Genomic DNA, 81,614 nt, shown 5'->3' with positions numbered 1-81,614 from the left:
TCATAAAACAACAGCCACACCCGGGGGGGGCCCTTAACCCCCCCCCCCCCCCCCCCCCGGGCCGGGGGGGGGGGGGGGGGCGGCCCCACCCCCCCCCCCCCCCCCACCGTGTTTTCAGCTCTTCGGCAGGGTCGCGGTGTGTTCGGCCGCCACTGCCTGTAGGTCCTGCGGGTTCAGGCCGAGACGGGTCAGGACGGTCGGCGCGATCCGGGTGGTGGCGACCTCGTCGGCGACCTGCGCGTGCGCGGTGCCCGCGCCCGCGATGATCAGCGGTACATGCCGGTCTTCGGGTGTACCGCCGCCGTGTTCGGCGATTTTCGACTTGCCGCCGGTGTAGACGGTTCCGGGCTGCTCGATCGCGTAGATGTCGGGCACCCGCGAATCACCGGGCTGGGTACCGAAATACGCAGCCGCGTCTGCCCCGGCATAGATCGTGTCGATACCGGATGCGTGGAACGGCTTGGGGCTTCCGGCGATATCGGTGCCGTCGCCATTGCGCGCCAGCAGCCGGTCCTTGACGAATCCGCTGGCCTCGGGCGACCGGTCCGAGAGCCACAGGGTGATTCCGTCATCGTCGGCACCGTGCGCAACCAGTTCAGGATTCCCCGAATGCGTTGCGCCCCATTCTTTATCGATGTCGTCGATGATCTTGTCGGCATCAATTCTGGTCAGTGTGTCCGGCTTCATCGGGCCCTGACCGTGCTTGGCCGAGACGATGATCGTTGTGCTGCCGGTCAGCCCCTTGGCGTCGAGCTCGGCAACGATCCGGCCGATCTGTGAGTCCACGAAGGCAAGTGCGGAGCTGAGCACCGGTCCGGGGGTGAGGCCGTCGGCCGCGTATCCGCCTGCCTTGCCGCCGGATTTGGGCAGCTTCTGTGCGGTCGAGACCGACTGGAAGTTCATCCCGAAGATCGCGGGTACGCCAACGTCTTTCGCGCCGGAGTGGTCCTTACTGTCGATCTCGTTGACGATCGCGTCGACCTTATAGGTGTCGTAGCGTTGGGTGAGGTCGTTGTCCTTGGTCCAGGTGGTGCCGTCAGCGGTGCCGTCGGCGGCGCTGTCGATTTCCGGAGTGAACAGATCATCGATGGTGTTGCCGCCCGGGCCGTTCAGGATCGTGTAGGCGGGGTGCTTATCTGACCACGCGGTACGCAGTCCGGCCTTGTGCGCGACACCGAAGATGGTGTTGACCCTCAGATAGTCGCCCGGGGTGATCGGCTTGCAGGTCTTCGGATCGACCGGCAGCTTCGCCGGGGCGAGCACGCTGGTCGGGTCACCGGTCAGCGCGCCGATCCCGTCGGGCAGGTCGGAAAGCCCTGCGCCGCCGTCGATTTTGTGCGGATCCCGGTCCAGTACCTCGGTCAGTTCCACATCGGCGCCCGCCTTGGCCCCGGCACAGTTGGTGGTGCCCGCCGGGAGCAGGGTGCGGTCCCAGGACGCGTCGTAGTACACACCGGTGGTTTTTGGTGTCCCGCCGGTGACCTGTGCGAGCAGACCGGGGAACGAATCCGACGGAGTCGGTGTCATTGCGTTGGTGTAGCGGAGTCCGCCGGAAGCCAGCTTCGCCAGCGTCGAATCCGAGTGCGCCGCAATGTAAGCGGCGAGATCGGCTTCGTGCATACCGTCGATCGACACTAACAGCACGTGCCTTCCGGAACCGGTATCGTCGCCCCCGTTCCCACAGCCAGCGGTGAGGCCGACCACCACCGTCGCGCTCGTCGCCACGGCCAGCTTGCCGATATGCCTGAACCTCATCGCATGACTCCTTCGTCGAACGGGATCCGGTGCAGCACACGCGTACTCGATTGGCGTGCGGTGAACTCGGCGCGAACGACGGACGACGGCAACGCAGACACTTCGGAACTCCCGGCAGCTGGAAAAGGCCCGCGATATGCTGCGGTGACTGTATGTAGCCGAACGGTTCAGCAGGGTGAGTGAACCAGCCGGATACCGGTCACCGGATCAGGCACGGCCACGGCGACCGTGCACATACTGCCCGGAGAGGTTGGCATTGGCCGAGGAGACCGCGGACTTGGGCGTGCCCTTCGGGTTCATGGCGAACACGCCGCTGTAGACGTCGCTGGGGTTGGACGGGTCATTGGTGGTCACCGCGAACAGTGGACGGAACTTCTCGGTGCCGACCACCGCGAGGCCCTCGTAGTCGCCGAGGAAGTGGCCCCAGGTGGCGTAGGGCGCCTTGAGCCAGTCGAAGACCGGAGAGATCTGCCGCTCGCCTGGGCATGCTTCATCACCACGCTTGAATGTGAGCAGGAATTCTGCGGTCGGCACGGTCGTGGTGTCGCCCGGCTTCAGGTTACGCAGATCCTTATAGGTCAGTGCCACGTTGCCCTCGTGGTCCACCACGATCGACGGGGTGAACGCCGGTGCTGTAGGCACCTGGCTCATCAGCATCGGCTGGGTCCAGGTCGCGCCACCGTCGGCGGAGGTGACCATCTCGATCTGATCGAACTTGCCGTCGCTGAAGTCGCTGCCCTCATAGGTCGCGTACAGCTTGCCGGTCTTCGGGTCGAGGGCCGCGCTGACGAGATTCGCGCCGGCTCGCAGCGCCTTGGCGGCGTCGGTCGGTGCGTTCGGATCCACCTCGGCGACCGAGGTATCGCGGGCGATCGCAGTCGGCTTGCTCCAGCTCCGGCCCTGGTCGGTCGACTTCACGAACGCGAAATGCACGTCCGAGGTTATGGTGCCCGCCGGGTCGGTGTAGGTGATCGAGTCGAAGAAGTCGTAGAGGGTGCCGGTCCGGGCGTCGGCGACGATAACGTTGCCGATGGTCTGCGTGTTGGCGGTCACGCTGGTATCGACGAATACCTCGGGCTTTGTCCAGGTCCGGCCGTGGTCATGGGTGATGGAAATGAACGCCGGGCCGTTCAGGGAGCTGGCGGTCTGGTCGAGCCGATCCCAGACCTGATAGGCATAGCCAGGATGGTTCGGGTCGGCGGTCACCGAGTTCTTGTCGTTGCCGAACTCGGCCGAGGTGTCCTGAATAATCGGCTGAATGTTCGTCCAAGTCTTGCCGTCGTCGGAGGAGGTAGCCGCGGCGACAGCGGTACTCGGGTCGCTGACGTTGAACACCAGACCGCTGGCATACGCGACCCCGTCGGGCCCGTAACTGACCCACACGTCCGAGGCCCGCTCGTAGTTCAGCCGATGCTCGGCACCACCCGCGCAGGCGTCGAACGGCAGTGCGGACTTGGTGAAGTGCGTGCCGTCGTGGCTGAAGCTGGTGCCAAGGCCATGGGAGCCGCCCGCCGCGGACCACCGATCCTGCTGGTAGGACGCGATCGTTCGCCCAGGCTTGCGGGGATTGACCGCGACCCACGGCTCAGCTTCGGAGCCGGTCTGCGCGACCGCGCCAGGGCTGGCGCCGACCGTACATCCGGCGAACAGACTCGGCCCCGCCGAGACCGACTCCACGTGGCGGTTGGCCGAGACCGACGCAACAGATTGGTTGTCGCCGTCGTCGGCCCACGCGTTCCCGCCGAGCACCGCACTGATCGCGATAGCCGCACACAGGGCCAGCGGTATTTGTGGCTTCATTCGAGGTTCCTCCAAAAATCAAGCGCCTGTACGCGCCATCAGCGACCAGCAGATCTATCCCGCCAGCGCCCAGAAAAACGATAGGACCCACGGCGCTCAATTCCTCAATTCCCCACTTCCCACAATTCCCCAATCGCCGTCAGAAGTTTTCCCGCGACCGCTCGAGGTTGCCGCCGACTATGCGTCCGGCGAACAGGCTTCGGCCACGCCGAGACCGGCCTGAAGAGATGGTTGCCGACTGCGCGGCCTGCCGTGTACCGCGAGGTGCGGCGGTAGCTGACCCGCACCCCGCTTCGATCGGCGGTTGGTGAACCAGCCACGGCCGGCCCGTGGTCGCTTCGGCGGTCGCTACCTCGCGGTCGGTGGTGCCGTCGATGTGGTCGAGGGGTGAACGCACCTTCACCTGCACGGTGTGCGCTGATCACCTACGGCACCTTTTCGCTAGGAAAGTCTGTGCGCGATCGAACGGCGCAGCTACATCGACGCCGTTATGGCATAGCTATCGGCAGCGTCGTCGGACTCGGTGCGGCAGCTGCTCGGATCCGGCGCTACCCACGCCTTCTTCGCCTACAGTGCCAGGGCCGAGAAGGGCCGAATCATGTTCGGCGTGTGGAAGGTACTGCGATGACCACCTCGCCCGCCGCGATGGGTGATCCGATGCTCCCGTCACCGAGTGCGTGGCGGTTCGTCGCGGTGTTCGGCATGAGCTGTTCGCGATCCCAGCGCACCCTCGTCGTGCGGCTGAAGCGGAACCGCTTCCGCAACGCGGCGTCGAGTCAGATCGACGACCCCTCATGGCTCTTTTTGGGCGGTGGACCCGGCACGCACTTGGGTGGTCAGCGTCTTGCTGCCGACTGAGGAAACTCGGAATCCCAGTACGAATCGGCCGCAACACCGTCGCAGGGAACACACATAACGGTTACGCCGCCGAGATCGCACGCCAACAGAATTGACGGTCGCGTCGGGGCCGCCGCCTGTACGAATCGGGTAAGTGGTGGTGAGGAGTTCGTCGCCGCGCTATCGGCTAATTCAGGAACAGACCAGCCGGGCATGCCGTTGACACGGGGTTCAGGTTTCCGGGGCGGAATTGTCTCCAATAGCCCGTGACCTGGATGTACAGCAACAATCGCGGAACTCGTTCGGAGTGCGCGGCGACATGCGTGCCTATTGTTCGGAATCGTAGGCCTTGGGAAGAAATCAGGGATAGTACACGGAAGACCGTCGCCAAAACGGCTACGGCGGTTCCGACAGATTGAGCGAGGACGAAGATGGGAAGAGTTAAGGCCTTTTTCAGCTTGCTGCCATTTCCGTAGTGGCGGCTGGTGTTATGGCGGTATCCACAGGAACGGCAGCTGCGTATCCCAGTGCGTTGTGCGATAGGGCCCACGCGGGCGCCTACGCGACCGGCGACGGAGGCAGGTCTGTATGGCAGTGCCGCTTTGTTAGTCGCTATGTCGATCAGCCTTATTGGGGTTGGGTCCTGATACAGGGCACCGGTACTTCCCGCTGAACGCTGCGCCGGAGGCTGTCTGGGCCGGGAGCGGTGTGGAATACCCGAAGGTTCGGGCGTGGGGTGCGTCCGTGATCCGATGCCCGAACCCTCGTCGCACCGCGTTCCGAGCCCGCCCCATATGCGGTCAACGACTCGCCCCGGATGCGTTGATGCTCAGTGGATTCCACGCCGGGAAGTGACCGGCTGGCGCCTCGGTCAGGGTATCGTTTGAGGGGCTGTACCGCAGTGGACGATGCTGGAACGCGAAGGGGAGATTGACAGTGACGTCGGAGAGCCCGCTAGTGGTAGTTGCGACGTTGATCGGCTGCTGATGGGTGCGGCACCGGGCAATCCCGGGGCGGGTGGTTCACCCCGCAAGGTATTTACCCAGCAGTTCAACAGCTTGTGGGAATACGCGGGTAATCCCATTCTCGATCGTGTGGCGCGTACGGCCAACGAGCGGATGGGACCGACCAAGCCTCGTACCGGTTCTGGTGGTGCGCCGGTCACGGTCCAGCGGCTCAGCGAATGGCGCAATGGTGTAATCCCGGCCCGGTGGGATGCGTTTCTACCAACACTGCTGACGTTGATCGACATGGCCAAACGGCCCGATGGGCAGCCACCGGCAGGTCTTCTCAGCGTGGGAAGCTGGCAGCGTCGGTGGTCCGAAGCCGATTCGTGGAAACCTCCGCCAAACCTTGATTGCCCGTATCAGGGACTGGCCCCCTACCAGCTCGCAGACGCCGAGCGGTTCTTCGGCCGCGACCGCGCGACCGGCGACCTGGCGGAGCTGGTTCGCTCGACCGACCAGGCTGGTGGCGGGATCGTCGTGATGTTCGGTGCCTCCGGAGCGGGCAAATCCTCTCTACTAGCCGCAGGGCTGATCCCCGCCCTCGGACCCGAGTGGTCAAGCACCGTCATCACACCGGGTCCCGACCCTGCCGCGACCGTGATCGAGATCCCGCCTCAAAGTGTTAATCGGTGCTTGGTGATCGTCGACCAGTTCGAGGAGTTGTTCACCGCGGCAGCCGAAGACGATGTCGGCCGGGGGTTCATCGACAGGCTGCAGCGTTGCACCGACCGGGGCATCACGGTGGTGGTCGCGGTGCGGGCCGATTTTTTCGCTTCCTGTCTGGACTATCCGGTGCTGGCCGAGGCCATCACCGGACGCCCTTTCCTGCTGGCGGCGATGAGCAGCGATGAGCTGATCGAGGCGATCATCAAACCGGCGGCCTGGGCGGAACTGCGACTGGAACCGGGCCTTGTGGAGGTGATCCTGACCGAACTGAGCGGGCTCGGAAACCTCACCGACAGTGACAGTTCGGGTGCGTTGCCACTGTTGTCTCACGTAATGGAGGCGATCTGGCAGCGCAGCAAGGGACGCAAGCTGTCGGTGGCTGGATACCGCGCCGCGGGCGGAGTCGCCGGATCCGTGGCTCGCACCGCCGCTACTGTCTGGCAGACACTGGACGGCACTCAGCAGGCAGCGGCCAAGGACATGCTGCTGCGCATGGTCACCGTCGGCTACGACACCCGCGATACTCGGCGCCGCGTCGCCCGCGCTGATCTGCTCGCGCACACCAGTGACCCCGCCGCGGCTGCGGCGGCGCTGGAGGCACTGGCCCGGGCGCGACTGATCACCCTCGATACCGATACCGCGGTCCTGACCCACGAGGTGGTGATCGACGCGTGGCCGGAGTTGCGGAAGTGGATCGAGGCCGACCGCGAAGGCCTCCTCGTGCGCCAGCGGGTCGCCGCCGACGCCGCGGAATGGGACGCTGCTCGACACAGCCGAGCGCTGTTGTATCGAGGTGCCCGGTTGGCGCAGGCGCGTGAACATCAGCCGAGTACGACGGGGCCCAGTGGTGAATTCCTCCTCGCCGGTATCCGGCAACGCCGCCGGTTGATCGCCGCGCAGGGCGGGCTCGCGGTGGTGGTGGTCGTACTGGTGGTCGCGGCGCTGATCAGTGTCGTGCGCGCCGACAGCTCCCGCCGCGAGCGCGACGAGGTCTTCTTCACCACCGTGCTGAGCGAGGCCGACCGCCTGCAGAACAGCGAGCCAACACTGTCGGCCCAGCTGGCCCTGCTCGCCAATCGACTACAACCCGGCAACCCTGAAGCCGCCGCGCGTCTGATCGCGAGCCAGAACCTGCCCGTGGCACACACCTTTACCGACCACAACGGAGATATCAGTGAACTGACATACCTCGACAACGGTCTGCTGGTCACCGCAGGCGACGATCAGATCAGTATCTGGAACGTGCGGGATCCAGCCGTCGTCACCCCGATGGCAACGATCCCCGCCCAGATCACCAGTCTCGACGGGCACGGATCGACGCTGATTGTGGGCGGGAAAGACCACACCGTGCGAATCTTTGACCTGTCCACCCCTCAACAGCCCCGCTTGTCACAATCCATCGATATCGGGTCCCCGATTGATGGCCTGGCGTTATCGCACGACGGGCGTACTCTCGCCATCAACCATGATGAGCAGGTCACGGTGTGGGATGTCACCGACCCGCAGACAGCGAAACCTCGCTCGTCTCCTCTCACCGTCGGTGAGAAGGTCTACTCGCTGGCATTCAGTAGCACTGACAAAGCGCTGCTGACGATGAGCGCGGTGACCCAAGGCTTGCTCGGTCAGATACGCACCGTCCGACTGTGGGACCTGGATTCGCCCCAAAACCCTGGAACACAAGTCGCTCAAGTCGCCGACGGACGACTGTCTGCAGATGTCTCCGCCAGCGCACCGCTGCTGGTGGCCGCGGGCCGATTGTCGTCGCAGCCATCGGGCAGCGACGGCGAAATCACGTTCTACAACATCGAGGACCCGCACCATCCCGCGCCTGCCGCCGCGAACTTCGCCATCCCCTCGGACTACGACCTGATCGGCGTCACACTCAGCCCCGACGGCCGGACCCTCGCGACCGTGACAACCTTCGGCACCACACTGTGGAACCTCGCCGACCTCACTCACCCCACCCCGCTGGGACCCCCGCTGGCAGCCGCAGCGACCTGCCCCGGCGCATCGGGCAACCAGCGATGCTCCACGGTACCGACAGCGGCAGGTTTCAGCCCCGACGGACGCTACTTCACGATCGCCACCGGCGGCGGCACGATTCAGCAATGGTCGCTTCCGAGCACTACTCTGGCCGGGCAAGCCGGACAGATCCAGCCCCCGGCGATCAGCGCCGACGGCACCCGGATGATTACCACTGCCCACGGCGTCGCCGCCCACATCTGGGACATCCACGACCCCGCCGCGCCGCGGCTGCTCGGCACCATCGACAACGTCACCGCAATCACCGGCACGTCCGGCACCAGCTATCCGGTTCTCAGTTTCGACGGCCAGTTCGCGGCACTGTCGATCGACGGGGTGGTCACACTCCTCGATATCTCCGATCCGAGCAGACCTCGTGAGACGCACCGTTTCCCGGAGGCCGCCGGTGTCGCGTTCGCCCTGGACCGGCGTGCCTTGGTCACCTTGTCCCGAGGGCCGGTCGCGGGGTTGATCGCCTGGGACTACTCCAACCCCGACCGGCCGGTGCAGCGTAGTGCCCCGATCGTCGTGCCGTCATCGAAGCAACTGGTGCGCACAGGATTTCAGCTAGCCGCCAGCCGCGACGGCAAAACTGGTGTCACACTCGCCGACAGACTCAACGTGTGGGACGCACCGCTGTCGCTCGAGCACTCGACTGGGCCGATCGGCACCGCCATCGCCGACTGGCAGGGCGACGGGGGCGGGCTCGCGGTGAGTCCCGACCACCGCACCGTGGTGGCCGGATGGGACGCCGGGACAGCCCGAGTCTTCGACATCACCGACCCGGGAACCATTCGGCCACTCGGGGATCCGCTGCCAGCGAGCAGGAGCGCGGTCTCCTCAGTGGACATCAGTCCTGATGGCCACCGCCTGGCGACCGCCGGTACCGACTCCACCGTCAGGCTCTGGAACTTCACCGACCCCGCACACCCCATCCCCTACGGCCCGTCCCTCACCCCGCCCGGCTCGGATCGATGGCAGGTCGCATTCCATCCGAAAGCCGACTACCTCATCGGCGCCGGCGGCCAAGGCACACTACGACTCTGGGACCTCGAGCCCGACCACGCCGCACACCGCATCTGCGCCCTCACCGCCAACACCATCACCACCGACCTCAGCATCTACCTACCGGGACAGAAACTGCCCACACTGTGTCCGTGACCGCTAGTTCGACGGCGATGCGACAGCGGAGTTCGGACTGGTTCGCGAAGTCCCGCCGGGACGGCTGCGTTCGGCAATGAAGGGCAATTCGACAAAGGAGCACCATGCGACAATTCACCCGGCGCGCCACACTCGGCCTTGTGGCGACTGGTGTCGCGGGCGCCGTCATCGGCCGACCTACACCTGCCGGCGCTCGACCCGCGCCGCCTGTCGATCTGCCACCGCTGGGTCACGAATTCCTCTGGGGCGTCGGAGGTTCCGGATTTCAGAGTGAAGGTCACACCCCCGACAGCCACCAGCGGCGGCTGTTCACCGACCGCACCGCACTGGCTCGATTCCCCGATTGCGTGGACTTCTACACCCGGTACGCCACCGATATCGCACTGGCCGCGGACCTCGGGGTCGGGGTGTATCGCATCAGCATCGAGTGGGCGCGGCTGCAGCCGAGGCCTGGCGAATGGGACGAGGCCGGGTTCGAATTCTATGACCGTGTGCTGGATGCCATGACTGCCCACGGCATCCGGCCGATGCTCACCCTCGACCACTGGGTGTATCCGGTGTGGATCGCCGAGCGTGGTGGCTGGGGTGATCCGGGCATTGTCGATGCGTGGCTTGGCAATGCGCGCAAAGTTGTGGACCGCTACGCACGCCGAGACCCGCTGTGGATTACGGTGGCCAATCCAGGCGGATACATAAAGTTCGAAGCGCGTGACACCCTGTCGGCCGCCGACATTCCGGCGATGGCGTTGCGGCTGGCCGATGCGCACAACGCCATCTACGACCACATCCACCAGGTGCAACCGGGCGCGCAGGTGACCATGTCGATCAATGACGGGGCAGCCACGATCGAGGATGCTACGGAAAGCCTGATCCTGGATCAGGTCGTCGACCGCTTGGATTTCGTCGGTCTCGGTACCTACCTCAGTTTCTCGCTGGACACTCTGCCGCAGCTGGCAGAACACGCACTGGTCGACCCGCAGGAACTGAGCAGTCCGCTGGCGCACGCGGTACAGCCGGAGTCGATGTATTACGCGCTGCACTATTGCGCACGCCGATTCCCCGGCAAACCGGTGTATGTGGTGGACAACGGGATAGCGGCATGGAACGGATGGCGAGAGGACGGGTACAGCCGCTCCGACCACCTGCGCGACACCGTCTACTGGTTGCAGTGCGCTCGCGCCGACGGCATCGACGTAAGCGGATACACCTATTGGTCACTCACCGATAGCTTCGAGTGGGGCTCCTACGATCTGCGCTTCGGCCTCTACACCGTCGATGTCGCTACCGACCCCACTCTTACCCGTAAGCCCACCGACGCTGTCGCCGCTTATCGCGTCATCACCGCGTCTGGTGGCGTACCGGGCAACTACCGACCCACGCGGCCGCCGGCCGCCTGCTCGTTCGTCGACATCCCGAGCAGCTGCACCGACCCGGTGACCGTGCCGCACTGAACACCAACGACACGCGCACCCGAGCAGGACCCCGCTGAACCGGTCAGCGATCACCACACTGGCAGGGCGTGTGTCTGCGCGAGAACGCGGCGAGGGACCTTCCCCACGCTTGAACGCCCAGCAACCGGATTCGCCTTGCTGGGCATTGGGCTGCCCGGATGCTGTGGTTCACTGCCCGATCCGCTGGATCCGGCACAACCTTGCCGTTGTGGGATCGCCGTCGGCTCCTATCGCTCCGGTGTCGATAAGCGTGATGAGGCGCTGCTGTAGCACGTAGTCGGCAACCTGGAACCGGTGCTCGGCCATGGCCTCGCTGATCGCCTGGGTCATCGGCTTAGGTTTCGAGTCGATATGAGCGAGCAACGAGTTGTCGAACTGATCGATCGGTGCGGACACCAACGCCGACTCCGACACCACGCGAAACGGTGCTTCTTCGGCGCACAGCATCGTCCAATGTTCGGCCATAGCATGATGTTCGTTGTCACCGAGCAATCGTTCGGACTTGAGATAGGCGCCGATCTCGCCCGGTGCCAAGGCGCTGACGACCCCACCCCCATCGGTGCCGTCAGCGGGCCCGGTCACCTCGATCGTGTACAGCGGGCGCGTTCGAAATCTGTCAGTGAGGAACAGATAGTTGGCGTACTCCTGGGCGGACCGGCGACCGACCCAGGCGATCAGCTGGGCATCGGGATCATCTGCAGCAAGCGGCGACAGATCCGCATCGAGTGAGTTCCATAAGCACAGGCAGTCGCGCCCCATGTCACCGGTGAAGGTGGCCATCCACCAGGCACGCCTGTCACCTCGGCCTATGGGGCCACAGCTCAGATCATCGTGGTAGGTCACAACATCGGCGACTTGGTCGCCGAGCACATTCAGCGCCGCGCGAATCGCGGCCGCCGACGTGGCGTTAGGGGCGATGTGGACGGTAGTCACGTGTGAATAGTCTCCTCTGCGCTCGACGGCCACGGGCGGCATCCCGCCCGTGGCCGCACATGCTAGTAGTACAGTGCCCAGCTTCCGCTCGAGGTTTCCTCGCACCACAACGTATTGCCGTACCAACCCTCGTCCGCGTACCACTGCCCCCAGTAGCTGCATTCCGATTCCGTGTTGTACAAGCGGATCACCCGGTTCCACGGGATAGTTTGCTGTACGGGGCGTTGAACCTGGTACTCGATGGTGCTGACGGCGTTGGCGGGCGACACCGCATTGGCGGTGCCGAAGCTGAGCAAGACGATACCGACGATCGCCAATCCGTAAAGAATCTTGTACATGGCATTCCTTCACATGAATACGAAACGATCCGAAATACCCGGCCGGGCGTATCCGACGTTAAAACGTCTGCACCGCAAGGCGTGCGGGATAGAGCACCCGACCTTGGCCTTATAGCAGATCAAAGGCGCTGTACGAGCTTTCCTGCCCGGAATAGGTACGCCGTTCTGCGGCTACATGATTCGAGGGTTCGACGGTCGAGAAACCAATCAGCCGGTGTTTGCGCCCCTGTCAGGATTCCGGGGCGGAATGCTCGATCACCCACCTGAACTGCAGGTTTCGTGGCCGCACGGGCTGGAACCCGTGCACGGCGACGACCGGCGGATCTAGCGTCAGAAGTCGCCGGGGTACGGATTCCGGCACCAGTAGCAGTAGGTGTCCAGGCCGGAACTGATGGCGACAATCAGTGAAGGTAATCGGAAGGGGAGTTGATGTCACAGGAAAATCGGCGTCCGGGTCTGCCTGATGCAAACGAGCTCTACCGCACCCTTGCCCGCACACACAGTCCGGAAGCCGCCGCGCTGGTCGTTCACGCCGTCACCGGCGTGTGGCCGACCGATCAGCAGCAGATCGAATGGATCGTCACCCGTTCTCGCACATGGGATATCGCATCATGACCACGCCACCGCCAACAGCGCAACCCGCCGCGCCCGAGCGGCGAACCTGCGGCTTGGACCGATCGCGATCCTGCCGCCGGTTACGGCGCCTGGGTGCCATCCTGGCCACGGTCTTCGTTGCGGCGACGCTGTTCGGCGGAACTATCGCCCATGCAGACGAAATGGGAACCCTCACCGAGGCTCAGTACAGCAACGCTGCGGGCACTCGTCACTACTTCCTCTACACCCCTCCTGGCGATGTGGCGGGTCGCCCGTTGCTGGTGTGGCTGCACGGCTGCATGGTCCGCGGATTCACCGACGAAGAACAGTTGGCCGGGCTACGCCCCGACCCCACCGATAACGACATGCTCGCAGTGGCACGGGAGCGGAACATGGTGGTGGTCTTTCCCATCCAGACACCGGCTTCGAACCTGCTCGGCTGCTGGAATTTCACCGATGATGCCAACCAGCACCGCGACGCCGGTGAACCCTCGATCATCGCCGGTATCACCGAGACCGTGCGCACCCAGCTCAACCTCGATCCCAGCCGCACCTACATCATCGGGCACTCCGCCGGCGCACTCATGGCCACGATCATGGCCGCAGCATATCCCGACATCTACACCGCCATCAGCGTGTGGTGTGGCGGCGCCTACCGCTTCGGCACCGACCTCACCGGCCGGGCCGCGTTCAATGAAATGGGCCCGCGCGCCCGACCGATGCCGGTACTGCTCGTCGAAGATGCCACCGACCCGAAAAGCCCTCCCTTGATCGGCCGACTCGCACTCGGGCAATGGCTCGGCACTGATCAACTCGCGCTCGGACAGGACACACCACTGCCGAATCCGGTGTCGGTCCAACGCCACAACCCTGACCCCGACTCCGGATTCGATGACGCACGGACCTTGGAGACCTACCAACTCGGCCCGGTACAAGTCCAGCTACTAACCCTCGACGATGGCGGTCACGAACTCACCGGCAATGGCACCGGAGCCCTCTGGCAGACCATCGATTTCCTCCTGCAATATCAACGTCCCTAATAGCAAGCCCGGTTGCAGTCGCGGAGGGGACGACTGCAACCGGGCTTACGTGGATCCCGTCGCATTCTGCAGGCTAGTCCGCCGGCAGACCGGCGACGGTATTCATCGACGTCAGATATCGCGGAACCGGACACTCCAGCTGCCGTCGGCTACCCGGTCGGCCCAGCACGCACGGTCCGATCTGTTGCGCTAGCTAGACTCGATCGAGCTATTCCTCAACATTGGATATCCGAGGATGCCAGCAGTGTGGGGTACCTGTGTTCGAACCGCACCTCCTCCTGGATCGGACACACACCCAGCGAATAACAACCCACCAATATCTGGCACGTTCGGCTCGCGGCGGCGCCGCGCATGCCGCCCGCCGCGCCGCCGCCGACAAGGACGCCGCTGCCACCGCCAAAGCCGCCGCCACCAAGGCCGAGGTTGCTGCTGCCGTGTTGTTCACGAGCGGCGGTTACTTCGGCGACGGTCGTGCTTTATGCGGCCGGTAAGTCCAAGGGGCACAACGGTTGCCACGGCGAGCAGTGCGGTGGTGCGGCGATGGCGGTGGAACGGAAACGTGCGCGCTGGATACATGCCCGGAGTCGAACAAAGCCACGTCGGCTGGAATACCTTTTGTTTCATGCTGGTTCGAACGAGCAGGCTTCGGCGAGGAGGTTTGCGCGAGGTCTGTCGCCGTGCACAGCGGCGGTGCGCGGCATCGATTGCGCGCCCGAAGCGTAAAACACTGGCTACCTTTGTATCCGAGGGCTTGGATCGCCTGATGTCTGACCAATTGGCTCTGTCCGTCATCTGTGACGGCACTTGTTCATGGACGCCGACGGACGGGCCTGCTGAGCGAGGTCGATGTTCACGAGTTTCGACGGCACCCCTCTTGCTCGCCAGCCCTTTATGGCCAAGCAGAGCAACATATTTCGGGCCGACGGCCGTTCTTGGGCCGTTTGGTGGCGGCAACCTCCTACGTGCCCGCTGATGCGCTGCTGATTCGGCCCGACGGCTATATCGCCTGGGCCGCAGATGGTTCCGACCCCTCCGGCATAGCCCGACTCGAAGCCGCGATCACCCGATGGTTCGGTTCCGTCGCTCGCTGAGCGCGTGGTCGGCAGGGCGAGATGCGCTGCGGTTCAGGATATTCGGGAATGTCGACGCGAGGATATCGCGGATATCCGGCCGCTGGGCACGGTCGGATATCGCGCCGGTGGAATCCGCTGTCACCACGTCCCATGGCGGCGTGACTCCCGGATCGTAGAGGTCACCGCATCGATAGCGGCATCGGTGGTGGTCGCGTGGACCGACAGACGCAGTGCGCTGGCGTGCACGGTGGCGGTGACGCCCCCGGCGGCCAGACGCTTGCCCAGTTGTGTCGGCTGGTGATCGGGAAGTGCGAAGGAGAGGATCCCGGCACGGTGAGCGGGGTCGCGTGCGGAGCGGATCATCGGGTCGAGAGGGAGTAGCGCTTCGTGTAGCGAGTCGAGGCGTTCGCCGATTCGGCGTTCGATCCAGGCGGGGCCGACGGATTCGACCAGCTCGAGAGCGGCGGCGAATGCGGCATGATCGACCGGGCTGAGATTGGTGATGGAAAATCGCGCGGCACCGGGCGCATGCGGGTGAATCAGCCCGTCATACTGGGTGGGATCTACTGCGCCGGTCCATCCTGAAAACAGTGGATCAACTCGTTCCAGCGCTCGATCCGAGAGCGCGAGAAATCCGGTGCCCCAGCCAGCGCGCAGCCATTTCTGCCCACCGACGACGAGAATGTCGCACACCTCCCACGGTTGGGTTGTCACCCCGAAGCCCTGGATGCCGTCGACGATCAGCAGCCGCCCGCCGATGACATCCCGAATACCGGCGAGGTCGGCTCGATAGCCGGTGGCGAAGTCGACGGCGCTGACCGACACCGCCGTGGTATCGGGGCGCAATTCCTCGGCGATCGCTTCCGGCGTCATCCGGCCGCCGGGCGGGGCGAGCACGCGCAGCCGGATCCGGCCGGCCTGGGCGGCGCGTGCCAAGGGGTAGTGGTTGGCCGGAAAGTCGCTGCCGCTCACCAGGACTTCTCCGGTCGCCGGTCCATGCGGGATGGCGAAGGCCGCCTGGAACAGCCCGGTCGAGGTGTTCGGAATCAGCACCACCGATGATGGCGCGAAGCCGGACAGCCGCGCCACGGCACGGATTGCTCGGTCGGTCGCGCCCATCAGGTCATCGACCGTTGCCGGGCCTGCCATCGCACCTGAATGCATCGCGGCGGCGCTCGCGGCAACCACGGCCCGCGATGGGGGACCGTACCGCGCGAAATCGAGGTAGCCGGTTGTTTCGGAGAATTGCGCCAGGTACGCGGCCTGCGGGTGGGTCATGGGTGCACCCTCGCCAGGAATTGGCGGGTACGGCTGTGCGTCGGCTTACCGATGACCTGCTCCGGCGGGCCCATCTCGACGACGACCCCCTGGTCTATGAACACCACCTGGTCCGCCACCTCCCGGGCGAAGGACATCTCATGGGTCACGACGATCATGGTCATGCCCGCACGGGCGAGTTCGGCCATCACGCTGAGGACCTCGCCGACAAGCTCTGGATCGAGCGCGCTCGTCGGCTCGTCGAAGAGGATCAGCTTGGGCTGCATGGCCAATGCCCTGGCGATCGCCACCCGCTGCTGCTGTCCGCCGGATAGGCGGCCAGGGTATTCGTCGACTTTGTCGGCGAGTCCCACTCGGTCCAGCAGCTCCTTTCCCTGCTGCCGCGCCTGCGCCCTCGGCACGCCCTTGACCTTGACGGGCCCCTCGATCACGTTCTCCAGCACCGTGCGATTCGGGAACAGGTTGAACCGTTGGAACACCATGGCGATCTGGGCGCGTTGCTTGGCGATCTCGCGCTCGCGTAGCTCGTGCAGCCTGCCGCCGCGCAACCGAAATCCGATCGGGTCGCCATCGACCCAGATCTCCCCGGAATCGACCGACTCCAGATGGTTGATGCAGCGCAGAAAGGTGCTCTTGCCCGCGCCGGAGGGACCCAACAGCACAACAACCTGACCTCGGCGGACGGTGAGATCGAGACCCTTGAGCACGTCGACGTTGCCGAACCGCTTGTGCACCGACACGGCTCTGACCAACACGTCGGGGTCCTGCGTGGCTGCGTAACTTGTTCGCTCGCTCATGATTTGGTCCTGACCATCGGAGGGGTGCCGAGGGATCGCCCGATCAGCCGCCACGGTGTTCGGATTCCACTCGTTCGGTCCGAAGCCGAGTACCTACGTTCGAGGAAGTACTGGCCGACGCTTGCCGCGCTGACCACCACCATGTACCAGATCGCGACCGTGAAGAGCGTCTCCATCGGATTCAGGCTGTGCGAGGTCAGGTTTTGGGATGCCTTGATCAGTTCCACGTATCCGATGACCGATGCCATCGAGGTTCCCTTGAGCATGTTGATGAAGTCGTTGCCGGTCGGCGGGATGATCACGCGCATCGCCTGCGGCAGAATTACCCGGCGCAGCACAGTGGCGGGGGGCATACCTATCGACTTGGCGGCCTCGACCTGTCCCTTGTCGACGCTGTTCAGCCCGGCGCGCACGATCTCGGCCATGTAGGCGCTTTCGTTCAGCCCGAGCCCGAGCAGTGCGGCGACGAATACCGTCATCAGGACATTGGCCGACTGGTCGAGCACGGTGATGTCGACGAACGGGATCATGACCGTGATGCGCGGAAAGATGAACGCCAGATTGAACCAGAGCAGGATCTGCAGCAACACCGGCAAGCCGCGGAACAACCAGATGTAGCCGCTGGCAAACCAGCGCGCGACCGGATTGCGGGAGGCCCGCATCAGCGCGACAGCCACGCCGAGAACGATCGCCCCCGCCTGCGCGACGACGGCCAGGAGGATCGTATTGACCAGGCCCTCCAGAATGATTGGCTCGGTCAGCAGCGCGGGTATGGACGGGTAGTCGATCTGACCTTGCGACATCGCATATCCGAGCGCGCCGAGAAGTACCACGATCAGCACGCCGGATATCCATCGGCCCCAATGCCGCAGGGGGACTTTGGGCAGCAGGGTGACAGCGGGCGCTTCGTCCTGCACCGTGTCAGCCGGCATTGACGGTTACTTTCTGGAGCGCGCCCGAGGTGATCTGCCAGGCATCGAGGATCTTGGTGTATGTCCCGTCATCGACGAGGGACTGCAGTGCCTTCTGCAGTGCCTGTGTCAGCGCCTTGTTGTCCTTGGACAGACCGATCCCATATGGACCGCCGTTGAGCGGCGCCAGATCGACAGTCTCGAAGAACTTTCCGTCACCGGCGGTCCGGGAGATATACGCCGCGGAAGGCAGATCGTTGAGGATCACTGCGATTCGGCCGGAACGCAACTGTTGCTGGTTCTGTGCATCGCTGCTGGTGTCGGTGACGGCGAGGGCAGGTTTGCCCGCTGCCGCACAGTGCGTACTCTGCGACTTGGCGAACTCCTGTTGACTGGTTCCGGTGACCACCGCGATGGTCTTGCCGCACAGATCATCCACAGTGTGGATCTTCTCGGGATTGCCTTTGGCCACCATCATGGTGATGCCCGAGGTGAAGTAGTCCACGAAGTCGATTTTCTGCTGGCGTTCCTTCGTATCGTTCATGCCCGCGATGGTCGCGTCGATGCGTCCGGTCTGCAGACTGGTGATCAGCGAATCGAAGGACATGTCGCTGTAGGCGATGCCGAGGCCGAGCTTCTTCGCGGCGGCCGTAATGAGATCGACCTCGAACCCGACGGCCTTCTTGCCATCCGCGCCATAGAAGTTGTTCGGTGGCGACTGCACATTCGAGCCGACCGACAGGGTGCCCTTGCCCTTGATCGCGGCGGGCACCTCGCCGGCGAGTACCGGATCACTCTGCACAGCGTTGACGATCGCGGAGTTGTCCGGGATCGCCGATCCGGCACGATTCGAGCCTGCGGTGGACTCGCCGCCACGGCAGCCCGTGACCAACAGGACACCGGCCAGCACGACAAGGGTTGAGTAGCGGCGCAGGCGCGCCGTTGGGTGGGTCACGGGATCTCCTTTGATCTGTGTTCGACGATGAATGTGCTGAATTTCGCGCCCAGCCGGGCGAACTCATCGCCTGATGTGCCCGGACTCCCTGACGATCAGACGAGTCGGGACGACGACGTGTCGCGGACTGTCGGTCCGCCCGCCGATGCGGTCGAAGAGCATCTCGGCCGCGCGCGCCCCCATGTGCTCGGCGTCCTGGGCGACCGTGGTGACGGCGGGGCTCAGCAGATCGGCAAGGTCGAATTCGTCGAATCCGACGTAGGCGGCCGACAATTCGGGAGCGCACCGCAGATGACGGATGAGAGCCAGGGTGGCACGGTTGTTTCCAGTGACCACGGCCGTGACTGGGTCGGGCCCGCTGGCCCACCGCCGCCAGATCTCGGCCTGGCTTTCCGGTTTGTGTAAACCCATTCCGACGAGGCCCGTCGCGTCCAGGCCGTGCTTTTGGCTGGCGGCGAGAAAACCGTCTCGACGACGGCCGGCCGTCCAGAAATGCTCGTCGTCGCCGAGGTAGCCGATCCTGCGATGGCCCAGTGCGACCAGATGGTCCACGGCGAGACCCACGCCGCCTTTGTTGTCGCTGACCACCGAATCGAACTTCGAACTCGAACTCGGCCGGTCGACGAAGACACACTTGGTTTCCGGTGTCAGCTGGGATTCGAGCTCCACCTCACCGGCAAGACTGGCTGCGACGATCAACCCGTCCACGCGGCGAGCGAGGAACGCGCTGGTGAGTTTCGCCGCGCGCGCGGAATCACCCTGCGCCGATCCGGCCAGCAATAAATAGTCTCGTTCCCTTGCCACCTGCTCGACGGCAGCCATGATGGTGCTGTAAAGGGGGCCGGTCAGGTCCTCCATCACCAGGCCGATGCTCGCGGTTGCGTTGCCCTGCCGGAGAATTCGCGCCCCATCGTTACGACGGAAGCCCAGATCGTCGATGGCCGCCCGAACCCGTTGCGCCGTCTCCTCCCGGACACCGGGCTCGCCGTTCACCACGCGCGACACGGTCATGAGCGAGGCGCCGGAGCGCCGAGCTACGTCCGCCATCGTCGGCCACCGACGCCGCTCACCCTGCGCCGGAAGGTCACGTTCTGGGTCTGGTAACGTTACCATCGACCAAAGGTGACGTGCCGGAAGTGCTTTGTCAACCCCCGCGCGGCTTCTTCTCGCCGATTTAGATGACCCCGGCAGCGCGCTGTTTCCGCGAGTGTTCGCTCCGGCCGATCTTCGGATAATCGCCGGTTTCGGGCCCGCTGGCTGTTCAGGTTAGGTCAACCGGGCTGCCAGCCGCTTCGCGTTCATGTAGGCGATCGCCTCGATGGAGATCATCGGGTTGACGCCCGACGCGGTGGGGAAGCAGGAGCCATCAGCGACAACGATATTGGCGACTTCCCAGGTGGCGCCGTCGGGGTTGGTAGCCGAGAGTCGCGGGGAACCGCCCATGCGGGCCGAGCCCATGATGTGCAGCGCGCCCATTGCGCAGCGCCCCGGTCCGTAGCCCGCATCGCGGCAGGAGGCGGCGAAATCGGCGTGCGAGCCGCGGCGGCCGGGTTCGTAGTCCACGCCGGCTTGATGGCCGGAGAAGATACGGCGTGCGCCAGCGGCCTCGAGAATGCTTGCGGCGCCTTCGATTCCGGTGTGCAGGTGGGCGGCGTCGTAATCCGACAGGCGGTAGTTGACGATCGGTTCGCCGGATTTGTCGACAGTGACGGTGCCCGAGTCGCGGTCACGGGTGATGATGCCGATCGGGGTGGTGCGAGCGAAGTCGAGCAGAGTGCGGCGGTGCGCGTCCGCACCGCGCCAGCCCATGAAGCCGAGAGCCAGGCCAGGATGGACCGGACCCGTCTCGTAGATGACGCCGTAGCCGTTGCCGTCGAGATTCGCGTGCTCACGGCAGATGCGCCCCTGCAGCGCGCCCTCCCAGCCCCGCAGTTCCTCGTCGAAGACGCCGAACACCGCGGCGGCCGGATGCAGGCGCAGGTGGCGTCCGATGTTCTCGTTGCGCAAACCGGATCGGCGCAGCAGTGCGGGCGTCTGCACCGCGCCCGCTGCGACGACGACGGCGCGGGCCCGCACCTCGAGCTGCACGCCGGACTCGGTAAGCGCTGAAACACCTTCGGCACAGCCATTTTTCACCTGGATGCGGCGAACGTTCGCGTCGACGACCAGTCGGGCACCGGCCGCGGCGGCATCGGCAAGCCACGTCTTGGTGACGGACTGTTTGGCGCCGACGCGGCAGCCGTAACCGCAGGAGCCGCATTCGATTCCGGCGTCGCAGGCGTCGGTTACGTTGCGCGGCAACGTACCCACTTCCCAGCCGAGTGCCCGCGCGCCGCGTTCCAGGACGCCGTCGCGGGCCGAGAGCGGAGAGCGGGTATCGGTGACCGTGAGTCGGCGTCGCACCACGTCGAGGGCCTCGCCGAACTCGGCCTCGGCGAACTGCGCCGCGCCTAGTTCGGCCCACTCCGCGCGGACGGAATCGGGGGTCGGCAGTGAGGTGCTCCAGTTGACGACGGTGCCGCCGCCTAGGCAGGTGCCGGCGACCAGGGTGATCTGCCCCTCGGCGGAACTGGCGCCTGGCGCGTAGAGCTGCTCCAGGGCGGTAAGTTCGCCCGCGCCGAAATCCCGGTCGTCGTAGTAGTTTCCGCGTTCGAGCACGATCACGTCGAGGCCGGCCTCGGCCAGTGCGGCTGCCGCGGTGCCGCCGCCCGCACCCGATCCGACGATCACGACATCGCAGGTGAGTGTGGTGTTCTCGGTGCATCGTGTCGGCGTCAGTGCCGGCTGTGGGGCGGTGCTGAGCGGCCCGGTCGGTGCGGGGTAACCGATCTCCTTCCACAACGGGTTGGTGCCCGTTGGACCCGGAGTCACGTTGTAGGCCAACAGCGCTGCTTGTTTGAGCGCTTGGAAGATCGCGCGCACGGGCGCCGATCGCGAATCGCCGAGCCGAAGCAGCGCCCGCTCTCGCTCCTGCTGCGACAGCGTGGAAAACCGACGCGGCCCGGCGCCGAGGAGCAGTCCGGTCAGCCGAGAATTCCACCACCCCAACAGCATTGCCAGCTGCTTGCGATCGGCCTCCCGTGGGCTGCGGCTCAACAGTCGCAGTACGGTGTCGACCCCGCCGAGTTCGCTCGCCGACGGCAGGGTCGATCCGTCGCCGGGAACGAACGTATCGCAGATCGTGCTCAGCGCTGCCCGCTGCTCGGCCGTAAGCTCCATCCGAAAACTCCCCTTCTCCCATGCCGGTCGAGTTAATCACGTCGGCCGTCCTTCGAGCGCCAATTGACGTCAAGATCCAGGTAGAAGCCCTGCAACAGCAGAATATTCATTCACTTGAGGTTTGGCCTCGCAGGCGTGAGTCAGCGCGTCCCACAGGTGACTTGCCGCAGCCCGGCGACGCGCGGGTAGTCGTCGCACCGTTCGACACCTGATGAAATCTGGCCTCGCCAGGCATCCCAGCCGCATCGGGACCTGCTGGCAAACAGTTCCAGGTACGGGCCGGTCGAGACGCGTTCGATGACTGCGTATTCCTCGTCGGATCGGTGTTGGTGATCGTGAACGGGAGCGAACATCCACACAGGTTGTCCGTGGTCGTTCACCTCTGCATTGCCGCGGGTACCGAGGATCAGATGTTCGGTCCTGCTGCGGAGATGAGTGTCGAGCCCGGGACAGGGTTTGATCCATGTCAGCGGCGCACGAGGAGCGAATTCCCAAGCCTCCAGCACCTCGTAGGCGGCCCGCAGCGTCACGGTGGTGCACCACATCCACAGGTAAGCATCAGATTGGGCGAGTTTGCTCACTGGTAGCGCCTTGAGCTGGTGCAAGGTCACCGGACCGTGGTAGCGAGGTGAGTTCAGGAGCTCATATTCAGCGAAGCCCCACGGCGGATCGGCCAGGATGGTGCGGTATCTGCGCGAGGTTCCAGGATCGGTGGCTCCGTCGGATGTCATGTGGTGCAGTGCCTTTCCTGCGCGGCTCGAGCGTCATGGACAGCGCCATCGGCGCATGCGTGTTGCTACGGGCGATGGGTCGTGAGGTTGTCGTCGGTGCCCAGGCAGCCGGGGATCAGACTGGATGTGATGGTCGATTCCATGGCTGGAGAAGCGTGGATCTCTGGGGTCACGCTGGTGCGCGATGACGACATTACGAATGGCCGGCTACCGAAAGCAGGGGTCGCTTTGGTGGTCGAGGCAGGAAACATGGTGGCAATGTTGGGGGAATTGGCGAATCAAAGGATGTTGCTCCCACTGAGCCCGGCAATGATGGAGCCCATGGAAATCTCAGAGTCCGTCGAACAGCTCTGTGTGGCGCTGGAGAACTACGCTCGCAGAGTTCGGGAGTTCACGCCGATCGCCTTGTCGAGCAGCGAACAGTCAGCTCTGGCGGTGCTGCGCGAGTTGGGTGATGTGGCAAGGCTTTCGGACGCGGGCTATCGCCAACAGTTGGCGGGGGATGTGGTGGCGACCGTGGTATTGATCGTCGAAGCGATCCATGATCCGATCCGTCGGCGCGTCGCTGAGGCAGCGTTGGCCACGAGGCCCGAGTTCTACAGCAAGAACGTGGGCCAACGCATGGCAGTGCTGGCCAAGGATTGGGTCTCTCCGGATATGTATAAGGACCGCCGGTCGGGGGTGCTGCACGATGTGGCGATGGCGCTCGCCATGGAGTTCGGTGGAGGGGCGAGAAGTCTGCCTCGATTGTGTATCGCCGGCGACTACGACGATCGCGGATTGGATGCCGATGCCGATGCGCTCGGCCGGGGGTTGGCTGAGCTGCCGATCAGGCTTGTTTCGGGCTATGCCGCTGCGGGGCAGCGGGTTGGCCGCGCCATGCTGGATGCGCTGTCGGACAGGGGAATGGTGGTGGACAGCGATCGCGTCACGCAGTACGCGCGAACGGTGAAGGATAGGTCGATCGAGAAGGACTATCCCGGCCACCTCGTCGCATACGGCAGGACGCAGGAAGACAAGCGACACCGGATGCTGCGTGACTGCAAGGTGGTCGTGTTGTTCGCAGGTGGCGCAGGTACCCGAGACGAGGCTCGGATTGCTGAGAACTATCGCATTCCGGTGATCCCGTTGGCATTCACCGGCGGTGCGGCCCAGCGCTATTGGCAGGAGCGGCGTCCGGCAGCCGAGACGATCATCCTCGGTGGTCATCTGGTGGATCCGGTGCTGTACGAGCAGCTCGGTCACCGACACGGTGATGCCGCGGTGCGGGCTGCGCTCGGCCTGGTCCGACAGGTGATCATGGCCGTGCCGGTCGACAGCTGCGCGATCGCACGCGGCTGACGGCGGTCCGATCCGTTCGGCGCTGGCGAGCTACCAGGCGAGTTGTTTGTTGAGCCAGGTGAGGAACGCGGGGTAGTCGGCGTTCGTTGCTGTCCAGGTGCTGTGGCCGTTGGGGTCGAGGAACATTCGGGCGTCGTCTTCGATTCTGAACCGGTGTCGGCGGGTGAAGGTGACGAAGGGCAGTCGGAGTGCTGCGGTCAGGGTAAGGGGGTCATGTTGGTGGGTGAATGGGTGAAAGGTGGTGTACCAGCGGTCTAGATGCTGTCGCAGCACGGTGGCCCATGCGGGTGCGTTCGGTGTGCACAGGTGACGATAGATGTCGTCGCCGGACCGGATCGCGATCGCGTCATTGGTCGTGACGTCGGAGATCACCAGGTGCAGATTTGTCGCGGCGTTGACAACGGTTATCGCGGCCTTGGGGTCGAGGCGGAAGTTGTGGCTGGCGCGACTGGGGTCGCGGTAGTTGATAGCTCCGCCGGTCTGGGTGATGAACAACTGGTCGGCCAACTGCGGATCGTTGGTCAATACATTCGCAAGGTTGGTCAACGGGCCCATACCGACCCAGCGGACAGGACCGCCGGTTCTGGCGCACAATGCGTTCACCGCTTGCCCGACATCGTCGGATTGCGTGGGGATCTCATCGGGGACGAGGTCCGCGACCACCCAATAGCGCGTGTCGTTGAGTTGTGCACCGCTGATGACGGGTATGTCGCGCCGATCAAGCAAGTCGAGCAGGTATCGAGCGAATCGAGCACGCCCACCGTCGTGTTCGTCGCTGGTGATCACCAATGCCAATTCTGGGACGGCGATCGCGGCGCAGATCAGTGCGATCGCGTCGTCGGGATCGCCGCCGATGTCTGTGTCGATGATGACCGGAGTTCCGCGCAGCGATCGTGGTGGCGGGCCGCCAGCGTGCAATTTGTCCGCAGTAAGCCCGAATCCGCGGTCGCGGTACCGTTCAGCGTGATCACTGATCGCGGCCCAGGTTTGGGCCGCGGACTCGATCCGCTCACCTTCGGTCAATGTTCTTCTCCTCTCGCGGCTGTTCCATGTTTTGTTTGAATGTCGGCGACATAAGCTCGCTTTCCGTCGAGCGAGTCGAGTTGCTGGTAGCCCCGCCACACCGCGTCGGTCTCGGCGGCGTCGAGGTCGCTTCTGCTGAGCGCGGATCGCAGCTCGGCGATGTGCGGGCGGTCGATTCGCCTGGCAAACGAACCAAGGACCTCGGCCAGGTCGGGGTGGATCTCGCCGCCGGATATCCAACGTCGCAATTCATCGACGAGTTCTTCGGCCTTCTCGTTCAGTTCTATATGCCAGTCGTCGCCTGCATCGCGCTGTCGTATGGCCTCGTAGGCGCGGTCTCTGACCGCGATCACCATGGCCTCGGCGGCGCCGAGCCGGGTCGCGGGATCCTGAAAAGCCGGGGAGATGTCGAGGGGGTTGAGCTCATGGACCGGGGGCACCTCCGGCTGTTGGAAGGGTTGACCATCGTCGTCGAACCGCGGCGAAGACCAAGGGCCGTGGAGGAGATCCTCGATGGCCAGAATCGCATCGGGGTGGGCGAAGGTCTGGTCGCGATCTTCCGGAAGTTTCTCGCGATCTTCGGGAGCCTGCTGGGTGCCCGGCTGACCGGTGGCGTCGGGGGCATCAATATGTAATGCATAACCGGTTTTGGTGTCTGGGTGCGGGTCTGCGGGCGATTGTTCGAAAAACAGATAGCGGCCGCGCCAGTTGGTGTCGGGATAGAGCGCCGCCAGGCCCTCCTGGCTGGAGCCTTTGCGGCTGGTGTCGACGACGGTAATGGTATGGCCCGGTTCGGTGACCGGCATAAGGTTGTTCTCCAGGTGCTCGGTGAGGGCGACCTTCGCTCCGACGATGTCGGCTGCGGATACGGCGTTCTTGTACTTGCGGAACTCGTCGATGTGGAATGTCTTGCCCGCGTTGACTTCATCGTCCTGAAGGGCCGGTTCGAGCATCAGCCGTGTCACCGGCAATGGGACACAGTGTTTGATATACAAATCGGGGTCGAGTGTGCCGACGACGGCCGCCAAGGGGTAGGCGTCACGACCTAGGAAGGCGTACAGATGATCGGGGTCTATCGCTATTTCCGCGTTGCAGTCGTCGACCAATTTCGTCATATGCTTGACGAGGAAGGGCGCGACCTTGTCTTTCACGACATCGTAGGCGCGCTGTACTGCGGCGATGCCTTCGGCGCTATCCACTCCCCATCTTGTGCACGCTTCGTGAATTGCCTGCCGCGAGGTGATGTCTTGTGGTCGAGGGGTTTCGACGAGGCGGCTGTCGGCCGCGACATCGGTGGTGGTCGTTTCGGCACCTGATGTTGAAGCATCGACGTCTGCTCGGTTGTCGTTGTCGGGTCCGCGGGGCAGCTTGTCCATCTTGTCGTCGGATGTTTCGCTGGCTGCCGGACTCGGCGACGGTGTTGGTGCCGGCCGCCTTTCGAGCGCCATCATCCGTTCCGGGTCGGTCGGGTCGGCATCGTCACCGGATTCGGCTACGTTCGGACTGCCCCCGGTTGCAGAGCGCGGACGCAGACGCTCGATGAATGTCATTCGCTCGCTGTCTGAGCGCGGTTCGGTCCCGGGTGGGGCACCGATCGGGCTGAGACCGCGTTCGGTGTGGCGATCGCCGCCACTCGACCCGCCAGCAGAGTCGCATCCTGTTTCATCGGCAATCGGTCGCGCGGCATCGTCGCTACCGCTGGCATCGAGCCGTATTGACGTGTTCGATTGCTCAGGTTCAGGGTGATCGGCGGCAGGGTGGTGGATGCGGTCGGTGGGGGCGTCGAAACTCATCGCAGCTCCTCTGCGATGCCATCGTCGGTGTCAACCAATGCCAGTGGCCATAGCGTGTTCAGCCGCAGGTGCCTGCTGGCTTCGCGGAACCGTGCTTCGGCAGTGCCGGCGCGACTGAGTCGCGAAATCGTGACGGCCAGCAGTGTCTGGTCGTCGAAGCCGGTCACGATGCGCCGGTCGGTCCAGGTATCGGGATGCCTGTGCAGCGCATCGAGCTGGTCGGCCGGCGTCGTGCCCGCCAGTACGAGCCCACGCCGTTCCCACTTGCCAGTGTCGGGATGGGGCTGCTCGGCGTGTGGTTGGGGTTCACGCAGCGCTGCTTCGACATCAGTCCACCGGTAACGTCCTGCCTGCCAACAGGTTTCATCGCCTGAGCACGGTTTGCCAGCGCCGTTCATGACGTTGATGGCGGTGCTGGCCAGGTGGTCAGCGAGGTGCTCGGGCTGGAAGTATGCGGTGAGTCCGGTGTAGCGGTTGTCGATACTGGTGCGTATTCGGAATCCGATAGCTTCGAGCAGAATCGGTGGTGGATAGGTGGTGATCAGATGTGTGAGCCACCCAGGAGCAGGATCGGGCGAGGGACGTCCGACAAGGTGTGCGAGAAGTAGGAGTTCTGTCCACAGCGTCAGGTGCGGGTCATCCGCGAGACGGTGGGCGTGATGAAGTTCCCGTAGCAACAGTGGTGGCTGATCGGGTTCGGGTGAGAGGGCGATTATCGTTGTCGCCATACGTGCTTCGCGGGCCTGCCCGAGGGGGATGTCGATGCGCAGGGGCCGATCCATGCCGTCGGTGAATACGATCGCTCGCCCGGGAGGTAGCGATACGACATGGCGAGATCCGGTGGGGTCGAGGTTCATGGTGGCGCCGACGAAGTCGCGGTCCTCGGTGGCGGGCAGGCGGTGCACGATTTTGAGGGCAGTGTTCTTGACAATGTCGGGGGAGATCTTGGTCGGGATCTGTTCGGCGACGATGATGCCTGCGCCGTAGGCGCGGATCTCGGCCAGCAGTGCAGCGAACAACTCCACCGCGTGCGCTGCTGGGGTACCGGGTTCGGCACGGCGCAGCAGCCTGTGCGCTTCCTCGACGACAAGTACATGGGTCAACTCGCCGCAGTCATTGCTGTGGTGAACACGCAGGTGCTCGAAGATACGGATCAGGACCACGCCGATGAAAAACGCTTTGTCGGCGTCGTTGCCGATATCTTCGATCTCCAGCACTGCGTTGGTGCGTAACAGGCGGGCGAGATCGAGGCGGTAACCACCTTGGAAGAACCTGCCTGGGGTACCCAGCCGCAGCGAGCTGAGGCGAACGTCGATGAATCCGCGGACGTTGTCGGTGATTTCGCGGCCGTACCCGATACCCTCGACGACAGACAACGCGGCCGATTGCAGGTCGGTCAAATTCGGATAGCGGGGCGTGATGGTGCCGAGACAGGTGTCTCCAATGACGGTGTCCCAGCCCAGATCGGTGTAACAACGGGTCAATGCATGCGCGAGGACCTGGGGGAACGGCTCGACCGCATCGAAGGCCGCCAAGAACAATGCGCGTACGAGATCGATGTGGGTTTGGAGCGGGAATCCAGGTTCGGGTTCGAGGGGGTTGAGCCCGACTGGTACCGCGTCGGGGTCGCCGGGCCGGATCACGGTGACCGGCGCGTTGATTCGACCGGCCATGCCCGCGTATTCGGCTTTGGCAGGTTCGATCACCAGCCACGGCACTGCTATCTTGTGCAGGCCTGCCAGCAGGTGACGCACAGTTTGTGACTTCCCTGAGCCAGTGGCTCCGGCGACGAACCCGTGCCGGTTAAGGGTGTCGCGCCCGACCAGGAACCGACCGACTCGGCCATCGGTGTTGTCCAGGATCTCACCGAGATCGATGTCTCCGTCGTGTTCGGGAGTGACGTCGAAGGAAACCGGTTCAACGACGCGGATCCCGGGGAGTTCACGGGTGGGCGGGCGTGCCAATGCGGCCAGCAGTTCGGTGCTCGCCGTGAAGGGTGACCCGAAACCCCCGGCGTCGATGGTGGTTTCCCATACCGTCGGCAGAGATCCATTATCGGGGTGCGGGGCCAAGGTATAGGGCAGATCATCGAGATCGGCTGCGCTGCACAACAACCCGGCCGCCCGCGCGACAGCGTGCTCGGTGGGCGCGCCGACCAAGATATGGACGGCCCACATGCCAGGGGACCGGGCGCGGGCGAGCTCGCGGTATCGGAATTCCCCGCGCCTCAATGCGATTCGGTCTGGTTCCGAGTTTTCCCTGGCCCGAAGTCGCGGCAACTGAACTTCCAGTCCAGCCAACTCGGCGTCCACCGCCGCTGCCGATAATGGCTGCGCGTGCACCAGCCACACAAATTCCCCAGGCAGATGCGCGACGTAGTCCTCGAAACAGCCCCGTCCTGGTGCGGTGCCTTGGCTATCGGCCCATAGTGAGTCGGGGTGGCCAGTGCATCGAGTCCATACCGGTACGTCGTGCCATTCTCGGATCAAGGCGGCCGAATCCAGCGCGCGGGCGGTGCTTCCCGGTGGGTACATCACCCCCATCGGCTTGCCTGCAGGTGAGGCTGGTGGGAAACGCGGGTTGCCGCCGAACACGACACGAATGCGGCGCTGGCCGGCTGGGCGTTCCCAAGCCACCACCAGTCCTGCTTGTGCGGTGGTGCCGAGGAGTTCGGCGTGCGCGGCGGTCAACGCGGCGAACAACGCCACCCGCCCACTGCTGACGGCCCGATCGCTGGGTGGGTCGGCGGCAGGAGGCGCCGGTGTTGTAAGCAATTGGTGGAAAAGGAATCCGGACAGCATGCTCATCACGGCCCCCTCGGATATCTGAGCGGTTGCGCAGCGACCCGGTCGAGCATTGCGATCCCGGGATTGCAGTCTCCGGTGACCACCCGTCTTGCACCTGGACGGTTTTCCACCAGCACGAATGCAGTCGGCGGCAGCGATTGGAAGGTTGTCGGCTCCATCGCATACTCGTACCCGCGTGAATAGGTGCGTCCGGTCGAGGTTGATTCCGACCCCGACCAACTGGTTGTGCTCGACCAGGTCAACGCCCGAGACGAAGATTCCGAGGTGTTCGCCGAGGCGCCGGAGTAGCCGTCGGTATGAGTAGCGGTAAACGAGTCGCCGCTTGTATCCGAGACGCCGTCGGTGAAACTGTGCCCGATCTGCTCGGTCAATTGCGACAATACGAACCGGTAGCCGCGACCCACGAAATCAGCGGCGGCTGAGGCCTCGGTGGCGTTGCCCAACCGCATCATGATCGTGGCAGCTTCGGCCCCGCCGAGCAGTTGTGCCAGCTCGCCACGCAAATGTTCGACCATCAGCACAAGCCGAACCCCGCGTCGCTGAGCTTGGCGACCCAACGCTTCAATCGCGTCCAATCTCATGCGATCAGCACCGGCAACGACCAATACGCCCCCACCGGAGCCTGCCTGGCCGCCCCGGAGATCGTGCAACACCCGGTGAAACAGCAACTGGTCCAACAGATCTTTGCGTCGCCCATGCCCGTCGACGGTGGCGACCACATTCAGTCCCGACCTCGGCCACAACAAAACCGGCTCCACCGGAAGACCAGGAGCCTCGGTGAGCAGACCCAATAGACCCGACAGGAATCGCAGCTCCTCGCGTGCGGATTCCGCAGAGCCCACCGCGTCGACCGCGTCGTTGATACGGCGAATCTCCGAGCCTGACAACACTGTTTCGGTCTCGGTGTCGTACACCCGCCGCAACAATCGCACCCCGGCCGCAATGCGTTCGAACGTCACGGGCGTAGTCAAACGACCGGCCACCAATTCGATCAACTCTGCATGTAACCCGCGCACCGTCGCCGGGTCCCGACCACCGCGCAGCCCCTCCAACGCTTCGGCGATCATCTCGCCGACCTGCGCCGCAGACAACCCGTCGAGCAAACCCACACCGCCGGTGGGCAACTCGACCACGCGGACCGGGAATGTTCGCTGGCTCGCGAAACCGGCCAGCTCGAACCCGACACTGTGTTCGGTGAAATCCAGCACGAGCATCGACTCGCCTGCGGCCAGCAGCGACATCCCCAGGGTGGTCAGCAGACTCGCCCACCCGTCGGGGCTTCCGCCGAATACCTCCACTCGCCGCGTCGCACGGCCCAGACGCAGCGGATGCCACAACTGCGCCGCCGACACCCGCTGTTGTTCTCGACGATCATGCTCAGCCGCCCAGGCGGTCCACTCGGTCAGCGCGTGTTCGTATTTGGCCAGCTCAATTGCCCGGCCGGCCTCGAAAGTCCGACGCGCCGCGGCGTGGCGAATCGCGGCTTGCGCATACCAGCTCGCCGAGACCAATAACCCCGCCGGCAGTAATACCGGCCAAAATGATAAGCCCCATGCGACTGCCATTCCGGTAGCCCAGATCGAGACTGCGGACCCGGCGGCCACGATCATGGGTCCCCGACGTGTCTGTCTGGCGAACCGCTGTACCGGCTTCGAGGGCGGGTATTCCACCCACGTAGGGCGCTGCAGGAGAGCGTGGCTCGGCGTGGCGGGGTAGGGGATGGAGAATTCCCACCCCCAACGTTCCAACGGTGCCGAAAGGCGTACCGCAAGATCACGATTGTCGATCACCGGTAACCGATCCACGACGACTCCCCCAACCTAAGGCGTGGCGTAAACCGAATCGCCTCTGCAGAATACCGCTTCGAGTAGCGGCGCGGTGAGCGTATGAGCATTGAATTATGCTGCGAGAGTGTGTATTTCATTTGAGTGAGTAAATGAAATGGCCTTGTTTGATAACGGGTTGAACAATATTGGGGCTGGCATTCATCGTCATCGCAGACCGGCCGGACTTCTACGAATCACTGTTCTGCCAGGTACGGTAGGTCCGATGATGTGGGAGGTATCGGGTCTACCCGCCCTATCCGTCATCGGTGATTGCTGCGAACGTGCATCTGTACACACATGGACGTACGCGGTAGGCGATCGCACGGTCTGACCGGACGGTCCAGTCGGCGACTCGTTGGCGCGGCGGCAAGGTCCGGCCAGTCGCGACAGCGGCCAGACGTTTCGCCGCACCGGGTATCGGGATTGCTCGACGAGCCGAGGCATTCCGTGCAGCCGCCCGGCATCTCCGGTGAAACGTAATCGTATCCACTCATCGAATCCGGGGCGTCGCCATCTTTCGGTGATCGACGCTGACTCGAAAAGACACTCAGCTGCGCCCGGGGCGCAGTCATGCTACGGACCAATGCTAGCGTCTTCGTTTACTTGGCCCGCATTCATCGAAGGGAATCAGAATGGCAAGGCAAATTATCGAGGCGTTAATCGACGATGTGGACGGCTCCGCGGCCGATGAAACGGTGATTTTCGGTTTCGATGGTCGGCTGTATGAAATCGACCTGTCGTATGCGAACGCCAACAAGCTCCGGGCTGCTGTTGATCCGTGGGCGGACAAGGCGCGAAAGACGGGGCGGGCAGGTTCTCGAGCGGGTAACTCTCGGACGCGCACCGCATCGGGCGCAGGTCAGGTCGCAGCCATCCGTGCGTGGGCGAGCGAGAATGGCCATCGTGTGTCGAGCCGTGGCCGGATATCGGCCGACGTTGTCGCCGCGTACCGGGCAGCGCGGGCCACTCCGCAAGCGGCGGCACCGGCTTCGAACAAGCCGGCCGTTCCGGCATTCGTTGAGCCAATCAAGAAGCGGGCGAAAAAGGAAACAAAGAAGGCCGCCAGGAAGCACGCGAATGTTTAAGCCTGCGTAGGCGATTCGGCTGAGCTCCGCGCCCGGCTTGCCGTCCTTGCGCCTATTCGAGCGGACTGCGGCGTGACCGCGATGCAGTCACCGCCGGATTGGCCCGCACGCTCGTTCGAGGTCGGCGACGGTGCTGGTGAACAACTCGACCATGGCTGACCAGCTCGGTGTCGGACCGGGCGGCGGGGCGTCGGCGAGGCCATCGGTGCGGCGCAGGTCTTCTGGCGGATCTGTTATCCAGCACCCTGTCCGCCGAACTCGCTGCTGCGGTTGACAATTGGAACATCCAATGCAAAACCGATCTAGAAGTCTCGGTAGGTAGATCATGTGCAAGACAAGACAACTGTGGGCTCGGCGCATCGTATCCTTGTCGTGTTCTCGAAGGTAATATCTCGATCATCGATCAGTACGTGCGAACGGGGGGCCGCCGCACGATAATCAGCCGTGCAGTATCGCAATTATCAAACGTGCCTACCACCTCCACGCACAAGACGTGAGGGTCTCCGCGATGGGAATGTCACTACAGGGCGAGTTGGAACCGTTGCTCGCGAAGCTCTGGCAAGCGGCCGACAGTGCGTGCCGGGCCGAATCATTAAGCGATCCAACGAACCCGGCCTACGCGAAATGGGAGCAAGAGGCATTGACAGCTCTCAATGAGAAGCTGTCGACCCTCGTCAGTCGATTTCGCAGCTACTACTCGTTGGATGGAAACGATCTCAGTCCCGTGGCCGATCAGTTCGCCGGGGAGTCGGATCGGTGGGAATCACCGACGGGTAGCTCGGTGTATTGCACTGTTGCACGGGCCTCGGGCGATGTCGAAAGAGTATCGAGACTGATCGACATCGGACATTGGCAAGGCGGCGGGGCGGAGTCGTTTTATCACAATTTCTTGGATCCGTTCAAGCGAACCGCGGCGGTACACAGCCTCTGCGCGCGAGAAATGGCGATGGGTGCGAAGTCGCTGGACAGCGCGGTCGAGCTTGCCAAGGAATCGGTCGTCTGGATCTGCGAAGATCTGATCAACCGCCTCGGCGGAGGTGCCCCTCCGGGGCCGCTGCCGGGTGAGAAGGGGGAGGGGTTCAAGGAACAGGCCGGATTCGCCGCGATAGTTGCCGACACCGTCGCGTTGTTCCGGGCGCTCACCTTGCCCGAAAGCGTGTTGTTCGATGCGGTGCTGGCTGCTGTCGGGGCGGCGGGCGGTTTTATCGCCGCATCGAAGATGCCATCCCACGATCTGCATATCGGCGTGGGCTTTTCCATGTCAGCAGCCGGGCTCGTCGTCAATGCGGGGATATCGCTCGACCGGCTCGACAAGAATATGTCCGACCTCGACGAGAGGGTCGCCGGGGCCTTGGAAACCGATCTCGGGTCGTCGGGGCCGTTCGGCGATACATTCGCCCGGATCCAGAACCCGCACCTGGACCCGTCGGCGTATCGCCAGCTGACGTTCAAGCAGGGCGATCACAGCGAGAAAGACGCAGTCGTCGTCGATCTCACCGAGCTGTACTACGCCGGGTACCGCTCGCTGCCGTCAGCTGCCGACAACTATGACTTTGGCACAAAGGTCTGTTCGGCAGCACACATCGACGGTGCGCAGGCCCAGTTTCCAAGGGCAGTGGGGAAATTCAACGAGGCGGCGGGGATGTTCACGGGCCTGCTCGCCGATGTCCGTGATGACCTCACCCGATCCGGAGAAGCGATCGTCGCGGCGGCGACGACCTACGGCGGGGCCGACGAATACGAAGCCGCCAAGATCAAGCAGCTGGAAGACGAGATCCCGGCGCTGGGAAGCTTCGTCGGCGCGGAACACTACACGCCGCCCCGGTGGCTGAGATTGTGAGCTCGGTACCTCGGCGCGGACGTGTAGCAGACCGCCGACGTCGACGCCCGCTTCGAATTCGGTTCCGATAGTTCGTCGCGTGACCCGATGTGGCCTTGCTGGAACCGACCAGATAGGTGGGTCGAGTCAGACACGTTCACGGACAGGTGATTTCGAGCGTATCCGAGTGCAGCCGGGTACCTTTCGGAGACGATGGTCGACGAGGGTACCGATCAGATGAACGTCGTGATTCCGGAGGTCGATTCGCTTTGGCTGCAGTGCCACAAGCTCTCGTACGAGCCGCGGGGTGGCATCACCGGTGGGCCTGTTCATCGCTTCTATCTTCTCTGAAACGATCACATCTGGCAGCGAATTACTGCCGTGACAATGATGATCGCTGCGGCGATCGACCCGAGCATGCACGCACACACGCACAGGCGCAGCGTGGCTGGCTCACGATCAAGGAGACGTTGCCGACGCGATCCCGAACACGCTGCGCGGCAAGGACATCGCAGTTGTAGATGTCGAAGGAAATGGTCAGACACCACCGGAGATCATCGAGATCGCTATCCTGTCCGTCTCCGGTGAGACGGTCGACATCGACGACATGCGAGTGTGGCTGATCAAGCCACAACGGCCGATCACCGAGATCGTCACCCGAAAAGTGCACGGCATCAAGAACTCCGACGTCGAGACCTGTCCGGCTTGGGCTGAGATCGCGCCCGACATCGAGGCCGCCTTGGCCGGGCGAACCCTCGTCGCGCACAACGCTGGAGTCGAACAACGAGTACTCGCCACGCATCTGCGCGACAGGAGCCCGCCGATGGTCTTGGACACCTTGCGCCTGGCGAAGGCGGTGTGGCGCGACCTGTGGATTGGCCTGGGTTGTCGGTGCAGCGGCGCCGAGGGAGTTCGTTCCCACCTGACGCCCTGCCGCTACCCGTCGTTTCTCCAGCGCAACCCGATCGACGACCGATGCGCGACACCAGCCCGGCCGGACCCGTGGAATAGGGTTGGGGCCATGCTGTTTTGGAACGACGGCCCCGGCGGGGGGAGCCGGATTGTGTTCGAGTTGCGTCGGCCATGACGACCACAGGAGGCCCGCGACCGCGCGGCGCGTGGTGGTGGGAGGCAGCGATCACGGCGACGGCGTTCGCGCTCTGTCTGCTCGGCGGCGTGGTGCAGGTCGACGGCACGCTGGCACCGCCACCTGCCGCCGCCTACTTCATCGCGGTGGTGTCCTGTGCCGTGTTGCCGTGGCGGCACCGCGCGCCGTTGGCCGCCATGGCTGCCACGACCGCCTGCGGCGTGCTGGTACCGCTCTTGGGCCTTTTTCTGAGCCCGCTCATCGTGGCCCCCACTGTGATCACCGCCTACTCGCTTACCGCGCGTACCGAACGGCGCGCGGCGAGTGCAGTGGTGCTCGCCTCGGTGGCGCTGCTGGTCGCCGCCACCCCTTTGCTCGGGGCGCTGTCGTGGCAGGACGCGAGCAGGATGGGCGCGGTCGTGGCGTTCCCGCTGGTGGCGGGCGTGCTCGGGCGCTCAGCGCAGCACCGGCGGGCCTATCTGGCGGCGGTGGAGGAGCGGGCCCGGCAGGCCGAGCGGAGCCGCGACAGCGAGGCGCGTCGGCGCGTGGCCGAGGAACGGGTGCGGATCGCCCGCGAACTGCACGACCTCGTTGCCCATCAGATCACCTTGGCCAACGCGCAGGCCACGGTCGCTGCCCACCTCTTCGACTCCCGCCCGGCGCAGACCCGCAAAAGCCTGCACGAGCTCGTCGAGACCACCGGCGACGCGCTCGATGAACTGCGGGCCACGGTCGGTCTGCTGCGTCAGTCCGGGGACGCGCCGGCCGAACCGGCGCCCGGGTTGTCGCAACTGCCCACGCTCCTCGAGTCCTTCCGCCGCGCGGGTCTGGAGGTGTCGGTGCACCAGGACGGCACGGCCAGGCCGCTGCCGCCGGGCATAGACCTCACCGCCTACCGCATCATTCAGGAGGCCCTGACCAACGTGACCAAGCACGCCCGCACCGGTAGCGCCAGTGTGCGCCTCGTCTGGCACAGCGATCGCGTGAGCATCACCGTCACCGACGACGGACGGGGGACCGCGAATGTGTCTATGGTGCCGGATCGTCCGCCTGGCTATGGTCTGATCGGGATGCGTGAACGTGCCACTGCGGTTGGCGGCCAGCTCTGCGCAGGCACGCGCCCGGAGGGCGGTTTTCTGGTCTCCACCCAGCTGCCCCTCCCGCCGGTCAAGGACACGACGCGCAGGACTGACGAAGCAACGGGAGATGCGCCGTGACGCTGCGGGTGTTGCTCGCCGACGATCAGGCCCTGCTGCGCGGTGCCTTCCGTATGTTGCTCGACACCACCGACGACATCACCGTGGTAGGCGAGGCGGCCGACGGCAGAGAAGCGGTGCGACTCACCCGAGAGCTCCGCCCGGACGTGGTGATCATGGACATCCGGATGCCCGAGATGGACGGTCTCACCGCCACTTCGGAGATCTGCGCCGACCCAGAACTACGTGCCAGCCGCATCCTGATCCTCACCACCTACGAGACCGACGAATACGTCGCACAGGCCCTGCGTGCGGGGGCAGGCGGCTTCATCGGCAAGGGCATCGGAGCCGAGGACCTGGCGGATGCCGTGCGCACGATCGCGGCGGGCGACACCCTGCTGTCCCCGGCCGCGACCCGCTCCTTGGTCGCCCGTTTCCTGGCGACACCCGATGCACAGCCCAACCACCCCGAACAGCTCGCCGTACTCACCCCGCGCGAACGCGAGATGGTGGCTCTGGTCGCGACCGGTCTGTCCAACCAGGAGATCGCCGAGCGAATGTTCCTCAGCCCCTTCACCGTTCGCGCGCACGTGCAGCGCGCCATGACGAAACTGGAGGCGCGCGATCGAGCGCAACTCGTCGTCATCGCCTACCGGACGGGCCTGGCGCAGGCCGCTCCCGACGGCCGGTCGTAGTCCGGCCCCGTGGCCGTCGGCGTGAATTCGGGCAGCGTCAGGGCCGAGTGCGCCGGTCGGGCCGGCGCGGCGGGCATGGTGACGAGGTCACGCAGCCTGGCGTTGCGTTGCTCCAAGGCCTGCACCGTGGTTGGGAACAGGATGGCCGCACCGTTGTCCACCAGCGCCTGATTCATGCCGACGAACTCGCGAAGGCCACGTTCGTAAGCGGCGAAGGCGGCGCTGTGGTCCTGGTTCGTGGCCAGCGCATCGGCGAGCAGGTAGGCACCGGCCAGCGCGAGGCTCGAGCCTTGCCCGGTAAGGAACGAGGGTGCGTACGCGGCATCGCCGACAAGCGCGACGCGGCCACTCGACCAGTGCGGCATGCGGATCTGACCGGCCGTGTCGAAGAACAGGTCATCCGCGTCGCGCATGGCTTTGACCATGCGGGGGACCTCCCATCCCGCACCTGCGAAGGTCGCGGCGACCAAATCCCGCTGAGCGTCGGGGTTCCGGAGGACTTCGAACGGCGGATCCGGTTGGTGAAAGTTCAGGAAGGCATGCAGCTCGTCGTCGTCCCCGACGGCATAGAGCGCTGCGGCTTTGCCCGGTGTGTTCCACAACACGACCTCGTGGGAGAGACCGAGGGTGTTCGGCATGGTGAATATCGCGAAGCAATAGCCGAGGTAGCGATGGAACTGTTCTTCGGGGCCGAACAGGGCGGCCCGGGTCTGTGAGTGCATACCGTCGGCACCGACGACCAACTCGAACGTCTGCTGTTGCCCACTGTGGAAAGTGACGTCGACCCCTCGTTCGGACTGGTGGAGGGTATCGATCGAGTCGTTGAACAGGAATTCCACGTCGTCGCGAATCATCGCGTAGAGGCTCACGGCCAGATCCCCACGACGCACCTCGAGATCCCGTCCCTCGACGCCGCCGGCCACGGCGCTCGGGTTGACCGCGGCCAATTCGCTGCCATCGACGTCGAGGAAAGTGCAGCGGCGCGAATCGATGTGCGCGTCCCGCAATTGCGGCAGTATCCCCATCCGCCGGACCACCTCTATGGCGGTGCCGCGGATGTCGATCGGGTATCCGCCGTCGCGCAATGCGCCCGCCTGCTCCACTACCGTCACCTCGAATCCAGATCGGTGCAGCCAGTACGCCAGCGCGGGGCCGGCGATACTTGCCCCGGAGATCAACACTTTGCGCTTCGCAGTAGTTCGCACATCCGTCGACACACAGTCGGTCGTCATGCCTGGGCTCCCTTTCTCGTAAAACGGACAACGAGCAGTGACGCCGCGGCGACCAGGCCGGCGATAGCGAAGCCAAGGACGAAGGCCGATTCGTTCGGCTGGTCCGTCACCGGATCGGACCCGGCGGCCAGGATCGCGCCGCCGACCTGGACACCGACGGCAACGCCGATCACGCGGGTCACCACGAGCAGGCTCGTGGCAATACCGGTGGCCTTGGCCTCGACCGCGGTGGCGGTGCCGGCCAGCAAGGCCGTGGTTCCGATGCCCGCGGCGAACGCGACCAGCGCCTTCGCGACGACGAGCTGCCACGCCGCGGTGTGCGCCGCCGCCAGGGCGATCAGCGTGGCCACCGTGACGACGGCACCGACCAGGACGACGACACGCGGACCGAACCGCCGCGCCGCGACCCCGCCGACCGAATCGCTCAGCGCCCCGACGATGGCGCCGGGCATCAGGAACAGTCCGATCGCGGTGGTGCTCGCACCGAAGCCGTACCCGTCGGCCGACACCGCGAACAGCTGCGGGAGCAGAAAAACCACCATCCCGAAACTTGTGGTGATGACGAAGGTGAGCACGAACGAATTCCGCATGGCAGGCTTTGCCAGCATTCGCAGATCTACCATCGGCGCGTCCGCCCGGCGCTCGACGGCGACCCAGCCGGTCGCGAGGCAGGCCACGAGCACCGCGATGGCAACTACCGCAATCGGCGACAGGCTGCCACTCGTCATCAGCACGAGCCCGAGCATCAATGCGAGCAACGTTGTGCTCAGCAGAACCACACCGGGCCAGTCGATTCCGCCGTCCGAGTGGATCGGCGGATCATGTGGCGTCAGCCGAGTCACCACGACTGTCATCGCGATGATCACGATCGTCGGTAGCGCGAATATCCAATGCCAGGACAGTCCTTCGGCGATCGGCCCGGCGATCAACGTGCCCACCATGCCGCCACCCGTGAACAGCGCGACGACCAGCCCGATCGCCGCCTGTGACTCGCCCGTCGTGAGGTGTTTGCGCACCAGGATGAACGAGAGCGGCAGCGCACCCACCATGCCGCCCTGCAACACCTGACCGAGCAACAACACCGGCAGGTTCGGCGCAAAGCTCGCCAGCAGACCACCGACCGAGACCACGGCCATCAGCCAGAGCAGCACCTGCTTGCCGCCGTAGCGGTCGCCGAGTTTGCCCGCGACGGGTGTGAGGACCGCACCGGTGATGAGCAATGTGTTGCCGACCAAGGCCCCCTCGGCAGGGCTGACCCCCAGCTCCCGTTGCAGCAGCGGGACCGCTGGCTCCACCACCGATTGCAAGGTGCCGAGGGCGAGCGCCAAGACGCCGAGGGCACCGATCGACTGTCTCCCCATGCGGACCGGGGAAACCAGAACTTCGGACATGGACATCCTTTTCGTCGTTGGTTGCGAGCGAGATCGACCCGCTCCCAACACTTCCCGCCGACGCCGCGCCGGGCATCGTCTCGCGCCACCGTCTTCTCCTGGTGCACGCGGACCAGCCCCTCGTACGTCCTAGTGCTCATGCACTAGGACGCACGGCCTGGAGTTCAGCGACATCGGCTAGGTCTCATGACCGAATCGGTGAGCTGGGCAGATAGTCGATCATCTGGACCGGCACGCCCAGATGCGCGGTCACCGGTAGGGGCAGCGTGGACGAGATAGCGGGCCGAGTTCGGTCGCCTCCGTCGGTATTTGCGGCCCTGGTCGCTACAGCCAGCCGGTTGGGCGATCAGCCGCAATTCGTTCGCCAAACGTTCGCAGCGATCGAGAAGGTTTTGGTCTGGCAAGAATTCAGCGAATCGACTCGATCGCGAGGCCGGGGCGATCACAGCCAGCGCGGCGGGGCCGGTACCGCCACGGCCGGTGGCCAGACTCGCGTGAACATCGGTGTGAAGTCCGCAGGGCTAGTCCAGCCCGGACGCCTTCAGTAACCTCGCCAGGTCCCGTCTGATCAGGGCTGCGAGGACGACGCCCTGCTGAGGCACTGGGATACCACGTATCGGGCCAGCTGAGGCCGGTGTCCGACAAGGACGCTCAACTGACGACCAAACTCGCACGGCGAGAACGCAACTCATCTGCCTCTGGGCGCGCTGTCGGCGAATATCGTGCGCAGCCCTAATACTCCAGCTGCACTTGCGGGTTGGGTTAGTTTGCAGGTGAGGACCTAATCGAGTGCGGTGGTGGAACCAGCGGGCGCGGGCTTGGTGACGTCGGCGGCCTCGGCACGCCCACCGGCAACACCGTCACGGTGGGTGAGGAGCTGAGGATCGGTCGGTGGTCAGGTAGGCCACCGCCATGAGAGCAGTCCGGCCGCGCCACTGCTCCCAGGTCATTCCGTCTGGAGCCGCTTCGATACTGAGCGCGCGGTGCATCGCCGAGGCGGTGATGGTGCGACCGATGAACGCGAGCTCCGAATCCGCATCTTGGAGCCGGACCGCCCCTCGGTGTGGTGCGGCTGCCTCGGCCAGCCGCCGCCGCAGGGCGGCCAGGCCCTCGGCACGCTCGTCCGGGACGGGCCGCAGGCCAACCCCGAAGATCTCCGGCAGGAGGCGTCCACTCTCGACCATCCACTCGACGACCGCGAAGGTGTAGGCATCGATCACCGACTCCAGGTCGGCCAGCGGGCCTTGGAGACGAGCATCGAGCCGATCCCCGAGCCGGGCAAGCATGCGGTCCTTGACGGCGCGCAGGAGCAGGTCCCTGTTCTCGAAGCGGCGGTACACCGTGCCGACGGAGACCTCGGCGCGGGCGGCAACCGAGCCCATGGTGATCGCGTCCGCGCCCACCTCGATGAGCAGATCCTCGGTGGCGGCGAGGAGCTTGGTCTGCGTCTCGCGGCTACGTGCCTGCTGGGGGGCTCGCGCGCCGACCGTCATGTCTTTGGCCGTCATGGCCTGAGGCTACCGCCGGATCTCACGGTGCCCGGGGGGACAGGCCTCGCAGCTCGGCCTCATGCAATATGTGAATGTATGCTATACATTCACATATTGAGAGACCTTTGGTGGCACTCGCAGCAGACAGGCGTGATCATCACGCCGGTATGCCGCAGGCTGCCCACCCCCGGCCGCGACCGGGTGGACACGGCCGGGCTCCACCGTGGCCCGCGCACTCGGCCGCGGACCGAAATGTCTGTCCACAAAGCAGAAAGCAATGCCCGTGAGCAACATCGCGCTTTACACGTTCGGCTTGCTCGACCCCGCCATGGAGCCGGCCGCGCTGGCCGACCTCTCCAGCCGGGGCGACGAGATCTACAGTGCCGGCGACCACGCCCCCGGCTTCCTCGGCCGAGCCGAGGAAGGCTATGACGGGGACGCGATCCATCAACCCGGACAAGACTTCGGGCGCTGGGGGTCCTACGTGCTACCCCTCGGCCTTCCGGACCTGGCGGGTCACGATCCGCACGCCCACATCGCGACCTTGAGCCTGTGGCGGGACGTCGGGACCGCACGTCTGTTCGTCTACAGAGGACTGCACCGCGAGGCTCTGCAACTCAGGTACGACTGGTTCCTGAAGGGGTCCTGGCCGGGGCACGTCCTCTGGAGCGTCGAGGACGGCTCGGTGCCCCGCTGGTCAGACGGCGTGGCCGAACTCGAGGCTCTTGCCCGGGACGGGGCGTCCGCACAACGCTTCACCTTCGGCTCGCAATGGGGCCGGACATGAGCACGGCGGACACCTGCTGGTCCACGATGGACAGCGCCGCGCCATGTCCGGTCAACCTGTGACGCGGCCCGGCCGCGCGGCTCCCGGAAAGATCAACGGGCCGAGATCATCTCGACGCACCATAATGCGTTCGTGCGTCCGGGAACGTCCGCAATTGCCGCTGCGAGGGCGTTGGTAAAGTGCCCAGATCGGTTGGCCGACAGGGCATCCCGACGCGCGGTAAGTAGCCGATTATGTGGTGTTCGCGGGTTGGTGAGGTCCGGGCCATTGTGCTGCTATACCCTGTCGGGCCGCGCGGTGGTCAGCTTGTCTGCACCGGAGCGAGGTCGACGTCGGCGGGTGGGCGGATGCGGCGCAGGGTGCCGTCGAAAGCGCTGACGTACAGGGCCCAACCCTCGCCGTCGGGTCCGATGCGCACCGAGGCCGGGCCGTTCCATCCGGGCGAGATACTGGTGGCGATTGCGCAGGTGGCGCCGGTGGCCGGATCCATGCGGACGATGCTGCCGCCGATGTGTGCGGCCACGTACAAGGAGCCGTCCGCGGCGGCGGTGAGGTCATCATCGCCGGGAAGCAAGCCATCGACGCGACCGACCACCGTCCAATGGGCCGGGTCGTTCAGTGGGATGCGGTAGACCTGGCCGGTGAACAGGTCGTCGGTGTATACGGCCGCATGGTCCGGGGACAGCGCCAAGCCTTCGCCTCGCGGGACCGGGCCCCAGTTCGGTTGCACCGCACCGGTGTCGTGGTCGTAGCGGGTGACTCCGGCGGAGGGGCCGCCCTCGGTGCCGACCCATGTGGTCAGCAGGTCGCCGTTCGGAAGTCGAAGCAGGCCGTTGCCGCCCATGTCGGTGATGTGGGTCACTGCCCCGGTGGTGGTATCGAGCGCTTGTACACCGGCACCGCTGTCGGCGCGGCCCATGAAGTACAGCGTGGAACCGTCTCGCTGCAGTCCGAGGGGTCCGCCGGTGGCGTCGAGCGCGACCGTGACGTTCCCCGACGCGTCCACGTCGTACAGTTTGTGCGCGTCGGCGCCGGACACATAGAACCCGCCGTTTCCGTCTGTCTCCAGGTTCTCCAGTTGCCCCAGCCCCGACGCGAGGGTGTCCGTCTGCCACCCTGCGCACCCGGTAACGCCGACCGGCTGCGCGGACGCGCTCGACATCGTCCCCGCCAGCACTGCAGCCACCATTCCGGCAGCACCGAATCCCATGCCCGTCAATCGCATACGGCTCACACTAGATCCCTTTCGCCCTGTTCTCTTATGTAGCAGCCCAATTCGCGCAGGTGAGAGCCTCGGGACTGCATCCCCGGTCTGGAATCCTTGCCATGATGTCGCGTCCGCTGTCGTGCCGTATGTCACTGCTTCCATCGCCGACTGCAGCGGAACTGCGGATGTGCGAACCCGCACGTCGACCATCGTTCTCACCCCGTCCGGCGCGCCGACCGGTGAAGCGGGCGATGATGAACCCGACACGAACATGGTTCCGATAGGCGAGGACAGTATGGCTACACCCGGATTTCCGCCGAATTCCCTTGACCCCGAAGGTGTTCCGTTGTGGATCAGCGGGCTGGCGAGCGACGATCCCAATCACTGCGTGCACGTGGTCCGTGGACTCGAACCCGCCGCGGCACTCGAAGCGCTAGGAGCCAAGGCGCGTCTGTTCCGGCCATGCGAACTTCCAGCAGACAAGCCGGACGAGTTGACCTCCCTGCCAGCGGCGGCGCTCGGCACCGAGCGAGGCGACACCGCGACGCTGCTGGCGGGGCGGGTCGGCGAATGGACCTTTATCTATGACGATTTCGGCGCCACCGACGACGCGGCGGTTCTCTCGGCTGACGGTCGCGTAGCCGCGACGAGCTACTTCTCCATCAATGCCGACGCGAGCCTGACCTACTACGCCGACGGGAACGAAATCGCCTGGATCAACGTCGACGACCTCGAACTCGACACCGACCTGGCCGACCTACCCGAGGAACTGCGCGCGGCGTTCGAAGCGGCCGGCACCGTCGACCACGACTACCTCGACCCGGGCGAGGCCGATTTCGCCATCGGCCTGCGTGCGATCAGCGCACTCGCAGGCATCCACTACACCCTCGACGACCTACGCCAAATCCCGTTGCTGGTCACACCTTTCGGCTGAATCGGGCGCTCGATTACCTCGGCGGTCGCCGCATAGGTTCGACAGGCAACGCACCGAGCCATCTGCGTTCGCTGAGATCCCTACCGGGCGATCGGTATCGCGGGGACCGCCGAGTTGGTGGAGGTGTCACGGTGGATCGCGCGCGTCTTCTCCGGTGCGGATCACAGCTTTCGGTGCCTGATTCACCAATTCGGTACGTGCGGGCGGGTAGCGCGGCTGCGTCCGGCGTTGCCGCCAGGCGGACGCGCGTCCGGGTGATGGTGTCGGGCGGGTGGCGTCGAAAGCGCGCTCATCGGCTATGTGCGCGCGTTGGGAAGTGCTGTCAGCCAGCCAGTTTGGACGGATGACCAACGCGTGCCACGCGGCGGGTGAATGCGAGCGAGCGAGCTCAACGCGGACCTCTCGAGTCGCGCCAGTGTTGCTGAATCCCGCTCGCCGGGCCAACACCGCGTTATTCGCCGTAGTCTCCGGTCATGGCACGGGCCATGTGTGAACTGGAGTGCCGGTGTGCGAGTGCTCGACATATCGCCGGGTCATCTCACCCAGCGCCGCAATTCGCCCCATGCCGTGCTCCTCGAGGTAGCGCACCGTCTGCGTCTGCCAGACAGCGCCGGTACGGCCGGATCGGACTCGCGTTTCGATGATGCCGAGGTAACGGTCGCGGTCGTCCGTGTCCACACCCCAGGCATCGAGCCCGGCCGCGGCTGTCGACAGCAGGACCTCATCGGTGAGCCGGTCGGCCGGGTAGTCGATGCCCCGCCAGCACAGCCGCGCCGCCAGCCCGTCGCGGGCCGCGCGATGCAGGTCCCGCTCCGCCACCGCGAAGGGGATCCGACTGGAAGGGACATCGTCGCTGTCGACGATCGCGCGGATCAGTCCGTAGTAGAAGGCGGCGTTGGCGACCATGTCGGCGGCGGTCGGTCCGCTGGGCAGCACTCGGTTCTCGATGCGTAACTGCGGGCATCCCGCTTGGACGTCGTATACCGGGCGGTTCCAGCGCCAGACCGTGCCGTTGTGCAATCGAAGCTCGCGCAGGCTCGGGACACACCCGGCCTGCAGGGCGGCATCGGGATCTTCGGCGTCCAGCGTCGGAAAAAGCGGCGGGAAAAGCCGCACCAGCTCGTCGAAGAGCTCCACTGGGCCGTTGACCCATCCGTCTCCCAGCCGAACGCGCGCCGGTGCGCCGACCCGGACGTCCCTGGGTCGGCGGCTGTCCAGCAACTGCTCCAATAGCATGATGCGAGTTTCCTGCCAAGCCTGGCGGGTGAGTAGGTATGGCGAATTCGCGGCCACTGCGACCTGGGCCCCGGCGATCATTTGGGCGGCGTTGTAGTAGTCGGCGAACGAGTCGGGTGGCACCCGCAGGTGCAGTTGCAGGCTGGTCGCGGCAGCATCGGGAGCCGGTGCGTCGGTGGTGAACTCCACCGGCTCTACCCCGTCGAGGATGCGTACCAGGAACGGTCTGTGGCGCGCGGCACGCAGGCGCTTACACAGCAGCGCGTAGCGTGGGTTGGCCGAGATCCGCTCGAGGGTCAGCTGCTCGGCACTGACAGTGGGCAGCATGCCGACAGCCACCAGCCGAGCGCCCAACCCCTCGATCCGCGCCCCACAGCGGTCCAGCACGTCGGCGAGTTCGCGTTCCCAGTCGTGCAGCACGCTGCCCTGCAGCCGACGTGGAGCCAGGTTCAGCTCCACGTTGAACTGACCGAGTTCTTCCTGCATGTCCGCCCGGCCCAGACGTGCCAGAACCAAGTCATTGATCAGCCGCGGGCGGCCCAACGGGTCCACGAGATCGAACTCGACCTCCATACCCACGGTGTCTTCATGGCCGACGAACCAGCCACCATCGACCATGCACTGCAACGCTGCAACACAGCGCTGGAGCCTATGTCGCACCTCGTCGTCGTGGCCAGCGATCAAGGCCGACGTGTCGACGCGCTTGCCCACGCGCACCACCTCACAGAACGGCTGGGCCCCAACCCCGCTCCAGCGCGCAGACCATCACAATCTCGAATTGACTTTACGCCCGGCTGGTCATTCGGGGGTCCGTTACCAGCCCATCGGACCGCCCACTCTTTTGCCGCTCGGTGTCCGCGGATGCGCGGGATGGCGGCATCAGCGCGCACTGCCGGCGGCCGGGAGGCGCTCGGCCCGTTGGTCTTCCGTGCGCCCGCGCAGACCGATGCGGGATTCCGGTAGCGTCCCCCTCCCTACAGCAACGGCCCGGTCGAGGGCGTCAACATCAAGACCAAACTGATCAAGCGACAGATGTATGGCCGCGCAGGCTTCCGACTTCTACGACACTGAATCCTGTTGGCATAGACCGCTATTGGTCACCACCTAAAGTGCGACAGAGCCGTTATCTGGACAGCCCCCTCCGGCGTGCTGCGCGGTCTATGTTGTGGCCCCTCGGGTGTGGATGGCGCCGAAGGCCGGCACCGGGGCCGGTGCTCGGCCGCATGACGATGCCGCAGTGCGGCTGGTTTGTGGTGTTCGGGCACCACCGTTGTATCCGAGCGACCCGACGAGTCCCCTAGAGGGTGCCTGCCCGTGACGGCCGCGACCGTCACCGGCAGGCATACCGCCAGCTGGGTTGTACGTGCTTCAGGTTCGTGTGATCAGTACTTTCGGGAAGAGTCCGGCTGGGTGTGCTTGGTATTCGATGTGATGGGAGCTTGCAACAGGCCGGTGATCCCGTCGATCAACCCGGTGGCGGTATCGGCCCAGTCGGCCCAGTTGCTGGGAGCGCCCTCGGCAAGCGCGCGTTCTCGTTCCGCGCTCACGTGCACCATCAACTGTCGGGCCATTTCGCCGCGAGTGGCCCGGATCGAGGTCGGCAGGTCCGGCAGGCACCGATTGAGTCCAACACGAGCCTGCTGCAGTGACGGCGAATCCTGTGCGTCCGCAATCGCAATGGCACGGAATGCGGGATCGGTCATCACCTGGGCGATGAATCGCGCATACCAACTGGGGTTGCCAAGGGCCGCAATATGTTCGGTGAGCGGACGCACCTGGCAGGCGACCCAGTCCCACACATTCGTCGAGCCGGTCGCGTCGGCCACCATGCGCGTGCGGATGTGGTCGATGTCCGCGGCGTGCTTGCCCACGATGGCGCGCACCAGGTCGATCTTGGTGCCGAAGTGGTAGCCCACGGCGGCGGTATTGCCCTGACCGGCGGCCTCGCTGATCTGGCGGTTGGACACCGCGACTACCCCGTGTTCGGCGAACAACCGCTCCGCCGCCGCCAGGATCTGCTCGCGCGTTGCCTGCACCCGTTCGACCCGAACCGATCTGCTCCCCATCGTCACCCCCGCGTCATCGTGTTGCTGTGCAGAGCCGCGGTGACGCCGCCATCGACGAGCAGGTCGGCACCGGATATATATCCGGCCGCGGGACTGAGCAGGAATTCGGCCGCAGCGGCAACGTCGGCCGCGGTGCCGACACGGCGGGCGTTGGAGCCGTCGATCAACGCCTGGATAGCGGTGCCGTTGGCACCGGCCAACTCCGCCTGTCCCATAGGCGTTGCGATGATGCCGGGGCTGATCGAGTTGATCCGCGCCCCCTTGGCACCCCAGCTGGCACTGGCCGCTCGGACTCGAATCAGGTTGGCGCGCTTGGCGAATCCGTAGGCGGCACCGCTGGTCGCGAAGTTGGCCGGATCCGCGATGGGCAGGTCCAGTAGCTGATCGGCCGGTGTGCCTGCCAGTTCCGATGCCTGCTGCCCGGTAAAGGCCGGATAGCTGTGACCGGCCATGCTCGCGATCACGACCCCGGCCCCGCCCGGGGCGATGACCTCGCCGAATTCCTCGATCACCAGAGCCACTCCCAACAGATCCACCGCCAGAATCGCCGAGACGGGGGCCTGAACGGGCGACAGTCCAGCGGTGTGGATCACCGCCGCCACCCGCCCCAGCGATGCGGCCTGTGCGGCGAGCCCCGCCACCGCCTGCCTCGATGACACATTGGCGGCGACCGGAGTTACCCCATAGCCCTCGCCACGCAACTGCCCGGTGACCGACTCCAGTGCCCGCTCATCGAAGTCGGACAGCACCACGTGCAAACCGGGGCCGATGCGCCGCGCGATCGCGAGGCCCATACCGCCCACACCGATGACCACCGCTACGTCCCGCATCACAATCGCCCTCCGTTCCGCCCTGCCGGTCATCCGGCAGCTACGGAGAGGCTATGCGGTCCCTCAATTTAAATCAATCAGTTGAGTTACATTGTCCTCGAGTCCAGCTGTTCTCGGCATACTCAGGGGAGTGGGCCAGGCCCCGGCCGCCAGCCGCGCGAAGTAGTCCGGAGCATGCCGCCGATGTCCCCTCTCACCTTCCCGGTGCAGTCAAAACGGTTGCGACGCAATACCAATCACCGGCCATAGAAGTCGAGCGCCCGGACATGATCGCGCTCTTGCCACGACTCGAAGCCCACGTGGCACGCATCCGTTGCCGACCACCACCAACCCGGGAAATGACCGAGCCCCGCGACCAGCGGAACGTGCGCACCGACCGCACGTCCTCAGCGTCGAGGAACGTCGCCCCAATGAACGAGGCCAAGCCGCTGAATGTCGCCTCGTCGAATCGAGCAGTTCGGGAGAATCTTGCGCGGCTGAGATCGAGGTCTTCGAGATGGGCGGTGCGGAAGTCGAAGTCGCTTGTCGACCAGCGATATTCGGCCTCGAAACGTAGGACACCGGTCCCAGCATCGCCGTGGAGTAGCCTTCGCCGACATTGAGCACATCGCCCAACGCGCGATATGCGGCTATGCGCGCGTTGGGAAGTGCTGCCAGACGGTCAGTTTGGACGGCCGGCCAACGCGGGCCCAGCGGCTAGTTGCGGGCGTTGAGAAGCTGCGCGAGCCAGCCATTCTGGACGTCTGACCACCCCACGCCTCGTGGCTACTTAAACAGATGTGGACGTTCGGGGACCGCGATAGGCGGCATATCGATCACTCGTCCCGACTGAAGTCAGGATGGATGAGTGCGATGCAAAACGACTTACGTTGATTCCGTGTGCTGAGATGTCCCGTGCCGAGGCTATGTATCACTGGTCACCGACTTCAGGGGATTAGGGCGTACTCCCTTGGGGTGCAAGTTGATCGGGGGTTCGGCCGCCGGGGACGGTAACGTGCTGGGTCGAGGTGTACTCGACTTGGACCTTGTAGTACCGGTCGTTCGGGCCGTAGGCGGTGTAGAAGGTGACGCCGCGGGGTCCGGTTCCAGCGGAGGGTGCGCCGGAGACGAAGCGGTCCAAAACGGGATCGAGGTGCCTCGGGAAGCTCGTGGTGTCATAGCGGACCGGGAAGCAGATGCGTTGCATCCGTGGGGAAGTCCAGGAGAAGGTGCGGTACAGGTCGAAGGTCTGGCCGAGCAGCGTGAGCTCCTGGTCGGTGGCCGCGACGAAGCCGAGGTCGGCCAGGATGGTGCTGATGTCGGCGGCGGTGAGCTGACCGGGGGTGAATGGCTGTGAGTAGAGGTTCATGGTGCGACTGGTGAAATCCAGCGCCAGTATCCCGATTTCGCCACCATAACGGCTCAGGTGTGCGGCGTGCGCACGTGCCGCCTCGGGGATGCCCGCGAATCCGAGTATGCGTTCCACGCTGATCAATTCGGGGAACATCAGCCAGATCTTCTCGACTCCGCTAGCGACCCCGACGTCGACACCGAAGGACGTCGACACGGCCGCGGGAATGTCGGTGAGCAGTTGTTCCATCGGATGCCCGGTGAACTCCAGCAGCCCGGCTTTGCGGAGCGCCGTCACCGGATCGGTGCCCGGGCGGGGGTTCAGCAACCGCACGTTCAGTCCCCGCTGCGCGACCGGATGCGTGGTCGTGCGAACGCCGATCACGGAGGTGGTCCACAGATCCCCGAGGGCTGCGAGCACCGGATCCATCACCGCCGGGTCGTATCGAACCTCGGCCAGGCGTGCGAATTCCTGCAGATCCTGTCGGATCCGATCGAGCGTCACGACAACGGACATGCCCTAGTCACCTCGATTGTCCATCGAACTTCCACACCACGCCACCGATGGCTATGCGTAGCGCTGCTCAGGATAGCTGGGCCGCGCCCGTCGGACATCGGGGTCGACAAATCCGCCAACCATCCTGTCATAGCATCTTTGTGATCACCTGACTCGGACAGTCCAGGTCCACGCGCTGAGCCAGAGCTTGATCCGTGCGTCGGACATGGTCATTCCGGCGCACGGTATTCGGCCGCGCGTTCAGCGCGGTCGCTCCATCGCTGGCGTAGACCTCATGACCAGCGAGATCCTGCCAGGATCTTGACGCAAGACACGCCCCTGGACATGTCTGAGCCGGTCATCGCCAACAAGGCCGCATTACTGCTTGCGATGCTTCGCGGATCGTCCCCCGGATCGTTTGGCCGGATGAGGCGCAGTCTCGGTCGGGGCTGTTGTGGGGGGCTCGAGCCGGCGGCGGAGGTCGCTGGTTCGATCGACAGTAGAGCGAACCAGATCGGTAGTCAGATAGTCGTCGACCTCATCTGGTCCGAGGATCAGGTCTTCGGCTCGAAATAGCTGCTCGAGGGCAGACTTCGGCTTGTCGTGGCGAAACAGCCAATCCCCGTACCTGACTCGCAGCATCGACTCTGCAGGAGCCGAATCGACCGCGGCGATTGATTCGAGCCACAGTTCGTCGGCAGCGGCAGCGGCGCCTTCTCCATCGGCCAGATAGTCCAGGAGGCGTTCGGTCGCGTCGCATAGCTTGACTACGTACAGAACTGACGCCTCGACTGTCAGTTCGCGCCAGAGCTCCACAGACTCTGTGGCCGCCACAATCATTCCGGAGGTATCGCCCGCGTTTTGCCGCGACACAGCAAGCTGGGCGAGCGCGTCGGCAAGATGTTCCTTGTCGAAGTCGTCGTCCTCGATCAACTCCCGCCGGATGGCTATCTCCCGATCGACAGCAGCACACGCGGCAGGGTGATTGCCCAGCTGTCTGTGTACGGTCGCGAGTCCCTCGAGCGACTCCGCGAGTTTGAGTGGGTTACGAAATGAGATGGTCGAGTATGTGGCAACTTGTCTCTCCCAATATGCCAGCTGCAATGAGAGTCTAACCTTCTTCTGCTCGGCGGTCTGTTCAGCGGCGATGCGTTGGTGCTCTTGGTATTCGAGCTCGCGTTGGCGCTGTTCCTGCTGCAGGCGATACTCTTCGGCGCGCCGTTGGTCCGGCCACGCGTCGACTGGTGCGAGCCGGTCTTGCAGTTCGGCATGTCGGAGCTGGTAGACCATTCCCGCGGTGCGCAATAAGCCGATTCGATGGGCGTCATCGAGGAAGGACCGCGTGCGCCACGGCAACTTTCCGCGTAACCAGAGAATTCGGGTGCTGATCAGGAAGCTGATCCACGCTGGTTCGCTGTAAATGCCTGCCGCTAGACCGACCGCAGCGCCGAGAAGTGCAGTGACCACCAATACACTTAGAAGATAGAGATCGGCGCGGACGTGAGTGAGGACATCGAGTATCGAGACATGAGTCTGGATCAGTAGCCAGCTGTCGAAGGCGATTCCCAGCGGGAGTCCGGCCAGAAGAGCTCCATAGACGACGATCGACACCACCCTACGGCGCGAGTCCGTTAGAGAGGAGATCGGCGTACGGGACTTGAGTTTGTCGCTGACCAACGCGCGCCCAGCGGCATTATGGTGCGTCGAGCGGACCGAGATGATCTCGGCCCGTTGATCTTTCCGGGAGTCGCGTAGACGGACCGATCTCAGACCGGCAACGGGTCCTGCCCGAGGAACTGGTGCCCCTTCACGGCGGACTCGCACACGGCAGCGAACCCGTGGGCGAGTTCGCGAGATATTGCGTGACGAGGTGTTCGAACGCGCGGGTCGCGGCCCCGGGGGTGCGACCGGTGGGCGTGGCCAAGGAAATGGGCCAATCCAAGTCGGCGCCGGTGACAGGCAGGATGCTGAGATCGTTGCCGGATGGAATGACTGCGCGGGGCAGCAGGGCGATGCCCAGGTGTTGCCGGACGAAGTCCGTGCCTGCGTCGATATCGGTGATCTCGAGGCTGACTCGACGCTGGAGTCCGGCGGCGGTGAAGGCGCGATCGGTCACGGCGCGGTTTCCGTACCCGGGCGGGAAGTCGATGAAGGACTCGTCGGCCAATTCTGAAATCGCTACTTCGTTGCGGTCGGCGAGGCGATGATCTCGGGGAACCACCAGATCCAAGGGTGTGGATGTCAGATCCCGCAGGTGTGTCGCCGCGGGTGGATGTCCACGGATCGAGACAAAGGCGACGTCGAGGCGGCCCTGGGCCAGTGCGGCGAGAAGTCCGGGAGATCCGCCGGCCGATGCCGCCGTCGCGAGCCGCAGGGTCACGGCGGGAAGTTCGCGATGGAATCGGCCGAGCAGTGCTGGTAAGTCGATCAGCCCGAGTGAACTCATGGTCCCGATACGCAGTGTGCCGCGCAGTCCACCTTTGACGGCGTGCACGGCGTCGCGAGCGTCGCGGGCGGCGTCGAGCGTGGCCCGGGCTTTCGGGAGCAGTTCGCGCCCGGCATCAGTGAGCCCGACCCGCCGGGTCGTGCGCAACAACAGCGGGGTTTCCAGCTCACGTTCCAGGGCGGCGATCGTTGCCGATACCGCGGACTGCACGACGTGCAGCCGGGCCGCGGCACGGGTGAAGCTGGACTCTTCGGCCACGGCGACGAAGCACTCCAGCTGGCGCAACTCCACCGCTGAATTATCGCACACGGTGATCAATGTGATCGGTATTCTTCGTTGGACTTGATCACCGAGTCGATGCAGGGTGAAGGACATGACCATCTTGATCACCGGTGTCCGTGGCGGTATCGGCGCCGGCCTGCTGCGCCGCCTACACACCTCCGGCCACGATGTCCGGGCGGCCAGCCGCGTCCCGGCGAAGAGCGACCTGCCGGCCGCTGTCCGAGTCGTTGAGCTCGACCTCGCGGACCCGTCGACCTTCGCTCCCGCGCTGGCCGGCGTCACCGATGTATTCCTCTACGCCGAGCCGGCCGGAATCGAGGCATTGCTCGCGGCAGCGGTGACAGCCCGGGTGCGGCGGGTGGTGCTGCTCTCGTCGGACTCGGTGACCCTGCCCACCGCCGAGCGCAACGCGCTGGCTCGGCATCACCTCCTGGTGGAACGGGCACTACTCGCCGCACCGCTCACCGCGACCCTGCTGCGGCCCGGCGGTTTCGCCACCATGACCTTGGGCTGGGCCGAGTCGATCCGTGCCGGACGGCCGGTCGAGCAGGCCTACCCGCACGCCCGGCTGGATCCCATCCACCCCGAAGACATCGCCGACGTCGCCGAGCTGGCACTGACCACCGACACATTGGACGGCGAGACGATCAGCCTGGGCGGCCCGCAGGTACTCAGCTTCGGTGACCAGGTGCAGACGCTAGGTGAGCTGCTCGAACGCCGGATCGAGCTGCGTGAACCGACCCGAGAGCAGGCGGCCGAGCAGCTGCGCGGTCATGTGCCCGCGCCGCTGGTCGAGGCGGTACTGGACTATTGGTCGCAATTGCCAGGGAAGCAGACCGAAGCCGCGCGCTCCGTCGAGCGGATCACCGGCCGCCCCGGCCGCACATTCCGCCAGTGGGCCACCGAGCACCTCGCTATGTTCCGGTGAACTGCCACAACGGTTTTGGGCGCAGGGCCAGCATGGATGCCGCGTTGAGCGGCGGATAGACGACTGAACACAAGCTGTGCTCCTGCGGCCAGGGCTGTGCTCTCTATCTACAGGAGTACGAATCATTAGGTGTGCGGTAATCGGCAATACCGCGCACTTTAGTTGACTAAAGCCAGCCCGCAATCAGCTTCCGAGTGGCGGGCTGTCAGCTATCCGCCACTCCGGGGGAGGACACGTCCCGCGCCGTCCCTCCGCGATTCGCCCGAACCCGTTCTGCGCTGATCAACGGCGTTTCGCTCGTCCGCCCCGTCCGCCGCGTGCCACCCGGCCCGCCGGATTTCGCCGTGTCCGGTTGCCAATTCCGGGCCATTCGGGGCTCTTCACGATTGAGTCGTCATGAAATGAAGCGGTGGATGGCCTCGTTGGCGTGGTCCTGAAACGACGGGTTGGCCAAGTCGGGGAAGATTTCCGCTTGGTTGACCAAGGGGCCCGTCAATTTGTTGGCCGCGCTGGCGTAGAACACGCCACTGGACAGGGTCGGGTCGGTGACACCGTCGACCAGTCGCTTCGCACCGACCTCGAGCTTGTGGGAAATCCCTAAGGCGGGCATGACGTATTTGGCCGCTAAACGCAGCGGTAGCGCAAGGTCGTTCGAGGCTTCGGTACCTTGGAAGACGTCAAAGTGGCGGCGGCAGTCAGCGGCTCACAGCTGTATCACTACTTCCCGGACAAGAACGACCTCGTCCAGGCGGTCATCGACTACCAAGCCGACACCATCGTCGAACACCATCGGCACGCGCTCACCGGCACGAACGGAGTCGAAGCCTGGCGGAACATGGTGATCACCGCGGCGAGACAGACCCAAGCAGAGGGCGGCTGCCCACTAGGTTCGCTAGGTGGTCAACTCGCCGAGAACGACCCCGAGGCCCGAGCGCTCATCGCGGCCGGGTTCGATCAGTGGACAGCCGCGATCAGCGACGGGCTCAAAATCCTTCATGCCGACGGGAAGCTTCCACCCGGCATCGACCCGGACGACCTCGCCACCACTCTGCTCGCGACGCTCCAAGGAGCGACACTCCTCGCCCAGGTGCAACGCAGTAGCCGGCCATTCGAAACCGCGGTCGATACCCTTCTCGCCCTTGCTATCCAGGCTTGAGCCCCTACTAAGACGATGCTTCGAGACCGACGAGTAGGCCCGGAGTATTGCCCGTGATCTGCGCCAACAGCGGAACTATCGGCGGTCTGTCCGTTCCCCGCCGGTTCAGCGCCAAGTGCTGTGTTATCTGAAGCCACAGACTTCAGCCCGTAGCATCCTTCTGGCAGAATTCGCGAGAACCGCCTGCCGCCAGACAACCTTCAAATGCCTGCCGCTTACGCTCGGCGGCCTGATGGTCTTCTCGCGCTTTATCCCCGTCGGTCGGGGTGATGTTGGTGATGTCGTAACGGAAGTAGACGGTGGAGTCCGAGGAGCCCTCCGGGGCGTCAGAGACCGTCGTCGGCATGACACCCGGCTGGGGTGGCCACACATACACGGTCTTGTGCATGAGCTGCTGGTCCCCTCCAGCAGGGTCCCGGTCCCAGAGGTCGACCACGAAGACGAATGGGTGGTCTTTGGCCTTGTCGCCAGTGAAAGTCGAGATGATCTCGGTCTTTCCGCTCGGCGAAGCTTTGAGAGACCCGGACTGGATCCCCTCGTTCAAGGGCCGGTTCTCCTCGCACACCTCCACGGCTTCATCCCTGTCCGCCCGGAAGAACGCGTATCCACCGGCGACGTTTCCATCTTCCATATGGATGGTTCCGTAGATCTCGGCGCAATGCTCGTGGGGGTCGATACGGTGAGAGATATCTTCGATCTGCACCTCATAGATCTTCAGCTTGTACCTGCCCGGGGGATAGTCGTTCGCCGCCGACGCGGGCTGCGGGGCCAGGCACAACCCCGCTGTAGCGGCGGCGGCGATCATGCGGGCGCAGCTTCGCAGAACAGTCACAGACCCACCTGCCCTTGGTGAGTCCCTCGAGTACCACGCGACGTGCTCATTACGGCGAGCACGGTGAACAGAACCGGGATCTTGCGCACGTATCTCCAATCGTCGAACCAGATATGGATGGGATCCGGAAACACCCACCGCACCTTGGTGATTCGGCGCGAACCTACCGAGGGATGGAAAATTGCCGGGTTGCTCCGAACTTCGCCGGTAGAAGCCGTCCAGGGGCCGAATTGTTCGGCCGCGCAACAGCCGTCGTACGGCTCAGCCGCGCACTGCCGACACCCACGGCCACAGACAAGCCGCTACCCACTCAAGATGTGCGTGCGTTCGGTTGGCCTCGGATCGGCACGGCCAGTGGATCTTCCGCCGCACCGCGGCCGCCAAGATCTCCTTGTTCGAAGCGATCGAAACTCAGCACGTCGACATCTTCTGTCGGAAGGTGACGATTCCCAGCCCGGGCTCGCTGGCCGGCTCGAGTTCGGGGTGGTTGCCGATGAATGTGGCCGCATGTTCGGCCAACGTGATGTCTTGGTCGATGGCGTCGCGGAAGGTGTTTGCGCCGAAGGTTTTCAGCGACAACCATAGTTTGAGCGCACACAGGCCGCGATGCGGGCGTCTGCATCGCGAGATCGACTTCGGCACAGAACGTCCGCCCTTTGCCGCATCGCCGCTGCGCGAACGTTGCGCATGCGTCCAATTCGTTCCGCATCGGTTGGAATTGCCGAATCGCAACTTCTGAGCACGGTCGGCGAGGATCGGTGACGCGGTCATATGTATAGGGCGCGGCCGCCGTCGACGAGAAGGCGTTGGCCGGTGACGAAACCGGCTTGTTCGGAGGCGAAGAAACTGACCGCGTTCGCGACATCTGCCGGGACGCCCAGGTGACCGGCCGGTACCGTGGCGCGGTATGCCTCGATATCGGCTTCGGCTACCGCGTGGTGGCGTTCGACCGGAATGAAGCCTGGTGCAACGGTATTGACCGTGATGCCGAAGGGCGCGAGTTCGCGTGCCCAGCTCCGGGTGAGCCCGATCTGAGCGTTCTTGGCGGTGCCGTAGGCGGATCGGCCCGGCGGAGTGCGGTCGGCGACTTCGGAATCGATCTGCACGATGCGACCGAATCGGCGTTCGCGCATGCCGGGTATCACCGCGTGGCCCAGCAGCACCGGGCTCTTGACGAAGAAGTCGAGCTGGGCGAGATGATCTGCCCACGAGACCTCGGTCAGGGGCGCTTCCGGTTGTGGGCCGGTCGCATTGAGCACCAGCACGCTCACCGGGCCGAGGGTGCCGGTGATCCTGGCGACGAGGTCGTGGACCTGTTGATCGTCGGTGATATCAGCCGTCATCGTCTCGGCGACACCGCCTTGCGCGCGGATGGCGTGAACGAGCGCGTCCGCATTGTCGTGGCCGGGTAATCCATTGACTGCCACAGCCGCGCCATCGGTGGCAAGCCGACGCGCAATCGCGCTGCCCAGGCCGCGCGAACTTCCCGTCACCAGCGCCACCCGCCGATTCGGCGTAGCCATCGTTCGATCATGCCACGGGCCGGAAGCGCTGTGCGGCAACATCAGCGGCCAGCCGGTACAACATCTGCCGTCGAAGACGAACTCGATGTGGCAGATCGTTGGGTTCATGCGCATTGAAACGGTGAGAAATGCTGGCCTATCGCTCATGGTGGCGACTCCCTGCGGAATCCTGCAGCAAGGTCTGCCATGATCTCGACCGCCGCGGCCCTCGAGCGGTCGGTCGGGGCGAACCCCACGCGGCATCGAGACCCCGGTGATCTCGCCGATAATCACGGGCAGTCCCGACCTGTCGTCACCACAACCCGATTACACACTGCCGGGTATCAACCCCATTACCGCTATGCCGGGACGACGACAGACCACGGGGCATCGACCAAACCGCTTGACTTATAACGCCTTACGCTGATTATCGCTCACTCGCTTTGACTGAAGTCAGCCGGGAGAGGTGGCCGCTGCCAGTCTTAGGCTGATGTGCAGATGTTCTAGTGGCGCTGGTGGCCGACCGGTTTCGAGGTCGGCCACTGTCGCCGAGAACGCGCGGGTCGCGGCAGAAGAGTGGGTTTGTCAGCGGTGTGCGAGGTCCCGGCGGTATTCGCGGGTGTGTGGTGTGTCCCATCCGTGGCGGGTATTGCTTCCATAATCGGCTTGTCTGCCACAGCATTCGCCGCGGCCGACCCAACTGCCAAGATCGATAAAGCGGCCAGAGTCGGGTCCGAGCAAATGGATATCACCCTCACCTACAACTGCGCCGAGGGCACCGCGACGAGTCTGGTGATCGTGCTGGACCAGACGAAGCCTGCGGCATCGACCCGCCCCTCTATGTTCGACCTCGAGACCCGAGGCACAAGCGCAGAGATCAAGAACCTGACCTGCAACGGTGCTCCACAAACCAAGAAGGTGCATTCCCACGGCGGTCCCGTGAGCCCTGGCGCAGGTGGCTGGGCCGATGCGGGTGAGGGCGAAGCGGTTATGCACTTCTACCGTGATGACATAGTCGTCAAGGCAGTCAAAGCGGCCTTCAGGTGGTAGACCGGCCGAAGTTCAGAAGAGGCGTGAATCGCCCCGCATTTGATGCTCACCACCTGTGAACCCAGAACATGCCTATGTGCAGAGCGGACGCGCGCGGGGCTGGTTGGCCGTAACCGTGAGCGGTGTTGTGGCGCTGGAGGTTTCATGAGCGCGCCGGTGCGGGATTGCGACTTTCGGCGGCGGGCGTGACGGCCGATACGGCGCTAGGGCGCGAGTCCGAGGACGGCGTGCAGGTCTTCGAGGCCGGCCAGGTGCGCGGTGAGTTCGCTGCGTTCGGCGTCGGTGAGGGGGACGGCGCGGGCGCGGGTGAGGGCATCGACCGCGGCGGTGGTGTCCTCGGCGCGGATGGCGAGTTCGGCGCGGTAGGCCAACGCCTCGACCAGTTCGGTAGCCGGTGCGCGCCCCTGTTCCCGGGCCAGCATGGCGTCCAGGATCTTCGCCGCCTGCTGATTGTCGCCCTTGGAGTCGCCGAGCACGACGGCGTTCTCCAGGGCCCTGGCCAGCTTGCCGACCGCGGGCGCACTATTGCCGCCGGTACTCGGGGACGCGAAGATCCGGATCCAGTTTCCGCCGGGGTCGACGACCGTGAACCCGGAGTAATTGTCGGCGTTCTTGCGTTTCCGCGGGCGGGTCATCCGCGGGATCCCGGAGACCAGGAGCTTGCCGTGGACCGCGCGCATGCCCGCGGCGAACGCCTCGAAGAGCTGCTGGGTGTCGGGCACGAGGACCACACAACTGCCGTAGGAGTTCTCGGGCTCGAAATCCGGCATGCCGAAGAACTGTAGCTGGAGGTCTTCTCGCTGCATTCCCACGCACGGATACGGCCGGGCCTGGTAGTAGGTCCGGGTGAAGCCGAGCATGGTGTAGAACTCGACGATCTCGTCGATGGACCCGCATGGAAGCAGCGGAACGGTTATCTCGTGGGCCATGACATTTCTCCGTCTCGAAGGGAAGGTATCGTCGAAGCTCGCGGCGGCTACTCGGCCGACTGTGCGGGGCGGCGAGTGGGGGAGCCGGGCTCGTCGGCCATGCTGAATGCGCCCTCTTCCAGGCGGTGAATCAGCCGCAGGGTCCACTGGGCGCCGGTATCGGCGGTCGCCAGCCACAGCGAGAGGACCTCGCCCACCGGCCCCCAGGCGTCCAGCTCCGTGTCCGCGGGCAGGTATCCGGTGATACCGGCGCGCCAGTCACGCATCGCGTCGGCCCGGGTGCGCAGGACCTGCAGGGCCTGCTCCCTGGACAGGTCCTCGATCAGGCCCACCGCAGCACACAGGACGTCCAGCCTCGGCTCGCGGTCGGCCAAGGCTCGACGCAGGAGGCCGAGATACTCCTGCTCACCCGTTTCCGTCAGCTCGTATTCGATCCTCGGCGGGCCCCCGGCGACCGAGGGATCCATATCGGACGTCGCCGCCAGCAGACCCTGTCCGGCCATGCTCTTGAGCGCGTGATACACCGAACCCGATGTGGCAGTGGACCACTCGTGTGCACCCCAGGACTCCAGATCCGCGCGGATCTGATAGCCGTGCGCGCGACCGCGCCGGCGCAGCGCTCCCAGGACCAGAAGTCGTACCGGCTTCATGGAAACCCTTCCGCCTAGGTAGACAAATTTGACTACCAAAGGAAGAGTACGACGCTTCGGGCGTATTAGCCAAATTTGGTTAGATGCGAGACGGGTGCCGCCGCGGCCCGTGCGCGGGCGTGTAGCTGCGCATCAGGCGGCGACCGGCGTCAGCCCTGCCGGGGCGGCGAAGCCGGTTTCTCACCCGGGAAAAGGATCGGGCTGATCAAGTACGGTCTGCGGCCCGGCCCGGGCTGATTCGCGGTGAGGGGCGTGACGAGGTCGCGGAAGCCGGTGAGCATCGTGTCGAGCTCCTCGGGGCTGAGCCACAGCGTGCCTTGGCGGTAGCCGACCATGTCAGTGACGGGGTCGGCGTCGGGTCGATCGAGGTAGGCGTTGAACTCGGCGATCAGGACGGCCATGGCAGCGGCGAACCCTTGGCGATGATCGCTCGGGGTCATCGCGGCACTCGCCTCGGGGGAAATGGTCGGGCGGTCGGGTCGCAATCGGTAGGAGCGTTCCACCGCCCCGCGCACGCGCCGCTCGTCACCGATCTCGAGCATTCCACCGTCGGTGAGCAGGCCGAGCTGCCGGTAGACACTGGTCCGAGGCACGTCGGGCATGCGGTCGCACAGCTCTCCGGCGGTACGCAATCGGCCGCCGGACAATGCGTGGATGATGCGCAATCGCACCGGATGGAGCAGCAATTCGGTGGGGTCCATACCGGTACTATCCCATATTTGGTATTGTTCCCAAAGTTGGGATACGAGGAAGGCGGCCGCGATGCGGGATGTTCCCGGGCGTCGAATGATGCTGAACAGCAATGAGATCTACGTCGAAGAGTCCGGTACCGGGAATACCTGGGTGGTGTTCGAATCCGGTGCGGGCGCCGGGCGTACCCACTGGGATCGGGTGGTGCCGCTACTGGCGGGCGTCGTGCATACCGTCGCCTACGACCGGGCCGGTCGTGGCCGCAGCGGCCATCCCGCGCAACCGCAGACCATCGACGACATGGCGGCCACCCTGGTGGCATTGGTTCAGGCGCTCGCGCCGGAGCGGTTGATTCTGGTGGGCCACAGCATGGGTGGGCTGATCGTTCGTCGCGCCGCCGAAACTCTGTCACCGGCAGGGCTCCTGCTCATCGATCCGACACCGGAATCCGCTCCGAACTATGACAATTGGGCGCCGACCGTCAAGAAGACCGACCGCATCCTCGCTGTGCAGCAGGTCCTGAGCCACGTCCCACCGCTGATGCGGATACTGACAGGCTCCTACGGGCGCAAATTCCCCGTCGACACCTACGCGACCATGCTGGCCGAGGACTTCACCCCCGCCGGGCTCGCGACCACCCGGCACGAGATAGCGGCCGTCGCGGTGGCGATCGACGAATTCCGCCGCCGCCCACCGGAACCGCCGAAATCCGGCGTCATCGTCATCTCGGCAATCCGCGCCGCCGGCCACCAGGCTCGCAATCTCGGACTCATGCGTGAATACCAGCGCCGATACGCTGACCAGGTCGGCGCGCAATACGAAGATGCCGATTCCGAGCATGTCATCCCCGCCGAGCGACCCGAGCAAATCGCCGCCGCGGTTCGACGACTGGTGACCGCTTAGAACCAATCACCGCATAGACCGTCACCTCGATGTGGGCATGGGGGGTGACGAGAAGCGGCGGCGCCCCTGCGACGGCACTGCAATTCGTTTCCATACCCGTCGTCTACCGAACCACCTGCAATACACGCTACGAACAGGACCAGATCACCCCCAACATGGTGTGCGCGGGCGAAGAGGCAGGCGGCAAATACTCCTGCGATGGGGACGGCGGCGGTCCGCTCGTCGACTCCAGATCAACCCTCGTCGGGATCACCTCCTGGGGTCACGTCTGCGCTCAATCGGTCCATCCCGGCGTGTATACCCGTGTCGGTAACTACATCTCCTGGATCAACCAGCACCGGTCCTGAATCCAGACAACAGCAGCGATCTCACGCATCGCGCCCATCCTCGCGGGTGCTGGTCGGGGTCGAACGCCCAATCCGAGGACGCTTCACAGGTATTCGCCTATGCGCCTCGTTGGCGAGAACACTCCGCCCGGCCACCCGGCGGCGTGAGATCGGTGCGTCCTGCACGCTCTGCCCGGCCTGAGAACCAACCGACCGAACACACTCACCTCGGCATAGCGCGCGTTGGAAAGCCCCTGTGGGTAAACCCGTTTGGACGGCTGACAAACGCGCACGCTGACGGATGGCGGCCATGCCTAGATGAGTGATCCCAGAGGTGTGGATCTCCAGCCAGCTGGTCAGCACAGCGGCCGTCGAGGCAGTTTGTCGGTCCATTCGCGTTGCTCGGGGGTGTCGGGAACGGTGAGTCCACGAGCTTGTGCGAGTTGGTTCCATGCTGTGTCGGGGTCGGTGCCGTTGATGACGAGGAGCGCGGCGGCCAGCAGCGATGCGCGGCCTATGCCGAAGCGACAGTGGGTGAGAACGTGTGCGCCGTCGTTCAGTTCCGTCGCGAGATGCTGGAGAGTCGGCAGCACGCTGGCCCGGTCGGGCACGCCGCGGTCGACGATCGGGATGGAAACGAACCGCAGGCCCGCCTCGCGTGCTGTGCGTTCTTCGGCGTCGAGGTCACACTCGTAGAGTTCGGCAGCGGTGAGCGCGCAGACCAAGTGGTCGACGCCGAACCCTTTCAGAGCAGTCATCTCGTCTTCGAGCCACTCGCCGCCGCGTGGCTTGGCCATGATGCTCAGCTGTCCGGGACCCTGGTGGTCGACGGTATAGATGTTGGGGTGCATGCGCATGTTCACTGCCTCAGGTTGCGGTGGTTGCTTGCCGAAGTCGGCGGCGCGAAGCCAGGCTGCTCATGGGAGATGTTGCCAGGCAATGGTTTGCACGCCTTCCGGATGAGCTTGCACTGAGAAGTGCTGTTGGCCAACTGATTTGGACGACCGGCCGACGCGCGGGTTGCGGCATGGCCTGCTGTCCGTGATGCGGCTGCGGAACACACCAGGCGGGCGCCCGTCCAACGGCTTGAAGGAATTCATTATTGCGGTTCCTGACATCCAGGCTATAGTACAGATGTCTAAGACATACGTATCAGAAACGAAAGGTACCTGCCATGAAGGTCTTTACCGTCACCCGCACAACCACTGCTACCTCGGAGGTCATCTGGGAGTTGTTCGCAGACGTCGCCGGCCGTACTCGCTGGGACGGCGCACTGGAGTCGATCCAGGGCTCATTCGGATTGGGCGGGCGCGGATCGGTAAAGCTGAAGGGGCAGCCCGAGCGCGCGTGGGAGATCATCGAATGTGTTCGCCTGCAGCGCTATACGGATCGATTCTTCCTCCCGATGGGCGGGCGGATGGATTGGGTGCACAGCATCGAGGTCACCGGTAACGGATGTGAGGTCACCTTCGACATCAGCGTGGGCGGCCCGACCGCGATCGTCCTGCGTCCGATCATGCGCGCGATTCTGTCGAGGGAGCTACCTCCGACCGTCGACAAGCTTGTTGCCGTGGCCGAGGGGCAGATGGTGCAACCGGCAAACTAGGGCGGAACCCGTTGGTAAGCAGCCACATTCGGGACTTGGAGCGAACGCCCGGCAATGCGGGATGAGTTCGCACGGTGATGCCGGCGGACGCCCATCCGCTGAATCTCTGCTGGGTCGTGCGCATCTATCAGGACATCACTGCCTGCGGCTGAACAGTTCCGCGGCGGTGTACTCGGCAGCTCGTCCAGGGCGGCTGTGATGCCGGCGTGCGTGGCCGTTTGGAGTATCCCGATGGTGAGCAGATCGTGGCGGTCAGGCGATTGGCTATGGCCGTCAGGGCATTTCGGGCGCATCCTGTGAAGTGCGCAGCGTGGACGAGTGTGGTCGGCATGCTGGGTTCTGGCCGGCGAGGAGGAATGCATGGAAAGCGCGCCGAGCAGGACGGCGATGTTTGCGGCCGTGTCGCGTGGATTGTTTCGCCTGGAGACGGCGTCGCCGTGGGTACTGGACGATGTGTTGGCCCTGGTGCTTGTCGGTCCGGTATGGCAGCAGCTGCGAGATCAGTTCGATCCGCTGTTCCCCGGCCCGGTCCGTCGCGAATCCCGCGCGGCTGTCTGCACCCGCAGCCGGTACGTCGAGGACCGGCTGGCTGCCGGCGCCTTCACGCAGTACGTGATTCTTGGCGCGGGGCTTGACTCGTTCGCGTGGCGGCGGCCGGATCTGCTCGGCTCGCTGACGGTGTTCGAGGTTGATCACCCTGCCTCCCAAGCCTGGAAGCTCGAGCGGGTCAGGGAGCTCGGCCTGCCGCTGAGCGACTCGCAGGTATTCGTGCCGGCTGATTTCGAGGCCGGACCGGTTCAGGATGCTCTGGGCGCGGCCGGGTTCGACTGGGCGCGGCCGGCGATGTTCTGCTGGACGGGTGTCGCCCCCTATCTGACCGCACAGGCGATCGAGTCGGGGTTGCGCACGATCGCGGCGGCTGCTCCCGGGTCGGAGGTGGTGTTCTCCTACCGGGCCGAGGACTGCGCGCTCGACGACGTGGGGACGGAATTCGCCCGTATCTATACGCCGATCGCGGCTTCTGTCGGCGAGCCCCTTCAGCCTGGCTGGCCGGTATCCGAGATCGAGAGGCTGATCAGCCGGTGCGGGCTGAAGGTCATGGACCATCCCACACGTGCAGACCTCCAGCAGCGGTACTTCGCCGGCCGTACCGATGGCCTGCGGCCCTATACCTTCGAAACCCTCGTGGCCGCACGGGTCACCTGAGCGAGCGCAGGCTACGTCCGGCAACTTCACTCCCTCTGCGAGGGCCAGGCGGTGACGGTGGGGCGGAGGAGTGCGGCAACCTCCGCCCGAGACCGGCCTGCTGGATGTCGCGGCGGGCGGCGGCTACTGGAGCAATGAGAACCGCGTCCTTACGGTAACTCAGTAAGAGGCTGCTGCTCACGTTGGCAGTCCCACCTCACTGGCTGGGACGTTGCGATGTGCCGTCGAAGAGTCTGTCGAGGTAGTAATCGATAGCGGCCGATGCGGCGTCGGGATCGATGACGTCGAGGTCGAGAAGTGGGGTGAAGCCGGTCAGCGCAAGCAGGAGGTTTGTCTCTATGACCGGATCGCGATCCGGCGGGATGTGACCTTCGGTGATTGCTTGCCTGATCAGGCGTTCGGTTAAGGCTCTGCCGTTCTGGAGTCCGAGGCGGGCCCGTTCGTGCAGCGCTGGGTCGTGCAGTGCCTCGAGTGTGTAGGCGGCACTCATCCGGCTGGTGGCGCGGGCGTCCGCGTGCAGGGGGAGCATCTCCATGAGGGTCACGCGCAGTGCGTCTCGGGGGTGCACAGGTGAGCCGAGGCGGCCGAGGCTTTGGGTGATGCGCTGCGAGGTTTGTTCGGAAGCGAACTCCATCGCGAATTCGAGCATCGCTGTCCGAGAGGCGAAATAGTGCTGGACCTGCCCGAGGGAGACGTCCGCCTCGCTGGCGATCTCGCGCATCGTCACTCGGGTCCAGCCTTGTTGTTCCACTACTCGCCACAGTGCGCGTGCGATGGTTTCGCGGCGTTCTCGGTGGTCGACTTGTTTCGGCACGCGAACCCTTTCCGTTATTCCATACACCTGACATAATACAGTTGACTTGGAAAGGAAGTGGTGAGAATGACCAACCGGCCAAGGAACGTCGAAGCACTCACTGAGGACCGCCACCGGTCGAGCCGGGCGGAGGTTTGCGCTGTGCCGCATGCCCTGCCCCTCGTGAGCGAGTGCAGCGGTTTCGAGTCGGGCGGTGCCCGATGACCGCATTCGCCGCCCCTGAGCTGGAGACAGCGTATTTCGCGGCCTACGACGCGGTGATGTCATATTGGCCGGTACAGGCCGAGACGGTAGATCTTCCGGGGCGGTACGGAACGACACGAGTCACGTCCGCAGGTCCGACCGCGGCGCCGTCGCTGGTCCTACTCCACGGATACGGCGGGACCTCCGGAATGTGGTATCCGGTAGTCGGCTCGCTGGCCGAGGAGCATCACGTGCGGGCCGTGGACACCATGGGCGAGCCGGGCCGCAGTCGACACACCGGCGCTGCCTTGACCAGCATGGACGATCTCGTGGACTGGCTGGCGGAAACTTTCGATCTGCTCGGGCTACCCGCCGCCGACCTGTGCGGGCAGTCGCTGGGCGGGCACCTCGCGCTCCGGTTCGCGCTCGCCCATCCCGAACGAGTGCGGCGGCTGGTTCTGCTCGATCCGCCGCTGGCCTTCGCCGGGCTCAGTCCCGAGTTCGAGGAATTGGGCCGAAACCGCGACCCGCACCCGACTTTCGAGAGTGCCCGCGCGATGCTGGCACCGGGCGCACCCGGCAGCGGGCCTGCGCATGTGGAGGCATACCTCGACCTGCTCGTTCACGGAGCCGCACACTTCCCGGCCTCGCCGATCGTTCATCCCCACCTGCCGGACGGGCTGACGCGTCTGCCGGTCCCGACCCTCGTCGCCCTGGCTGGGGCGAGCCAGGTGCACGATTCGGAAGTGGCTGCGGAGGTCGCGCGGCGTGCCGGGGCGCACACGGTGATTCTCCCCGGTGCGGGGCACGGCCTCCTGGCCGACGTCGAACCTGTCCACAGCCTCGTCGTCGAACACCTCCGGCGAAAGGACTCGCCGACCTGATACCGCTACAGCGAACCCCGAACAAGGACTGATGGACACCGCGGCAGTGCACCCCCGCGTGGGGCGGGCGTTCTGCGCGGCGAGCTCGACTGCAGCGGTCGTCGACGGTCACCGACTCCTTTCCGGGCCAGGTGGTGGTCTATAGCGACGACCAGGACCCGTGGCTCGGTCCACAGCTCGGTGAGGCGCAGGCGGTCGACAGGGAAGGGCAGCGGGGCGCGGGCGACCATCGCGGCGTAAGCGGATGTTCAGCGAGCCGCAAATTTGGCGATGGAGCTCACGCAGCCCGCACCGTTACTGGGCGTTGTCTGGAATGCCTGCGTTGAACCGATAGGGTTCGGCCCATGGATTTGAAATGGGCGCGTGTCTGGTTCGCGGTGACTGCCGTGTGCGTCATCCTCGGTGTGATCATCCAACTGGTGCTGTCCTGGCAGAACCACATGCCCGAGGTCGCCGCGACCGGCGAGCTGTTCCCGAGATTCGGTGACAGCCCACTCACGCGCGCCTTGAATGTCTTCGTGTTCTTCACTGTTCAGTCGAACCTGATCGTGGGCGCTACTAGTTTGCTGCTCGCGATCAACCCGAACAGGTCCTCGACCGTGTTCTCGGTGTTCCGGCTGATCGGCCTGGTCGGGATCTCGGTTACCGGCGTCGTCTATCACGTCGCGCTCGGTGGCCTGCTCCGATTGGATACCTGGGCGTTGGCGGCAGACCAGTTGGTGCACACAGTGGTACCGGTGATGGCGGTCGTGGGCTGGCTGGCGTTCGGGCCACGCGGGCTCACCTCACCGCGGATTGTGAAGCTCACGATCCTGTTCCCGCTCGCCTACATGATCTTCACTGCCATCCGCGGCCCGCTCGTTGGCGACTGGTACCCCTACCCGTTCGCGAACGTCCACGTGCTGGGTTATATGCGGGTCCTGATCAATGCCATCTGGATCACGCTGCTGTTCACCGCCCTCGCCGCCGGGGCGGCCTGGATCGACAAACACCTGCCTGGCAAGCGCGTAACCGATACCGCACTCGCACAGACGAACCCATAGCTCGCACGATACTGGGTGAATTCGTCACCCGCTCCGAGGGACACGTACGACCAGGTGTCGGCCGCCATCGTGGTGCGTGCCTTGTCCTCCAGTTCGGCGTAATCCGCGAAGTTCGGCATGTCGTTCCTTTCTCGGTCGGTCGAGACAGGGCCGGGGGAGGATCGTCGTGGGTAGCTAGTCGGACAGGACCGGCTCGAGCATGCGAAGCAAGGCCGGCGAGGTCGCCAAGGAATTGAGCGCAGGTCGCAGGCTCGTGGCCAAGGCAGCGCGATCGTGAGCGCTCAGGTGCTGCAGGAAGTAGCGACGCACCCGGTCGATATGCCCAGGAGTGACGGCGAGCAGCAATTCGCGGCCGGTCTCGGCGAGCACGACCTCGACACCTCGTTTGTCGGTCGCCGCGCGCTGCCGGTCCACCAGGCCGCGTGCCTGCATGCGCTTGATCTGCTGGGACAGTCTGCTCTGGGACAGCAAGGCCGCCTCGGCCAGATCGTTCATCCGCACGCGGGAATCCGGTGCCGCCTCCAACGCGACCAAAATTCCGTATTCGTCCAGGGTCAGTCCGTGCCCACGTTTAAGGTCGGTATCGAGACGGTCAAGCAGTAATCGGCTGGTGAACACCAATGACCACCACGCCATCATCTCATCAGCTTCCCACCTGGCGGTTTGTTCAGTGTCTGCCGACTCGCCGTGCGCGACCATGATCACATCTCCTCTCAGCAATTTTTCAGCTACTGTAGATATTACATTAAATTTCATGTAAATCCACAGGAGGTAGCTATGACCGACATCGCAAAGCTGCACCCTCGGCACCAGCCCGCCACGTCGCGGAGTTTTCAGGATTTGCTGCACGATCGACTGCCCTCGACCCCCATGTCGTTCCCGCAGGACGCGAGCTTCGACGAGGCCACCGCGAGCTGGAACTACCTGGCAGCCGCCCAGCCGGTCGGCGTGGTGGCCCCACGCGCGACCGCGGAAGTGCAAGAAATCGTCCGCTGCGCGCGCGAGGCCGGAGTCACGCAATTGGCCATCCGCTCGGGCGGGCATTCCTTCGAAGGCGCCAGCCTCGGCGGCCGAGACGGCGCCGCGGTGGTGATCGACATGGTCGAGATGAACGACATCACCATCGACCGCGACGCGCAGACCGCGACCGTCGGCGGCGGCACCCTCACCGGCAACCTGATGGTGGCCGCCTTCGAACAAGGCGGACTTATGCTGCCCACCGGCGAATGCATCGCCGTCGGCATGGGCGGTCAAATCCAGTGCGGCGGCTACGGCCACTACTCACGCACCTACGGCATTCTCACCGATCGTCTACTCCGCGCCGAGATGGTGCTGGCCGACGGATCCGCGGTCATCGTCGACGAGCACACCAACTCCGATTTGTTCTGGGCGATCCGGGGCAGCGGCACCGGCTCCTTCGGCGTAATCACCAGCCTCACCGTCCGATTGAACAAGGCCCCAGCCGCACCCGCGAACTTCTTCATCAAATATCCGATGACCGACACCGAGTCGTTCGCGTCGACGTTCAAGGCGATGCAGGAGTACTCGCTCAACGCACCGCCTGCGTTCAATCCGATGATCGTCATCTGGCGCGGGAACCTGGAAATCCTCGGCTCCCTGGCCACCGAAACCGCGGCCGAACGCGACGCACTCGTCGCGGACATGCGCGAAAAGCTCCCGCCCACCGACCAATTCGACATCCAACCGGCCGACTACGTGGAAACCATGCGGATCCAAGGCCTCGAGGACACCTCCGCGCCGTACTATCCCGACCTCAGCGATGTGCGGCGCGAACGCCGAGAGCACCTGCGCTACATGAAGATCAAGGCCGGATTCGTGCCCGAACCGTTCACTGACGAATTCATCGAAACCCTAGCCGAATTCGCCATCACCCAACCCACGCAAGGACTACGGATTCAGATACTGGGCCTGGACCCGAACTCCGGACTTCCGGCCGAAGCCACCGCTATCAAGAACCGCGACTGCCCGTGGCTGATGGGGATGTCGTGCTGGATACCACTCAGCGATGCCGGTGACATCGCCACGATGGAAACCACCGGCAAGAACCACGAACAGTGGCTCAACCAGGCCTATGAAATCTTCTACCCCTACACCACCGGCGGCTACATAGGCGACGACGACTACGCCGAAGGCGAGCAAGGTCGCGATATGTTCGACAGCTACTACGGCCAACACCTACCCCAGCTGAAAGCCATCAAGCGCAAGTACGACCCCGACAACCTGTTCCACCACAAACTCAGCATCCCGCTCGACTGACCAGCGCTTCCACCGCGAGAAGTAGCTCGAGCCGCAGCCCCGGGCACAGTTCACCGACGCCCGAGCGCCGCGTCCCACTGAATACCCCTGCACCGCGACTGAATTCGAGGGGGTAGACATGCGTATCCTACTTTTCGGTGGGACCGGACTCCGAATGATCGACAGCCGGCAGGAATCGTCATCCGACCCGATGGTCGAGTTCTCGCCTATTTCGTGTTCCGGTCCAGGCCCATTGCGTCGGTCATGGTGAAGAACAGGTCGGTCTGGTCGGTGAGGCCGACTATGTTGGCGGCGTGTGGGCCGTAGGCGGCGACGCGCAGTTGAGTGCCGGTGTGCTCCTGGACGCTGCCTTCCTCGGCGGTGCCGTAGGAGACGGCCATGGCGGCGCCGTCTTTGGTGACGATCTTGCTGGTGAGTGCGGACGATTGGGATTCCAGCGGCACGATCTGGCTCGCGTGTGCGTGGTCGGCGGTCACGATCACCAGGGTCTGACCGTCGCGTTGCGCGAATTCGAGTGCAGCCTGCACCGCGGCGTCGAGGTCGACGGTCTCACCGATCTGGCCGCACGGGTCGGCGGCGTGATCCTGCTTGTCGATGGAACCGCCCTCGACCTGGAGGAAGAAGCCGTCCGGACGATCGTTCAGCAGGTCGATGGCTTTGCGGGTCATGGTCGCCAGATCCGGCAGCGTGGTGGTGTCGCGTTGCGGGTTGTCCCGGCAAGTCTGCGCGGGGCGGTTGATGCCGCCGCGGACGGCCTTGTCGCCGGTCCACCGCACCGGCAGGGCACCGGGCGCGAACAGGCCGAGTACCGGCGCGTCCTGATCGGCCTTCGTCACCGCATCGAGCCCGGCGCGGTCCGAAACTACCTGGTACCCACGGTGTTTCGCTTGTTCCGTCAGAGTGACGCCGTGATACTGGCCGGCCATCGCCTGCTGACCGAAGGTCTCGGCGCCGCCACCGAGGGTAAGGTCGGCACGAGCGAGCAGCAACTGCTCACCGATCGAGCCGAGACCGCCGTGCTCCATCGCGTTCACCGGGCATCCCAGCAAGGTCTCCTTCGGGCCGTAGCATTCGCGGTCGGTGACGTGGGTGGCCAGTGCGGCCGGAGTGGAATCCGGCAGTGCGGCGGTGGTCACGTTGCCGGTGGCCTTGCCGTTGGCCTTGGCGATCTCCAGCAGGTTGGTCTGCGGGGCGCCCTCGAGGTCGACGCCGATGGCGCCGTTGTAGGTCTTGGTTCCGGTGGCCCAGGCCGTGGCGCTGGCCGCGGAATCGGTGACGTAGTCCGGCTTTCCGGTGTTCTTGTCCAGCGAATAGTGGGTGTAGGAGCCGGTGAGCGGCAGCGCGTCGATGCCCTTGAAGTAGCCGCCCGCACCCTCGGCGACGTTGCGCGCCACCGTGATTTCGGAGTCGCCCATGCCGTCACCGATCAGCAGGATGACGTTCTTGGCCGGTCCGGTATCGATAGACGCGCGCAGCGCATCGCCGCGATCGCCGACGGTTCGCCGCGCGCCACCGGGATCGCTCAATTGTCCCTGTGCGGCGGGGGCGGGCAACGGACCGGTAGCCGGCCGGCCGGGATCCGACCCGCACGCGGCAAGCAACCCGGCGAGAACGGCAGCGCCGGATAGGGCACCCCACCGGATCCGAGTGGGTCTGGGCGCGACGAATGGCATGCGAAATCAATTCCTTCCGATCTGACTGCTGCTGCTACCCGTCGACCAGCTGGCTCAGATATCGGCCGTATCCGGACTTCTCGAATCGTTTGGCGCTGCTGAGCAGATCCTCGTCGGACAGCAGACCCGCCCGCCATGCCGCCTCCTCGGGGCAGCCGACCTTGATGCCCTGGCGGGTCTCGATGGTGCGGACGAATTCGCTTGCCTGCATCAAAGATTCGCAGGTTCCGGTGTCGAGCCACGCGGTGCCGCGCGGGAGCACGTCGACCTTGAGCCTGCCTTGGCGCAGGTAGGTCTGATTGATGTCGGAGATCTCGTATTCGCCGCGGCGCGAGGGGCGCAGGCGTGCGGCGATGTCGAGCACGTCATTGCTGTAGAAATAGAAGCCGGGTATCGCGTAGGGACTCTTGGGCGTGCTCGGCTTCTCCTGGATCGAGATTCCGTTGCCCTGTTCGTCGAATTCGATGACGCCGTAGGCGCTCGGGTTGGACACGTGGTACGCGAAGACCGCGCCGCCGTCGACGCTGACGTCGGAGGACAGTTGGGTATCCAGGTCGGGTCCGTAGAACAGGTTGTCCCCGAGGATCAAGGCGACGGATTGGTCGCCGATGAACTCCGCCCCGATGACGAAGGCCTGGGCGATGCCATTCGGCACGGACTGGGTGGCGTAGCTGAGTTGGATGCCGAAGTCGCTGCCGTCGCCGAGCAGCCTGCGGAACTGGGCGACGTCGTCCTCGGCGGTGATGACCAGGATCTCGGTGAGACCCGCGGCGATGAGCGTGGCCAGCGGGTAATAGACCATCGGTTTGTCGTACACGGGCAGCAGTTGCTTACTCGCACCGAGCGTAATGGGATGTAATCGGCTGCCCGTACCGCCGGCCAAGATGATTCCACGCACAACAAAACCCTAACTATTCCGGACTGTTCGCCCAACCTGTCATGGCGCGATCTCACCGATATGGGCGGTGACCTTCTCGAAGGCGAGCGCTATCTCTTCCATGGCCTCGATCGGCGCGAGCAGTACCTCGTGACCGAAGGTGACGACGCTTTCGTGAATGTCCTTCGTCACCGGGAGGTCGAACCGTTTCGGATTCACCTGGGCCAGGTACTCCGGATTGGCGGCGAATCTGCGGCGCGTGTCCGGTCGGTGCAGCGGGTTGTCGTTCAACGGCCGATACGCGCTGAGCACCGGGAAACCCAGTTCGGCGGTCAGCGCATCGATCACCGTGGCGACGGGCACGATTTCCAGTATTTCCTTCGGTAGTCTGGTCGCGTACCGGTAATAGGTTCGCTCGGTGGTGCCTTCCGTCGTCACTTGGCCGACACAGCCGAATCGGGCCAGCCGCTGGTCGAGATAAGCGGCCGACTCTCGTCTGCGCATGTTCTGCCCGTCGATGAGATCGAGCTGGTCGAGCAGCACGGCGGCGTGGAATTCTGACAGGCACGCATTGCTGCCCATCATATGTCCGGTTTCCAGCAATTCCATGTCGCCCACATTCAACGGAGCACGGCTGCGCCTGCGGCCGTCGGAGCGCAGGTGGTCGGCCCGATCGGCCACCTCGGGGTCGTTGGTGACGACCGCGCCGCCCTCGCCGGCGGTCAGCAGTTTGGTGCCCTGCATGCTGAACGCCCCGGCGGCGCCGATCGAGCCGACGGCCTGCCCGCGATAGCGTGCCCCGTGCGCGTGCGCGCAGTCCTCGATGAGCGGAAGTCCGTGCCGCCGTGCGATTTCGGTCAACGCGGTGAGATCGGCGATGGACGAGTACGCGTGCACGACGGTGATCGCACGGGTTCGCTCGGTGATCGCCGCCGCCACCGCGTCCGGGTCGACGCAGTAGGTTGCCGGATCGACGTCGACGAGCACCGGAATCGCGTTGATGCCCAGTACCGCCGAGGCCGACGCCACCCAGCTGAGACCGGGCACCACGACCTCGTCGAAGGCGCCGACGCCGCAGGCCTCCAGGGCGATCGATAAACTCGCCGATCCGGTCGAGGTCGGCACACAGAACTCGGTGCCACAGTATTCGGCGAACGCGTCGGCGAACTGTTCCTCATAGGACGGGCGGCCCTGATAAGCGCAGCTGATCGTCCACCGTCCGCTGTGCAGGACGTCCTCCAGGCTTTTCAGCGCGCGCGGTCCGGGCTGCGGCCAGCGGGGCCATTGCCGATCGCTGACCTGAGCGCCGCCGAGAATTGCCAAAGAATGCGCCACGATTCCGCCTCTCCTGCGTTGCGCCGAGTTCCATAACTGCGACGAAACCTATTGAACTAGGTCACGAGTGAATGCGAAAGTTGTTCGGTCGCAGGGCATTGCCGATCGGTGTTCGACTGCTTGCCGTACGCAGTCGAACATCTCGGCCGTTTCCGTTGCGGACATCCGATCCGCGAACGATGGCGCAGCCGGCTGTGCGCGGTATGTAAAGAAATCAGCGAAAGGCACTGATATGGGTCTGGTAAGCGTGTACAACGAATGGGATCCGCTGGAGGAGATCATTGTCGGCACGGCCGTCGGCGCGCAGGTTCCGCGCATCGATCGGAGTGTTTTCTCGGTTGAATATGCCGGTAAGTACGACAGTCCGGACGAGGTTCCGTCCGGTCCGTACCCGGATCGGGTGATTCAGGAGACCGAGGCCGAACTCCAGGTGCTGTGCGACGAGCTGACCAAGCTCGGCGTCACGGTGCGGCGACCGGGCGAGCGGAATCTCGCGGCGGAGATCACGACCCCGGATTGGCAGACCGACGGTTTTCATGAATACTGCCCGCGCGACGGTCTTTTGGCCATCGGCGATCTGGTCATCGAGACCCCGATGGCGCTGCGCGCACGGTTCCTCGAGTCCTTGGCCTACAAGGATCTGCTGCTCGAGTACTTCGCCAGCGGCGCCAGGTGGATTTCGGCGCCGAAACCACGACTGCGGGACGAGATGTTCGAGCCGACCGCGCCGGACGGTCAGCGCCTGCAGAACTTCGAGCCGGTATTCGACGCGGCCAACGTGCTGCGCTTCGGCACCGACGTGCTGTATCTGGTCTCCGACAGCGGCAACGAACTGGGCTGGCAGTGGTTGCAGGCGGTGCTCGGCCAGGAATACACCGTGCATCCGTGCCGGAACCTGTATTCGTCGACCCATGTCGATTCCACGATCGTGCCGCTGCGGCCCGGCCTGGTGCTGGTCAATCCGTCGCGGGTGAACGACGACAATATGCCCGCCTTCCTGCGTTCGTGGGAACGGCTGGAGGCCCCGGAGCTGGTCGATATCGGTTTCACCGGACCGCGCCCGCACTGCTCGGTGTGGATCGGGATGAACCTGCTGATGGTCCGGCCGGATCTGGCGGTCGTCGACCGCAGGCAGAACGATCTGATCCGCCTGCTGGAGAAGAACGGCGTGGACGTGCTGCCGCTGCAGCTCACCCATTCACGGACGCTGAGCGGTGGATTCCATTGCGCGACATTGGATGTCCGGCGGTCGGGGTCGTTGCAGACCTACCAATTCTAGTTCCGGGTTGCCGCGCCAACCCAATCACCTCAACGGGAGGTCACCAGCCGTGATCGGCTATGGAGTTTGTGTCGGGCCGACCGATCTGTTCGATCGAATCTGCCGGCCAGGAATAGAACGTGTCAGCGCACCGGACAGCAAGCTGTTCACGGTGCGTGGCCAGAAATCGATGTTCGCCGCGTACAACGCACTCTTCGACCAGGCGGCTGCGGATGACAACTGCACCGGCCTGGTGCTGCTGCACGACGATGTCGAGCTGAGCAAGAATCCGGTCGATGTGGCCGGCCCGGTATTCGAGGACGACAGTGTCGGCGTGCTCGGCACCCTCGGCGGATCCAACACCATATCGCTGGCCTGGTGGAACGAGAAGTCCGATCGGCGCGGGCGTATCACCGACTACAACAAGGCGCACGACCACGGAAACGGCCGATACGAGGTACATGCGGTCGACGATGTGATTCTGTGTGTTTCCCGCTGGGTGATCGAGAATATTCGTTTTCCGGCCGGGCGGTATGTCGGATTCGAGGGATTGGGCGTCATTCTCGCGACGACCGTGCGCGCCGCCGGGAAGCGGGTGATCGTCGAGGATCTGCAAGATGTCATGCATCACAACGCCGGTCGCGGGTTCAACGGTCTGGGGGATTGGCGGCGCAACGAGCTGCGCTGGCAGCGCGAGTTCTTCCAGCTGAACGCGTGGGAGCGACTGGGCAATCAGCTCGAAGACCTGGCGCTGCCCATCTTGCCCGCGCGGCTCGGCGCCCGCCGATTGGGCCTGCGCCTCGCCGGGCGGCACAACGAGGTGAGTGACGGCGAGTCCGGGGATCCCGCGATCGACGCGATCGTGGACGGCTGGTACCGCAGGTGCCAGGGGCTACGCGGCCGAATGGTCGTGTGAGGGCCGGAAATCGGAAAACGGAGTTCATACACTCGAGTTCTTATGTGGTGAGGAAATGGCGAAATTCGCGAGACTGCACTACGACGTCCATGAGATCCCGATCGCCGATGTGGTGCGCGAGATCGTGAACGTCGAAGATCTGGAAACGCTCGAACCGAGCGAACAGGTGGCCACCAGGGAGACGGATCAGGCCACGGCGTATCACAAACTCTTCTACGACAAATTCGACCGCGTTCAACCGCTGTACCGTAAATTGGCCGCGACCTTGCTCGGCACCGAGGCGGACGACTTCTATATCCAGCAGATTCCGACGTTCCGAGTCCATCTGCGTAATTCCGTCGCGGTCGGCTCGTGGCATCGGGACAGCGATTTCGGGCACGAGCAGAGTGAGACCAACTACTGGGTTCCGCTCACCCGTGCCTTCGGCAACAACACCCTGTGGATCGACAACGAGCCGGCCGGCGCGGAATACGGCGATGTCGTGGTCTTCGACGGCGCGAATTCCTGGCACGGCAACAAGGTCAACGACACGGCCATCAGCCGGGTGAGCATGGACTTCCGGACCATTCCGCGCAAGGCCTACCGGGCGACCGGCAAGCGTTCGGTCTCTCACGGCATGCCTTTTCTGCTCGGTGAATACTGGGGCACGCTCTGAAATCTTTTGCGGCCCAGCTATATAGAGCGAGGCGGTACGGCGGGAACATCCGCCGTACCGCCTCGCTTTCGGGTTATCGGGCCGGCTCCCCGACCCCGGTCTCCAGCCAGTCACGTTCCTGCGTGGTGAGCACGATCGACAAGGCGGCCAGTGAGTCGCGTACCTCGTCCACCTCCCGCGGCCCGATGAGCGGGATCACCGGGAACGGCTGTGCGCGGGTCCACGCCAGCGCCAGGCCGGTCGGTGAGACGCCGCGCCGCTCGGCCAGCAGTCGAACGCGCCGGATCCGTTCGAGATTGCTTTCGCTGTACCAGCTTTCGGTCAGCGGACCATCGCGCAGATCGTCGGGATCGGCCAGCGCGTGACAGCCGCGGCCCTGGCTCGCCCACGGATACAAGGGGATGTCGGCCGTCTCGAGCCAGGCCCGCCAGTCCGGCTCGTTGGCGCCGATCGTCCCCGGGTAGATGGGCCGCACCATGTCGACCAGGCTGTACTGATTGCTGATTCCCTGCGGAGCCGGAAGGCCGTGCCGCGCAGCGTATTGCGCCGCCTCCTGGACCCGCGCCAGCGGCCAGTTGGAGAACCCGTACCCGCCGATCAGCCGGCGCTTGACCAAATCGGCCAGCGCCGTGACGAATTCGCCGACCGGGACCTCGGCATTGTCGCGATGCAGCATGTACAACGCCGCGTCCGCGCGCTGCATGCGCTCGAAACTCTCGCTCAGCTGGGTTTCGATCTGGTCCGGCAGGCACTGCGGCGTGTGCGCGCCCTTGGCAAGCACCCACACCTCGTCGGTGACGCCGCGGGCGCTCGCCCATTCCCCGAAGGCGCGTTCACAGCACCCGGGGCCGTAGGCGAATCCGTAGATCCACGCCGTATCGAAACCGCGCCCGCCGCCCGCCCAGTAGGCGTCGTAGACCGGAAAGGCTCGTTCCACCTGACCGAACGACGAGGTGCCCAGCAGCACCGGCGGTCGGTCGCGCCGGGCGGGGGTCGGCTCAGGCATGGTCGCTCCCGAGTACCTGCTTCACCTGTGCCACAACGTGATCCAGGTGCTCCTCGGTCAAGCCCGGATGGGAGGGGAGGGTGAGCAGTTCCTGCGAGAGCCGCTCGGCCACCGGGCAGGATTCGTCGCGGTGCGCGTGGAACGCGGGCTGGTGATGCAGTGGGTACGGGTAGCGCAGCAGCGACGGAATCTTGCGCGAGCGCAGTTGCGCGGCGAGTTCCGCGGCGCTGCGCCGGCCCGCGCCGGGAACCGCGCGCAGCGCGTACTTCCAGTAGGAGTGCACCGTGCCGGCCGGCTCGATCGGCAACTCGAACTCCTCGACGCCGGCCAGTTTCGCCGACAGGTAGGCCGCATTGTGCCGCCGCCGTTCGACCTGTTCGCCGAGTCGCTGCAACTGACTGTGCCCGACCGCGGCCTGCATGGTGGTGAGCCGGTAGTTGTAGCCCACCTCATGGGCCCAGATCATGCCGGGCGCGTCCGCGACCGGGCCCTCACCGTGGCTGCGTAACCGCTTGATCCGCTCGGCGTGCGCCGCGTCGTTGGTCAGCACCACCCCGCCCTCGCCGCCGGAGGTGATCACCTTCTGCTCGAACAGACTGATGCACGCGAGATCACCGAAACCGCCGACCGGCCGGCCGTCGATCTCGGTGCCGAGCGCCTGGGCCATGTCCTCGATGACCGGGATGCCCGCGGACTCGGCGACCGCGCCGATCTTCGCCATATCCGCCGCACAGCCATTGATGTGGACGACGACGATCGCCTTGGTCCGTTCGGTCAGCAGCGTCTTGACCGAATCCGGGTCCAGGCAGTGCGTATCCGGGGTGACGTCGGCGAACACCGGCCGCGCGCCGAGATAGACGATGGGGCTGGCGGAGCCGATGAAGGTGTGGGCGGGCACGATCACCTCGTCGCCGGGGCCGACGCCCGCGGCTTGCAGTGCGAGATGTACGGCCGCGGTGCCCGAGGAGACGGCCACCGCGTGCGACACACCGTGGAGCGCGGCCATCGCCGACTCCAATTCGTCGACCACGCTGCCGGGCATGCCGACCAGCCGGTTCGACCGGAGCGCGGAAACCGCGGCGTCGATATCGCCGTCGGTGAGCTGTGGCCAGCGGGGCAATTCGATAAATGTCGTCAAGACTCTCATCCTTCGACTTCGTCCGAGATCCGGAACATTCGATGCGGCACACCGGGAAACGTGACATGCGTGGATCGCATTGTTGCCGCTCCGTCAGAATATCCAAGGCGGGCCGATTATCAACTGTGCGGACTTTCGATCCGGAGACAGTCCGAACAGCCGGGAACATGCTTTGACAGACACATTCGAGCGGACCTACGCTGCGGTTATGGTGGCTGGCAGCGATAATGCAATCGACCGATCCGGCGAACTCGACGACGCGGCGCTCGACGCGTTGGACGAACGATTCCGGCACTTCGTATCCGGCCTGCCGGACGACCGGCCGGTGTGGTTCTGTTTCTTTTCCTCGGGATTACTGCACGTGCTCCGGCACTTCCTGCGTTTTGTGCCGGACGGGCTCAATTGCGCTTTCCTGACCAGCGGCCTGACACCGGAAGAAGAGCGGATATGGACGGAAATGACCACCCTGCCATCCTTCGGTATCGCCGAGCGGGTCGGTAGTCACGAGATCTTCGAACTGCTCTTCCGGAATATGGACCGGCCTTTCGGCATAGTCGACAGCGACTGCTTTGTCATGTGCCCGGAGTTCTTCACCGAATGCATTGCCGGGCTGCGGCCGGGCGTGGCGATAAGCGGTCCGCTCAGCTATGGACCGATTCCGCTCGCGGCGCCGCCGCTCATGGCCATCGACCCGCGGGCCAAGGCCGAGATCGAACGGGCCATCGGTGGCCCGGTGTCGACCGCGGCGTACGCCTTCGTCCCGCCGGGGCCCGAGGGCGAAATCGACGGCGCGGTGGTACGCCTGATCGAGCAGCATCACCGGGTGGCGTTGTCCGAGGTGCTCGGCATGGAGAGTGCGCGGCTGCCGTTTCCGCAGGGCGGTCTGATGGATGTGCTGGACGATGGGCGCGAGGTGCGCAGCCATGAGCGCTATTACCATCGCCGGGCCGGGCACGAGGTGGTCCGGGTGGTGTTCGACGGACTGATGCTCTATCAACTCATGGCGCTGGCCGCCGGGTGGCGCCTCGCGCACTTCCGAACCTTCGCCGGCACAAAGGTTTTCGCGCCTGAGCTGGTGCACGCCGGCGGCATCTCGTATTGGGCGCGGTTGCTTCGTAGCGAGCTGACCGCGGGCCTGCGTGACCTCCCGTGGTCGGCCCACATCGATGCGCTGCTGCTGACCGAGTTCGTCGAGCGCACCGACGCGCCGCGGCCGTATCTCGATCGCGGCCGCGAGCTCGCGGCGCTGCTGCGGCGCAGTGAGCTGGATCTGGGCTCGCTGCGGCGGCAACTATCCGCCAAACTGTCCGGGAGCGGCGTCGATATCGATGACCCGCGCTGGAAGGGTGTGCTCGGCTGAGCGAGTGGGTGTCGCGCGCGGCGGACGGACGTTCGACGTCGGTCCGCGCCGGGCTTTGTACAAACCTTGCGGTCTCTTTAACTTCTCTTGACATATACCTTCCACTTGGTAATGTCTGACATAAGCCAATTGTTAGCGAAGAGGGGAGATGCATTCTTTACGCAGCATTCGAAGCTGAGCACGGTTGGGTATACCGCAATACTGTGAGATGGCTCCACAGGTCTCGCTCATGCTGCGCTCGATTGAATTCCGGATTGATTATCATCAGTGTCCCCGACTCCGTCCGAAGTGGAGCCGGGTGGCTTTGCCGTCCTTTTGAATAAGTCGTGGTATGTCCGCGTCGTGCCCGCGGTCCTCTGTGATCAGACGTACTGTGTTTGGGGAGGGTTTTTCGTGATCAGTGAAGATCTTGGTGTTTCTGCTCATAGTCTATCGGTGGAGAGTGGTCAAGAGCTCGGGAAACCCGTGCTGATTTCGATATCTCGGCTCAGGCCGGCTGATTCGCCCCGGCTGTCCGGCGAGGATCCCGAACATATCCGGATATTGACCGAGGCCGGCTCCGATGCGCCACCGATCCTGGTGCATCGCGAGACCATGCGGGTGATCGACGGAATGCATCGGCTGCGTGCCGCAATGGCGCGCGGCGACGAAGAGATCATTGCCCGGTTCTTCGAGGGCGACGCCGATACGGCTTTCGTGCTCGCGGTCCAGGCCAATATCAATCACGGCCTGCCGTTGTCCTTCGCCGATCGGGCGGCCGCGGCGCGGCGGATCATGATCTCGCACCCCAACTGGTCCGATCGGGCGATCGCCAAGACCGCGGGGATTTCGCCGAAGAGCGTGAGCAAGGTGCGGGCCCGGGTGCTCGGTGAACCCTCCCAGGTGGTCGAACGGGTCGGCGCCGACGGCAGGGAACGCCCGCCCAATTCCTCACCGGAAGGGCGGCTGCGCGCAGCCGAACTGTTGGCGAAGAGCCCGGACGCCTCGCTGCGGGAGATCGCCAAGGCCGCCGCGATCTCGGTGAGCACGGTCAACGACGTCCGCAAACGTCTCGACCGGGGCGAGGACCCGGTCCTGCCGAGTCAGCGCGGTGCGGGCGAACGGACCCGGAGCGCCCCGGCGATGCCGAATCCGTGCCGGGCCAAGCGATTAGAGGCATTGCCCAAGTCCGGGGTGACCATGCTGCATGAATTGAAACGGGATCCCTCGCTGCGTTTCTCCGAGCCGGGCCGGCACCTGCTGCGCACGTTGCACGAGACGTTCGCCAGCGCGACCAAATGGCCGGAACTCATCGGCACCGTGCCCGATCATCAGGCGCACGTCGTGGCCGAGCTGGCCGAACACTTCGCGGATCAGTGGCGCGAATTCGCGGACCGGATCCGGTCCAACGCGTCGTCGGGTGTGCAGGAAGACTAGGGACCGCCGAGACGACAGGTGTTGCCGATGCGCCC

The 81,614-nt window shown here is 64.8% G+C and carries 71 protein-coding genes and 2 pseudogenes (1 of these 73 cut by a window edge); 33 read left to right on the top strand and 40 right to left on the bottom strand.

The window, feature by feature from the left end; genetic code table 11:
• Positions 1–114 precede the first annotated feature (114 nt).
• Together ABZ942_RS42270 and ABZ942_RS42265 are read right to left on the bottom strand one after the other, a co-directional pair.
• A complete protein-coding gene (locus ABZ942_RS42270) occupies positions 115–1,755 on the bottom strand; it encodes an alkaline phosphatase family protein (protein ID WP_357391907.1) in 1,641 nt (546 codons plus the stop codon).
• 207 nt (positions 1,756–1,962) lie between these two features.
• Positions 1,963–3,555, bottom strand: coding sequence for a sialidase family protein (locus tag ABZ942_RS42265; protein ID WP_357391906.1), 1,593 nt, complete (start codon positions 3,553–3,555; stop codon positions 1,963–1,965).
• Positions 3,556–4,179: 624 nt separating this feature from the next.
• Here ABZ942_RS42265 and ABZ942_RS42260 point away from each other — a divergent pair.
• The 3 genes from ABZ942_RS42260 to ABZ942_RS42250 all read left to right on the top strand — a co-directional run bounded on the left by ABZ942_RS42260 (position 4,180) and on the right by ABZ942_RS42250 (position 10,699).
• Complete coding sequence (locus tag ABZ942_RS42260; RefSeq protein WP_357391905.1) at positions 4,180–4,413, top strand: hypothetical protein; 234 nt, start codon at positions 4,180–4,182, stop codon at positions 4,411–4,413.
• Between the two features lie 965 nt (positions 4,414–5,378).
• Positions 5,379–9,248, top strand: a complete 3,870-nt coding sequence (locus ABZ942_RS42255; protein WP_357391904.1) for an AAA family ATPase — start codon at positions 5,379–5,381, stop codon at positions 9,246–9,248.
• A gap of 104 nt (positions 9,249–9,352) precedes the next feature.
• Entirely contained in the window at positions 9,353–10,699 is a 1,347-nt protein-coding gene (locus ABZ942_RS42250) for a family 1 glycosylhydrolase (RefSeq protein WP_357391903.1), read from the top strand.
• 168 nt (positions 10,700–10,867) lie between these two features.
• Here the strand turns inward: ABZ942_RS42250 and ABZ942_RS42245 are convergent, their stop codons facing one another.
• On the bottom strand, positions 10,868–11,665 hold the full coding sequence (locus ABZ942_RS42245) for a DUF3658 domain-containing protein (RefSeq protein WP_357391902.1): 798 nt from the start codon (positions 11,663–11,665) through the stop codon (positions 10,868–10,870).
• A 29-nt stretch (positions 11,666–11,694) separates the two neighbouring features.
• Positions 11,695–11,970: a hypothetical protein gene (locus ABZ942_RS42240; protein ID WP_357391901.1), complete on the bottom strand. Its 276-nt coding sequence runs from the start codon at positions 11,968–11,970 to the stop codon at positions 11,695–11,697.
• A gap of 429 nt (positions 11,971–12,399) precedes the next feature.
• Here ABZ942_RS42240 and ABZ942_RS42235 point away from each other — a divergent pair, with 429 nt between their 5' ends.
• The 4 genes from ABZ942_RS42235 (at position 12,400) to ABZ942_RS42220 (ending at position 14,695) form a co-directional block, all read left to right on the top strand.
• Positions 12,400–12,585, top strand: coding sequence for a hypothetical protein (locus tag ABZ942_RS42235; RefSeq protein ID WP_357391900.1), 186 nt, complete (start codon positions 12,400–12,402; stop codon positions 12,583–12,585).
• The gene (locus ABZ942_RS42230; RefSeq protein WP_357391899.1) at positions 12,582–13,604 is read left to right on the top strand and encodes a PHB depolymerase family esterase; all 1,023 of its coding nucleotides are present in this window, start codon (positions 12,582–12,584) and stop codon (positions 13,602–13,604) included. The genes ABZ942_RS42235 and ABZ942_RS42230 overlap by 4 nt, the downstream gene beginning before the upstream one ends.
• A 257-nt stretch (positions 13,605–13,861) precedes the next feature.
• Positions 13,862–14,095, top strand: a complete 234-nt coding sequence (locus ABZ942_RS42225) for a hypothetical protein (RefSeq protein WP_357391898.1) — start codon at positions 13,862–13,864, stop codon at positions 14,093–14,095.
• Positions 14,096–14,398: 303 nt separating this feature from the next.
• On the top strand, positions 14,399–14,695 hold the full coding sequence (locus ABZ942_RS42220) for a hypothetical protein (RefSeq protein WP_357391897.1): 297 nt from the start codon (positions 14,399–14,401) through the stop codon (positions 14,693–14,695).
• A gap of 120 nt (positions 14,696–14,815) precedes the next feature.
• On the opposite strand, the gene ABZ942_RS42215 is transcribed toward ABZ942_RS42220, so the two are convergent.
• The 7 genes from ABZ942_RS42215 to ABZ942_RS42185 all read right to left on the bottom strand — a co-directional run bounded on the left by ABZ942_RS42215 (position 14,816) and on the right by ABZ942_RS42185 (position 22,568).
• Positions 14,816–15,955, bottom strand: a complete 1,140-nt coding sequence (locus ABZ942_RS42215; protein WP_357391896.1) for an aminotransferase class V-fold PLP-dependent enzyme — start codon at positions 15,953–15,955, stop codon at positions 14,816–14,818.
• On the bottom strand, positions 15,952–16,752 hold the full coding sequence (locus tag ABZ942_RS42210; protein ID WP_357391895.1) for an amino acid ABC transporter ATP-binding protein: 801 nt from the start codon (positions 16,750–16,752) through the stop codon (positions 15,952–15,954). The genes ABZ942_RS42215 and ABZ942_RS42210 overlap by 4 nt, the downstream gene beginning before the upstream one ends.
• Positions 16,749–17,684, bottom strand: coding sequence for an amino acid ABC transporter permease (locus tag ABZ942_RS42205; protein WP_357391894.1), 936 nt, complete (start codon positions 17,682–17,684; stop codon positions 16,749–16,751). The genes ABZ942_RS42210 and ABZ942_RS42205 overlap by 4 nt, the downstream gene beginning before the upstream one ends.
• On the bottom strand, positions 17,674–18,618 hold the full coding sequence (locus ABZ942_RS42200; protein ID WP_357391893.1) for an ABC transporter substrate-binding protein: 945 nt from the start codon (positions 18,616–18,618) through the stop codon (positions 17,674–17,676). The genes ABZ942_RS42205 and ABZ942_RS42200 overlap by 11 nt, the downstream gene beginning before the upstream one ends.
• A gap of 63 nt (positions 18,619–18,681) precedes the next feature.
• Positions 18,682–19,665, bottom strand: a complete 984-nt coding sequence (locus ABZ942_RS42195; RefSeq protein ID WP_357391892.1) for a LacI family DNA-binding transcriptional regulator — start codon at positions 19,663–19,665, stop codon at positions 18,682–18,684.
• Between the two features lie 219 nt (positions 19,666–19,884).
• Entirely contained in the window at positions 19,885–21,837 is a 1,953-nt protein-coding gene (locus ABZ942_RS42190) for an FAD-dependent oxidoreductase (protein ID WP_357391891.1), read from the bottom strand.
• Between the two features lie 140 nt (positions 21,838–21,977).
• A complete protein-coding gene (locus tag ABZ942_RS42185; protein WP_357391890.1) occupies positions 21,978–22,568 on the bottom strand; it encodes an MT-A70 family methyltransferase in 591 nt (196 codons plus the stop codon).
• Between the two features lie 129 nt (positions 22,569–22,697).
• On the opposite strand from ABZ942_RS42185, the gene ABZ942_RS42180 reads away from it, so the two are divergent.
• Positions 22,698–23,909, top strand: a complete 1,212-nt coding sequence (locus tag ABZ942_RS42180; RefSeq protein ID WP_357391889.1) for a hypothetical protein — start codon at positions 22,698–22,700, stop codon at positions 23,907–23,909.
• Between the two features lie 30 nt (positions 23,910–23,939).
• On the opposite strand, the gene ABZ942_RS42175 is transcribed toward ABZ942_RS42180, so the two are convergent.
• From ABZ942_RS42175 to ABZ942_RS42160, 4 genes are read right to left on the bottom strand one after another with little or no spacing between them, the layout of a single operon-like run.
• Positions 23,940–24,932: a nucleoside hydrolase gene (locus ABZ942_RS42175; RefSeq protein ID WP_357391888.1), complete on the bottom strand. Its 993-nt coding sequence runs from the start codon at positions 24,930–24,932 to the stop codon at positions 23,940–23,942.
• Positions 24,929–26,725, bottom strand: a complete 1,797-nt coding sequence (locus ABZ942_RS42170) for a hypothetical protein (protein WP_357391887.1) — start codon at positions 26,723–26,725, stop codon at positions 24,929–24,931. The genes ABZ942_RS42175 and ABZ942_RS42170 overlap by 4 nt, the downstream gene beginning before the upstream one ends.
• Positions 26,722–29,532 (bottom strand): ATP-binding protein, encoded by a 2,811-nt coding sequence (locus ABZ942_RS42165; RefSeq protein WP_357391886.1) that lies wholly within the window; start codon positions 29,530–29,532, stop codon positions 26,722–26,724. Before ABZ942_RS42165 ends, ABZ942_RS42170 begins: the two co-directional genes overlap by 4 nt.
• Positions 29,532–30,599, bottom strand: a complete 1,068-nt coding sequence (locus tag ABZ942_RS42160) for a hypothetical protein (RefSeq protein ID WP_357391885.1) — start codon at positions 30,597–30,599, stop codon at positions 29,532–29,534. Before ABZ942_RS42160 ends, ABZ942_RS42165 begins: the two co-directional genes overlap by 1 nt.
• Positions 30,600–31,990: 1,391 nt before the next feature.
• Between ABZ942_RS42160 and ABZ942_RS42155 the strand changes: the two are divergent.
• From ABZ942_RS42155 to ABZ942_RS42135, 5 genes and pseudogenes are all read left to right on the top strand, one after another.
• Positions 31,991–32,317: pseudogene (locus ABZ942_RS42155) on the top strand (Lsr2 family protein); the annotation flags it as partial.
• Between the two features lie 634 nt (positions 32,318–32,951).
• Positions 32,952–34,283, top strand: coding sequence for a hypothetical protein (locus ABZ942_RS42150; protein ID WP_357391884.1), 1,332 nt, complete (start codon positions 32,952–32,954; stop codon positions 34,281–34,283).
• 376 nt (positions 34,284–34,659) lie between these two features.
• Positions 34,660–35,349 carry a 3'-5' exonuclease gene (locus tag ABZ942_RS42145; RefSeq protein ID WP_357391960.1) on the top strand — a complete coding sequence of 230 codons (690 nt, stop codon included), beginning with the start codon at positions 34,660–34,662 and terminating at the stop codon, positions 35,347–35,349.
• Positions 35,346–36,566, top strand: coding sequence for a sensor histidine kinase (locus tag ABZ942_RS42140; RefSeq protein ID WP_357391883.1), 1,221 nt, complete (start codon positions 35,346–35,348; stop codon positions 36,564–36,566). The genes ABZ942_RS42145 and ABZ942_RS42140 overlap by 4 nt, the downstream gene beginning before the upstream one ends.
• Positions 36,563–37,240, top strand: coding sequence for a response regulator transcription factor (locus ABZ942_RS42135; RefSeq protein WP_357391882.1), 678 nt, complete (start codon positions 36,563–36,565; stop codon positions 37,238–37,240). The genes ABZ942_RS42140 and ABZ942_RS42135 overlap by 4 nt, the downstream gene beginning before the upstream one ends.
• Here ABZ942_RS42135 and ABZ942_RS42130 read toward each other — a convergent pair.
• From ABZ942_RS42130 to ABZ942_RS42120, 3 genes are all read right to left on the bottom strand, one after another.
• A complete protein-coding gene (locus tag ABZ942_RS42130; protein ID WP_357391881.1) occupies positions 37,195–38,472 on the bottom strand; it encodes an FAD-dependent monooxygenase in 1,278 nt (425 codons plus the stop codon). The genes ABZ942_RS42135 and ABZ942_RS42130 overlap by 46 nt on opposite strands.
• Positions 38,469–39,863, bottom strand: a complete 1,395-nt coding sequence (locus tag ABZ942_RS42125) for an MFS transporter (RefSeq protein WP_357391880.1) — start codon at positions 39,861–39,863, stop codon at positions 38,469–38,471. Before ABZ942_RS42125 ends, ABZ942_RS42130 begins: the two co-directional genes overlap by 4 nt.
• Positions 39,864–40,723: 860 nt before the next feature.
• On the bottom strand, positions 40,724–41,371 hold the full coding sequence (locus tag ABZ942_RS42120; RefSeq protein WP_357391879.1) for a TetR/AcrR family transcriptional regulator: 648 nt from the start codon (positions 41,369–41,371) through the stop codon (positions 40,724–40,726).
• Positions 41,372–41,636: 265 nt separating this feature from the next.
• Here ABZ942_RS42120 and ABZ942_RS42115 point away from each other — a divergent pair, with 265 nt between their 5' ends.
• A complete protein-coding gene (locus ABZ942_RS42115) occupies positions 41,637–42,140 on the top strand; it encodes a DUF3291 domain-containing protein (RefSeq protein WP_357391878.1) in 504 nt (167 codons plus the stop codon).
• 301 nt (positions 42,141–42,441) lie between these two features.
• On the opposite strand, the gene ABZ942_RS42110 is transcribed toward ABZ942_RS42115, so the two are convergent.
• Positions 42,442–43,365, bottom strand: a complete 924-nt coding sequence (locus ABZ942_RS42110; protein WP_357391877.1) for a hypothetical protein — start codon at positions 43,363–43,365, stop codon at positions 42,442–42,444.
• A 277-nt stretch (positions 43,366–43,642) separates the two neighbouring features.
• Here ABZ942_RS42110 and ABZ942_RS42105 point away from each other — a divergent pair, with 277 nt between their 5' ends.
• A complete protein-coding gene (locus ABZ942_RS42105) occupies positions 43,643–44,281 on the top strand; it encodes a DUF6461 domain-containing protein (protein ID WP_357391876.1) in 639 nt (212 codons plus the stop codon).
• Between the two features lie 471 nt (positions 44,282–44,752).
• Here ABZ942_RS42105 and ABZ942_RS42100 read toward each other — a convergent pair whose 3' ends face one another.
• A complete protein-coding gene (locus tag ABZ942_RS42100; protein WP_357391875.1) occupies positions 44,753–46,135 on the bottom strand; it encodes a hypothetical protein in 1,383 nt (460 codons plus the stop codon).
• A 354-nt stretch (positions 46,136–46,489) separates the two neighbouring features.
• Here ABZ942_RS42100 and ABZ942_RS42095 point away from each other — a divergent pair.
• Positions 46,490–46,588 (top strand): annotated as a pseudogene (locus ABZ942_RS42095) (transposase); the annotation flags it as partial.
• Between the two features lie 311 nt (positions 46,589–46,899).
• On the opposite strand, the gene ABZ942_RS42090 reads toward ABZ942_RS42095, so the two are convergent.
• The 6 genes from ABZ942_RS42090 to ABZ942_RS42065 all read right to left on the bottom strand — a co-directional run bounded on the left by ABZ942_RS42090 (position 46,900) and on the right by ABZ942_RS42065 (position 52,975).
• On the bottom strand, positions 46,900–47,583 hold the full coding sequence (locus ABZ942_RS42090) for a TetR family transcriptional regulator (RefSeq protein WP_357391874.1): 684 nt from the start codon (positions 47,581–47,583) through the stop codon (positions 46,900–46,902).
• 2 nt (positions 47,584–47,585) lie between these two features.
• A complete protein-coding gene (locus ABZ942_RS42085; RefSeq protein ID WP_357391873.1) occupies positions 47,586–48,416 on the bottom strand; it encodes an SDR family oxidoreductase in 831 nt (276 codons plus the stop codon).
• A gap of 190 nt (positions 48,417–48,606) precedes the next feature.
• Positions 48,607–49,038 (bottom strand): pentapeptide repeat-containing protein, encoded by a 432-nt coding sequence (locus tag ABZ942_RS42080; protein ID WP_357391959.1) that lies wholly within the window; start codon positions 49,036–49,038, stop codon positions 48,607–48,609.
• Positions 49,039–49,347: 309 nt separating this feature from the next.
• Positions 49,348–50,259, bottom strand: a complete 912-nt coding sequence (locus ABZ942_RS42075; protein ID WP_357391872.1) for an aromatic prenyltransferase — start codon at positions 50,257–50,259, stop codon at positions 49,348–49,350.
• 357 nt (positions 50,260–50,616) lie between these two features.
• A complete protein-coding gene (locus ABZ942_RS42070) occupies positions 50,617–51,849 on the bottom strand; it encodes a hypothetical protein (RefSeq protein ID WP_357391871.1) in 1,233 nt (410 codons plus the stop codon).
• Positions 51,850–52,045: 196 nt separating this feature from the next.
• The gene (locus ABZ942_RS42065; protein ID WP_357391870.1) at positions 52,046–52,975 is read right to left on the bottom strand and encodes a LysR family transcriptional regulator; all 930 of its coding nucleotides are present in this window, start codon (positions 52,973–52,975) and stop codon (positions 52,046–52,048) included.
• 82 nt (positions 52,976–53,057) lie between these two features.
• Between ABZ942_RS42065 and ABZ942_RS42060 the strand changes: the two genes are divergently transcribed.
• On the top strand, positions 53,058–53,894 hold the full coding sequence (locus ABZ942_RS42060) for an NAD(P)H-binding protein (protein ID WP_357391869.1): 837 nt from the start codon (positions 53,058–53,060) through the stop codon (positions 53,892–53,894).
• Positions 53,895–54,288: 394 nt separating this feature from the next.
• Here the strand turns inward: ABZ942_RS42060 and ABZ942_RS42055 are convergent, their stop codons facing one another.
• Positions 54,289–54,504: a hypothetical protein gene (locus tag ABZ942_RS42055; RefSeq protein ID WP_357391868.1), complete on the bottom strand. Its 216-nt coding sequence runs from the start codon at positions 54,502–54,504 to the stop codon at positions 54,289–54,291.
• 57 nt (positions 54,505–54,561) lie between these two features.
• Here ABZ942_RS42055 and ABZ942_RS42050 point away from each other — a divergent pair, with 57 nt between their 5' ends.
• Entirely contained in the window at positions 54,562–55,050 is a 489-nt protein-coding gene (locus ABZ942_RS42050; RefSeq protein ID WP_357391867.1) for a TetR family transcriptional regulator C-terminal domain-containing protein, read from the top strand.
• Between the two features lie 142 nt (positions 55,051–55,192).
• Here ABZ942_RS42050 and ABZ942_RS42045 read toward each other — a convergent pair whose 3' ends face one another.
• Positions 55,193–55,882: a hypothetical protein gene (locus ABZ942_RS42045; RefSeq protein ID WP_357391866.1), complete on the bottom strand. Its 690-nt coding sequence runs from the start codon at positions 55,880–55,882 to the stop codon at positions 55,193–55,195.
• A gap of 331 nt (positions 55,883–56,213) precedes the next feature.
• On the opposite strand from ABZ942_RS42045, the gene ABZ942_RS42040 reads away from it, so the two are divergent.
• Entirely contained in the window at positions 56,214–56,621 is a 408-nt protein-coding gene (locus tag ABZ942_RS42040) for a hypothetical protein (protein ID WP_357391865.1), read from the top strand.
• Between the two features lie 28 nt (positions 56,622–56,649).
• Here ABZ942_RS42040 and ABZ942_RS42035 read toward each other — a convergent pair whose 3' ends face one another.
• Entirely contained in the window at positions 56,650–57,405 is a 756-nt protein-coding gene (locus ABZ942_RS42035) for an SDR family oxidoreductase (protein ID WP_357391864.1), read from the bottom strand.
• A 618-nt stretch (positions 57,406–58,023) separates the two neighbouring features.
• Here ABZ942_RS42035 and ABZ942_RS42030 point away from each other — a divergent pair.
• Positions 58,024–58,434 carry a hypothetical protein gene (locus ABZ942_RS42030; RefSeq protein WP_357391863.1) on the top strand — a complete coding sequence of 137 codons (411 nt, stop codon included), beginning with the start codon at positions 58,024–58,026 and terminating at the stop codon, positions 58,432–58,434.
• A gap of 203 nt (positions 58,435–58,637) precedes the next feature.
• Here ABZ942_RS42030 and ABZ942_RS42025 read toward each other — a convergent pair whose 3' ends face one another.
• From ABZ942_RS42025 to ABZ942_RS42015, 3 genes are all read right to left on the bottom strand, one after another.
• On the bottom strand, positions 58,638–59,363 hold the full coding sequence (locus tag ABZ942_RS42025) for a VOC family protein (protein WP_357391862.1): 726 nt from the start codon (positions 59,361–59,363) through the stop codon (positions 58,638–58,640).
• Between the two features lie 47 nt (positions 59,364–59,410).
• Positions 59,411–60,013, bottom strand: coding sequence for a PadR family transcriptional regulator (locus ABZ942_RS42020; protein WP_357391861.1), 603 nt, complete (start codon positions 60,011–60,013; stop codon positions 59,411–59,413).
• Between the two features lie 149 nt (positions 60,014–60,162).
• On the bottom strand, positions 60,163–60,714 hold the full coding sequence (locus ABZ942_RS42015) for a helix-turn-helix domain-containing protein (protein ID WP_357391860.1): 552 nt from the start codon (positions 60,712–60,714) through the stop codon (positions 60,163–60,165).
• Between the two features lie 61 nt (positions 60,715–60,775).
• Between ABZ942_RS42015 and ABZ942_RS42010 the strand changes: the two genes are divergently transcribed.
• The gene (locus tag ABZ942_RS42010) at positions 60,776–61,606 is read left to right on the top strand and encodes an alpha/beta hydrolase (RefSeq protein ID WP_357391859.1); all 831 of its coding nucleotides are present in this window, start codon (positions 60,776–60,778) and stop codon (positions 61,604–61,606) included.
• Between the two features lie 29 nt (positions 61,607–61,635).
• Positions 61,636–61,953 (top strand): serine protease, encoded by a 318-nt coding sequence (locus tag ABZ942_RS42005; RefSeq protein ID WP_357391858.1) that lies wholly within the window; start codon positions 61,636–61,638, stop codon positions 61,951–61,953.
• Positions 61,954–62,288: 335 nt separating this feature from the next.
• On the opposite strand, the gene ABZ942_RS42000 is transcribed toward ABZ942_RS42005, so the two are convergent.
• Complete coding sequence (locus ABZ942_RS42000) at positions 62,289–62,789, bottom strand: hypothetical protein (protein ID WP_357391958.1); 501 nt, start codon at positions 62,787–62,789, stop codon at positions 62,289–62,291.
• A gap of 317 nt (positions 62,790–63,106) precedes the next feature.
• Between ABZ942_RS42000 and ABZ942_RS41995 the strand changes: the two genes are divergently transcribed.
• Together ABZ942_RS41995 and ABZ942_RS41990 are read left to right on the top strand one after the other, a co-directional pair.
• On the top strand, positions 63,107–63,538 hold the full coding sequence (locus ABZ942_RS41995) for an SRPBCC family protein (protein WP_357391857.1): 432 nt from the start codon (positions 63,107–63,109) through the stop codon (positions 63,536–63,538).
• A 360-nt stretch (positions 63,539–63,898) separates the two neighbouring features.
• Complete coding sequence (locus ABZ942_RS41990) at positions 63,899–64,744, top strand: class I SAM-dependent methyltransferase (RefSeq protein WP_357391856.1); 846 nt, start codon at positions 63,899–63,901, stop codon at positions 64,742–64,744.
• A 196-nt stretch (positions 64,745–64,940) separates the two neighbouring features.
• On the opposite strand, the gene ABZ942_RS41985 is transcribed toward ABZ942_RS41990, so the two are convergent.
• A complete protein-coding gene (locus ABZ942_RS41985; protein ID WP_357391855.1) occupies positions 64,941–65,558 on the bottom strand; it encodes a TetR family transcriptional regulator C-terminal domain-containing protein in 618 nt (205 codons plus the stop codon).
• 200 nt (positions 65,559–65,758) lie between these two features.
• Between ABZ942_RS41985 and ABZ942_RS41980 the strand changes: the two genes are divergently transcribed.
• Positions 65,759–66,625: an alpha/beta fold hydrolase gene (locus ABZ942_RS41980; RefSeq protein WP_357391854.1), complete on the top strand. Its 867-nt coding sequence runs from the start codon at positions 65,759–65,761 to the stop codon at positions 66,623–66,625.
• 344 nt (positions 66,626–66,969) lie between these two features.
• Positions 66,970–67,668: a Pr6Pr family membrane protein gene (locus ABZ942_RS41975; protein WP_357391853.1), complete on the top strand. Its 699-nt coding sequence runs from the start codon at positions 66,970–66,972 to the stop codon at positions 67,666–67,668.
• Positions 67,669–67,842: 174 nt separating this feature from the next.
• On the opposite strand, the gene ABZ942_RS41970 is transcribed toward ABZ942_RS41975, so the two are convergent.
• Positions 67,843–68,478 (bottom strand): MarR family winged helix-turn-helix transcriptional regulator, encoded by a 636-nt coding sequence (locus ABZ942_RS41970; protein ID WP_357391852.1) that lies wholly within the window; start codon positions 68,476–68,478, stop codon positions 67,843–67,845.
• Between ABZ942_RS41970 and ABZ942_RS41965 the strand changes: the two genes are divergently transcribed.
• On the top strand, positions 68,446–69,945 hold the full coding sequence (locus tag ABZ942_RS41965) for an FAD-binding oxidoreductase (protein WP_357391851.1): 1,500 nt from the start codon (positions 68,446–68,448) through the stop codon (positions 69,943–69,945). The genes ABZ942_RS41970 and ABZ942_RS41965 overlap by 33 nt on opposite strands.
• Before the next feature lie 206 nt (positions 69,946–70,151).
• On the opposite strand, the gene phoA is transcribed toward ABZ942_RS41965, so the two are convergent.
• From phoA to ABZ942_RS41950, 3 genes are read right to left on the bottom strand one after another with little or no spacing between them, the layout of a single operon-like run.
• The gene (phoA, locus tag ABZ942_RS41960) at positions 70,152–71,618 is read right to left on the bottom strand and encodes an alkaline phosphatase (RefSeq protein WP_357391850.1); all 1,467 of its coding nucleotides are present in this window, start codon (positions 71,616–71,618) and stop codon (positions 70,152–70,154) included.
• Between the two features lie 34 nt (positions 71,619–71,652).
• A complete protein-coding gene (gene rfbA / locus ABZ942_RS41955; protein WP_357391849.1) occupies positions 71,653–72,516 on the bottom strand; it encodes a glucose-1-phosphate thymidylyltransferase RfbA in 864 nt (287 codons plus the stop codon).
• A 39-nt stretch (positions 72,517–72,555) separates the two neighbouring features.
• Positions 72,556–73,830, bottom strand: a complete 1,275-nt coding sequence (locus ABZ942_RS41950) for a DegT/DnrJ/EryC1/StrS family aminotransferase (protein WP_357391848.1) — start codon at positions 73,828–73,830, stop codon at positions 72,556–72,558.
• Between the two features lie 232 nt (positions 73,831–74,062).
• Between ABZ942_RS41950 and ABZ942_RS41945 the strand changes: the two genes are divergently transcribed.
• From ABZ942_RS41945 to ABZ942_RS41935, 3 genes are read left to right on the top strand one after another with little or no spacing between them, the layout of a single operon-like run.
• The gene (locus ABZ942_RS41945; protein ID WP_357391847.1) at positions 74,063–75,109 is read left to right on the top strand and encodes a scyllo-inosamine-4-phosphate amidinotransferase; all 1,047 of its coding nucleotides are present in this window, start codon (positions 74,063–74,065) and stop codon (positions 75,107–75,109) included.
• Positions 75,069–76,004, top strand: a complete 936-nt coding sequence (locus ABZ942_RS41940) for a glycosyltransferase (RefSeq protein ID WP_357391846.1) — start codon at positions 75,069–75,071, stop codon at positions 76,002–76,004. Before ABZ942_RS41945 ends, ABZ942_RS41940 begins: the two co-directional genes overlap by 41 nt.
• Positions 76,005–76,059: 55 nt before the next feature.
• Positions 76,060–76,659, top strand: a complete 600-nt coding sequence (locus ABZ942_RS41935) for a hypothetical protein (RefSeq protein ID WP_357391845.1) — start codon at positions 76,060–76,062, stop codon at positions 76,657–76,659.
• Between the two features lie 73 nt (positions 76,660–76,732).
• Here ABZ942_RS41935 and ABZ942_RS41930 read toward each other — a convergent pair whose 3' ends face one another.
• Both ABZ942_RS41930 and ABZ942_RS41925 read right to left on the bottom strand, forming a co-directional pair.
• The gene (locus ABZ942_RS41930; protein ID WP_357391844.1) at positions 76,733–77,665 is read right to left on the bottom strand and encodes an aldo/keto reductase; all 933 of its coding nucleotides are present in this window, start codon (positions 77,663–77,665) and stop codon (positions 76,733–76,735) included.
• Positions 77,658–78,803, bottom strand: a complete 1,146-nt coding sequence (locus tag ABZ942_RS41925; protein ID WP_357391843.1) for a DegT/DnrJ/EryC1/StrS family aminotransferase — start codon at positions 78,801–78,803, stop codon at positions 77,658–77,660. The genes ABZ942_RS41930 and ABZ942_RS41925 overlap by 8 nt, the downstream gene beginning before the upstream one ends.
• A 208-nt stretch (positions 78,804–79,011) precedes the next feature.
• Between ABZ942_RS41925 and ABZ942_RS41920 the strand changes: the two genes are divergently transcribed.
• From ABZ942_RS41920 to ABZ942_RS41910, 3 genes are all read left to right on the top strand, one after another.
• Positions 79,012–80,163 (top strand): hypothetical protein, encoded by a 1,152-nt coding sequence (locus tag ABZ942_RS41920; protein WP_357391842.1) that lies wholly within the window; start codon positions 79,012–79,014, stop codon positions 80,161–80,163.
• Positions 80,164–80,598: 435 nt separating this feature from the next.
• Positions 80,599–81,579 (top strand): ParB N-terminal domain-containing protein, encoded by a 981-nt coding sequence (locus tag ABZ942_RS41915; protein WP_357391841.1) that lies wholly within the window; start codon positions 80,599–80,601, stop codon positions 81,577–81,579.
• Between the two features lie 27 nt (positions 81,580–81,606).
• Positions 81,607–81,614 carry the 5' end (the start) of an ABC transporter ATP-binding protein gene (locus tag ABZ942_RS41910; RefSeq protein ID WP_357391840.1) on the top strand. It continues 1,726 nt past the right edge of the window, so the window shows 8 of its 1,734 coding nt (coding positions 1–8); the start codon lies at positions 81,607–81,609; the stop codon falls past the right edge of the window.

Origin of the sequence: Nocardia sp. NPDC046473, assembly GCF_040645995.1 — a bacterium.
GTDB lineage: Bacteria > Actinomycetota > Actinomycetes > Mycobacteriales > Mycobacteriaceae > Nocardia.
This window is presented reverse-complemented; position numbering and strand designations above follow the sequence as displayed.

What these genes read in the sequence shown, in the direction of transcription:
- ABZ942_RS42270 (WP_357391907.1), bottom strand. Translation starts at nt 1,755, where the DNA reads ATGAGGTTCAGGCATATCGGCAAGCTGGCCGTGGCGACGAGCGCGACG.
- ABZ942_RS42265 (WP_357391906.1), bottom strand. Translation starts at nt 3,555, where the DNA reads ATGAAGCCACAAATACCGCTGGCCCTGTGTGCGGCTATCGCGATCAGT.
- ABZ942_RS42260 (WP_357391905.1), top strand. Translation starts at nt 4,180, where the DNA reads ATGACCACCTCGCCCGCCGCGATGGGTGATCCGATGCTCCCGTCACCG.
- ABZ942_RS42255 (WP_357391904.1), top strand. Translation starts at nt 5,379, where the DNA reads ATGGGTGCGGCACCGGGCAATCCCGGGGCGGGTGGTTCACCCCGCAAG.
- ABZ942_RS42250 (WP_357391903.1), top strand. Translation starts at nt 9,353, where the DNA reads ATGCGACAATTCACCCGGCGCGCCACACTCGGCCTTGTGGCGACTGGT.
- ABZ942_RS42240 (WP_357391901.1), bottom strand. Translation starts at nt 11,970, where the DNA reads ATGTACAAGATTCTTTACGGATTGGCGATCGTCGGTATCGTCTTGCTC.
- ABZ942_RS42235 (WP_357391900.1), top strand. Translation starts at nt 12,400, where the DNA reads ATGTCACAGGAAAATCGGCGTCCGGGTCTGCCTGATGCAAACGAGCTC.
- ABZ942_RS42230 (WP_357391899.1), top strand. Translation starts at nt 12,582, where the DNA reads ATGACCACGCCACCGCCAACAGCGCAACCCGCCGCGCCCGAGCGGCGA.
- ABZ942_RS42215 (WP_357391896.1), bottom strand. Translation starts at nt 15,955, where the DNA reads ATGACCCACCCGCAGGCCGCGTACCTGGCGCAATTCTCCGAAACAACC.
- ABZ942_RS42210 (WP_357391895.1), bottom strand. Translation starts at nt 16,752, where the DNA reads ATGAGCGAGCGAACAAGTTACGCAGCCACGCAGGACCCCGACGTGTTG.
- ABZ942_RS42205 (WP_357391894.1), bottom strand. Translation starts at nt 17,684, where the DNA reads ATGCCGGCTGACACGGTGCAGGACGAAGCGCCCGCTGTCACCCTGCTG.
- ABZ942_RS42195 (WP_357391892.1), bottom strand. Translation starts at nt 19,665, where the DNA reads ATGGCGGACGTAGCTCGGCGCTCCGGCGCCTCGCTCATGACCGTGTCG.
- ABZ942_RS42190 (WP_357391891.1), bottom strand. Translation starts at nt 21,837, where the DNA reads ATGGAGCTTACGGCCGAGCAGCGGGCAGCGCTGAGCACGATCTGCGAT.
- ABZ942_RS42185 (WP_357391890.1), bottom strand. Translation starts at nt 22,568, where the DNA reads ATGACATCCGACGGAGCCACCGATCCTGGAACCTCGCGCAGATACCGC.
- ABZ942_RS42180 (WP_357391889.1), top strand. Translation starts at nt 22,698, where the DNA reads ATGGTCGATTCCATGGCTGGAGAAGCGTGGATCTCTGGGGTCACGCTG.
- ABZ942_RS42170 (WP_357391887.1), bottom strand. Translation starts at nt 26,725, where the DNA reads ATGAGTTTCGACGCCCCCACCGACCGCATCCACCACCCTGCCGCCGAT.
- ABZ942_RS42165 (WP_357391886.1), bottom strand. Translation starts at nt 29,532, where the DNA reads ATGAGCATGCTGTCCGGATTCCTTTTCCACCAATTGCTTACAACACCG.
- ABZ942_RS42160 (WP_357391885.1), bottom strand. Translation starts at nt 30,599, where the DNA reads ATGATCGCCGAAGCGTTGGAGGGGCTGCGCGGTGGTCGGGACCCGGCG.
- ABZ942_RS42150 (WP_357391884.1), top strand. Translation starts at nt 32,952, where the DNA reads ATGGGAATGTCACTACAGGGCGAGTTGGAACCGTTGCTCGCGAAGCTC.
- ABZ942_RS42140 (WP_357391883.1), top strand. Translation starts at nt 35,346, where the DNA reads ATGACGACCACAGGAGGCCCGCGACCGCGCGGCGCGTGGTGGTGGGAG.
- ABZ942_RS42130 (WP_357391881.1), bottom strand. Translation starts at nt 38,472, where the DNA reads ATGACGACCGACTGTGTGTCGACGGATGTGCGAACTACTGCGAAGCGC.
- ABZ942_RS42125 (WP_357391880.1), bottom strand. Translation starts at nt 39,863, where the DNA reads ATGTCCGAAGTTCTGGTTTCCCCGGTCCGCATGGGGAGACAGTCGATC.
- ABZ942_RS42120 (WP_357391879.1), bottom strand. Translation starts at nt 41,371, where the DNA reads ATGACGGCCAAAGACATGACGGTCGGCGCGCGAGCCCCCCAGCAGGCA.
- ABZ942_RS42110 (WP_357391877.1), bottom strand. Translation starts at nt 43,365, where the DNA reads ATGCGATTGACGGGCATGGGATTCGGTGCTGCCGGAATGGTGGCTGCA.
- ABZ942_RS42105 (WP_357391876.1), top strand. Translation starts at nt 43,643, where the DNA reads ATGGCTACACCCGGATTTCCGCCGAATTCCCTTGACCCCGAAGGTGTT.
- ABZ942_RS42100 (WP_357391875.1), bottom strand. Translation starts at nt 46,135, where the DNA reads ATGGTCGATGGTGGCTGGTTCGTCGGCCATGAAGACACCGTGGGTATG.
- ABZ942_RS42090 (WP_357391874.1), bottom strand. Translation starts at nt 47,583, where the DNA reads ATGGGGAGCAGATCGGTTCGGGTCGAACGGGTGCAGGCAACGCGCGAG.
- ABZ942_RS42075 (WP_357391872.1), bottom strand. Translation starts at nt 50,259, where the DNA reads ATGTCCGTTGTCGTGACGCTCGATCGGATCCGACAGGATCTGCAGGAA.
- ABZ942_RS42060 (WP_357391869.1), top strand. Translation starts at nt 53,058, where the DNA reads ATGACCATCTTGATCACCGGTGTCCGTGGCGGTATCGGCGCCGGCCTG.
- ABZ942_RS42055 (WP_357391868.1), bottom strand. Translation starts at nt 54,504, where the DNA reads ATGCCCGCCTTAGGGATTTCCCACAAGCTCGAGGTCGGTGCGAAGCGA.
- ABZ942_RS42035 (WP_357391864.1), bottom strand. Translation starts at nt 57,405, where the DNA reads ATGGCTACGCCGAATCGGCGGGTGGCGCTGGTGACGGGAAGTTCGCGC.
- ABZ942_RS42025 (WP_357391862.1), bottom strand. Translation starts at nt 59,363, where the DNA reads ATGGCCCACGAGATAACCGTTCCGCTGCTTCCATGCGGGTCCATCGAC.
- ABZ942_RS42020 (WP_357391861.1), bottom strand. Translation starts at nt 60,013, where the DNA reads ATGAAGCCGGTACGACTTCTGGTCCTGGGAGCGCTGCGCCGGCGCGGT.
- ABZ942_RS42015 (WP_357391860.1), bottom strand. Translation starts at nt 60,714, where the DNA reads ATGGACCCCACCGAATTGCTGCTCCATCCGGTGCGATTGCGCATCATC.
- ABZ942_RS42010 (WP_357391859.1), top strand. Translation starts at nt 60,776, where the DNA reads ATGCGGGATGTTCCCGGGCGTCGAATGATGCTGAACAGCAATGAGATC.
- ABZ942_RS42005 (WP_357391858.1), top strand. Translation starts at nt 61,636, where the DNA reads ATGTGGGCATGGGGGGTGACGAGAAGCGGCGGCGCCCCTGCGACGGCA.
- ABZ942_RS42000 (WP_357391958.1), bottom strand. Translation starts at nt 62,789, where the DNA reads ATGCGCATGCACCCCAACATCTATACCGTCGACCACCAGGGTCCCGGA.
- ABZ942_RS41995 (WP_357391857.1), top strand. Translation starts at nt 63,107, where the DNA reads ATGAAGGTCTTTACCGTCACCCGCACAACCACTGCTACCTCGGAGGTC.
- ABZ942_RS41990 (WP_357391856.1), top strand. Translation starts at nt 63,899, where the DNA reads ATGGAAAGCGCGCCGAGCAGGACGGCGATGTTTGCGGCCGTGTCGCGT.
- ABZ942_RS41980 (WP_357391854.1), top strand. Translation starts at nt 65,759, where the DNA reads ATGACCGCATTCGCCGCCCCTGAGCTGGAGACAGCGTATTTCGCGGCC.
- ABZ942_RS41975 (WP_357391853.1), top strand. Translation starts at nt 66,970, where the DNA reads ATGGATTTGAAATGGGCGCGTGTCTGGTTCGCGGTGACTGCCGTGTGC.
- ABZ942_RS41965 (WP_357391851.1), top strand. Translation starts at nt 68,446, where the DNA reads ATGACCGACATCGCAAAGCTGCACCCTCGGCACCAGCCCGCCACGTCG.
- phoA (WP_357391850.1), bottom strand. Translation starts at nt 71,618, where the DNA reads ATGCCATTCGTCGCGCCCAGACCCACTCGGATCCGGTGGGGTGCCCTA.
- ABZ942_RS41945 (WP_357391847.1), top strand. Translation starts at nt 74,063, where the DNA reads ATGGGTCTGGTAAGCGTGTACAACGAATGGGATCCGCTGGAGGAGATC.
- ABZ942_RS41940 (WP_357391846.1), top strand. Translation starts at nt 75,069, where the DNA reads ATGTCCGGCGGTCGGGGTCGTTGCAGACCTACCAATTCTAGTTCCGGG.
- ABZ942_RS41935 (WP_357391845.1), top strand. Translation starts at nt 76,060, where the DNA reads ATGGCGAAATTCGCGAGACTGCACTACGACGTCCATGAGATCCCGATC.
- ABZ942_RS41930 (WP_357391844.1), bottom strand. Translation starts at nt 77,665, where the DNA reads ATGCCTGAGCCGACCCCCGCCCGGCGCGACCGACCGCCGGTGCTGCTG.
- ABZ942_RS41920 (WP_357391842.1), top strand. Translation starts at nt 79,012, where the DNA reads ATGGTGGCTGGCAGCGATAATGCAATCGACCGATCCGGCGAACTCGAC.